This window comes from Streptomyces prunicolor NBRC 13075 (assembly GCF_000367365.1).
GTDB lineage: Bacteria > Actinomycetota > Actinomycetes > Streptomycetales > Streptomycetaceae > Streptomyces > Streptomyces prunicolor.
In genome coordinates, this window is record NZ_BARF01000084.1 from 109,653 (window position 1) to 212,300 (window position 102,648).

General features: G+C 70.3%; 117 protein-coding genes, 8 tRNA genes and 1 pseudogene (1 of these 126 cut by a window edge). 30 read left to right on the top strand and 96 right to left on the bottom strand.

Annotated features, from left to right (window positions below; translation table 11 throughout):
• The 7 genes from SPR02S_RS35270 to SPR02S_RS35300 form a co-directional block, all read right to left on the bottom strand.
• Positions 1-169, bottom strand: the 5' end (the start) of a protein-coding gene (locus SPR02S_RS35270) for a hypothetical protein (RefSeq protein ID WP_019061736.1). 359 nt of this gene lie to the left of the window's left edge; the window shows 169 of its 528 coding nt (coding positions 1-169); the start codon lies at positions 167-169; its stop codon lies beyond the left edge, outside the window.
• A 28-nt stretch (positions 170-197) separates the two neighbouring features.
• Positions 198-1,079, bottom strand: a complete 882-nt coding sequence (locus SPR02S_RS64390; RefSeq protein WP_019061737.1) for a hypothetical protein — start codon at positions 1,077-1,079, stop codon at positions 198-200.
• A 1-nt stretch (position 1,080) separates the two neighbouring features.
• Complete coding sequence (locus tag SPR02S_RS35280) at positions 1,081-1,731, bottom strand: hypothetical protein (protein WP_019061738.1); 651 nt, start codon at positions 1,729-1,731, stop codon at positions 1,081-1,083.
• A 29-nt stretch (positions 1,732-1,760) separates the two neighbouring features.
• Entirely contained in the window at positions 1,761-2,288 is a 528-nt protein-coding gene (locus SPR02S_RS35285; protein ID WP_019061739.1) for a hypothetical protein, read from the bottom strand.
• 19 nt (positions 2,289-2,307) lie between these two features.
• Entirely contained in the window at positions 2,308-2,649 is a 342-nt protein-coding gene (locus tag SPR02S_RS35290; RefSeq protein ID WP_019061740.1) for a hypothetical protein, read from the bottom strand.
• A 141-nt stretch (positions 2,650-2,790) separates the two neighbouring features.
• Entirely contained in the window at positions 2,791-3,132 is a 342-nt protein-coding gene (locus tag SPR02S_RS35295; protein ID WP_019061741.1) for a hypothetical protein, read from the bottom strand.
• Between the two features lie 33 nt (positions 3,133-3,165).
• The gene (locus SPR02S_RS35300; RefSeq protein ID WP_019061742.1) at positions 3,166-3,861 is read right to left on the bottom strand and encodes a hypothetical protein; all 696 of its coding nucleotides are present in this window, start codon (positions 3,859-3,861) and stop codon (positions 3,166-3,168) included.
• Between the two features lie 164 nt (positions 3,862-4,025).
• Here SPR02S_RS35300 and SPR02S_RS35305 point away from each other — a divergent pair, with 164 nt between their 5' ends.
• Positions 4,026-4,313, top strand: a complete 288-nt coding sequence (locus SPR02S_RS35305) for a hypothetical protein (protein WP_019061743.1) — start codon at positions 4,026-4,028, stop codon at positions 4,311-4,313.
• Between the two features lie 54 nt (positions 4,314-4,367).
• On the opposite strand, the gene SPR02S_RS35310 is transcribed toward SPR02S_RS35305, so the two are convergent.
• The 7 genes from SPR02S_RS35310 to SPR02S_RS35340 all read right to left on the bottom strand — a co-directional run bounded on the left by SPR02S_RS35310 (position 4,368) and on the right by SPR02S_RS35340 (position 7,333).
• A complete protein-coding gene (locus SPR02S_RS35310; protein ID WP_019061744.1) occupies positions 4,368-4,547 on the bottom strand; it encodes a hypothetical protein in 180 nt (59 codons plus the stop codon).
• Positions 4,548-4,551: 4 nt separating this feature from the next.
• Positions 4,552-5,328, bottom strand: coding sequence for a hypothetical protein (locus SPR02S_RS65815; RefSeq protein WP_019061745.1), 777 nt, complete (start codon positions 5,326-5,328; stop codon positions 4,552-4,554).
• A complete protein-coding gene (locus SPR02S_RS35320; protein WP_019061746.1) occupies positions 5,328-5,837 on the bottom strand; it encodes a hypothetical protein in 510 nt (169 codons plus the stop codon). Before SPR02S_RS35320 ends, SPR02S_RS65815 begins: the two co-directional genes overlap by 1 nt.
• Before the next feature lie 3 nt (positions 5,838-5,840).
• Positions 5,841-6,002 carry a hypothetical protein gene (locus SPR02S_RS63500; protein WP_019061747.1) on the bottom strand — a complete coding sequence of 54 codons (162 nt, stop codon included), beginning with the start codon at positions 6,000-6,002 and terminating at the stop codon, positions 5,841-5,843.
• Complete coding sequence (locus SPR02S_RS35330; protein WP_019061748.1) at positions 6,002-6,841, bottom strand: hypothetical protein; 840 nt, start codon at positions 6,839-6,841, stop codon at positions 6,002-6,004. The genes SPR02S_RS63500 and SPR02S_RS35330 overlap by 1 nt, the downstream gene beginning before the upstream one ends.
• A gap of 61 nt (positions 6,842-6,902) precedes the next feature.
• Positions 6,903-7,142, bottom strand: a complete 240-nt coding sequence (locus tag SPR02S_RS35335; RefSeq protein WP_019061749.1) for a hypothetical protein — start codon at positions 7,140-7,142, stop codon at positions 6,903-6,905.
• Positions 7,139-7,333: a hypothetical protein gene (locus tag SPR02S_RS35340; RefSeq protein ID WP_019061750.1), complete on the bottom strand. Its 195-nt coding sequence runs from the start codon at positions 7,331-7,333 to the stop codon at positions 7,139-7,141. Before SPR02S_RS35340 ends, SPR02S_RS35335 begins: the two co-directional genes overlap by 4 nt.
• Positions 7,334-7,637: 304 nt before the next feature.
• Here SPR02S_RS35340 and SPR02S_RS59170 point away from each other — a divergent pair, with 304 nt between their 5' ends.
• Complete coding sequence (locus SPR02S_RS59170) at positions 7,638-7,982, top strand: helix-turn-helix domain-containing protein (protein ID WP_019061751.1); 345 nt, start codon at positions 7,638-7,640, stop codon at positions 7,980-7,982.
• A gap of 51 nt (positions 7,983-8,033) precedes the next feature.
• Here the strand turns inward: SPR02S_RS59170 and SPR02S_RS35350 are convergent, their stop codons facing one another.
• On the bottom strand, positions 8,034-8,924 hold the full coding sequence (locus SPR02S_RS35350; RefSeq protein ID WP_020684241.1) for a hypothetical protein: 891 nt from the start codon (positions 8,922-8,924) through the stop codon (positions 8,034-8,036).
• Between the two features lie 618 nt (positions 8,925-9,542).
• Entirely contained in the window at positions 9,543-10,163 is a 621-nt protein-coding gene (locus SPR02S_RS35355) for a hypothetical protein (RefSeq protein WP_158697937.1), read from the bottom strand.
• Between the two features lie 131 nt (positions 10,164-10,294).
• Between SPR02S_RS35355 and SPR02S_RS35360 the strand changes: the two genes are divergently transcribed.
• Positions 10,295-10,705, top strand: a complete 411-nt coding sequence (locus SPR02S_RS35360; RefSeq protein ID WP_019061754.1) for a DUF6233 domain-containing protein — start codon at positions 10,295-10,297, stop codon at positions 10,703-10,705.
• A gap of 365 nt (positions 10,706-11,070) precedes the next feature.
• Here SPR02S_RS35360 and SPR02S_RS66555 read toward each other — a convergent pair whose 3' ends face one another.
• From SPR02S_RS66555 to SPR02S_RS35410, 11 genes are all read right to left on the bottom strand, one after another.
• A complete protein-coding gene (locus SPR02S_RS66555; RefSeq protein WP_506410164.1) occupies positions 11,071-11,415 on the bottom strand; it encodes a DUF3761 domain-containing protein in 345 nt (114 codons plus the stop codon).
• A gap of 81 nt (positions 11,416-11,496) precedes the next feature.
• Positions 11,497-11,679: a hypothetical protein gene (locus tag SPR02S_RS35365; protein ID WP_019061755.1), complete on the bottom strand. Its 183-nt coding sequence runs from the start codon at positions 11,677-11,679 to the stop codon at positions 11,497-11,499.
• Positions 11,676-12,059, bottom strand: a complete 384-nt coding sequence (locus tag SPR02S_RS35370) for a hypothetical protein (protein ID WP_019061756.1) — start codon at positions 12,057-12,059, stop codon at positions 11,676-11,678. The genes SPR02S_RS35365 and SPR02S_RS35370 overlap by 4 nt, the downstream gene beginning before the upstream one ends.
• On the bottom strand, positions 12,056-12,286 hold the full coding sequence (locus SPR02S_RS35375; protein ID WP_019061757.1) for a hypothetical protein: 231 nt from the start codon (positions 12,284-12,286) through the stop codon (positions 12,056-12,058). The genes SPR02S_RS35370 and SPR02S_RS35375 overlap by 4 nt, the downstream gene beginning before the upstream one ends.
• A gap of 52 nt (positions 12,287-12,338) precedes the next feature.
• Complete coding sequence (locus SPR02S_RS35380; RefSeq protein WP_019061758.1) at positions 12,339-12,530, bottom strand: hypothetical protein; 192 nt, start codon at positions 12,528-12,530, stop codon at positions 12,339-12,341.
• Positions 12,530-13,036 (bottom strand): hypothetical protein, encoded by a 507-nt coding sequence (locus SPR02S_RS35385; RefSeq protein ID WP_019061759.1) that lies wholly within the window; start codon positions 13,034-13,036, stop codon positions 12,530-12,532. The genes SPR02S_RS35380 and SPR02S_RS35385 overlap by 1 nt, the downstream gene beginning before the upstream one ends.
• A 1-nt stretch (position 13,037) precedes the next feature.
• The gene (locus SPR02S_RS35390; RefSeq protein ID WP_019061760.1) at positions 13,038-13,337 is read right to left on the bottom strand and encodes a hypothetical protein; all 300 of its coding nucleotides are present in this window, start codon (positions 13,335-13,337) and stop codon (positions 13,038-13,040) included.
• Positions 13,334-13,669 carry a hypothetical protein gene (locus SPR02S_RS65160; protein WP_019061761.1) on the bottom strand — a complete coding sequence of 112 codons (336 nt, stop codon included), beginning with the start codon at positions 13,667-13,669 and terminating at the stop codon, positions 13,334-13,336. Before SPR02S_RS65160 ends, SPR02S_RS35390 begins: the two co-directional genes overlap by 4 nt.
• Entirely contained in the window at positions 13,666-13,971 is a 306-nt protein-coding gene (locus tag SPR02S_RS35400) for a hypothetical protein (RefSeq protein ID WP_019061762.1), read from the bottom strand. Before SPR02S_RS35400 ends, SPR02S_RS65160 begins: the two co-directional genes overlap by 4 nt.
• A 186-nt stretch (positions 13,972-14,157) precedes the next feature.
• Entirely contained in the window at positions 14,158-15,054 is an 897-nt protein-coding gene (locus SPR02S_RS35405; RefSeq protein WP_019061763.1) for a hypothetical protein, read from the bottom strand.
• A gap of 23 nt (positions 15,055-15,077) precedes the next feature.
• The gene (locus SPR02S_RS35410) at positions 15,078-16,436 is read right to left on the bottom strand and encodes a hypothetical protein (protein ID WP_158697938.1); all 1,359 of its coding nucleotides are present in this window, start codon (positions 16,434-16,436) and stop codon (positions 15,078-15,080) included.
• Between the two features lie 157 nt (positions 16,437-16,593).
• On the opposite strand from SPR02S_RS35410, the gene SPR02S_RS35415 reads away from it, so the two are divergent.
• On the top strand, positions 16,594-16,812 hold the full coding sequence (locus SPR02S_RS35415; RefSeq protein WP_158697939.1) for a hypothetical protein: 219 nt from the start codon (positions 16,594-16,596) through the stop codon (positions 16,810-16,812).
• 8 nt (positions 16,813-16,820) lie between these two features.
• Here SPR02S_RS35415 and SPR02S_RS35420 read toward each other — a convergent pair whose 3' ends face one another.
• From SPR02S_RS35420 to SPR02S_RS35500, 17 genes are all read right to left on the bottom strand, one after another.
• On the bottom strand, positions 16,821-17,048 hold the full coding sequence (locus SPR02S_RS35420; protein WP_019061766.1) for a hypothetical protein: 228 nt from the start codon (positions 17,046-17,048) through the stop codon (positions 16,821-16,823).
• A 181-nt stretch (positions 17,049-17,229) separates the two neighbouring features.
• Positions 17,230-17,817, bottom strand: a complete 588-nt coding sequence (locus SPR02S_RS35430) for a hypothetical protein (protein ID WP_019061768.1) — start codon at positions 17,815-17,817, stop codon at positions 17,230-17,232.
• The gene (locus tag SPR02S_RS35435; RefSeq protein WP_019061769.1) at positions 17,814-18,131 is read right to left on the bottom strand and encodes a hypothetical protein; all 318 of its coding nucleotides are present in this window, start codon (positions 18,129-18,131) and stop codon (positions 17,814-17,816) included. Before SPR02S_RS35435 ends, SPR02S_RS35430 begins: the two co-directional genes overlap by 4 nt.
• Complete coding sequence (locus tag SPR02S_RS57040; protein ID WP_019061770.1) at positions 18,131-18,460, bottom strand: helix-turn-helix domain-containing protein; 330 nt, start codon at positions 18,458-18,460, stop codon at positions 18,131-18,133. The genes SPR02S_RS35435 and SPR02S_RS57040 overlap by 1 nt, the downstream gene beginning before the upstream one ends.
• Before the next feature lie 72 nt (positions 18,461-18,532).
• On the bottom strand, positions 18,533-18,661 hold the full coding sequence (locus SPR02S_RS65820) for a hypothetical protein (RefSeq protein WP_019061771.1): 129 nt from the start codon (positions 18,659-18,661) through the stop codon (positions 18,533-18,535).
• A complete protein-coding gene (locus tag SPR02S_RS35450) occupies positions 18,661-19,005 on the bottom strand; it encodes a hypothetical protein (RefSeq protein ID WP_019061772.1) in 345 nt (114 codons plus the stop codon). The genes SPR02S_RS65820 and SPR02S_RS35450 overlap by 1 nt, the downstream gene beginning before the upstream one ends.
• A gap of 249 nt (positions 19,006-19,254) precedes the next feature.
• Positions 19,255-19,605 (bottom strand): WhiB family transcriptional regulator, encoded by a 351-nt coding sequence (locus tag SPR02S_RS57050; protein ID WP_019061774.1) that lies wholly within the window; start codon positions 19,603-19,605, stop codon positions 19,255-19,257.
• The gene (locus tag SPR02S_RS35460) at positions 19,605-19,844 is read right to left on the bottom strand and encodes a hypothetical protein (protein ID WP_019061775.1); all 240 of its coding nucleotides are present in this window, start codon (positions 19,842-19,844) and stop codon (positions 19,605-19,607) included. Before SPR02S_RS35460 ends, SPR02S_RS57050 begins: the two co-directional genes overlap by 1 nt.
• Positions 19,841-20,053, bottom strand: coding sequence for a hypothetical protein (locus SPR02S_RS35465; RefSeq protein ID WP_019061776.1), 213 nt, complete (start codon positions 20,051-20,053; stop codon positions 19,841-19,843). The genes SPR02S_RS35460 and SPR02S_RS35465 overlap by 4 nt, the downstream gene beginning before the upstream one ends.
• Entirely contained in the window at positions 20,050-20,493 is a 444-nt protein-coding gene (locus tag SPR02S_RS59180; protein ID WP_019061777.1) for a hypothetical protein, read from the bottom strand. Before SPR02S_RS59180 ends, SPR02S_RS35465 begins: the two co-directional genes overlap by 4 nt.
• The gene (locus SPR02S_RS59185) at positions 20,490-21,089 is read right to left on the bottom strand and encodes a hypothetical protein (RefSeq protein ID WP_019061778.1); all 600 of its coding nucleotides are present in this window, start codon (positions 21,087-21,089) and stop codon (positions 20,490-20,492) included. Before SPR02S_RS59185 ends, SPR02S_RS59180 begins: the two co-directional genes overlap by 4 nt.
• Positions 21,086-21,430, bottom strand: coding sequence for a hypothetical protein (locus tag SPR02S_RS35480; protein ID WP_019061779.1), 345 nt, complete (start codon positions 21,428-21,430; stop codon positions 21,086-21,088). Before SPR02S_RS35480 ends, SPR02S_RS59185 begins: the two co-directional genes overlap by 4 nt.
• A complete protein-coding gene (locus SPR02S_RS35485) occupies positions 21,427-22,149 on the bottom strand; it encodes a hypothetical protein (RefSeq protein ID WP_019061780.1) in 723 nt (240 codons plus the stop codon). Before SPR02S_RS35485 ends, SPR02S_RS35480 begins: the two co-directional genes overlap by 4 nt.
• Positions 22,146-22,373 (bottom strand): hypothetical protein, encoded by a 228-nt coding sequence (locus SPR02S_RS57065; protein WP_043258690.1) that lies wholly within the window; start codon positions 22,371-22,373, stop codon positions 22,146-22,148. The genes SPR02S_RS35485 and SPR02S_RS57065 overlap by 4 nt, the downstream gene beginning before the upstream one ends.
• A 2-nt stretch (positions 22,374-22,375) precedes the next feature.
• Complete coding sequence (locus SPR02S_RS35490; RefSeq protein ID WP_019061781.1) at positions 22,376-23,323, bottom strand: recombinase RecT; 948 nt, start codon at positions 23,321-23,323, stop codon at positions 22,376-22,378.
• Complete coding sequence (locus SPR02S_RS35495) at positions 23,323-24,420, bottom strand: YqaJ viral recombinase family nuclease (protein WP_063746288.1); 1,098 nt, start codon at positions 24,418-24,420, stop codon at positions 23,323-23,325. The genes SPR02S_RS35490 and SPR02S_RS35495 overlap by 1 nt, the downstream gene beginning before the upstream one ends.
• An 86-nt stretch (positions 24,421-24,506) precedes the next feature.
• Entirely contained in the window at positions 24,507-24,800 is a 294-nt protein-coding gene (locus tag SPR02S_RS35500; protein WP_019061783.1) for a helix-turn-helix domain-containing protein, read from the bottom strand.
• A 349-nt stretch (positions 24,801-25,149) separates the two neighbouring features.
• On the opposite strand from SPR02S_RS35500, the gene SPR02S_RS35505 reads away from it, so the two are divergent.
• Positions 25,150-25,425 (top strand): hypothetical protein, encoded by a 276-nt coding sequence (locus tag SPR02S_RS35505; protein WP_158697940.1) that lies wholly within the window; start codon positions 25,150-25,152, stop codon positions 25,423-25,425.
• A 119-nt stretch (positions 25,426-25,544) separates the two neighbouring features.
• The gene (locus tag SPR02S_RS35510; RefSeq protein ID WP_158697941.1) at positions 25,545-26,429 is read left to right on the top strand and encodes a hypothetical protein; all 885 of its coding nucleotides are present in this window, start codon (positions 25,545-25,547) and stop codon (positions 26,427-26,429) included.
• Positions 26,430-26,634: 205 nt separating this feature from the next.
• Here SPR02S_RS35510 and SPR02S_RS35515 read toward each other — a convergent pair.
• The 4 genes from SPR02S_RS35515 to SPR02S_RS35530 all read right to left on the bottom strand — a co-directional run bounded on the left by SPR02S_RS35515 (position 26,635) and on the right by SPR02S_RS35530 (position 31,591).
• Positions 26,635-26,711 (bottom strand) — tRNA-Lys (locus SPR02S_RS35515).
• Between the two features lie 157 nt (positions 26,712-26,868).
• Complete coding sequence (locus tag SPR02S_RS35520; RefSeq protein ID WP_026151141.1) at positions 26,869-28,428, bottom strand: amino acid permease; 1,560 nt, start codon at positions 28,426-28,428, stop codon at positions 26,869-26,871.
• 198 nt (positions 28,429-28,626) lie between these two features.
• Positions 28,627-30,861, bottom strand: coding sequence for a DEAD/DEAH box helicase (locus SPR02S_RS35525; RefSeq protein WP_026151142.1), 2,235 nt, complete (start codon positions 30,859-30,861; stop codon positions 28,627-28,629).
• A gap of 220 nt (positions 30,862-31,081) precedes the next feature.
• On the bottom strand, positions 31,082-31,591 hold the full coding sequence (locus SPR02S_RS35530; RefSeq protein WP_019061788.1) for a hypothetical protein: 510 nt from the start codon (positions 31,589-31,591) through the stop codon (positions 31,082-31,084).
• 312 nt (positions 31,592-31,903) lie between these two features.
• Here SPR02S_RS35530 and SPR02S_RS35535 point away from each other — a divergent pair, with 312 nt between their 5' ends.
• The 3 genes from SPR02S_RS35535 to SPR02S_RS35545 all read left to right on the top strand — a co-directional run bounded on the left by SPR02S_RS35535 (position 31,904) and on the right by SPR02S_RS35545 (position 34,032).
• Positions 31,904-32,254, top strand: coding sequence for a metallopeptidase family protein (locus SPR02S_RS35535; RefSeq protein ID WP_019061789.1), 351 nt, complete (start codon positions 31,904-31,906; stop codon positions 32,252-32,254).
• Between the two features lie 76 nt (positions 32,255-32,330).
• A complete protein-coding gene (locus SPR02S_RS35540) occupies positions 32,331-33,881 on the top strand; it encodes a metallophosphoesterase family protein (protein WP_019061790.1) in 1,551 nt (516 codons plus the stop codon).
• A 78-nt stretch (positions 33,882-33,959) separates the two neighbouring features.
• Positions 33,960-34,032: transfer RNA gene (locus SPR02S_RS35545), tRNA-Glu, on the top strand.
• 2 nt (positions 34,033-34,034) lie between these two features.
• Here SPR02S_RS35545 and SPR02S_RS57070 read toward each other — a convergent pair.
• The 17 genes and pseudogenes from SPR02S_RS57070 to SPR02S_RS35630 form a co-directional block, all read right to left on the bottom strand.
• Positions 34,035-35,516 (bottom strand): peptide MFS transporter, encoded by a 1,482-nt coding sequence (locus SPR02S_RS57070; protein ID WP_052347101.1) that lies wholly within the window; start codon positions 35,514-35,516, stop codon positions 34,035-34,037.
• Between the two features lie 6 nt (positions 35,517-35,522).
• Positions 35,523-36,341 carry an SAM-dependent methyltransferase gene (locus SPR02S_RS35555; RefSeq protein WP_019061791.1) on the bottom strand — a complete coding sequence of 273 codons (819 nt, stop codon included), beginning with the start codon at positions 36,339-36,341 and terminating at the stop codon, positions 35,523-35,525.
• Positions 36,342-36,392: 51 nt separating this feature from the next.
• Positions 36,393-37,640: a cytochrome P450 family protein gene (locus SPR02S_RS35560; protein ID WP_019061792.1), complete on the bottom strand. Its 1,248-nt coding sequence runs from the start codon at positions 37,638-37,640 to the stop codon at positions 36,393-36,395.
• A 2-nt stretch (positions 37,641-37,642) separates the two neighbouring features.
• The gene (locus SPR02S_RS35565; protein WP_019061793.1) at positions 37,643-37,993 is read right to left on the bottom strand and encodes an antibiotic biosynthesis monooxygenase family protein; all 351 of its coding nucleotides are present in this window, start codon (positions 37,991-37,993) and stop codon (positions 37,643-37,645) included.
• Positions 37,990-38,316, bottom strand: coding sequence for an antibiotic biosynthesis monooxygenase family protein (locus SPR02S_RS35570; RefSeq protein WP_019061794.1), 327 nt, complete (start codon positions 38,314-38,316; stop codon positions 37,990-37,992). Before SPR02S_RS35570 ends, SPR02S_RS35565 begins: the two co-directional genes overlap by 4 nt.
• A 1-nt stretch (position 38,317) precedes the next feature.
• On the bottom strand, positions 38,318-39,067 hold the full coding sequence (locus tag SPR02S_RS35575) for an SDR family NAD(P)-dependent oxidoreductase (protein ID WP_019061795.1): 750 nt from the start codon (positions 39,065-39,067) through the stop codon (positions 38,318-38,320).
• A gap of 29 nt (positions 39,068-39,096) precedes the next feature.
• On the bottom strand, positions 39,097-39,864 hold the full coding sequence (locus SPR02S_RS60785) for an SDR family NAD(P)-dependent oxidoreductase (RefSeq protein WP_052347104.1): 768 nt from the start codon (positions 39,862-39,864) through the stop codon (positions 39,097-39,099).
• Positions 39,844-40,296 (bottom strand): annotated as a pseudogene (locus SPR02S_RS65165) (SRPBCC family protein); the annotation flags it as partial. The gene SPR02S_RS60785 and the pseudogene SPR02S_RS65165, both read right to left, overlap by 21 nt.
• Positions 40,296-40,559, bottom strand: a complete 264-nt coding sequence (locus SPR02S_RS35590) for an acyl carrier protein (protein ID WP_019061797.1) — start codon at positions 40,557-40,559, stop codon at positions 40,296-40,298. The pseudogene SPR02S_RS65165 and the gene SPR02S_RS35590, both read right to left, overlap by 1 nt.
• A 30-nt stretch (positions 40,560-40,589) precedes the next feature.
• Positions 40,590-41,858: a ketosynthase chain-length factor gene (locus SPR02S_RS35595; RefSeq protein WP_019061798.1), complete on the bottom strand. Its 1,269-nt coding sequence runs from the start codon at positions 41,856-41,858 to the stop codon at positions 40,590-40,592.
• The gene (locus tag SPR02S_RS35600) at positions 41,855-43,141 is read right to left on the bottom strand and encodes a beta-ketoacyl-[acyl-carrier-protein] synthase family protein (RefSeq protein ID WP_019061799.1); all 1,287 of its coding nucleotides are present in this window, start codon (positions 43,139-43,141) and stop codon (positions 41,855-41,857) included. The genes SPR02S_RS35595 and SPR02S_RS35600 overlap by 4 nt, the downstream gene beginning before the upstream one ends.
• Entirely contained in the window at positions 43,138-43,569 is a 432-nt protein-coding gene (locus SPR02S_RS35605) for a cupin domain-containing protein (RefSeq protein ID WP_019061800.1), read from the bottom strand. Before SPR02S_RS35605 ends, SPR02S_RS35600 begins: the two co-directional genes overlap by 4 nt.
• Positions 43,566-43,937, bottom strand: coding sequence for a TcmI family type II polyketide cyclase (locus SPR02S_RS35610; RefSeq protein WP_019061801.1), 372 nt, complete (start codon positions 43,935-43,937; stop codon positions 43,566-43,568). The genes SPR02S_RS35605 and SPR02S_RS35610 overlap by 4 nt, the downstream gene beginning before the upstream one ends.
• 302 nt (positions 43,938-44,239) lie before the next feature.
• Positions 44,240-46,144 carry an AfsR/SARP family transcriptional regulator gene (locus tag SPR02S_RS57080; protein WP_158697942.1) on the bottom strand — a complete coding sequence of 635 codons (1,905 nt, stop codon included), beginning with the start codon at positions 46,142-46,144 and terminating at the stop codon, positions 44,240-44,242.
• Positions 46,145-46,476: 332 nt separating this feature from the next.
• Entirely contained in the window at positions 46,477-48,354 is a 1,878-nt protein-coding gene (asnB, locus tag SPR02S_RS35620; RefSeq protein ID WP_019061803.1) for an asparagine synthase (glutamine-hydrolyzing), read from the bottom strand.
• Positions 48,351-48,884, bottom strand: coding sequence for a PNPOx family protein (locus SPR02S_RS35625; protein WP_019061804.1), 534 nt, complete (start codon positions 48,882-48,884; stop codon positions 48,351-48,353). Before SPR02S_RS35625 ends, asnB begins: the two co-directional genes overlap by 4 nt.
• Entirely contained in the window at positions 48,881-49,330 is a 450-nt protein-coding gene (locus SPR02S_RS35630; protein WP_019061805.1) for an anthrone oxygenase family protein, read from the bottom strand. The genes SPR02S_RS35625 and SPR02S_RS35630 overlap by 4 nt, the downstream gene beginning before the upstream one ends.
• Positions 49,331-49,542: 212 nt before the next feature.
• Between SPR02S_RS35630 and SPR02S_RS57085 the strand changes: the two genes are divergently transcribed.
• Complete coding sequence (locus tag SPR02S_RS57085) at positions 49,543-51,123, top strand: FAD-dependent monooxygenase (RefSeq protein WP_019061806.1); 1,581 nt, start codon at positions 49,543-49,545, stop codon at positions 51,121-51,123.
• A gap of 62 nt (positions 51,124-51,185) precedes the next feature.
• On the opposite strand, the gene SPR02S_RS35640 is transcribed toward SPR02S_RS57085, so the two are convergent.
• The 5 genes from SPR02S_RS35640 to SPR02S_RS35660 all read right to left on the bottom strand — a co-directional run bounded on the left by SPR02S_RS35640 (position 51,186) and on the right by SPR02S_RS35660 (position 58,505).
• Positions 51,186-52,793 (bottom strand): FAD-dependent oxidoreductase, encoded by a 1,608-nt coding sequence (locus SPR02S_RS35640; RefSeq protein WP_019061807.1) that lies wholly within the window; start codon positions 52,791-52,793, stop codon positions 51,186-51,188.
• Positions 52,790-53,836, bottom strand: a complete 1,047-nt coding sequence (locus SPR02S_RS57090; protein WP_019061808.1) for a methyltransferase — start codon at positions 53,834-53,836, stop codon at positions 52,790-52,792. Before SPR02S_RS57090 ends, SPR02S_RS35640 begins: the two co-directional genes overlap by 4 nt.
• A 196-nt stretch (positions 53,837-54,032) precedes the next feature.
• Positions 54,033-55,598: an MDR family MFS transporter gene (locus SPR02S_RS35650; protein ID WP_019061809.1), complete on the bottom strand. Its 1,566-nt coding sequence runs from the start codon at positions 55,596-55,598 to the stop codon at positions 54,033-54,035.
• Positions 55,599-55,815: 217 nt separating this feature from the next.
• Positions 55,816-56,793 carry a quinone oxidoreductase family protein gene (locus tag SPR02S_RS35655; protein WP_019061810.1) on the bottom strand — a complete coding sequence of 326 codons (978 nt, stop codon included), beginning with the start codon at positions 56,791-56,793 and terminating at the stop codon, positions 55,816-55,818.
• Between the two features lie 167 nt (positions 56,794-56,960).
• The gene (locus SPR02S_RS35660) at positions 56,961-58,505 is read right to left on the bottom strand and encodes an FAD-dependent monooxygenase (RefSeq protein ID WP_019061811.1); all 1,545 of its coding nucleotides are present in this window, start codon (positions 58,503-58,505) and stop codon (positions 56,961-56,963) included.
• A 125-nt stretch (positions 58,506-58,630) separates the two neighbouring features.
• Between SPR02S_RS35660 and SPR02S_RS35670 the strand changes: the two genes are divergently transcribed.
• On the top strand, positions 58,631-59,119 hold the full coding sequence (locus tag SPR02S_RS35670) for a MarR family winged helix-turn-helix transcriptional regulator (protein WP_026151146.1): 489 nt from the start codon (positions 58,631-58,633) through the stop codon (positions 59,117-59,119).
• Between the two features lie 62 nt (positions 59,120-59,181).
• Here SPR02S_RS35670 and SPR02S_RS35675 read toward each other — a convergent pair whose 3' ends face one another.
• The 7 genes from SPR02S_RS35675 to SPR02S_RS57105 all read right to left on the bottom strand — a co-directional run bounded on the left by SPR02S_RS35675 (position 59,182) and on the right by SPR02S_RS57105 (position 66,229).
• The gene (locus tag SPR02S_RS35675; RefSeq protein WP_026151147.1) at positions 59,182-60,813 is read right to left on the bottom strand and encodes an FAD-dependent oxidoreductase; all 1,632 of its coding nucleotides are present in this window, start codon (positions 60,811-60,813) and stop codon (positions 59,182-59,184) included.
• A 35-nt stretch (positions 60,814-60,848) separates the two neighbouring features.
• Complete coding sequence (locus SPR02S_RS59190) at positions 60,849-61,682, bottom strand: ester cyclase family protein (protein WP_019061814.1); 834 nt, start codon at positions 61,680-61,682, stop codon at positions 60,849-60,851.
• Positions 61,683-61,714: 32 nt separating this feature from the next.
• Positions 61,715-62,680, bottom strand: a complete 966-nt coding sequence (locus tag SPR02S_RS35690) for a GNAT family N-acetyltransferase (protein WP_158697943.1) — start codon at positions 62,678-62,680, stop codon at positions 61,715-61,717.
• A 150-nt stretch (positions 62,681-62,830) separates the two neighbouring features.
• On the bottom strand, positions 62,831-63,604 hold the full coding sequence (locus SPR02S_RS35695) for an SDR family NAD(P)-dependent oxidoreductase (RefSeq protein ID WP_019061816.1): 774 nt from the start codon (positions 63,602-63,604) through the stop codon (positions 62,831-62,833).
• On the bottom strand, positions 63,601-65,052 hold the full coding sequence (locus SPR02S_RS35700; protein WP_019061817.1) for an FAD-binding oxidoreductase: 1,452 nt from the start codon (positions 65,050-65,052) through the stop codon (positions 63,601-63,603). The genes SPR02S_RS35695 and SPR02S_RS35700 overlap by 4 nt, the downstream gene beginning before the upstream one ends.
• A complete protein-coding gene (locus SPR02S_RS35705; protein ID WP_019061818.1) occupies positions 65,052-65,702 on the bottom strand; it encodes a hypothetical protein in 651 nt (216 codons plus the stop codon). Before SPR02S_RS35705 ends, SPR02S_RS35700 begins: the two co-directional genes overlap by 1 nt.
• A gap of 32 nt (positions 65,703-65,734) precedes the next feature.
• A complete protein-coding gene (locus SPR02S_RS57105) occupies positions 65,735-66,229 on the bottom strand; it encodes an O-methyltransferase (RefSeq protein ID WP_019061819.1) in 495 nt (164 codons plus the stop codon).
• A 303-nt stretch (positions 66,230-66,532) separates the two neighbouring features.
• Between SPR02S_RS57105 and SPR02S_RS35715 the strand changes: the two genes are divergently transcribed.
• The 6 genes from SPR02S_RS35715 (at position 66,533) to SPR02S_RS64100 (ending at position 71,929) form a co-directional block, all read left to right on the top strand.
• Positions 66,533-66,607, top strand: a tRNA-Asp gene (locus tag SPR02S_RS35715).
• Positions 66,608-66,631: 24 nt separating this feature from the next.
• A tRNA-Phe gene (locus SPR02S_RS35720) sits at positions 66,632-66,705 on the top strand.
• A 70-nt stretch (positions 66,706-66,775) separates the two neighbouring features.
• Entirely contained in the window at positions 66,776-67,102 is a 327-nt protein-coding gene (locus SPR02S_RS57110; protein WP_019061820.1) for a hypothetical protein, read from the top strand.
• A 154-nt stretch (positions 67,103-67,256) separates the two neighbouring features.
• Complete coding sequence (hrpA, locus tag SPR02S_RS35730; protein WP_019061821.1) at positions 67,257-71,282, top strand: ATP-dependent RNA helicase HrpA; 4,026 nt, start codon at positions 67,257-67,259, stop codon at positions 71,280-71,282.
• Positions 71,283-71,377: 95 nt separating this feature from the next.
• Positions 71,378-71,452: transfer RNA gene (locus SPR02S_RS35735), tRNA-Asp, on the top strand.
• Positions 71,453-71,752: 300 nt separating this feature from the next.
• Positions 71,753-71,929, top strand: a complete 177-nt coding sequence (locus tag SPR02S_RS64100; RefSeq protein WP_019061822.1) for a DUF6274 family protein — start codon at positions 71,753-71,755, stop codon at positions 71,927-71,929.
• A gap of 412 nt (positions 71,930-72,341) precedes the next feature.
• Here SPR02S_RS64100 and bldC read toward each other — a convergent pair whose 3' ends face one another.
• Positions 72,342-72,548 (bottom strand): developmental transcriptional regulator BldC, encoded by a 207-nt coding sequence (bldC, locus tag SPR02S_RS35745; RefSeq protein ID WP_003949541.1) that lies wholly within the window; start codon positions 72,546-72,548, stop codon positions 72,342-72,344.
• 547 nt (positions 72,549-73,095) lie between these two features.
• Positions 73,096-73,941 (bottom strand): DUF8083 family protein, encoded by an 846-nt coding sequence (locus tag SPR02S_RS35750; protein WP_019061823.1) that lies wholly within the window; start codon positions 73,939-73,941, stop codon positions 73,096-73,098.
• Between the two features lie 220 nt (positions 73,942-74,161).
• Between SPR02S_RS35750 and SPR02S_RS35755 the strand changes: the two genes are divergently transcribed.
• On the top strand, positions 74,162-75,256 hold the full coding sequence (locus SPR02S_RS35755; RefSeq protein WP_019061824.1) for a Leu/Phe/Val dehydrogenase: 1,095 nt from the start codon (positions 74,162-74,164) through the stop codon (positions 75,254-75,256).
• 303 nt (positions 75,257-75,559) lie between these two features.
• Positions 75,560-75,817 carry a DUF3073 domain-containing protein gene (locus SPR02S_RS35760; protein ID WP_019061825.1) on the top strand — a complete coding sequence of 86 codons (258 nt, stop codon included), beginning with the start codon at positions 75,560-75,562 and terminating at the stop codon, positions 75,815-75,817.
• 191 nt (positions 75,818-76,008) lie between these two features.
• Here the strand turns inward: SPR02S_RS35760 and purM are convergent, their stop codons facing one another.
• The 5 genes from purM to SPR02S_RS35785 form a co-directional block, all read right to left on the bottom strand.
• Positions 76,009-77,097: a phosphoribosylformylglycinamidine cyclo-ligase gene (gene purM, locus SPR02S_RS35765; RefSeq protein ID WP_019061826.1), complete on the bottom strand. Its 1,089-nt coding sequence runs from the start codon at positions 77,095-77,097 to the stop codon at positions 76,009-76,011.
• Positions 77,098-77,130: 33 nt separating this feature from the next.
• Positions 77,131-78,657 (bottom strand): amidophosphoribosyltransferase, encoded by a 1,527-nt coding sequence (purF, locus tag SPR02S_RS35770; protein ID WP_019061827.1) that lies wholly within the window; start codon positions 78,655-78,657, stop codon positions 77,131-77,133.
• A 61-nt stretch (positions 78,658-78,718) separates the two neighbouring features.
• A complete protein-coding gene (locus tag SPR02S_RS57115) occupies positions 78,719-79,201 on the bottom strand; it encodes an META domain-containing protein (protein ID WP_019061828.1) in 483 nt (160 codons plus the stop codon).
• Positions 79,202-79,284: 83 nt separating this feature from the next.
• The gene (locus SPR02S_RS35780) at positions 79,285-80,082 is read right to left on the bottom strand and encodes a maleylpyruvate isomerase family mycothiol-dependent enzyme (protein WP_019061829.1); all 798 of its coding nucleotides are present in this window, start codon (positions 80,080-80,082) and stop codon (positions 79,285-79,287) included.
• A 274-nt stretch (positions 80,083-80,356) separates the two neighbouring features.
• Positions 80,357-80,998 (bottom strand): TetR/AcrR family transcriptional regulator, encoded by a 642-nt coding sequence (locus tag SPR02S_RS35785; protein WP_019061830.1) that lies wholly within the window; start codon positions 80,996-80,998, stop codon positions 80,357-80,359.
• A gap of 79 nt (positions 80,999-81,077) precedes the next feature.
• On the opposite strand from SPR02S_RS35785, the gene SPR02S_RS35790 reads away from it, so the two are divergent.
• Positions 81,078-82,583, top strand: a complete 1,506-nt coding sequence (locus SPR02S_RS35790) for an MFS transporter (RefSeq protein WP_052347105.1) — start codon at positions 81,078-81,080, stop codon at positions 82,581-82,583.
• Here the strand turns inward: SPR02S_RS35790 and SPR02S_RS60790 are convergent.
• Genes SPR02S_RS60790 through SPR02S_RS35800 form a run of 3 tightly spaced genes read right to left on the bottom strand, consistent with a single transcriptional unit; the run spans position 82,568 to position 83,831 of the window.
• On the bottom strand, positions 82,568-82,750 hold the full coding sequence (locus SPR02S_RS60790) for a DUF397 domain-containing protein (RefSeq protein ID WP_078623100.1): 183 nt from the start codon (positions 82,748-82,750) through the stop codon (positions 82,568-82,570). The two genes, SPR02S_RS35790 and SPR02S_RS60790, sit on opposite strands and share 16 nt — an antisense overlap.
• Positions 82,747-82,971, bottom strand: coding sequence for a DUF397 domain-containing protein (locus tag SPR02S_RS35795; RefSeq protein WP_019061832.1), 225 nt, complete (start codon positions 82,969-82,971; stop codon positions 82,747-82,749). The genes SPR02S_RS60790 and SPR02S_RS35795 overlap by 4 nt, the downstream gene beginning before the upstream one ends.
• A complete protein-coding gene (locus tag SPR02S_RS35800) occupies positions 82,968-83,831 on the bottom strand; it encodes a helix-turn-helix domain-containing protein (protein WP_245607673.1) in 864 nt (287 codons plus the stop codon). Before SPR02S_RS35800 ends, SPR02S_RS35795 begins: the two co-directional genes overlap by 4 nt.
• 245 nt (positions 83,832-84,076) lie before the next feature.
• On the opposite strand from SPR02S_RS35800, the gene SPR02S_RS35805 reads away from it, so the two are divergent.
• Complete coding sequence (locus SPR02S_RS35805; RefSeq protein ID WP_019061834.1) at positions 84,077-84,355, top strand: hypothetical protein; 279 nt, start codon at positions 84,077-84,079, stop codon at positions 84,353-84,355.
• Positions 84,356-84,572: 217 nt separating this feature from the next.
• Here the strand turns inward: SPR02S_RS35805 and SPR02S_RS35810 are convergent, their stop codons facing one another.
• Positions 84,573-85,157, bottom strand: coding sequence for an O-methyltransferase (locus tag SPR02S_RS35810; RefSeq protein ID WP_019061835.1), 585 nt, complete (start codon positions 85,155-85,157; stop codon positions 84,573-84,575).
• A gap of 210 nt (positions 85,158-85,367) precedes the next feature.
• Here SPR02S_RS35810 and SPR02S_RS57120 point away from each other — a divergent pair, with 210 nt between their 5' ends.
• On the top strand, positions 85,368-86,513 hold the full coding sequence (locus tag SPR02S_RS57120) for an FAD-dependent oxidoreductase (protein ID WP_019061836.1): 1,146 nt from the start codon (positions 85,368-85,370) through the stop codon (positions 86,511-86,513).
• Between the two features lie 7 nt (positions 86,514-86,520).
• Here the strand turns inward: SPR02S_RS57120 and SPR02S_RS60800 are convergent, their stop codons facing one another.
• The 4 genes from SPR02S_RS60800 to purS all read right to left on the bottom strand — a co-directional run bounded on the left by SPR02S_RS60800 (position 86,521) and on the right by purS (position 91,285).
• Positions 86,521-87,741: a hypothetical protein gene (locus SPR02S_RS60800; protein WP_158697944.1), complete on the bottom strand. Its 1,221-nt coding sequence runs from the start codon at positions 87,739-87,741 to the stop codon at positions 86,521-86,523.
• Positions 87,742-88,065: 324 nt separating this feature from the next.
• Positions 88,066-90,324 (bottom strand): phosphoribosylformylglycinamidine synthase subunit PurL, encoded by a 2,259-nt coding sequence (gene purL / locus SPR02S_RS57130; protein ID WP_019061838.1) that lies wholly within the window; start codon positions 90,322-90,324, stop codon positions 88,066-88,068.
• Positions 90,321-91,025, bottom strand: coding sequence for a phosphoribosylformylglycinamidine synthase subunit PurQ (purQ, locus tag SPR02S_RS35830; protein WP_019061839.1), 705 nt, complete (start codon positions 91,023-91,025; stop codon positions 90,321-90,323). The genes purL and purQ overlap by 4 nt, the downstream gene beginning before the upstream one ends.
• The gene (gene purS, locus SPR02S_RS35835; protein ID WP_015659417.1) at positions 91,022-91,285 is read right to left on the bottom strand and encodes a phosphoribosylformylglycinamidine synthase subunit PurS; all 264 of its coding nucleotides are present in this window, start codon (positions 91,283-91,285) and stop codon (positions 91,022-91,024) included. The genes purQ and purS overlap by 4 nt, the downstream gene beginning before the upstream one ends.
• Before the next feature lie 382 nt (positions 91,286-91,667).
• On the opposite strand from purS, the gene SPR02S_RS35840 reads away from it, so the two are divergent.
• The 8 genes from SPR02S_RS35840 (at position 91,668) to SPR02S_RS35875 (ending at position 96,381) form a co-directional block, all read left to right on the top strand.
• Complete coding sequence (locus SPR02S_RS35840; protein WP_019061840.1) at positions 91,668-91,985, top strand: histone-like nucleoid-structuring protein Lsr2; 318 nt, start codon at positions 91,668-91,670, stop codon at positions 91,983-91,985.
• 150 nt (positions 91,986-92,135) lie between these two features.
• A tRNA-Gly gene (locus SPR02S_RS35845) sits at positions 92,136-92,207 on the top strand.
• Positions 92,208-92,290: 83 nt separating this feature from the next.
• Positions 92,291-92,366, top strand: a tRNA-Gly gene (locus tag SPR02S_RS35850).
• A 140-nt stretch (positions 92,367-92,506) separates the two neighbouring features.
• Positions 92,507-93,448, top strand: coding sequence for an ABC transporter ATP-binding protein (locus SPR02S_RS35855; protein ID WP_019061841.1), 942 nt, complete (start codon positions 92,507-92,509; stop codon positions 93,446-93,448).
• Positions 93,445-94,221, top strand: coding sequence for an ABC transporter permease (locus SPR02S_RS35860; protein ID WP_026151151.1), 777 nt, complete (start codon positions 93,445-93,447; stop codon positions 94,219-94,221). The genes SPR02S_RS35855 and SPR02S_RS35860 overlap by 4 nt, the downstream gene beginning before the upstream one ends.
• Before the next feature lie 20 nt (positions 94,222-94,241).
• Positions 94,242-95,498 (top strand): sensor histidine kinase, encoded by a 1,257-nt coding sequence (locus tag SPR02S_RS35865; protein WP_078623101.1) that lies wholly within the window; start codon positions 94,242-94,244, stop codon positions 95,496-95,498.
• Between the two features lie 166 nt (positions 95,499-95,664).
• Complete coding sequence (locus SPR02S_RS35870; RefSeq protein ID WP_019061844.1) at positions 95,665-96,282, top strand: response regulator transcription factor; 618 nt, start codon at positions 95,665-95,667, stop codon at positions 96,280-96,282.
• Between the two features lie 23 nt (positions 96,283-96,305).
• Positions 96,306-96,381 (top strand) — tRNA-Gly (locus tag SPR02S_RS35875).
• Between the two features lie 42 nt (positions 96,382-96,423).
• Here the strand turns inward: SPR02S_RS35875 and SPR02S_RS35880 are convergent.
• The 4 genes from SPR02S_RS35880 to purD form a co-directional block, all read right to left on the bottom strand.
• Positions 96,424-97,323, bottom strand: coding sequence for a phosphoribosylaminoimidazolesuccinocarboxamide synthase (locus SPR02S_RS35880; protein ID WP_019061845.1), 900 nt, complete (start codon positions 97,321-97,323; stop codon positions 96,424-96,426).
• A 70-nt stretch (positions 97,324-97,393) separates the two neighbouring features.
• Positions 97,394-98,899, bottom strand: a complete 1,506-nt coding sequence (locus tag SPR02S_RS35885) for a N,N-dimethylformamidase beta subunit family domain-containing protein (RefSeq protein ID WP_019061846.1) — start codon at positions 98,897-98,899, stop codon at positions 97,394-97,396.
• Positions 98,900-99,087: 188 nt separating this feature from the next.
• Positions 99,088-101,019, bottom strand: coding sequence for a M48 family metalloprotease (locus tag SPR02S_RS35890; RefSeq protein WP_019061847.1), 1,932 nt, complete (start codon positions 101,017-101,019; stop codon positions 99,088-99,090).
• Between the two features lie 301 nt (positions 101,020-101,320).
• Positions 101,321-102,574, bottom strand: a complete 1,254-nt coding sequence (gene purD, locus SPR02S_RS35895; protein ID WP_019061848.1) for a phosphoribosylamine--glycine ligase — start codon at positions 102,572-102,574, stop codon at positions 101,321-101,323.
• Positions 102,575-102,648: the final 74 nt, after the last annotated feature.

A 102,648-nucleotide genomic window follows, 5' to 3' on the forward strand; every position in this document is an offset into this window, starting at 1 on the left:
TGGAGCACTCGTCGACCACGTACGTGGTGGGCCGCGTGCCGTCGTAGCGCTCGGGTCCGGCGACGGTGACGGTGAACGGCCGAACGGTCTGCCGGTAGTCGAGGGGCAGGTTGCCGTACACGGGCTCGCCGCCGAAGCGCTCGGGGGTCTGGATGTCGTGCTGGCTCATGCTCGTCGTCCTGTTCTGTGCGAGGTGGTCAGTCTGCGAGGTGCGCGCGGAGTGCTTCGCCGGCGGCCCTCACGCGCTCGGCGGTCCAGCCGGACCCGGACAGGGTCAGCCGGGCCCGCTCGTTCCTCGGACCGTCGACGGCGACGATCTTCACGCTCATCGTCGCCACGTCGACGCCGAACCAGAGGTCGCCGACGGCCGGAGGCGTCATCTCCCGCGCCTGCCGCCAGTGGACCGGCACCCGTTCCTCGTCGGCGCCGTCCGGGCCGGGACATGCTTGGGAGATCGCGTTCAGCAGCTCGTCGCCGTGCGCGCAGTCGCCGTGGTGGTGGAGGAGGGCGACCCCGGTCCTGGCCACTCGGAAGGCGTGCCGGGTGAACGACGGCCAGGTCTTCGTGACGATGGAGCAGCCCCAGGCGGGGACGCGGGCTGTGCGTTCCAGCCAGAAGCCCTCACCGTGCTCGTCGATGTACGGGCGGCCGAGGTCCCAGCCGCGCACGCGGGCCATGGCGTCCCAGCCCAGTGGCGGCCGGTTGCGGTAGTCGCGGTCGTCGGGGCCGGTCGTCAGCCACAGGCGCCAGCCGTCCGGGCCGGTGAACATCGTGTCGGCCGCGAAGACCGGCTCGATGCGGACCAGGACCCGGGGGACGTTCACCGGAATGACGGTCCACTGCTCGTCGACGGCCTGTCGCACCGGGCAGTCGTTGCAGTCACCGCGGTTGACGCAGGGCCCGAACCCTCCCCAGCGGGCCCGCCGGGTGTCGTGGGACTCCAGCAGCGACCCCCAGCGTCGGGGCCGCAGGGCGCACTGATTCGGCAGGCCGAAGTGAGCGTTGAGGCTCAGCCTGTTCCACCCCTTCCCGTCCGGTCCGCCGGCCGGGGCCTCGGGTGCACGCAGGAAGATCGGCATCTCAGCTCTCTCCCTCTTCCCGGCTGAAGCGGCTGGCGTTCGCGACGAGCCAGCAGGCGAGGGACAGAGCGGTGGTCGCGCACTCCTCGGTGAGCGGCAGGCCCGGCCGCGCGACGAACAGCTCGTTGACGTACTCGCCGTCGGCCGCGTACAGGGACGCCGCCCACGGCTCGTCGTGCTGCTCGGCGGGCCGACCCGCGTCCTCGCCGGAGTGCAGGAACACTCTGGGCCCGGTGTGGGCGGCGCCCTCGTCGGCTGTGCGGTTGGCGGCGACCAGGACGTAGGAGACCCCCCTGTCCTCGACGTAGAACGAGGGGATCCCGAACGTGGACAGGGCGGCGCGCAGCATCCCGCCCTCGGTGGGGCCGCCGGTGACTGCGGCGTCGATCGCCGCCTGGAACATGGCATCCAGCCCGGTGGTGAGACCGGCCGAGAAGAACACGGCCCGCAGCCCGTCCTCGTCATAGCCGGTGAGCGTGCGCATCACCCGCTCTGTGGTCTCCAGGTGGGCGGGGCACGTGGCGAGGCCCAGTCCGCTCGTGGCTTCGACAGAGATGACGGCCTTGCCGTTGCTGCCGAGGATCTCGCAGGCGACGCACGGCATCTGCCACCAGCTCGGGAAGCTGTGCACGCGGGTATCGAACGTGATCATGCGGGGTCTCCTGTGTGGGTGCGGGCCGGTCAGAGCGTGGCGAGGTCGGCGGGCGCCTTGCCGCGGTTGCAGGGCCGGTTGTTGTCGACGGCGACGGCAGCGGCCAGGCGCTCGTGCTTGCGGTGCAGGGCGATCAGCCCGGTGAGGGCCGCGTTCAGGACCTCGTCGTCGCGGGAGTTGAGGTGCCCGTGCTCGATCAGGGCGATCCGGCGGGCGCGCAGGTCAGCGTCCTCGCGGGCGAGCTGCATGCTGACCGCGTTGAGCGGCTGCATCGTCGGCGTCTCGCCGGTGACCGGCGCGGTGGCGTAGCCGACGATCACCGCCGGGGTCATGAAGTCGTTCTGCGTGAGCAGCTCGGCCGCCTCGCGCAGGGCGTCCACGGCGGGCTGAGGGAGCTGGCCGGGCTCGTCGACCGGGTACGACTGGATGGCGATCGCGGCGTCCTCGATGGCCCCGGCGAGCGTCTCGATCATGTAGCGCTGCGGGTGGTGGGCCCTGCCGCGTACGACGGCGGCGAGGTGGTTGAGGCGGCGGGCGGTGGCGAGGTAGGCGGACATCGGTGTGTCTCCTTCGTGATCAGGCGGCGGCCACGTACTGCGCGGCCACGGCGTGGTAGCAGCGGACGGAGCGCAGGCCGGCCGGGCAGTTGCACTGGCCGGTGGCGGCGGTCCGGTAGACCTCCGTGCCGTCGTCGGCGACGACGAGGAAGATCCGGTTCTGGCGGAGCGGGATGACGGCGCCGAGCTCCAGGAGTTCGAGGGCCTTGGCGACCTGCCATTTCGGGCTGGCCGTGTCGGTCCGCGCGTTGCGGCGGACCTTCAGGCGGCACTTCGGGCCGTAGCCGTCGGGCGACGGCTTGCGGAGCGGGCGGCGGCACTTCAGGCACCTGCCGTGCTCGGTGGCCTTCTTTGCGCGCATGTCCCGCTCCCGTCTCGGTTGGTGGTGGTTTGAACTACTTTCATTCTTTCCAAATCGACTTGCCCTATCCAGTTTTAACAAGTCAATTCATTAAAGGTGGCGCAAAGAAAACCGCAGGTCACAGGCCTGCGGCTCCCTCGGCTACTGGTCGGCGGGCCGGGTGCACTCGTCATGTCGGTCGCAGTTGCAGCGCCCGCATGCGGCGCACATCTGGTCGGCTTCCAGCCCGCAGGCACCGCACCCTCCCGTCAGCTCCAGTTCGAGGTCGTCGAGGAAGATCTGCCGGTCGATCGCGGCTTGCTGGTGCGTCGTGCGGCGAAAGCGGCGGACAACGGTCCAGAACTCGTCCGGCGCGTTCGTGTGCTGGTCCTCGGCGAGGTAGGAGGCGGCAGCGCTCACGTCGCACCACTCGTGCGGGTCCACGCCGCACGCGGACAACGCCCGCTCGATCTCGCCTTTGAAGGTCTCGAAGCTCTGCGTCACGTTCGCTCGGCCCTTTCGCGTCGTCTGTTCTGGTCAGGCGCCCGGGGTGGGAAGGACCCGCTCGACGGTCACGACGTCCCAGGCCGCGTTCGCGACGGGCACGGCGAACGCCCACTGGCCGCGGTAGGTGCGCCGCTGGTCGTCCTCGGTGGCTCCCTCGACGAGCGCCCACCATTCGCCCTGGCTGGTGGCCGGGTTGATCCGCACGCCGGTGTCGAGGACGGTCAGGCGGGTGCCGAAGGCGTGCAGGACGTCGGCGGACTCGACGAGCATGCGCGGGGTCTCGAAGGCGACGGGCAGGCCGGCCGTGATCCGGGCCGTCTGTGCGGCGGACGGGTCGGCGAGTTTGTAGCCCAGCTCGATCGCCACCTGCTCGGCCCGGTCGACGCTGGGGATGTAGTCGCCCTTGCAGTATTCGCGGGCCGGCTTGCCGAGCTTGCTGTACGCGTGGAAGGCGCCGAACTGCTCGGTGATCGCGACGGGCCATGCGACGACAACGAAGCCGACGATGCGCTCGGACTCGACGACCACCACGTTCCCGTCGGCCACGTGCTCCCGGTCGACGGCCGCGCAGACGTCGGCGCTGCTCGCGAAGTGCCAGACCTTCGGCTTGGCCTCCTTGGCGGCGGCGCGCGCCGTGTCGACGGCTTCGATGAGCTGGCCGAGCTGGAAGGCAGCGGCGGCCTGCGGGTTTCCCTGGGCCAGGCGCTCCGCGTAGGTCTCACTCATGATCAGGCCCTCTCCTTCTGTCTGGGGCGGTTTGTGGTGCTGCTTCCATTCTTTCCAAATCAACTTGCCCTAGCCAGTTTTCACAACTGTATTCGGTAAAGTGATCGCAAAGGTTGACCCGCTTCAACCGGTTTGCCCAAACCCTCTCGTGAAAGACTGGTGCCATGCCCGAGCTCTTCAACCGGGGCGGCAAGCCGCTGCCCGAGTACAAGCCCAGCGACGCCGTCCTCGACGCCCTCGCCGCATGGAAGAAAGCCCTCGAAGAAGAGGAGAGGACGCGCCATGCGGCGCGCAAGGCGCTGGCCGATGAGCTGAAGGCTGACACCGATCTGCCGTACGCGTCCGTCGCCGCGCACCCGCTCGTGCCGTGGACCGAGGCGACCCTGCGCATCATCGGCACCGAGTACGGCGTCCCGCCCCGGCAGCCCAACAAGGCCAAGAAGCAGGACTAGCCCCGACAGCACGACGAGGGCCCCGCACCGGATCCGGTGCGGGGCCCTTGCGCGTCAGCTCCGGTCGGCCTTCAACGCCACCGCCACTTCCTTGATCTTCTGGCTTGTCGACAACTCGGCGCGCACCGGGTTGTCACCCGGGACGCCGGCCTGGCGCGCGTCCTCTACGAACTGCGCCAGCTCGTCGAGGGTCATGTCCTTGTCGTCACCGTGGAACGTCAGGGAGGCGGGCATGAGCTCAGGATGCCTGATCCCCGAGGATGTTGAGGGCGTCTTCGGTGTGCTCCTCGAACGCCTCTTGCCTGGATCGTTCGACGCGGTTCACGAGGTCCTGGAGCCTCTGCCGCTCGGCCTCCTCGTCGGCTGACCGATGCTGTGCCGCGGTTGCCTGAACGCGCCCCTGAACTCGCCACCGCACGTGCGTACGCGCCGGGTTCTGTTCGTCCGGCACCGTCTCGAAGCCGTTGTTGCTGTTGTTGTTGCTGGTCAACGCCCCTGCAACAGGGGCGCCCTGGGCGGAAGGGGGGAGGGGCGGGAAGTCGCTTTTCTTGACGCCCGGGGATACGGCCACCTTCCGCCCCTTCATGCGCACTCCACCCGAGCGGGGGATGCCGGCGGCGTCGAGGGCCTGGCGTACGTGGTCGGCGGTGGTGTTGAGGTGCTCGGCGAGCGCGCTGGTGTGGGCGTGCGGGGCGCCGACGGCGTGCAGGGCGCGGGTGAGGCGGGCGCGGGTCAGCTCGTGTGCGGCAGCCTCGTCGTCGGGCTGTTCTTCGTCGTCCTCGTTGTCCTTGCGCCGCTTCTCAAGCCAGCTGCGCGCTTTCTGCCAGCCGAGGGTGCAGAGGATCCCGGCCACGAAGTACGCCACGTACGGGTACGCGGTGACAACTACCTTCAAGACCAGGAAAGCCACGCCGGTCAGGATCAGCACGACGACCCCGCCCGCGATCAGGTTTGACTCCCCTGTCTCCTCCCCCGCCTCTTTGCTGGTCTCTGGCTCCGTGGTCTCTTCGGCCATCAGATCGCCCCGTAGACCTTGTCGCCGAGCCAGTTCGCGGCCTGCGCGATCGGCGCCGCCGCGAACCCCGCCACGCCCGCGCTAGTGCCCAGGGTGATACCGCACCATGTGCCCCACTTCAGGTCGCGGCCGTACTTGGTGGACTTCTTTACCGCGGTGATCATCCCGGCGCTCAGGATCAGCACCACTCCCCCGCCGGTCTGCGACAGGGGCACGTAGGCGGCTCCGGAGCCATGCTGGCCGGACTGCCCGCCTACACCCCACACCAGGGCGACGTCGCCGAGCCAGTTCGTGATCCACAGGGTCGTGTCGGCGATCCAGCCGATGAGGCCGCCGACGCCAAGGGTGACCAGGCATCCGTACGTCCAGGCGGCGAGGAATGGCAGCAGGCGTCCGGCCTGTCGTAGCGGGTCGGAGCGGAGGGTTTTGAGGCCGGGCCACCACTGGACGAGGGTGGCGACGAGGATGCAGACGCCGACGGTGACGCCTCCGATGGTCACGTAGGTCATGGCTTAGCGGCTCCAGATGGCCGTCACGTACAGGACGGCGATGGTGATGAGGGCGGCAGTGCAGGCGGCCGGGCCGAGGTACAGGCCGGGCGCGCGGCGCGGCGCGATGACGCAGAGGCCTGCCGCGCTGAGGAGCACAGCCAGGGGCCAGACGACGGCAGACATCACGCGCCCCGGAGGTAGCGCTCGACGGTGGCGAGCTTGGCGTTAGCGTCGGCGACCTGGTGGACGTAGCGCAGGACCGCATCCGGATCCCGGATCCCGGAATCCAACGCAGTCCGGACCGCGTCCTTCACGGTCATCGGCCCAGTGCGGGCAGGCGGCGGACTGGCGGATCCGGACTGCGGATCCGGTCCGGATTGGTCCGGATCCGCGGATCCGGACGCTGCTTCCAGCGCAATCCGCTCGGCGGTCACCTGGCCACGGGCCCGGGTCAGCTCGCGGTTGATCGCCACCATGGCCAGCTCCCCGCCGGCCTCAGCGCGCTGCTTGTCCACCCACTGCTGGGTCTTCTCATCGAGCGGCTTGGCATAGTGGCGCAGCACGACGGTCCACAGCGCCTTGACGATGCCGGAGACGACGGCGCCGATCACGCCGATCGCCTGCTGCCCGGCGAGCCAGCCGTGCGCGCCGACCGCGAGCATGGCGATGACGAGCGCGCCGTGCCCCATGTTCCGTGGGAGGGCGGCGCGGGCGGGGTCGTAGCGGGAGAGCCACTCGACCGCCATGCACAGGATCCACGCCAGGTCGAAGGCGATCGCTGCGGCGTAGGCGGCGGGGGAGATCGTGACGCGGGCAAGGAGGTCGCCGATGGACGCGGTGGACCATACGACGGCGACGGCAACGAGGACGCCAGCGGCGATGGTGACGGCAGTGAGTACCGTGCGGTCCCAGTCGCGGGGCGGGACGGGCACATCGACGTTGTAACGCTCCAGGACCAACTCGGTCTTGCCGTTGATGGTGTGCGGGACGAGGCGGGTGCGCTCGATCTGGCGGGTCTTCACGGTGCTCTCCTGGGAGCAGATGAGGCCGCCCCCTCATCGGGGGCGGCCGGTCTGGGGCAGGTCAGGAGCGGCGGCGCCAGCCGCGCTTCTGCTCGAACGCGAACTTCGTGCCGTCTCCGGCGTCGCCGTTCTTCAGGACGGAGGCGCGGTGTCGGGCACGGCGGCCCTCCGCCTGGTCCAGCTCACGGCCGCGTTTACGTCCGTTCTTCTCCTGGTCGCGGGTCGAGGCGTGCGGGCCGACGGCGGGCGTGTAGCGCGGCCCGCCGGTCAGCGCCTCGCGGAGACGGCCGAGGGCGCTCATGCGGTCCGCCTCCCGCCGCAGGACTCCGCGCTGGCCTTCGCGTGGAATTTCGCCGACTCCAGCTGCCCGAGAGCTTCCTCCGCGCGGGCGGCCTGGTCCTGGACGTTGCCCCGGTCCTTGCTACACGCCCGCACGGTGGCGGGCTGGGCGACGGTCTCGTTCGGCGTCCTCGTGCTGATCCGGCGCGTCATCGGCGTCCCCCCGTGGTGTTCCGGGCAGGGATGCCGCGGGTCTGCTCCGAGGCCGGCTCCTTCTCGCCGCGAAGGATCACGGACTGGTAGGTCGATCCGGCGTTGCTCGTCTGCCCGCCAGGGGGATTACCCGGGCGCGCGTTAGTACCCTTTGGCATGCGTCAGCTCCATCTGACGTGGCCCCCGGTCGGCGTTTCCTAGGCCCCGACCGGGGGCCGACTTATAGGCGCAACATCGCGTTGCTTGCCCGACTGTATGGGACTCCCATACAGTCGGGCAAGCGGCCATGGCAGATAGGAACCGGATGGCCGAGGAACAGGCAGGCGGCGGAGGGGAGGCTCAGCGCGTGTTCGACGCCCTGCAAGCCCTCAAGGCAATCGAGGACGAGCTAGCCAGAGCCCGGGAGATCAGCGTGTTCCTCCGGGCGTACGGCCCGGCAATCAAGGAACTCAGTGATCTACGCCGGGACTACGTCCTCGACCAGCGGCAACAGCAGGGGGTTTCCGTCAGGAAGCTCGCAGCGAAGCTCAACGTCTCCCCGTCGACCATTCAGGACATCGAGCGCGGATACTCCGGGTCTGGCAAGACCCGGCCGCGAAAGGCGAACGATGACGAGGGAGGCAAGCGCGACGACCACACCGGCGCCTGAGACGAGCAGGGCGCGATCACCCGCCCTGCACTCGATCATGACCCAAGGTCGCTACCCACGCGGCGGGTACTGCGCCTGCGCGATCGGGCTGACCAACAACATCGCGATGGCGTTCACCATGTCGGTGCCGATGTTGTTGAAGTGATCGTCAAGGTTCTGCTCGCGGAACAAGCCCGCGAAGGGGCCGACTGCTTGCGCGGCTAGACCTGGGCGCAGATCCTCATACCAGTGCTTGGTCTGTAGGTAGAGGGCCCGAGCGCGGATCAGCAGTTCTTCGTCCACCTTGTTGTCGCGGACGGCCTGCATGGCGGTGGTGATGGAGTCGATCCGGTAGAGCAGCATCTCCAGGGTCCATGGCGCGCTCGCGGGGCCCACGGCACGAGCCAGGCCGCTGGTCGCGAAGATGCTCGGCGGCTCGAACACCGCGCGCGCCGCGTCCTCAAGCTCATTCCGGAGCTCAGGGGTGGTGCCACCCTGGTAGCTCACTTCCGTGAAGAAACGGACGAACCGGTTGCGGGCGGTGTCGGTGGCGGCGGGGTGGTCGATCTGCTCCAGCGTGGCCCGCGCCGCCTCCAAGCACACCTGTTTGCGGCGCAGCCCATCGCCGAACCAGGTTCGGAAAGCCTTGACCGCCTGCCGGGTCGGCACCCACTCCTCGCCCCACCACAACCAGATCCCGAACGGCACCAGTGCCAGCGACGGGATCTTCGGCATCTCCACGCGCTTGCTCAGCAGGAGGAGGAACAACTTGCGTTGGTTCGCCGAGTGCAGCCCCGGCCGGGATCCGCGGCCGGCCCCGCACCGCTGGGGATTGTTGAGCAGCCCAAGCGAGATCCAGTCGTGGATCGTCCGCCTGCTGATCTCATAGCCGGCCTTGGACGCATCTTCCAGCAGGTCATCCAAGGTGCCCGGTTCGTGCACCTGCTCCCAAGGGCGTTCCACGCTCAGAAATTACACCAACTCCGCAGCAGCGTGGGGCCGTTGGCGGCGGACACAAGAAGCGTTCGCGGTCTAGCGTCGAAGACGGGATAACCCCGCAGGCCAGATGCTTGGCGGCCCGGCTCTGCGGAGTGCTCCCGCACGTCCTGACCCGTCTCAGCAACGGAGCCTTCCATGCACATCGACTCTAAGCCGTCTGTTCCTGATCAGTACCGTTCCCGGGCCCGCCGGTATCGGCGGGTCCTCACCATGAAGGTGATCGGAGGGGCGTGCACGGCACTCGGCGGCGTCGCGGTGCAACTCCTGCTTCACTCCGTCATCGGTCGCCGCTGAGCCGCGCCGCCGGCCTGGGGAGACGTCCGACCGTCTCCTGATCTCGGCGGTTCCGAGGGGCAGGGGCACTGTGCCCCTGCACTCCCAGCTCGGACAGCGGGTTGGTACCGCGTCGACTGTGACTTCCACCGATGTCTGGCCGGCTCACTCGACGACAAGGCAGGTCACAGCTTCACACTCAACGCCAGTTGGCCAGCTTGCTCAGCAATAGTTGGCCAGCGGCAATCAGGTCGATCCAGAATCTGCCGCAGGACGCTCACAGCAGAGTGCTTGGAGTCGGCGGTGTCGTCAGCGTTCGGGAGGAAAGTCAAGGTCCGGGCCCCCAGCCTCGAAGCGCATGAAGAGGTCTCGCCTTGCCCAGGCGTCCGGGTTGGCGTACTCGACGAGAGGCGCCTGCTCGGGCCCCCACACCTGAGAGCCGTCGGGATTGTCCCTTCGACACTGGAGCACACCGCTCCCCAGGCGGCGCCATCGAAGACCTGCGGCATCGGTGAATTCGACGATCGTGGCCTCATGCAGTGGCCGCGGTTCCGCAAGCCTTGACGGGATCCGGGCCTCGCGCATAACGCCAGGGCTCAGGTGGCCGGTCGGCGAATCAAACTCCAGGCGCTCTCCGCCATAGAACGAGACCAGATCCCTCATCGGCTGGCTGCTGTAGTTGATGACCCTCAGCACCCAGGTATCAAGGTTGGTCAGCGGCGACTGAGTAGCCATGAACCCGACGTGCAGCCGAGATGCGTGCACCAGAGTGTTGCGCTCGTCGGCCGCACGCTCCCGCTCTGCGACAAGCTGCTCCCTCTCGGCCAGACGTTCGGCCTGGCCTACTTGGTGACGGTGCGCTGCATAGCTGATTGCAAGCCCACCGAGCCCAACGAGGCATCCAACGGCGGCAATTACAAGCTCGACCACGCTGCCAGTGTGATCGCAGCCTGTGAAGGTGTCGAGTGCCAATGCGGAACTGGCCAGGTACCGCTGCGAGTGGCCACCAACCATTGCACGTCACATCGACGTGTCGCGGACGGGATGCTTGAATCGAACACATGAACGAGCTGCCGCCGGACCCTCCTCGCCTTCGGGCGATCCTCGGGTACCTCGAAAAGCAGCTCGCCGAGGAAGAGACCGTGATGACGTACCTGCGGCTCCAGCGTGATGCCGTACGAGACGCCCTCACCCGCGCCGAGGCCCCACCCCCGCGGCGGTCGCGGATCCCCAAGGGCGGCTCCGGCCTCGGCCCGATGGCGCAGGCCTCGCCTCGGCCGCAGTTCGTTGTTCAGCAGAAGCGCACGCCCCGCGGGCCCGAGCCCGCGATCATTCACCTTGGCGACTGCACGATGATCGAGGGCACACCCCATCGGATCACCGAGCATGACGCGCGTGTCTCCCTCTCGGACCCGAACATCGAGGCGTGCGCGTTCTGTCGGCCGGACACCGAGCTGGGGATCCTGGACTGACCCAGACACAACGAAACCCCCGCACGATCGTGTGCGGGGGTTCATCGTTCATGCGGACGCCGACTGCTGGGGATGGCGTCCTCTGGCGGAGGCGGGCTCGGCGGCGGAAACACGAGGTCCTCGAACGCTTCCATCGCGAGGAGGAGCAGTAGCAACAGGGCCGGTAGAAACAGCGCGATCAAGACCACGGCACCTCCCAGGGGGAGAGTGGGCGGGCTTTCTCAGATCGGTTCGTCTGACTCTGTGGGATGGCTACGTCGCATTCAGTGTGCGTCCGAATGGAGTAGCACGCATGTCGATCACAGGACCGAGCGCGGGCTAAGCCCTCCATTAACCCCTGCCCCGAAGGCCTTGGCCGAGCTGAGCTAGCAGAGAATCCGGCCGAGCCGCTGAAGCTCGGCGTCTCGCTGTTCGGCAGTCACCATCGGGTAACCGCGACACGAGGCTTCGTGCCCCTCACCGTCATCCCATATCGAGACAACCCCACCGTGATGGCTACAGGCGCCCCGGTGGCCGATCGAGGTCGAGGGCCAACCATCCGCGCAGCTACTGCCCTGGTACGTCCAGTGCAGTAGGGGCGCAGTCGGCGCGGGCTTCTCTGGCGGCGCCTCTTCGGGGTCCGACGAACTACAGCTACTCACCCCCGTGTAGAGCCATACCGCCACCACGAACGCCACGATGCACCCGCAGCCCCCATCGTTCCTCGCCACGAAACCCCCTCTAGCCCCTCCCGTGAGGGCGCATCCTACGGCCAACGAAGAAGGCCCCCGCCGGCCGAGGGTTTCGCGTTGTCAGTCGCAGGTCGGCCGCTCGGCCGGTGGCTGTGTCTCTTGGTGGATGATGTCGAAGGCCTCGGCAATGGCGGCGCCGAGAAGGTGTCGGGGCACGGTGGCCCGGTACTCGATGCGGACGCCATCGCGGGGTGGGTCGTCGTCGGCTCGCGGCCGGGCGGGCGGGTTGGGGCTGTCGTTCATGCGGCGGCTTCTGTCCCTGCGTTGGCGGCGGCGCACCACAGGCACCGGTCGGTCGCTTCGGTCGCTTCTGCGGGCGCGGCGTCGGGGTCGTCGATGGTGCTCGTCGTGACCCGCTGGACGAGACGGAACTCGCTGTTGGGGTGCTCCCTGCGGCGCCGGCGGTAGGAGTCGACGGCGCGGTCCCGCTCGGCGACGTCCCGGAGGAGGGTGCCCCAGCGGCCGTTCACCCGGCCTTCCACCTGCCACCGTCGGGCCGGTGGCGCTGCCTCCGGGCCGGTGATGCCGAGGCGTTCGACGAGGGCGCGGAGCCGGTCCAGCTCGTCGTACAGGTTGTCGAGGTCGGCGCTGTTCAGGTCGTCGAGGCGGATGCGCGCGGTCATCGGTGTCCCTTCAGGGCAGGGCCGTATGGGCTGGCCCAGGCCGGCCGGTCGGTGCGGACCCGGGCGCGCGTCCTGGCCGCGAATCGTACGAGGTGCCGGGTGGTCTCGGCGACTCGCTTTGCGAGGGCGGCGAGTTGCTCGCGCAGTTGCCGCCACCAGATGGCGATGCGCTGGAGGGCGGCGCCGACGGCGCGCGCCAGCTCGGGGGTCAGGAGGGTGTTACGCATGGGCTACTCCGATGGGTCAGGCCCGGCCGCCTGGTGGCGGCCGGGCCGGTGGCTATTCGGCGTCGAGGGCGTACCGCCCGGTCTTGGGCACGTACGTGAGGCCGAAGCGGATGGGCAGGTTCTTGTGGTCGGCGCCGGTGCGCTCCAGGTACGGCGAGCAGCAGCAGCCGCAGCCCTCGATCAAGATGCCGTGCTTCGCGGTGAGGGCGGCCAGCTCCTCGAGGAACTCTTCAATCCCGGACATCACAGCTCCCCGTACGAGACGAGGAACCAGCGGGGGCGCTCCTGGATCGGTGTGAGGCCGAGCGCTTCGAGGGCACGCGCGAGCCGCGCGTCCCACTTCTCCGTGGGCGGCTTCCACAGCAGGTCTTGCGGGTCGATGTACTCGACGTGCCCGCGGTGCACTGTCGTTGAGTGCGCGGCCAGGGCGTAGGCGGGCACGGAGTGCGAGCAGTACGTCTCCAGCTTCACGCCGATCTGCTTCTCGGCTTCGCGGCGCCGATCCCAGTAGCCGGTCTCGCGGGCGTCGCGCGTCCACGTCTCGGTGAACCCGGCGACCTCGGTCAGGAGCCGGTTCTCGACGGCCGTACCGATGTCGTCCCCGTCCTCGTCCTCGTCGTCGCCGGTGGGCTCGTACCAGGGCGTCGGCAGCAGGTAGCCGTACTCGTCGACCTCCTGCACCTTCCAGCCGTCGTCGGCGCCGCCCAGGTCGTAGCCGTAGACGAGGATCGCGTCCGAAGCCTGTCCCATGTCAGCTGTCTCCGTTCGTGTCGGTGCGGCGGGCCTGCGCCGAGGTGAGGCCCCGCCGGAAGCCCTCGACGGCATCCCGGCCGAACTGTTCGAGGGCGGCGCGGCGTCCGGCGGCACGCTCCCGCTTCGACGCCGAGGAGAGGACGACGCTGCCGAAGACGAAGCAGACGACGGGCACGATGTAGCCGCCGTCGTCGACGCCGAACGTCACGGCGGACCAGACGGCGACAGCGACGGCGGCGAAGGCGAGGCAGAACGCGCCCGTGGCGAGGGCACGGGCGTAGCGGCGGTGCGTGTTCACAGGTCGATCTCGATCTCATGCGGCGGGACACCGGCAGCAAGCTCCCGGTGAAGGATCTGCAGGCGGGCTATCGCGATGTCGTCGCGGCTGCCGAGGGCTAGGCGGGTCGGCCTGGGCAGGGTGTCCCAGCAGTCCCAGCACAGGTACTGGCCCGTCCTGCGCTTGGCCTCACAGACGGGGTTGGGGCAGTTCAGTGCGGTCATGTGCTTGTTATCCCTGTGCGTGCGGAGCCGCCGGACGAGGGCCCCGCCCGCAGCGGCGCCCGCGAGGGGCACCGCTGCGGCAAGGGCGGTGAGCGGCGCCAGGACGCCGAGGAGCCGTCCGCCAGTCACGTCCTCACCAAGCCGCGGAAGGCGCTGTTGACCATGCTGATGAGCCACATCAAGGCGACCTGTTCGGCTGCCTCCGGGGACCAGCCGCGCCGGGTGAGGTCGGTACGGATGCCGTCGGCGTGGTCGAAGATCGGCGACATCAGCTCGGTGAACGCCAGCAGGCTGTTGCTGAGTTCGTTCCGGGTGTCGTCGATCTCTTCGCGGCTGGGCATCTTCGGCTTGTCCTCGGTGCTGTCCTCGTCGGGGATGCGGCCGGCCACGTAGCCGAGGAGGCGGTCGAGTCCGGTGGGGCGCTGGGTCATTGGGGCTTCCTTCGGGGTCGTTCGGGGTGGCGGTCCCAGATGTGGGCGGCGTCGTTCCAGGCGCGGACGCGGCACCAGGTGGGGACGGGGGCGCAGTTGAAGGCAAAGACTTCGATCTTTCGCCATACGCGGGCGTGCCTCCGCCGCTTCCAGTGGCGGCGGACACGCATCGGGATCAGGCGCATGTCACTGGCCTGCCTGGGGCAGGTCGGCCTTGTCCGGCCAGTGCGGTTCGGGCTCCACGGCCGGGTCCAGAGGGGCGCCGCAGTCGGCGCACTTCCGGGACTTCACCCACATGCGCCGAACGTTGCGGTACTCGCTGGTGACCTCCCAGGCGATGTGCGCGCACTCGGTGTCGTCGTCGACCTGGTCGAGGACGGCGAGCGCCTCACGCCGGCCGTCGCCGCACATCTCCGCGAACCTCATGCCGGGCCAGCAGATGCCGCACTTCGCGGCGTGTGCCACCGCGGCGTCGTGCGCGACCTTGACCGCCTCCATCAGCGGTATCGACCGGCGCTGGGTGGGCGTGGGCTTCGGCTCGTCGGGGGCGACGCATGGTCCGCCGTCGGCGGCGAGCAGCTCGTCCCGCACCTTGCGGCAGTGCTCTTCGGTCGCGTTCTCCACGACCAGGCGGTGCTCCTGCCAGTCGTACAGGGTCGCGAACACGCCGCTCCGGCCGATGACGTACCGCTCGCCTTGGAATTGGTCACAGGTGCACTCGCCGAGCCCGCACCTGCCCCCCTTGATATGCCAGTTCACGTTGTGGTGGCAGTCGTAGCAACTGGCGAGCGACAAGGGCGCCCGCTTCGGCTCCTCGTCGTGGATCCACGCGGCGAGCGCGTCGGCGTACGCGCCGTGCGCGTCCTTGGCGCGGTTCTGCGCTGCCTTGGCCTGCTCGTCGACGGCCTGCGCGACATGCCGGAGCCCGCCGACGTGCGGGGAGAACTCGGCGACCTTCCGGGCGAGCGGCTCGGGCAGCACCTCAGCCAACCGGACCGGGGTCCGCTTGATGCCGTGGCCCGGGTCGAGGCACAGCTTCAGGAAGCTGCGCAGCGCCTCGGGGTTGGCGTAGTCCTGGTGCACTGGGGTTTCTCCTTCGTGGTGGATCAGAACGGCGCGGGGCCGCGCTGGTGGGTGGTCTGGGAGACGGCGGCGCGCTGCGCGCGACGGCGGGCAGCCTCGACCTCGAGTTCGTCCGCCTCCGCGCGGGCGGCGTCCTCGGCGGCCCAGCGCGCCATGAGCACGGCCACGGCCTCGGCGGGGGTCTGGCAGCACCGACGGCACATCCCGTCGTCGGGGACGTCGCCGACGAGCGGGCGCCCGCAGTCGACGCACTCGGGCCGCGGGGCGGAGGCGCCGCCGGTCCGGCGCGGGTCCTCGCCGCGGCTGAAGGCGGCCCGCCGGTACGCCCGGCGCTCCACGCAAGCCCGGCACTCGTCGCCCGTGTCGACCATGACGCCGTCCTCGCACGACGGGTCAGGGCAGTACGGCGTCGGCCCGATCAGGGCCATGGCCGCGCCGATCGGGTTGCGGATCTGGCCGTCGTGGAAGGCGGGCTCGAAGCCCCAGCCGACCCAGCGGCGGCCGATGCGTCCGGCGATCTGCTCGGGCGTCCGGGCATCCAGGGCAGCGAGCGCCGCACGGTGGTTGTTGCCCGGGATCCGCTGGCCGGGCAGCTGGGCGAGCAGCGGGCGGGGAAGCGCCCCCTCGACGACCCGCAGGGCCGCCCTCTGCTCACTGGTCAGGCTCAGCGTCTTGCTCGCGGCGGAGCCGCCGCCTGCTCGCGCGCTACTACCTGCACCAGTCCTACGGACGTCAGCGGCGCTACGCGCCGAAGGCGCCAGCTCGGAAGGTATCTCGGAAGGTGTCTTAGAAGGTTGGGGGACTGTCAGTCCCTGGGCCAGGGACTCAGAGTCCGGGGGGTGGGGACTCTCAGTCCCTGGGTTACCTCCGGTAGGCCAGGGACTCTCAGTCCCTGACCCCCAGGGACTCTCAGTCCCTGGGTCGGCGCCCTGGTCGTCCTGCTTCGGGCGCTTCCTTCCCTTGTCGGACCGGGCGGTCTTGGGCGGCGCCTCAGCAAGATCGGGGCGCGTCTGCCGGGTGATGGGCGGGCGGCCGAGCGACTCCCGCTGGTGATTGATCTCGGCGAGCTGAGCACGGCTGTACCAGGACGCCGGGATCATGACCTCCCACGGCACCGGCCGCTGCGCCTCCGGGATCCGCAGCCAGACCTCCGACAGGTGCTCTGTCTGGCGCCGCAGGATGCCCCGCTGCTCCATCTCCCGGCACTTCCGACCTGCGGTCTTCGGGTCCACGCGCGCGACCTTCGCGAGGGTCGGGTACGAGCGGAAGCAGTTCATCCCGTCGAAGTCACCCTTGACGACCAGGGCCATGAGGATGGCGCGCTCCTCGGCGTCGCGCACTGGTGCGTGCTCGACGGCCCACAAGATCGGATACAGGCTCACGGGGTGGGGCTCACTCTCGGATTCATGCTGGTCAGGGCGGGTGTGCGGCACCGGGATGGGGGCCAGCACCTTGGGGCGATCATCCCGCTTTCTTTAAAGAACTGCAAGTTCTTGACACAATTCGAAAGAAGGCAGAGGGAGCGGCTATCCTTCGAACATGGCTAAGGAACCGACCAAACTTGAAGTGGCCGAGGACGGCGTCCAGGAGGCGCCCATGGCCGACGCGCGGGCACTGCTGACGCAGCTCGTCGACGACGCCTCGATCGACGGCAAGGTCTCCGCCTTCACCACCCGAGGCCGACGCCGCGCCTACGTGATCCCGCCCGCCGTCTACGACGAGCTGCTGAGGCTGCGCGCCGAAGTGGCAGCTAAGTGACCGCGCGCTCACAGGTCACCCCGCAGCCAGGTCAGCAGGTCCTCGTCCGACCCGTGCGTGTGCGCCTGGTCGAAGTTGATGAACCCGCCCCGCTCTTCGGCGGTCGTCGCTGACTCGTGGCAGCTGCCGCACAGGTTCCGCACCAGTCCGTCCCGCTTCGACTTGTGCGGCCACAGGTGCTTGTTGTGGCGGCACAGCTGGCAGTCGCCGAGGGGTGGAGGCGTCGCCGGCGTCATCGCCTGCCCCCTTTCCGGGCCCACGACGGCACGGGCCGCACGGGCGCCCTGTGTCGGCCGCGGGCAGCCCACTGGAGGGCCCAGACGACCGCCCGGTGGGTCATGGGGGCCACGACCGGCGGATGCCCGAGGAACCCCGCAGAGCCGGTCAGGACGACGAACAGGTACAGGCCGACGAGGATCATGCGGCGGCTCCCGGGAACGGCGGGAAGCCGGGCGCGGGAGGCACGACGTTGGTGACTCCCATGACCAGCTGCGTGCCGGGGCTCGGGTTGTGCGGGCTGGGGAACGGGCCCGGCTCGGGCCAGGCGTAGCCGTCGACCGTGAGGCACTCACCGAGCGCGTAAGCGCGGTGCTCGGGCAACTCCTTCAGCGGCCACTGCTCCGGGTCCGCCATGTAGCGCCACCAGGGGACGATGGCGTACCACCACGTCCCCGGCTCGTACTCGGCCCACCCTTCGACCGCGACGCCGGTCCGGCGGCGCTGCCAGATGCCCTGCGCGATCGCGCCGATGTCGCGGTACTGCGGGTGCTCGAACTCGGCGACGAGGGCGCCCACGATGCTGCGCCGGATGCTGATGGTGATGTGCGTGTACTCGCGCGTGAACGTCGGCAGAGGCTCCACGGTGCCGATGCCGAACATGACCGGCTCGTCCAGGTGATAGGTCATGGCCCACTGGTGGTCCGGGCTGCCGTCCTCGTCCAGCGGGGTGACCCGCAGGACCGTGACGCCCATGTAGCGGGGGGCGGTGATCTCCTCGTCCTTCACCGGTCACCCCCGGCGCGCTCATCTCGGTTGCGTCGGTGCTCGTCGAGGCGGATGACGCCGAGGCAGCGGGTCAACGGCTCGTCGTCCTGCCGCCCCTTGCATGTGGCCACGTGCGGCTTGTGGAGCTTCTCCCAGGGATCGGCGGGCAGTTCCTCGGTCGGTCGCCGCGAGAGCCATGTGCCGCGCCCGTCCCGGGACACGGCCGTGTTGCCCTCCGGGTGCGGCTCGTAGTCGACGGCGAGCCGCTTCCTGCCCTCGGTGACGGTCCACCGGATGGGGGCGCCGCAGGCCCCGCAGTACGAGGGGCGGGGCATCACGCCACAGCCTTCCGGGGCCGGCCGTGCCGGTCGCGAAGCTCGACACCGGCCGCGAGGAGACGCGTCCGTACGAAGTCGTTCGTGTAGCCCGTTCGCTCCGCGATGGCGCGGATACTCAGGCCGCGCCCGAACTGCCCGGCCCGGTACAGGGTGGCAAGGTACTCGGCGACCTGATCGGCCTCCATAGGGCGGCCGCCACTGGGGCGGAGCTCCACGCCGGCGGCTATCAGTCGCCGTCGAGCGGTCGAGTAACTACGGCCGATCTCCTCGGCCACGCTGCGGATACCCAGGCCCTCGTCATAGAGGGCCGCGACGTCCACGGACACGGACGAACCTTTCTGCACTGGTGGATCCGGGGCCGGAGCCGCACAGGTGCGGCCCCGGCCAGGGGGAAGGGGTCAGGCCCAGAGGACGAGGGCGACGGCCAGCCCGAGCACGGGCGACCACGGGGCGACGACCGGTATGAACGCGGTCCCGGCCCAGGTCACGGCGCCGAACGACAGGCCGACCATGAACTTGCGGGCCATCAGTCGTCGCACTCCAGCCAGTCGTCGTCGTGGCCGTGGTGCCCGCGCGAGCCGTGGACCTTGCCGGTCGGCTTCGGCGCGGCCTTCCGGTCGGGCTTCTTCAGGTCGGCGCGCGGATTCTTCTTCGCCTTGCTGCCGCTCGACTTGCTGCCGCCCGACTTGCTGCCGCCGCGACCGCTGCCCGCGGGGGCGGCCACCAGCTCGACGGCGAGCGCGCCGCCCTGGTCCTGCTGCACGACGCCGATCGCGTCATCGCAGTCGTCGTCCGCTGGCCGGTCACAGCCGACCGCTACCAGCGAGCCGACGAGCACCAGGACGGCCGCCACTCCGATCAACTTGTTCATCAATCCGCTCCGCTTGTGTCGTGCGCGTCTAGTTCGCGCTGGTCTCCGAGTTGGGCCCGCTGCGCGTACACCTGCACGGCGTGCGCCTGCTTCCGGGCCCGGTGCGTCTCAGCACAGGTCTTGTGGGAGGGGCGCCCTCCCTCGTCGCGGAGGCTTGTCGGCCCCTTGCAGAACCGGCACGGCCGAAGCCACTGAGACCAGTGCCGACTCGCGTTGGACCAGTCCAGGACCCCGCTCGCGGGGAGGTACTCATCCGGTCCCGGCCGCCGCTTCCGCGCCATCGCCACCCCCCGATCTCCGGGAGGTCCGGCGGCGTCGCCTCTGCTGCCGCCGCCGGAACGCCTTCCGCTCGTCCTTGTCCAAGCCGCCCCACACCCCGTTCGGCTCCGGGCGCTCGAGTGCGGCCTCAAGGCACGCCGCGATCACCGGGCACAGGGCGCACACCGCTTTCGCTTCCTTGCTGACGAGCAGCACCAGCCCCTTGGGGAAGTCCTCGGGGAAGAAGATCGAGCGGTCCTCCAACTCGCGGCAGGCGCCCTGGTCGGACCAGTGCGCGGCACGCGAGAGGGTGTCGGGCGCGTGGCGGCTTGGACGAGGCATCAGCCGTCTGCCTCCACGCCCGGGTACGCCACCCGCTGAAAGGTGATCGTGTCCTCGTCGACGGCGGGCGCCGCCACCATTACCGGCTGCTCGGCCGCGTCGGTGCGCGGCCGACGGTGCTTGCCCGTCGGCCGCAGCCCCAGCCACGCCCACACGGCCGCGCCCGGGACGAGGAGCAGCAGCCACCACCAGCTGACGTTCTCGGCGATCCAGATCAGGACGTCCAGGGCCGTCTTCATCCCGCAGCCTCCCGCCAGTTCATGACGGTCTTCTCCGTGACGCCGAGGAGCTTCGCGACGCTGCGCGCCGACTCCTTCGAGCGCTTCGCCGCGTACCGGAGCTCTTCCGGCTCCAGCACCGTGTGCGGCAACGACCCCTTCAGGACCCGCTCAACGGCCACCACGTCGACGCCCCGGTCCCAGGTGGCGAACTCCTTCAGGGTGTTCACGCCGCCTCACCGGCCTTCGCCGCCTCGCGCATCACCCGGTCCCGCTGGTGCTCGCCAGCGACGCAGCCCGGGATCTCACACGACTGCGACACCTTCCCCTCGGGCTCACGCCCGTTGTGCAGCCGGAACGCCACCCGGTACGCGGTCTGGATGCTCGTGCGGTGCCGGACCACGGGCGTCCCGCACCTCTCCCGCGTGCCGGTCCACCGGCGGTGACCGCCCTCGACGGGCTCCGACTGCTCGGTGAACGCCTCCAGCCACGAGCCGTACGCCGGACGACGTCCACGCACGTACGAGGGCAACCCGACCCGCTTACGCACCTCGTCGACCCTCCGGTCACCGATACCGAGCTTCAGGGCGACGGCCCGGTTCGAAACGTCCTCCTCAGCGAGCAGGGCACGCAGTATCTGCTCGTCGCTGACCTCGACGACCGTGGTCATTGCTTCACCTCCGGCCATGTGGCTTTCTCGACGGCGGCACGGTGCGCCTTGGGCATGCCAGCGATGGGGGCGAGCAGCCAGTCCCGGCCAGCTGCCATGAGCGTCACGGCGTCGGCGGCGTTGTCGTTGCCGCCGGTCAGCCACTGCGGCCACCGGCGGGCGACGGCGTCCACCACGGCCGTCTTCGGACCCGACCCCTTGCCGGTCGCGTACAAGATCCGCTGGTTCGGGGACATGAGACCGACGGGGATCTCGGCGTCCGTCAGCCGCTCGAAGATCCGCCACCACAGCCAGCCCCGCTCGTGCGCGCCGCCGCCGGACCTGGACAGGGCAGCGGCCTCAATGACGGCAAGGTCGGGGCGGCCGATCGCCTCCGTCACCGCGTCCAGGACGCGCCGCATGTGGACGAGCCGCTCACCGTGCGGGAGCTTGGTGATCGGGTTCTTCTTGTCCTCGTAGCCGATCACCCGGCACCACCCCATCGAGGAGGCGAGACCGGTAGCCGACAGTGAGAGGTCGATCCCGACAACGCTTGGGCCAGGAGGGATCTCGGCCTCTGGCGCCGGATCCGACGCGAACAGCTGGATGCTCTTCATCCTTCGCCGCCCTCCTCGCCCTGGCCGCCGCTGAGCCACTCGGCGGGTATGGGCGGGGCAAGCTGGAGTTCGGGCCACTCCAGCCGCTCGCCGTTCGTGTCTTCGTTGTCGGGCGGGTTGTCGAGGTCGAGCCGCGCGGTGAAGTGCTCGCCGGCGAGGGCAGCGGCCTCCTTGCCTGACGCGGCGATGAACGGGGCCGCGCCGGTCAGGAATGCCCGCCGCGGTGACCAGCCGAGGACCGTCACCCACACGTGCGCGGTGTCCTCGTCGCAGCAGTCGAGGCGACCGCCTTCCTCAACGGCGATGACCGACACGACTGTTGGAAACCACTTCTTCGTCACCGGGCACCGCCATCCGCGAGCCACAGCGGGCGCACCGCGACGTAGTCCTCGGTGATCTGCTCGGGCATCTGGATCCGGGTGAGCACCAGGTCGTCGGGATCGGCCGCGACGAGGTTCACCTTCACGTCCAGATAGCGGCCGGGCAGCTCGGTGAGCGGCAGGTCCACTGCGTTGCCGAGCTGGTCGGCAAGGACGGTGACCTCCTTCTCCATGTGCCAGCCGAGGACGACGACCTTCGCTGTCCGCGTCTTCACGTCGACCGAGTTCACATGGACCGCGCTGGTGTAGCGGGGCTCGTCGAGTGCGGCCAGGTACCGGCGGCCCAGCAGCGTGATCCGCCACGCCTCGTCGTTGCCGTCCGCGTACCGGCGGGCGCGCAGTCCGCGCAGCTCTTCGGTGGGGTCCTGGAACGACTCGCCGCCGGCCAGGGCCCGCAGCACGACCTCGGCCGCCTTCGGCAGCGGCTGCTCGGTCGCGTGCTTCACCACGCGGATCTGCGCGAGCCGCCAGGCGTGCGTGCCGCGCGTCGTCTCCGCCGAGCAGGGGCACGCCGACACGGTGGGTATCGACTCGGGGTCAGACACGTGGCCGTGGCACTGCATCGCGCTGGCCGCGCCCCTCTCGCACAAGCTGGCTGAGCAGCACGGGCAGTTGGGGCAGGGAGCCTGGGCCGGGCGCAGATACTCGGGCCCGAACGGCTCGTCGTATGTGATCGTCATGAGTCCTGTCCTGGGGTCTCGTGTCCGCAGCGGAAGCACTTCCGGGAGCCGTCCGCGCGCATCGCGTGCGGGGTCCGGCGCTGCTCGCGCGGGCAGTCAGCGAAGTCGGCTATGTCGGCGTGGCCTTCCGCCCACAGGGCGGGTAGCGCCAGTACGGAGGGGGCCGGGGCGGGGGCCGGGCCCGCGAGCAGTGCGCGGGCCCGGCTCAACCAGGCGGCGGGCACGCCTACCGCCTCTTGTTCCTGTCGCGGTTGCGGCGCCTCGGCTTCGCCCGGCCCCGCGTCTTAACCGCGAGACGGGCCACCGGCCGGTCCTGCGACGCTTCGGCCGCCCGCGCTGCCTGCCGCGCTTCCGCCTCCAGCGCGGCCGTCTCCGGGTCGACGGCCGCGAGGATCTGCGGCTTGCCGTCCTCAGCGGACTGCTCCACCTCGACCAGGGCCCGCAGCTCAGCCGACTTCGGCACGAGCTTCGCCATGCGCCGGATCGCCGTCTTCAGGTGCATGTCGTCGAAGCGGGTGTGCCACAGCGAGTCTTTGCTGCCGCTCGACTCCGCCCGCTGGTAGGCGCGGCTGAACTCGTCGCGGATGTCCTCCGCTTCCTCGACGGTGACGGTCGCGACCGCCGACCGGGCGCCGCCCTCCAGCCACGCGAACGCGTACGCGAACAGCACCTGCCGGTCCTTCTTCGGCGCCAGCAGGTTCGGCTTGTGCACGAAGTCCTCGCCGACCCGGGCCGTCGGCACGTAGTCCCACTCGTCGCCGTCGTAGACCAGGCCGGTCACCACCGACTTCACCAGGCCCGACCGGTACATCAGCTCGATGTAGCCGTGGTACGTGGCGAGGAAGGTCGCGATCCTGTCGTCGGCGGTGATGACCGCCTGCTGGCCGTCCGGGATCAGTCCGAACCGGGCGCAGGTGATGACGCTCTGCAGAACGCTCGCCGGGGTGCAGTTCCGCAGCTTCGGCAGGACCGGGCGGAGCGCCGTGAGGAACAGGTCCACGCTGACGTGCTTCGGCAACGCGGCCTCGATGTCGGCCCGGTACTGCTCGATGTCGTGGCCGTGCCCGGCGGGCGTCACTTCGACGTCCTCGCCTCGGTCGTGACGGACGGTCTCAGTGCTGGCGACTGCTGCCGCTCGCTGCTGGACGCGTTCCTTCAGGGTGGTCAGGGCCATCACAGCTCCTTCGCGGGCACGCGCAGCACCCGGGCGAGGCACGCCTCGTACTCGGCGGGGTACTTCTCCTTGATCAGGTCCATGTCGAGGACCTCGACCGTCTTCCGGCACTCGGCCGCGATGGCCGGGTAGTCCTTCTCGAACCGCTTCGGCGAGAACGTGCCGTTCCGGATGTACGACCAGGCCTTCTTGCCCTCGACCTCCGCGACACCGGCCGCGCCGCACGCGAGGCGCATCTCGTTCTCGACCGTGGTCTTCTGCTCGTCCAGTTCCTTGATCTGGGCGGTCAGCGCCGCGCGCCGCTTCCGCAGCTTCTCCGCCTTCAGGCGGGGCACCTCGATGACGTCCTTCGGCTGGACCTTCCACAGCCGGCCGAGGAGTTCCTTCGTGGCTTCCAGCCCGTCAGCGGGCGGCGGGTAGCCCTCGACGACGTGCCGCTGGAACCACTTCCCGCAGACGTCGATCAGGGTTCCGATCAGCTCCTCGTCCCGCTCGATGCGGTGGTAGCGGAGCGTGTTCCCGCCGACGAGGGCGACGGCCCAGCCGTACGGCCAGCCGCCAACCGCCATGTTCCAGTGGACCTGGAGCGCGGGCGCGTCGGGCACCCCGTCTTCCCAGTCGTCCAGTTGGTACGCGCTGCGGTTCTTCAACTCGACCGGGGCAACGACCGCGCCCGTCTCCGGGTCGAGCGCGTACCGGTCGACGTTCGAGCGCATCCACGGCCGGTCGATGTTCGCGAGCGTTCCCGGCGTCGGCACGGCCGGGATACCGGTCCGCTTCGTGAACATGTACGCAATGAAGTCCTCGATCTCCTGACCGACTTCGGCGTACTCGCTCAGCTGGTCGTCCATCGGTACGGGACGGCCGTGCTTCTCCTCGTACACGTGGCGAGGGCCCGCGTACTTGTTGAGGCCGAGGATCTTCGCGACCTCGGACCCGCCGATGCCACCGCGCCGGACCTCTTCCCACTGGCGGCGGTACACGCGGTCGTTCAGGTCACCGCCGAGCAGCAGCAAGCGCGCGGTCGGCGCCCCGTACGCGAGGTCATCCGAAGCGTCCTCTGGCGGAGTCCACGGTTGGGTAGCCTGTTGGGGCAACGTTCCTTCTCCTTCGTTGGATCGTGCGGAAGATCGAGGCCGTCGAGCTGTGCTGAGCTCGGCGGCCTCGCTGTGCGTGGGCGTCGTCACGACGCCTGTCGCTCCGTGGCCATGGGCGGCTCGTCGTCGAGCGGGGTCACGCCGGAGCTGGGTTGCAGGTCTGCGACCGGGCAGCCGATGACGCGCGCCATTGCGCGCAGCCGCTCGGGGGTCGCGTTGCGTCGGCCGGCCTCGATGTCACAGAGCAGTTGGAAGCTGAATCCGCACTGCTCAGCCAGGGCCTTCTGTGTCAGTCCGGCGTTCTCGCGCGCTCGTGTCACCGCCTCGGGCGAGTGGTGAAAGGGCGAGCCATTGCGGCGTCGCATCCGGGTGTTGTTCATACGCACAGCCTATGCGTAGTGACGCGTAGTTTGAACATTTCGCGCGTAGTTTGCAGCAGTTGTGACGTCAGTCACACAACTGCGCGCCGGAATTCGCCAGATCCTGCCGTCGCGTAGCGCACTACTGCGTAGTTATGCGAACCTTCGCTGTATGGACGCGCAGACACCACAGCCCCCCGCGGAGGCTGTACTCATCAAGGAGGCTCTCCGCCGAGCCCGCCTATCAGGGCGCGAAGCGGCACGGAGAGCCGGACTAAGCGAGACCCGATGGCGACAGATCGTCAACGGCTATCAGGACGTCAGTGGCGTACGGATCCCCGTGATCGCACCCGACGAGACACTCGTCCGCATGGCGCAAGTCGTCAGCCTCACGTCAGACCAGCTCCGCCAGGCCGGCCGCAGCCCCGCCGCCGAACTCTTCGACGAACTCGCCGCACCGCCGACGGCTGCGAGCCCGCCGGAAACATTTGCGAGCAATGCCCAGGTCGAGGCGATCAGCGCACTCCTGGCCACCCTCACCCCCGAGGCGCGAGACCAGGTACTCAGCCGGTTCGCACAGCAGGCAGCCAACGGGGCCGCCCCGGCGGACACCCCGGAGGAGACCCGGCGCCGCCGAGCTGGGTAACTGTCAGTAGCCATACATCACGTTAAGGTTACGAACCTGCCATGCGCGTAGAAACCGGTTACGCACACGAATGATCATTACCCCTCACGGCAACACAAACGTTACGTAAGGGGGCGCACGTGGCTGAAGTGGTATTGGCAGGCGTGCTCGGCGCAGCAGTCCTGGCGATCGTCCTGCTCTACCAGAACGGCCAGAGACAGGCGACTCGTCTGACCAAGCTCGAAGCCGAGCTCGCCGCCGAGAAGATCGCCCGCATCACACAGCAAGCGGTTCCCCTCGCCCCGCTGGTAGAGGACGAGGAGCCCGCGCGCCGGAAGCGGCACCTGGCGCTCTACATAGGCGGCGGCGTGGCCGCCTTCCTCACTTCCCTCGGCCCACGCCTCCGTAATCTCGTGCGCAGACGCCGAACAGCGGTAGTCACCGCAGCCGCGAGCACCGTCCTCGTCGCCACCAGCGCTGTCGCCTACTACGCGAACGCAGGCAGTAACGCGACACCGGACTCCACCGGGCACACCCCGGCGGCGACCGTCCCCGACCTCAGCGACAGCGACGACCAGGTCCCGGAGCGGGGCGCACACGACAAGGACGGCACGGGCGACGCGAGCGGCACGACACAGGGGGGCAGCTACACCGGATCCGGCGCAGAGCTCGCGCTCGTCGGTCAGAACGGCATCACCGACGACGAGCACTCAGGAGCAGGCCAGCCGGACGACGGCGGCCAGGGAGCCCACAGCGCCCAGGAGGACCCCGGCAACGACACTGCGGGCTCGGCAACACCCACCGCTCCGGCCGAGCAGCCCCCCGCTCAGAGCCCGGCTCCGGCGCCACCGTCTACGACCGAGCCGGAGCCCAGCCAGCCGTCTACGACCGAGCCAGAGCCCAGCCAGCCGCCGGCCACGGAGCCGCCCGGCGACGACAAGCCCGGCGACGACGACGGAGACGACGGCCTGTGTATCGGCCTCCCGCCGATCCTCGAACTCTGCCTTCCCGGCAACTCGAAGTAGCAGCAGGAGCGTTCACGCCGATGAGGCGCACGAGGGGGGCCGGCTGCTCAGCCTCGCGTCAACGCGGACGGCTGCAAGAGCGAGCCGACGTCACTTCGAGCGAGCCACGAGCGAGCCAATGATCTTGATGGGCATGAGAAAGCCCCCGAGTGATCGGGGGCTCCTCTGTTTGTGCAGGTCAGGCAACTTCCGTTCCCGCCTGCCGTGGTAGGCCCTGTGGGACTCGAACCCACAACCAATGGATTAAAAGTCCACTGCTCTGCCAATTGAGCTAAGGGTCCCCGCGATGTTGCCTCCCCGAGCATAGCGGGAGGTGGCCGTGTCTCCGATCGGGTATCGGGGACACGGCCGCGCCGGACGGTGGAACAGGCGACCGACTGGTCCGGAGTGATCCGGAATGCTGTGAAGTGATCCGGTATATGCGGTGTGATCCGGAGTATTACGGATCAACCGGTTCAGGCGCCCCCGCCCGCGCAGCCTCCCGTGCCTTCGTGCGGGCGTGTTCCGGGTTCAGGAACCACTCCCGGGCCGAGGCGAACCACCAGGTCGCCGCGAAGCCCAGGACGACCAGTACCGCGATCGGCGCGTAGTTGAAGGTCTCCCAGGTGACCGGCGAGACCTGCGGCAGCATGAACAGCACCGTGATCACGATCACCCACACCACCGACACCATCCCGATCGGCCGCGACCACCGGCCCAGATGCCACGGCCCGCGCTGGAAGTCGTCCCCCTTGCCCAGCCGTAGGAGGGTCGGAATGACGTAGGCGATGTACAGGCCGATCACGGCCACCGACGTCACCGCCGCGTACGCCGTGTAATTGATCAGGTAGGGGAGACCGAGCACCAACGCGCCCCCCGCCGCCAACCACACCGCCGCCACCGGCGTCCGCGTGCGCGGGCTCACCGTGTGCCACACGCTCGAGAACGGGAGCGCGCCGTCGCGTGAAAAGGCGTAGATCATGCGGCTGTTGGCCGTCACCGACGCCATTCCGCAGAAGAGCTGCGCGCCGATCACCACCAGTAGTAGGAGCTTGCCCGCCGTCGCGCCGAGTGCGTCCAGCAAGATCTGGGCCGGGGGTGCGCCCGTCGATGAATTCAGCTCCCCGTTGTACGACTGGATCGCGTACGTGAAGCCCAGGAGGAGGACGAAGCCGGCTATCCAGGACGTCCAGATCGAGCGGACGATGCCCTTCGGGCCCGCCGTCGACGCGTCGTGGGTCTCCTCCGTCATGTGGGCCGAGGCGTCGTAGCCGGTGAAGGTGTACTGCGCCATCAGGAGGCCCAGCAGGACCACGTACACCCCGCTGCCCCAGCCCGTGTTGTTCACGAACTTCGTGAAGACGAAGGTCGTCGACTGGTGGTGGTCGGGGACGAAGGCCAGGGCGCCGACGATCACGCCGACGCCGAGCACGTGCCACCACACGCTGACGTTGTTGAGGAGGGCGACGATCTTCACGCCGAAGGTGTTCAGCAGGCCGTGCAGGATCAGGATCCCGGCGAAGAGGAGGACCGTGCGGCCCGGCGTCACCTCGAAGTCGAACTGGAGGTTCAGGTACGCGCCCAGGAACGACGCCGCGCCGAAGTCGATGCCCGCGGTCACCGCGACCTGGCCGAGGACGTTGAACCAGCCCGTGAACCAGGCCCAGGCCGCCGCCGTGCGCGGGGGCGCCAGGCGGTGGGCCCAGAAGTACAGGCCCGCCGAGGTCGGGTAGGCCGAACAGATCTCGGCCATCGACAGGCCGACGAACAGTGTCATCAGGCCTACGGCCACCCAGCCCCAGGTGATCACGGCCGGGCCGCCCGTGTTCATGCCGAACAGGTAGAGGGTCAGGCAGCCGGACAGGACCGAGATGATCGTGAAGGAGACCGCGTAGTTGGAGAACGCCGACATGCGGCGGGCGAGAACCTGCGTGTAGCCGAGTTGGGCAAGCCGTTCTTCGTCGGAGAGACCGGGGGGATCTCCCTTTGACAGCCCACTCGCTATGGCGTCATCTGTCATGCCCCCAGCGATTCCCTCGCCGGGCACGTGACATGCGCCACTTAAGGAATCGATAAGGACTCGATGTGGCCAAAAAGCGTCCCCGCGTACGACAACTCCCGCACCCCAACTCCCGCACCCCGCACAGGAAAGTGGCCCCCACCCGAACCCGGGCAGGGGCCACTTCACTACTTCAGGGCTACGTCAGGTCAGCTGACCTCAGCCGTTGCGCTTCCAACGCGGCTTGTCGTCGCGGCGGCCGAAGGTGCCGGTGCCGGTGCCCGTGCCGGTCGTGCCGCGGTGGCCCGGACGGTCGTGGCCGCCGGCGCGGAAGCCGGGGCGGTCGCCCTGGCGGTCACGGTTGAACGGGCGGTCGCTGCCCCGGTGACCGGTGGTCGAGGGACGGTCGTCGCGGCGGAAGCCACCCGACGCGGGACGGTCGTTGCCGGTGCCACGGTCGTCGCGGCGGAAGCCACCGGACGGACGGTCGTCACGACGCTCGAAAGAACGGCCGCCACGGTCGCCGCCGCGGTCGTTGCCGGTGCCACGGTCGTCCCGGCGGAAGCCACCCGAGGGGCGCTCGTCACGCCGGTCGAAAGAACGGCCACCGCGGTCGCCGCCACGGTCGTCACGACGGTCGTTGTTGAAGCCGCCCGAGGGACGGTCGTCGCGACGGAAGCCACCCGAGGACGGACGGTCGTTGCCACCGCGGTCGTCGCGGCGGAAGCCACCGGAGGGGCGGTCGTCACGACGGTCGCGGTCGAAAGAACGGCCACCACGGTCGTTGCCACCACGGAAGCCACCGGACGGACGGTCATCGCGACGCTCGAAGGAACGGCCGCCACGGTCACCGCCGCGGTCGTTGCCACCGCGGTCGTCACGACGGTCACGGCGCTCGTAGTTGCCGCGGTCGTCACGCTGCTGACGCGGACGGTCGTAGGAGGACTCCTCGCGCACCGGCGCCTCGGCGGCGGCCGACTGCTCGGCGGCCGCGGCCTCGACGACAGCGGCGGCCTCGGCCACCGCGGTCTCCGGGTCGTCGCCCCGCTCGCGCGCGGCACGGGCGATCAGGCGGTCGGACTCCTCTCGGAGCTCGGCGGCACGGCGCGTGGCGCGCTCCAGCTCCTTGGTGAGCTGGGTCACCTCGCGCTCGGCCTGCTGCGCGGCGTCGCCCGCCGACTGGGCCTGGACCTCGGTCATCGAACGGGCGCCGGTGATCTCGGCGACCTCGGGCTCGAAGGCCGTACCGGTGTTGATGATGTGACGCCCGGCGTCGACGCCCGCGTCCTCCATCAGCCGGAAGATCTGCCGGCGCTGGTGCGGGAGGGACAGGGATACGACGGTGCCGGTGCGGCCCGCGCGAGCGGTGCGGCCGGCGCGGTGCAGGTAGTCCTTGTGGTCGCCGGCCGGGTCCACGTTCAGGACCAGGTCGATGCCGTCGACGTGGATACCGCGGGCGGCGACGTCGGTCGCGACGAGCGCGTTGACGTAGCCCTCCTTGAAGTCCGCCAGCGTCCGCGTACGGGCGCCCTGCGTCATGCCGCCGTGCAGCGCGTCGGCCTTCACGCCGGACTCGCGCAGCTGCTCGGCGATGCGGTCGGCGCCCAGCTGGGTGCGGACGAAGATGATCGTGCGGCCCTTGCGGGAGGCGATCGCGGCGGTGACCGGCGCCTTGTCCTTGGGCTTCACGATGAGGATGTGGTGGGACATCGTCGTGACGTTGCCCTGCGCACTGTCGACCTCGTGCGTGACCTGGTCCTTGAGGTAGCGCTTGACCAGCGTGGAGATCTCGTTCTCCATGGTCGCGGAGAACAGCATGCGCTGGCCGCCGGCCGGGATCTGGTCGAGCAGCTCGGTGACCTCGGGCAGGAAGCCCAGGTCGGACATTTGGTCGGCCTCGTCGAGGACGGCGATGCGCACGTCCTCGAGGGAGCAGGCGCCGCGGTTGATGATGTCGCGGAGGCGGCCCGGGGTGGCGACGAGGACGTCGACGCCGCGCTCCAGGGCGTAGATCTGGTTGCCCATCGATGTACCGCCGCAGACGACCTTCATCTTCAGGCCGAGGACGTCGCCGTAGGGCTGCAGGGCGTCCGCCACCTGCATCGCGAGCTCGCGGGTCGGGGTGAGGATGATGCCGCGCGGGCGCTTCTTCTCGGTGCGGCCGCCGGACAGCGTCGCGAGCAGCGGCAGACCGAACGAGAGGGTCTTGCCGGAGCCGGTGCGGCCACGGCCGAGGATGTCCTTGCCGGCCAGGGCGTCCGGGATGGTCGCCGCCTGGATCGGGAAGGGGGCTGTCACACCGTTCTGCGCGAGCTTGCGCACGATGCCCTCGGGGAGACCGAGGGACGCGAAGGTGACCTCGGGGGCCGCTTCGGTGGTGGCCTCTACGGCCGTCTCGTCGCCCTCGTTCTCGTTCTCGGGCATGACGATGTGATCAGTACTGGAAATGGACATGCGAATGCGAAACCTTCCGGAGTATCCGTCGGCACGCGCCCGTCAACTCCGTGATTCGCTATCGACCGCCTCAATGCGGTCCGCCACGGCAAGGGAGAGTACGCGCCACACGGCGCGCTCTACAGTGGCGCCGGGCAATGGGATCAAACGATCTACCACCTTACGCACCTACCACCCCCCAACGCAAACCGCCCTCGATTGACGTGCGTCACAACCGCCCCTACGCCGGTGACCCGGCCGCCGGCGCCGGTTCACGGTTCACCAGCTGCGGTACGGGGTCCTCGTGGGCCGACGAGGAGGGTTCGGCGGGGGGCGGGCTGGAGGACGGCGGCGGGGGCGGCGGCGTCGGGTCGGGGGACGGGGTGGCCCGCGTCGGGGTCGGCTGCGGCGCGGCCGTGGTCGGCCCGCCGGGATTCGGGCTCGTGCCGGGTCTGGGCGCCTTGGTGGCCGTAGGACTCGCCGCACCGCCGGGCGCGCTCGGCGAGGCCGAACCCGAGGCGGACTCCCCCGGCTTCGGCTTCCCGTGCCCGTGCTTCCCGTCCCCCGCCGAACCGCCGAACCCGATCCCGCCCCCCGGCACCCCCGAACCACCGTCCGGTGCCTCACCGGCGGGCCGCCCGGCGGAGTGCGAGGGCTTGGCACCGCCGCCCGCGTCGTCGCCCACGCTCATACAGCCGGCGGCAGCGGCGACGACGGCGACCGCGGCGGCCAGACGGACGGGTACGTACATGGGGCGCACGGGGCCACCTCCGAGGGCGGAAAAAGGGAGTCCCCCTCTCAACTCCCGCCGCCCACCGGAAGACACGCGCCGCACCGCCCGACCCCCACTTCCTGGCCGGAGTAGACCCGTTCCCGACCCGTCACCGGCCGGGAATCGCCGCTACGACATCCACCGCGCTCCCCAACTACCCCTCCCCGAAACCGACTTCGGACGCATACCGGACAAGCCGCAGCCCGCCGCACCGCCGCCTCCGAGCACGGCCTTCACGACCCACATGCGCTACGGCCGCCCGAACCGGCGTTCGTCCCGGACAATGGACCTGTGCTGGAGATGACACGCGAGGCATTCGAAGAGCTGGTGAGCGAGGCCCTGGACCGGATCCCGCCGGAGCTGACGCGGGTCATGGACAACGTGGCCGTGTTCGTCGAGGACGAACCCGACCCCGCCGACCCCGAGCTGCTCGGCCTCTACGAGGGCACCCCGCTCACGGAGCGCGGCGAGTGGTACGCCGGCGTCCTGCCCGACCGGATCTCGATCTACATGGGCCCGACCCTGCGCTACTGCGCGACCACGGAGGACGTCGTCCACGAGGTCGCCGTCACCGTCGTCCACGAAGTCGCCCACCACTTCGGCATCGAGGACGAGCGCCTGCACGAACTGGGCTGGGGCTGAACCCACGCCCGTACCCCTGCCCCACTCCCGCGGACGGTCCCGCATACCTGCCCCCACCCCTGGGCATACGGGACCAATGGCCCGCGTCCCCGTCGCAGCCCTGAACCGCCTCCGCCGAACCCAGCACGCCCTGCTCCGCCAGTACCGCGCCCGCCGCCCCCGCCCCACCGTCGAACTCGTCCCCCAGCCCCACCCCTGGCCCCGCGCCCTCGGCCTCGTCATGGTCGTCATCGTCGGGGCCTGGCTCGGCCTGCTGATCGTGGGCAACGTACGGACCCAGGTCGGCCCCATGGACACGACCATGACCCTGCGCCCGTCCCTCACCGGCGGCACGAAGATCAACGTGTCCCCGCTCGGCGCCCTGTCCCTCGACAGCCACCACGCCCCGGTCCGCCTGGACGTCAACGTCGACCAACTCGACCCGGAACGCTCCCAGGCCCTCGTCGACCACCCCGAGCGCATCGCCGGCCTCCAGGACGAGGTCGCCCGGGACGTCGAACACGGCACCCTCGACCTGGCCGTACGCTCCTGCACGGCCGTGGTCCTGGGCGCCACGACCCTCGGCCTGGCGGTCTACCGCCGCCCCCGCCGAGCCCTCGCGGCCGGCGGCCTGGCCCTCACGCTCCTCGCCGCGTCCGGAGCGACGGCGTACGCGACCTGGAACCCGAAGTCGATCCTCGAACCGAAGTTCTCCGGCCTGCTCTCCTCGGCCCCGTCCCTGGTCGGCAACGCGCGCAACATCGTGACCGAATTCGACGTCTACCAGCAGGAGTTGGCCCGCCTGGTGACGAACGTGACCAAGCTCTACGACGTCACGTCGACGCTCCCCGCCTACCAGCCGGACCCGGCCACGATCCGCGTCCTGCACGTCTCGGACATCCATCTGAACCCCGCGAGCTGGAAGATCATCGCCTCGCTGGTGGAGCAGTACAAGGTGAACGTGATCGTCGACACCGGCGACACCATGGACCACGGCACGACGGCCGAGAACGGCTTCCTCGACCCGATCGCCGACCTGGGCGTCCCCTACGTCTGGGTCAGGGGCAACCACGACTCCCTCGCCACCCAGCGCTATCTGGAGCGGATGAAGAACGTGCACGTCCTGGACGAGGGCCGGGCGGAGACGGTCGCGGGCGTGCGCTTCGCGGGCATCGGCGACCCCCAGTTCACCCCGGACCGCTCGACCGCCCCCGGCGCCGACAACGCGGAGGAACTCGCCGGCGACCAACTCGCCTCCGCCCTCCGCGACCAGCAGGCCGCCGGCACCCCGGTCGACATCGCCCTGGTCCACGAACCGTCGGCGGCCCGCCAGACCGACGGCGAGGTCCCGCTCGTCCTGGCCGGCCACCTCCACCACGAGGGCACCGAGGTCATGAAGCACGGCACCCGCCTCCGTATCGAGGGCTCGACGGGCGGCAGCGGCCTGCGCGCGGTGGAGGGCAAGTACCCCGACCCGATCGAGGCGTCGATCCTCTACGTCGACCGCGACACCCGCCGCCTCCAGGCCTGGGACGAGATCAAACTGGGCGGTCTGGGCCTGACGACGGCGGAGGTGAGCCGCCATCTACCGAAGGAGAACCTGCCCGGAGCCACCCGGACCCCGAGCCCGAGCGGGTCCGCCCCCTAGGCACCCCCTGGGCAGCGTGGACTGCGTCTATTCGGTTTGGTCCCGGCCCGAACGCCGTAGTACAGTCGCGCCGTGTCGGCCCTCATCGTCTAGTGGCCTAGGACGCCGCCCTTTCAAGGCGGTAGCACGGGTTCGAATCCCGTTGGGGGCACCTCACCGCATTGCGCCGAGCATTCGGCGCAGCCGCGGAGTACCGAGCGCGAGCGCCGTGCCGACGGCGAGGACGAAAACCCCCAGCAGCAGGAAGTACCAGGCCAGGGGCATGACCGCGGTCAGCCGGAACAGCTGGCCTCCCACCACCACACCCACCGCGCCGAACAGGCCGTTCACGGCGAGCAGTCGGCTGGTGCTGCCGGGCGGTGCGACCGCGGCGGCCAGCGCCAGGCCGGCCGGGGCGAGCGCGATCTCGCCGCAGGAGTAGAGCAGGTAGACCAGCAGCAGCCAGTACGGGCCGACCGGGCCGTGCTCGGCGAGCCGGGTCGCGACCGCCATCAGTACGAAGCTCAGCCCGGCCGCGATCAGCGCCCCCGCGAACTTGACGGGCACGTCGGCACCCGGCCCCGCACGCCGCCAGAGGCGAGCGACGAACGGGGCGGCCAGCAGGACGAAGAGCGGGTGCACGGACTGGAACCAGCTGGCGGGGACCTCGAAGCCGAGCACGTCCCTGTCGGTGTGGCGCTCCGCGAACAGGCTGAGCACCGAGCCGCTCTGCGCGAAGATCATCCAGAAGGCGGCCGAGGCCGCCATCAGCGCGGTGAACCCGGCCAGTCGGCGCCGGTTCCCCTCCCCGGGCGGGGCCGCGCGGCGCAGTGCGCGCAGGTACCGGAACGGGAGGGTGACCGTGGTCAGGCCGAGGACGGCGAGCACCGCGGGCAGCGGCAGCAGTCCGAGGGACGCCGGTACGACCAGCAGCGCGGCCACCGCCGCCACGGCGCCCGTGGCACGCCTGAGCATCGCCGCGGCCTCGGTACGCGGCACCGGACGGGAGGGCCGAGCACCCACGTCCCCGTACCGGCGTCGACCGAGGGCGAACTGGAACAGGCCCGCCGTCATGCCGAACGCGGCCGCGGCGAAGCCCAGGTGCCAGGCGACGCGCTCCGCCAGCAGGCCGGTGACGACGGGGGCGACGAGCGCGCTGACCTGGATGCACAGATAGAAGAGCGAGAAGGCGGCCTCACGGCGGCCCTCCCCGTCCCCGCTGACCCCCGCGACCATCGCCGCCATGGCCGGCTTGAGCAGGCCGGTGCCCGCGACGACCAGCAGCAGCCCCGCACAGAGTGTGCCGGTCACCGGGACCGCGAGGACCGCGTGGCCGCAGGTGATGAGGACCCCGCCGAACAGGACCGCCCGGCGGGCGCCCAGCACCCGGTCGGCGAGCCAGCCGCCGGGGAGCCCCGCCATGAAGCTCAGCGACATGTACGCCGCGAAGACCGCGGTGGCCGTCTGCGGGGCCATCCCCATGCCCCCACGGGCCTCGGAGGCGGTCAGGTACAGCACCAGGATCGCCGCCATACCGAAGAAGCTGAACCGCTCCCAGAGGTCGACGGCGAGCAGGGTGCCGAAGCCGGGTCTGCGACCGCCCGCCGCCCCTGCCGCCGAGGCGGGGGCGGCCGGCGTGGTGAGGGAGGTGTCCACCGGACGTCACCGGGCCGGTTTGAGGGCCGCTCCGGCCAGCATCGGGAGGCTCGGGTCGGGGGTGTCCGTCGGGTCGGGGTGCCACAGCGGGGCCCGGACCACGCCGGGCTGCAGGAGCTCGAAGTCCCCGAAGAGGGCGGCGAGTTCACGGTTGTCGCGCCAGATGACCCGGCTTACCGCGCCCCGGTACTGCTCGGCGGCCTCCGGTGCGGCCCGCGGCACCTCCTCCGCGCCGGCGTGCGAGATCACCAGGGCGCTGCCGGGCGCGAGCCCCTCGGTGTACTGGCCGACCAGAGCGAGCGGGTCGTCCGAGTCCGGGACGAAGTGCAGTACGGCGGCGAGGATCAGCGCGACCGGCTGTCCGAAGTCGAGCAGCCGGCGGGTTTCGGGCGCGTCCAGGATCTCCCGGGACTTGTACAGGTCGCCCTGGAAGACGGCTGCCCGGGGCTCGTCGGCCAGCAGGGCCCGGCCGTGCGCGACGGCCACCGGGTCGATGTCGACGTAGACGACCTTGCAGTCCGGGTGGGCGGCGAGGGCCACGTCGTGCACGTTGCCCTCGGCCGGGATGCCGGAGCCGATGTCCAGGAACTGCCGGATGCCGAGCGCCGACAGCTCCCGCACGGCGCGGCGCAGGAAGGCGCGGTTGGCGCGGAGCGTGGCGGGGAGGTCCGGGTTGCCGGCGGCGACCTTGCGGGCGAGTTCCCGGTCCGCCGGGAAGTTGTGGGCGCCGCCGATCCAGAAGTCGTAGACCCGGGCGATGCTCGGGGTGTCGATGTCGACCTCCGGGGGCGCCCAGGCGGGGCGCTCGGTGTCCTGCTGTTCCACGGGTGTCTCCTCCAGGAGCAAGTAGCCGGTAGGTGGGGGGCGGGTGGGCTGTTACGCCGTGAACACCGGGAGTTCCTCCAGGCCGCGCATCATCAGGCTGCTGCGCCAGCGCAGTTCGGCCACGTCCACGGCCGGCCGCAGGGCGGGGAAGCGCGCGAAGAGGCGGCTGATGACGATCTGCCCTTCGAGCCGGGCCAGCGGAGCGCCCAGGCAGTGGTGGATGCCGTGGCCGAAGGCGACCGAGGCGCTGTGGGACCGGGTGACGTCCAGGCGGTCCGGGTCGGGGTAGCGGGCCGGGTCCCGGCCCGCGGCGCCGAGCGAGATGGTCACGAACTCGCCCTCGGGGATGACCACGTCACCGACCTCGACGGGTTCGGTGGTGAACCGCCAGGTGGCATTGGTGACCGGGCCGTCGTGGCGGAGGAACTCCTCCACGGCCGCGGGCCACAGGGAGGCGTCCGCGGCGAGCTGCTCGCGCACCCCGGGATGGGTGAGCAGGGCGAGGGTGCCGTTGCCGATCAGGTTGACCGTGGTCTCGTGGCCGGCCACCAGTAGCAGGAACGCCATGGAGATCAGCTCGTCGGACGACAGCTGGTCGTCGGCGTCCCGGGCGTGCACGAGGTCGGTGAGCATGTCGTCGGCCGGTGCGGCCCGCTTGGTCTCGATCAGCGCCTTCAGGTAGGCGATCATCGACGCGCTGGCCTCGCGCACCTCCTCGGTGCCCGCGCCGGAGACCAGCAGGTTGGACCAGCGGCGGAAGGCTGCCCGGTCGTCCGGGGGCACCCCGAGCAGCCAGCAGATGACCGTGAACGGCACCGGGAAGGCCAGTGCCTCCATCAGGTCCACCTCGGCGTGCCGGGCCATGGCCTCCAGCAGTTCGTCGGTGAGTTCGGTGATGCGGGGCCGCAGGGACTCGACCCGGCGTGCGGTGAAGGCCCGGCCGACGAGCCGGCGCAGCCTGGTGTGGTCCGGCGGGTCACTGTCGAGCATGTGCACGCTGAGGACGTGCGGGAACTGACTGCGCTCCCCCGACTCCGCGAGGAACTCCCGCTGTTTGTCGGGGTCGGCGAAGTTGTGCGGGATGAGGTCCTTGCCGACCCGCATGTCCTTGCTCAGCCGGGGGTCGGCGAGCAGCTCCCGGGCGTGCTCGTACCCGGTGACCAGCCAGGTGCGCAGGCCGTTGGGTGTCATCACGGGGACGGCGGGGGCGGTCCGGCGCAGTTCGGCCAGTGCCTGGTGCGGGTCCTGGTGGAAGGCGGGGGTGAACAAGTCGGCCGGCGGGGTGTCCGTGCGGGCCATGGTCAGGCTCCTTCCGTGACGTGGGCCGGCTCGGCCGGGTAGTGGGCGAGCTCCCGGTAGATCTCGAAGGGCCGGTCCCGGCCGGTGTCGCGGAACTGCCGTAGCGGGGCGGTCTGTTCCTTGTGGGCGGCGCCCTTCTCCCAGGCGGTGAACGCCTCCCAGCCGGACCATCGGCTGACCACGACGTAGCCGCTCGGCTCGCCGAGGGTGTGCAGCAGCTTGTTGCCGAGCAGCCCGACGGTGCCCGCCATCCGGCGGCTGGCCTCGTGGTACGCGTCCAGCACCGGGTCCGGTTCGTCGCTCAGGTGGTAGAGCACCACCTCCACGGCACCGGAGGCCGCTTCCGACGTCACGAGGCGGCGCCGGGGAGGGCGGCGACGACGTGCATCGTCGTCATGGAGCCGCCGCTGCGGTACGGGTGCAGCCTCTGGCGGTGTTCCAGATGCCGGTCGCTCGTCTCGAATTCGCGGAAGCGCGGCTCGTCCACCCAGTCGCTGACGATGTAGTAGACGCCGTTCTCGTCGGCGCTGCGGGACAGCCACTGGCCGAGGTTGGCGGGGTGCGCGGTGACCGAGTCGCCGACCTCCAGCCATACCTTCTCGAACTCGTGTCCCATCTCCGGCTTGATCTGCATCCGCAGCATGACCCGGAACACCTGCTCGGAGGGCCCGGGCATGTCAGATCCCCCCGTCGACGTTCAGGGTCTCACCGGTGATGTACGCGGCGGCGTCGCTCAGCAGGAACAGCACCGGGCCGGCCAGCTCCTCGACGGTGCCGAGGCGGGCGAGCGCGGTCTTGCGGGAGTAGGTGGCCCGCATTCCGTCGGCCCGGTCGGCGGGCATGGTGGCGAAGGCCTCGGTCTCGATGACGCCGGGGGCGACCACGTTGACGCGGATGCCCTGCGGGCCGAGTTCCTTCGCGAGCGAGCGGGTCAGCCCGATCATGGCGGCCTTGGCGGCGGTGTAGTGGGCGCGCAGCGGGATGCCCGCCGCGGCGCCGCGCGAGCCGATGTTGACGACCGAGGAGCCGGCGCCGAGCAGCGGAAGCGCCTGCTGGATGATCCGGTAGGCGGCCGTGAGGTTGGTGTCGAGGATCCGCGACCACTCCTCGGCGGGCAGCTCCGCGAACGGGATGTGACTGATCACGCCCGCGTTGTTGACGATGCCGTCGAGCCGCCCGAAGCGGTCCTTGGCCTCGCCGACAAGCCGGTCGACCTCGGCGGTGTCGCCGACGTCCGCGCGCAGTACGTGGTGGTCGCCCGCGGTCTCCTTGAGGGCGGCGGTCAGGCTGTCGACGGCCTCGCTCTCCTGCCGGTGGCAGGTGAGGACGTCGGCGCCGGCGCGGGCCGCGGCGAGGACGATGCCCCGCCCGATGCCCCGGGTGCCGCCGGTGACGATCAGTTTCTTGCCGTGCAGTGCGAGTTCCACTGGGGGTACCTCCAGGGCTGGGCCGCGGCTCACACGCAGCCGTCGACGTGGATGTTCTGACCGGTGACGTACGTGGCGTGGTCGCTGACGAGGAAGAGCACGGCCCGGGCGACGTCGTCGACGGTCCCGAGCCGGCCGAGCGCGCTGAACGAGGCGAAGGCGGCGCGCTGCCGTTCGGCTTCCTCGACGGGCAGTTCGTCGAGCGCCTCGGTGTCGATCCGGCCGGGAGAGACCGTGTTGACGCGGATCCCGCGCGGCCCGAGTTCCCGGGCCAGCGAGCGGGTCATGCCGACGAGCGCGGACTTCACGGCGGTGTAGTGGACGCCGCCGGCCATGCCGATGAAGGCGACCGTGGAACCGATGTTGACGACCGAGGAGCCGGCGCCGAGCAGCGGCAGGGTGCGCCGGGTGACCAGGTGGGTGGCGGTGAGGTTGCCCTGCAGGGTGGCGGCCCACTCGGCGGGGCCGAGTTCGTCGTACGGCTGCGGGCGGAAGGTTCCCGCGTTGTTCACCACGGCGTCCAGCCCGCCGAGGCTCGCCTCGCACGCGGCGGCCAGCCGGTCCACGTCGGCCTCGTCCGCGACGTCGGCGCGCAGCACCTGGTGCTTGCCCGGGGTGCCGGCGAGTTCCTCCTCCAGGGTGGCGACGGCCTCGCCGGGGGTGCGATAGCAGGTGACGACGTCCGCGCCGGCGCGGGCCGCGGCAAGCACGATGCCCCGGCCGATGCCGCGGCTGCCGCCCGTCACCAGGAGCCGCTTGCCCTCCAGTTGGCGGCCGGCCCGGGCCGCGGTCTCCACCTTGGCCTTGATCAGCCGCAGCTGGACGGCGGTGTTGCGGTTGAGGCGGGCGGTCATCCCGGCGTCGTCGAGGGGGGCGCCGGGCTTCATCGCGAAGTCCTGGAGCCAGCGCATCCGTACGCCGCCGCCGGGTGCCTCCTCGTACTCCCAGCGGATGTTCATGTACGCGAAGGGGCCGGTCTCGACCCGGCGGGCGGTCACCGTGCGGGTGACCGGGTCGGGGGTGCGTTCGGAGACCCAGCTCCAGACCGTGCCGGTCTCGTCGGGGTGCAGGGCGAGGCGGAAGGTGACGGTGTCGCCGTCCCGGCCGAGGATCTCGGCGGAGGCGTACTCGCTGAACAGGCGCGGCCAGGAAGCCACGTCGTTGGTCATCGTCCACACCAGGTCCATCGGTGCCTCGACGACGATCGCGTTGTCGGTGTGTCCGGCCATCAGACGCGGGCCTCCCTGAGCTTGGCGTGGACGTAGGCGAGGACCTCGCGCGGGCTCTGGGTGTGCGCGAGGTCGCCGTCGGGGATCCCGATGCCGTACTCGCGCTCGACGCGGTTGACGAGTTCCAGCAGAGCGAGGGAGTCGTAGCCGAGGTCGGCGAACGCGGTGTCGGCGAAATGTTCGCCGTCGAGGTCGGTCTGCTCGTCGACGCCGGCGCCGGCGCGGAGGATGCGCCGCAGGTCGTCGAGGGTGAACTCCGCCATGGGGAGCCGCCTTTCGTGGGTTGGGGGTCGCTACCTCTTGAGGGCGTCGCGGTCGCCCGCGCCGACCAGCAACGCGGAGGTGAAGCCGCCGTGGCCGCGGGCCAGTACCAGGGCCGTCCGCGGGTCCGTCTGGCGGGGGCGGTCCAGGACCAGGTCGATCTCGCAGCCGGGGGCCGGGCGGCCCAGGCCTGCGGTGTGGGGGATCACGCCTGCGCTCAGGGCCAGCAGTGCGGTGGCCACGTCCAGGGCCGCGCCGCCTGCGTAGAGGCGGCCGGTGAGGGTTTTCGGGGCCGTCACCGGTACTCCGCCGGGGCCGAAGACCTCGGCGATCGCGCGGGCCTCGGCGAGGTCTTCGGCGGGTACTCCGGAGGCGTCGGCGAAGACCATGTCGACGGCGTCGGGGGTGAGCCCGGCGTCGGCGAGCGTGCGGCGGATCACGGACACCAGCACCGTGTGGCGTGCGGCCGTACCGTCCGTCGTGGGGTCGAAGCCGGCCGCGTAGCCGAGGAGTTCGCCGTACGACGGGACTCCTCGGGCCCGTGCGGACTCCGCGTTCTCGACAACGAGGATGGCGCCGCCCTCGCCCGGGACGAAGCCGGAGGCGGCCGCGTCGAAGGGCAGGTAGGCGCGGGCGGGATCGTCCTCGGCGGACAGGTGGCCGGTGGACAGCTGGGCCACCACGCCGTACGGGCACAGCGAGGCGTCGGTGCCGCCGCTGAGGACGAGGCGGGAGCCGGTGTCCAGCAGCCGGCGGGACTGGCCGAGGGCGTCCAGGCCGCCGGCCTGCTCTCCGCAGATGACCCCGCACGGGCCCCGCATGCCGTGCCGGATGGAGACCTGGCCGGTGGTGGCCGCGTAGAACCAGGCGATGGACTGATAGGCACCGACCCAGGAGGAGCCCTGCTGGTAGAGGTTCTCCATCTCGTGCTGACCGAACTCGGTGCCGCCCGAGGAACTGGCCGTCACCACCGCCATCTCGTACTCCGGCAGGGTCGCCGGATCGGCGGCGGCATCCGTGAGGGCATCCTCGGCGGCGGCCAGCGCGAAGTGCGTGAACCGGTCGGTCTGCGGCACGAGCCGTCCGGGGACCTGCTCACCGGCCCGGAAGCCGGGCACCTCTCCGGCGACCCGGACGGGGTAGCCGGTCGGGTCGAACCGGGTGATCCGGCCGATGCCGCTCTTGCCCGCGAGCACCGACTCCCAGTGCCGGGCGGCGCCGATCCCGGTCGGCGCGACCACGCCGATCCCGGTGACCACGGACCGGCCGCGGCGGCCGGGGCGTATGCCGGAGGCGCTCATGCCGCCTCCCCGCGCCGCTCCGAGGGCCGGCCGAGGACCATCGCCGTCTGGAAGCCACCGAAGCCGCTGCCCACGCTGAGTACCCGGTCCATACGGTGCTCGCGTGCCGTCACCGGTACGTAGTCGAGGTCGCACTCGGGGTCGGGGGTGGAGAGGTTGGCGGTCGGTGGGACGACCTGGTGGCGCAGGGCGAGGGCGCAGGCGGCGATCTCCAGGGAGCCGATGGCGCCCAGCGAGTGCCCGATCATCGACTTGATGGAGCTGACCGGCACCTCGTGGGCGCGCTGCCCGAGGCTGCGTTTGAACGCGGCGGTCTCGTGCCGGTCGTTCTGCTTGGTGCCCGAGCCGTGCGCGTTGATGTAGTCGATGTCGCCGGGGTCGAGCCGGGCCCGGTCCAGGGCGACCCGGATGGCCTCGGCCATCTCCCGGCCGTCGGGCCTGAGTCCGGTCATGTGGAAGGCGTTGCTGCGGCCCGCGAAGCCGAGGATCTCGGCGTACACGGTGGCGCCGCGGCGCCTGGCGGACTCCAGCTCCTCGATCACCATGACGGCGGAACCCTCGCCGAGGACGAAGCCGTCGCGCCGTCCGTCGAAGGGCCGGGAGGCGTGTTCGGGGTCGTCGTTGTTGGCGGTGGTGGCCTTGATGGCGTCGAAGCAGGCGGCGGTGATCGGCGACAGCGGGGCGTCGGTGGCGCCGGCGAGTACGACGTCGGCGGTGCCCTCCTCGATGAGCTGGACGGCGTGCCCGATGGCGTCCAGGCCCGAGGTGCAGCCGGTGGAGATCAGCGCCACCGGCCCCTCGGCCCCGGCCTGCCGGGCCACCTCGACGGCGAGGGTGCTGGGCACCATGTAGCCGTACAGGTGCGGGACGCCGTAGCTGTGGTCGACCAGCCAGTCGCGTCCGCCGTCGGAGAGGACCGCGTACTCCTCCTCCAGGCCCGTGGTGCAGCCGACGGCGCTGCCGATGCTCACCGCGACCCGTTCCGGGTCGGCGCCCGGCAGTTCGATGCCGCTGTCCGCGACGGCCTCGCGGGCGGCGACGACCGCGAACTGGCCGGCCCGGTCCATCCGTCGGACCTCCTGCGGGGTGAGCCCGGAGGCGAGCGGATCGAAGTCGCACTCGGCGGCGACCCGGGAGCGGAACCCGGCCGGGTCGAACAGGCTGATGCGGCGGGTGGCGGTGCGGCCGGCGGTGAGCAGGTCCCAGTAGGCCTCCCGGCCGTGCCCGCCGGGAGCGACGGCCCCCACTCCGGTGATCACCGCGCGCCGGTCGGCCGGCGTCATCGGGCCGCTCCGACATCGGGGTTGCCCGCGCTCGCGTCGAGCGGCTGCTCGGTGTCGACGTGGCCGAGCTCGGGGCGCGGCGCGAGCGGGGAGAGGTGGAAGACCGCCTCGGCCGGCACGGAACCGGTGTTCACCAGGCGGTGGCGCACCCCGATGGGCACCAACAGCGAGTCGCCGGGGCCCAGTTCGACCGGGGCGCCGCCGTCAAGCGTCATCTCCAGGCGGCCCCGGACGATGTGCAGGAACTCCTCGGAGTACGGGTGGTAGTGCTCGGTGACGTGGTGGCCGGGGGCCAGCCGCAGCACCCCGCCGAAGCCCGAGGTGCAGCCCACGGTCTTCGGGCTGAGGGTGACGCGGATGTCGCCGCCGCGCTTGGTGTTGGCGGCGACCTCGTTCGCACGGACCCTGGTGGTGGCGGGGGCGCTCATCGGGCACCGCCGAGGTTCGCGGACCGCGGGGTGGAGATCTGCGGGCCCTGCTCGGACGTCCAGGAGTAGAACGGGACGGCCATCGCGTCCTTGGGCTCGCGCCAGTCGGGGTCGTAGGGCGAGATGAACTCGCCGAGCCGGGTGTTGATCTCCCCGTAGAGCGGGTGGCTGCGCGCCTTGTACAGGTTCGGCGCGATGTCCTGGTCGGCCTCCACCAGGTGGAAGTACAGGTTGTGGAACGCGAAGAGCGTCCGCCTCGACACCCCCACCAGCTGCGGCAGTTCGGTGCTGTCCGAATCGGCGAAGACCTGCGCGACGCCCTCGGCGTCGGCGAGGTTCATCCTCGCCACGATCAGCGTGCGGTGCACGATGCCCTCCCGGCTTGTCGGTCCTGGCCTCACCCTGGTCGCCGGGGATCGAGGCACTCTCGAAGCGGCCTGGAAATCCACTGACGGCGGCCGCGGGTGGGGGGCGACTGCGGATGTCGGCCGGCTGCGGGCCGGTGGGAGCGACCGGCCCCTGCGGGCGCAGCCCGCACCAGGGGCGCGGGGAACTGCGCGACCAGCCCCCACGCACCCGCAGCCGCCCGACCGCCCCCAGGCACCCCCTCCCCCGGCGCACAACAACGGCCCGCCGCGCAGAACGCGCAGCGGGCCGTCGGAGAGGGCCTCTACCGGTGGCCCCCGGCCTTCATCAGGGTGACGCGGGCACCGCCGCGCCCGACCGCGGCCGTCCGGCCGTTCGGTACGTCGGAAGCCGGTGCGCCCCGCAGCAGAAGGATCAGGGCCTGCCGGGTGAGCCCGGGCACGGAGTACAGGGGCTGGGCGCCCGGCGCCAGGTGTTCCCGTACGAGATGGACGTCGACGAGGTACTCGAGCAGTGTCTCCGCGTCACCGGCACCCGGGCACAGCCGTGCCTTCACCTCGTCGAGGCTCCAGCGGGGGCGCTCGCGCTGCAGCAGCAGATGCAGCAGCTCCCGGGAGGGGCCGGGAAGATGCCGATGGCTGGCACCCACCGTGGTCATCAACGACTGGGTCCCGACGGGGAGTTCGAGCAGCGTCCGGTGGTTGCCGCGCAGCCGCACCGCCAGCCTCCCCGCCGACCAGCCCGGCCGGGCGGTGAGCCGGCCGGACACCGCCCGGATCGCCAGGGGCAGCCCCTCGCACAGGCCCATCAGCTCGCGCACGGCGGCGGGGTCCTCCTGCCGGGACCGCTCTCCGGCGACCCGGTCGTACAGCTGGAGGGACTCCTCCCCCGACAGGGCGTTGAGCACGATCTTGCGTCCGATGGAGAGGCTGTGCGCCCGGTAGCGGTTGGTGGCGATCACCGCGCAGCCGGATCCGCCCGGCAGCACGGCACGGATCTGGGAGGCGGTGAGCACGTCGTCGACCACGACCAGCACCCTGCGGTCGGCGGTCCAGGTGCGGAAGAGCCGGCTGAGCTCGTCGAGTCCGGTGGGCTGCTTCTCGCGCTGGACGCCACACGCACCGAGACAGGCGGACAGCACATCGGCGAGTTGCTGGGAGCCCTCGCCCACGGCGGACAGGTCGATGAAGAGCTGTCCGTCGGGGAAGCGCGGGCGCAGCCGGTGCGCGGCACGCACGGCGAACGCGCTCTTGCCGACGCCGGGCGGGCCGTGCACCTCCACCACCCGCATGCCGGTGCTGGCCCGGTCCGAGCCGAGGAAGGTCTCCAGTTGGTCCAGTTCCCGGTCCCGGCCGACGAAGTCACCTATGTCGGCGGGAAGTTGGGCCGGTCCGGGCACGGGCCTGCGGGTGGCGGGGGCGGCCTCGGTCTTGGCCGGCCCCCTGAGTTGACCGCGGTCCACGAGTACCTCCTGGTGGAGGCGCTGGAGGTGGGCCGAGGGCTCCAGGCCCAGTTCCTCCACGAGATGGCTGCGCAGGGTGCGGAAGGTGTTGAGGGCGTCCGGCCGGCGGCCGCAGCGGTGCATGGCCCGCATGAGCTGGCCGGCGAACGCCTCGTGGGTGGGATGGGTGCGGAAGGCCTCGGCCAGCTCATCCAGCACGGCGTGGTGACGGCCGAGGTCCAGCTCCAAGGAGAAACGTTGCTCCTGGACGCTCTTGCGGCGCTCCTCCAACTGGGTCGACCAGGCCGACAACCGCCGTCCGGCGCTGATATCGACCAGGGCTTTGCCCTGCCACAGAGAAAGGGCTTCCTTCAGTATGCGAGCGGCCTCGTCCCCGGCACCCGCCCGGTGCTGGGCCATGCCCTTCTCGGTGAGCTGCTCGAAACGGTAGGCGTCCACCGACTGCTTGTCGTCCAGGCGCAGTTCGTACCCACCCACCCTGGTCAGGAGTGCGGGGCAACCGTGCGGCGGACGGGTTCCGAAAGGCGCGCCCTGCTGTCCGGTGGCCAGCAGCAGTCTGCGGCGCAGTTGATAAATGTAGGTTTGCAAGGTGGTCAGCGCGCTGAGCGGCGGGTAGTCCTCCCACAGCTCCTCGCACAGCTGGTCCACGCTGACCAGCGAGTTCGCATTGAGCACCAGCAGGGCCAGTACCTGTCGCAGTTTTGGGGCCGACGGTGTGACGTCCTCCCCGTTCCTGCGTACTCGCATGGAGCCCAGCAGACCGATCTCTATCACTGCGTTCCCCCTAATTACGCCGCCTTTGTGGGGTGGCGGGCATCGATGGGCCCGACGTTCGGCAAGCCTGTCGGTATTCACCTTCCTGCGTCAGTAATTTTTTCGCGAAACATCCACAGCACCTTCGAGCAGGATATATTACCTTTCCTTTACCGTGGATGCTTTCGCCGAAAATTAGGACTGGATTCAACGAAAATCGCGCACTGTATTCACGGAATAAAGACTTCCGTTCCGAATACCGCACCCTCCTTGCGCACCTCGAGGTCATCATATTACTTCACGCACAAGGATGACAAGGTGCACATTTATTGCAGCCGGAGGTCAACCCGGTATTCCGCCAGCCAGGTGTTCAGCTGGAGCACCATCTCCATGCTGGCCCGCTCCACCCACGCGAAGGCGCCGCTGGGTGCCGCCGCAGCGCCCAGCGCCGCACGGGTCGCCTCGGCGTCGAGCAGCGGGGCGACCGGGGCCGACCGGTCCTCGGCCACGTCACCGAAGCGGTAGCGCACGAACTCCCCGTACGCGGCCTCCTGGACAGTCGGATAGGCGCTTTTGGGCCGGTTGAGCACCCGCTCCGGCAGCAGATCGGCGACGGCGGCGCGCAGCAGGCTCTTCTCCTGGCCGTTCACCCGCTTCAGCTCGGCCGGCACGTTGTAGACGTACTCGACCAGCGCCCGGTCGCAGAACGGCGGCCTCAGCTGCACCCCGTGCGCCATGCTCATCCGGTCGGCCCGGTCCAGATGGGTCGGGGCCCAGCGGGTCAGCGCCAGATACGTGACCTCGCGCGCCCGACGCTCGGCGGGTCCCTCCCCCGCGAGCCGCGGCACCTCGGTGAGGGCGTCCCGGTAGTGCTGGTCGGCGTACTCCATGAAGTCCAGCTCCTTGCGGAGCGTACGGTCCACCAGTGAGCAGCCGAGACCGCCCGCGGCGGCGTCGTGCCCGCGCTCGAAGGAGACCCACGGGAAGGTCGTGGAGTTGCTGTGGCCCGCGTCGTACGCCCAGAAGTAGCCGTTGAACACCTCGTCGGCGGTCTCCCCGGAGAGCACGGCCGGGATGCCGGCGCTGCGCAATGCCTCGAAGAAGAGCAGCAGCGAGACGTCCATGTCGCCGAGCGGGGAGGGCAGGTCCTGGCTGCGCAGCGCGGCGACGTGGGTCTGTGGGTCGGCGAGCGCCGCGGAGTCGAGCAGGATCTCGGTGTGCTCGGTGCCGATGTGCTCGGCCGCGAGGGCCGCGTAGGGGGCGTCCGGGGTGGCACGCATGGTCGGATGCGGCTCGAAGTTCTCCGCGTAGCCGGCGAAGTTGACCGAGAACGACCGGAGTGCGCCGCCTCCCGCCGACCGCCGCTGACGGGCCGCGAGCGCGGTCAGCGCGCTGGAGTCGATTCCTCCGGAGAGCATCGCGCCGACCGTGACGTCCGCGCGCAGATGCGCGGCCACCGCCTCCGACAGCAGCCGGCGCACGGTGGTGACGGTGGTCTCCAGGCTGTCGGTGTGCGGCCGGGCGGGCAGCGACCAGTAGCGCCGGTGACCGGTGCCCGGCGCGCGCACGGTCATCGTGTGGCCGGGCAGTACCTCGCGCGTCCCCCGGAAGACCCCGGTGCCCGGCTTGCGGCTGTGCGCGAACAGCTCCCGCAGCCCGTCGGCGTCGACCACCGGCCGCACCGCCGGATGAGCCAGCAGCGCCTTGGGCTCGGAGCCGAAGATCACCCCGGCCGGGGTCAGGAAGTAGCACAGCGGCTTCACCCCCAACCGGTCGCGGACGAGCAGCAGTTCCTGCCGTCGTACGTCCCACACGGCCAGGGCGAACAGCCCCTCCAGCCGCTCCGGGAACCCGGCGCCCCACTCCAGATAGGCGTGCAGCGCCACCTCCGCGTCGCCGTGCCCGGTGAACCGGTGCCCCTTGGCGGCCAGTTCGCGGCGCAGCTCGGTGTGGTTGGTGATCGCCCCGTCCAGGGTCAGCACGGCCACCGGGTGCCCGGCCTCGGACTCCATGACGGCCGGCTGTGCACCGTGCTCCGGGTCGAGCAGCGCGAGCCGCCGGTGGGCCAGTGCGGCATGCCCCTCGATCCACTCGCCAGAACCGTCGGGGCCGCGGTGCGCCAGCGCCGCCGCCATCTCCCGTACGGTGGGCGCCTCGGGCGTCAGGTCCCGCTCGAAGTCCACCCAGCCGGCGATTCCGCTCATCGTGGTGTCCTCTCGTTCGCTGCGTGTGAAGTGCCTGAGGTGGAGGCGCTGTCGGAGGCCGGAAGGTGGACGACCTCCACCAGACAGAGCCCGTGGCGGACGACGGCCTCCCGGAACTCGTCGAGCCCCGGCGCCCCTTCGCCGCGCACCGCGATGCCCAGCCGGCGCGGGGCCGCTTCCCCGTACCCGCGGTACAGCTCCAGATAGCCGCGCGCGGTGCGCTCCACGTCGTCGACCAGCGCGAACCGCACCGGCCGCCGCTGCCCGCGCCAGGTCAGCCAACCCGCCACGCCGTTCGCGAAGTTGTGCCGCCAGCCGCTGCCGGTCGCGACCACCAGCGCGCCGCCGAGGGGGTGCACCCCGGCGGGCACGGTGTACGGCCGCCCACTGCGCCGTCCCGTGAAGTGCAGCAGCGCGAGCCGCTCGGCCACCGGACCGGGCTCGGGACCGGCCAGCAGTTCCCGCATCCGGGCGTCGGCCGCCGCGCGCTCCGCCCCCTCCGGAAGATCGCGTACGACGACGGGGCTCACGTCAGCACCACCGCGGCGGCCGTCAGCGCACAGCCCGCGACCGCGAGGCAGGTGCGCACCAGATGCCAGTCGCGCCAGGCCGGGCGGGGATCCCGCCAGCCGGGGCCGAGATCCTCGGGCCGGGTCCGCTTGACCGTCCGGTTGATCGGCACGTTCCTGGTCTGCGAGACCACGGCCACCCCGGCCATGCAGAGGGCGGCGGCCGCGAACAGCGCCCGGGGGCCGCCCGAGGCCCGGATCGCGAGCCCCACGTCGACGGCCGTGGAGCCGGTGACGATGAACGGCATGATCCGGTCGTAGCGTTTGCCGAGCAGGATGTGCGTGGACACGTACCGCTCCGGCGTCATCGCGATCAGCGCGGGCATCACGCTCACCGCCACCGCGAAGAGCACCCCCGCCACCAGGCCGGTGCCCGTCAGCACCAGCACACTCAAAGCCTCCACCACCGCTTTCGCCCTCCTTCGAGCCTCGCGCCGCACTTCGGGCCGGGAACAGCTCGAACCTGTCAGCCGCCCCTCGGACGACACTCGAATCCCCCTGGGAGAGCACCGCTTCCCACGGGCCCCGTTCGCCCGCGCCGCGAGCCCGGTTCGAGGGGGCCGGTGTTGCATCGGCCGCCGGACCGAGCGCGTTCCCACTCCCACACTCAGGAGCCGGTATGGCAGACGAGACGACCGAAGTACTCATCGTGGGCGGCAGCATGGTGGGCCTCGCCCAGGCCCTGTTCCTCGCCCGGCAGGGCATCCGGCCGCTGCTGGTGGAACGGCACGCGGAGATCTCGGCGCACCCCCGGGCACAGGCCGCGAGCCCGCGCACCATGGAGCTGCTGCGCGCGCTCGGTCTCGAGGACGCGGTACGGGCACGGGAGAACCCGCACGCCCAGTACGGCGACATCCTCCAGGCCCAGTCCCTCACCGGGCCCGAACTCGGGCGCTTCGACGGCCCGTTCCGCCACGACCCGAACGACGTGGGCACCACCGGCTGGACGCTGATCGGGCAGGACCGGCTCGAACCGGTACTGCGGGAAGGAGCCGAGGAGCTCGGCGCCGACATCCGGTTCGCCACCGAGATGACCGGGTTCACCCAGGACGCGGACGGGGTCACGGCCGTACTGCGCGACCTGGCCGACGGCTCGGAACGGACCGTACGAGCCCGGTACCTGGTGGCCGCCGACGGCTCACGGGCACCCGTCCGCGAGTCGCTCGGCATCGGCCGACACGGGCCCGGAGTGTTCGGCCGGCAGATGAACATCGTCTTCCACGCCGACCTCGACCCGTACGTGGCGGGCCGTACCTTCTTCCTCTGCTTCGTCAGCAACCCGGAGGTCAAGGGCGTACTCGGCAAGCTCGGCGGCGCGGACTCCGACCGCTGGGTCCTCGCGCCGAGCCTGCCGCCCGGGTCCGACCACCGGGCGTACGACACCGAGGACTGCGTGGAGCTGGTACGGGCCGCCGTAGGGGTCCCCGGCCTGCCGGTCGAGGTGGAGTCCGCGACGAGCTGGGAGATCGCCGCGTGGGTGGCGGACCGGTTCCGCTCCGGGCGGGTGCTGCTGGCCGGCGACTGCGCGCATGTCATGCCGCCCACCGGGGGGTTCGGCGGCAACACGGGCATCCAGGACGCGCACAACCTGGCGTGGAAGCTCGCGCTGGTACTGCGCGGGGCGGCGGGTCCCGAGCTGCTGGACACGTACGAACAGGAACGGGCCCCGGTGGCCGAGTTCACCGTCGACCAGGGCGTCATCCGCTACCTCCAGCGCAGCGGCCTCGACGAGGCAGCCGCGGCCCGCCACCGCCCCGAGACCACGGTGTTGTTCGGTCACGTGTACCGCTCGGACGCGGTCCTGCGGGAACCCGGCCAGGACGACGGTTCCGTGGTGGAGGACCCGAAGGCCCCCGCGGGACGCCCGGGCACCCGCGCCCCGCACCTCCCCCTGATCCGCCAGGGCAAGGAAGTCCCCCTGCACGACCTCCTGGACGGCGACTTCTGGCTCCTGACCGGCCCCGAAGGCACCCCGTGGCAGCCCGCCGCCGAGTTGTCGCAGGGCGTCTCCTTCCACCGGGTCGGCGAGGAGGAAGCCCCGGAGACCGTCGAACGCTTCCTGACCCGCTACGGCGTCACAGCGGCCGGCGCGGTACTGCTCCGCCCGGACGGCTTCATCGCGTGGCGCAGCCCGGGCCCGGCGCCCGACCCCGCGGAGACACTGACAGGGGTGTTCGACACGGTCCTGCGACGCCCGTAACCCCGCACGCACCAGGGCCGCGGTGCTCCTCTCCGGAGCACCGCGGCCCTGCGCCGGTGGAGCTACCCGCGATCGAGAATCGTCCGCAGGGCGTCGACCGCCGCGAGGTCCCCCGCCCCGGTGCGGCCCCCGGTGGTGCGCCAGGCCACGAACCCGTCGGGCCGCACCAGAACCGCCCCACCCGCGAGGAGCCCGTACCGGCGCCGGAAGGACCCGTCCTGATCCCACAGCCGCGTGCCGCGCCCGATACGGACCACCTTCAGGGCGACGCCCAGCCGCTCGGCCTCCCGTTCCACCGCCACCGGCCAGCGGCCCGCCACCTCGTCTACGAGCAGAGTGAACCCGTCGCCGTACAGGTCGATGACGGACACGGGGCCCTCGGGACCGGAGAGTTCGAGGTGCGGAGCCCGCGCCCCGGGCCGGGCACCGGGGTGTTCGGGATCCTCGACGATCGCGTCGGGGGCACCCGGCTCCGCGGCGAACGCACCGGCCCGGTAGCAGTACCCGAACGTCATGGTCGTCTCGTCCAGCAACTCCGCGGCGATCTCATGGTACTGCTTGCCCTCCCGCACCGCGAACCGCAGCAGCGCCTGCCGGACGGTCTCCTCGGCCACCGGGCGCCGCTCGGCGTCATAGCTCTCCAGCAGCCCGGGACCGGCCGTACCGGACAGCACCAGGGCCAGCTTCCAGGCCAGGTTGTACGCATCCTGGATCCCGGTGCTGGCACCGAACGCCCCGGTGGGCGGCATGACATGGGCGGCGTCCCCGGCGACGAACACCCGCCGGGTCGCGAACGCGTCCGCCACCCGCGCGGAGATGTCCCACGCGGGCATGTCCACCGACTCGATCTTCAACGGCAGGTCGGGCACCCCGACCGCGGCCCGCACCAGCGCGGTGCAGCGCTCCTCGGTGAAGTCCTCGGCGCGCTGGCCCTGTTCGGGGAAGAAGGAGACGTTGATGACCCAGCGACGGTCGTTGTCGATGGGGATGATCGTGCCGCGCACCTCGGGGTTGTTGACGTACACCGCGATGATCCGGCGGCCGCGCAGCACCTCGGTCAGGTCCGCCTCGAAGAAGAAGCTGACGAGGTTGGTGATGGTGCCCCGCCCGTGCGCCCCGATGCCCAGCATCTCGCGCAGCGGACTGCGGCTGCCGTCCGCCGCGATCACGTACTGGGCGCGGATCTCCGAACTCACGCCGGTGGAAAGGTCGGTGACGCGGACCGACACTCCTTCCGCGTCCTCCTCCACACCGTCGACGCGAGTGGAGAAGCGGACGTCCGCCCCCGCCTCCACCGCCCGCTCCCGCAGGATCGGCTCCAACTGGTTCTGGTCGATCAGCGTCCACTGGGTGGGGCTGATCCGGCCGATGTCCTCGGGAGAGGCGTTCGGCATCCGCATGCGTTCCTTGCCCGCGAGGCTCTCCACGTGCACGAGATCGGTGTTCCCGGAGATGGGGGAACGCCCGGCCCGTACCCGCTCCTCCATGCCGACCGCGCGGTACAGCTCCATCGTCCGCGGGTTGATGGCCCGGGCCTTGGGATGCGTGGACGTGTCCGGGTGGCGCTCCACCACCGTGGCGCGGACGCCGTGATGGGCGAGGAAGACGGCCGCGGACAGTCCGGTCAGCCCGCCGCCGACGATGAGCACGGGTGTCCGGTCCTGCTTCATGCTGCCTCCTTGTGCGCGCTGACCAGGGTGTGTGTACCGAGCAGCGGCTCGGCGGTCCCGTCCGTGAACCCCGCCTCACGCAGCCAGGACCGGCAGTCCGCCACCCGGTACTCGGAGCCGTCGGGGCTGACCAGACGCATGTGCAGGCTGCTGAGAAGCCGCTCCGGGTCGCTGCGGTCGTCGTCGACCATCCGGTCGTAGACGAGGACCGTGCCGCCGGGCCGTACCGCCTCGAAGACCCGGCCCAGCAGCTCGCGCCGCCGCCCGGTGTCGAAGCCGTGCAGGATGTGGCCGAGGACGACGACGTCGGCCGGCGGGAGGGGGTCGGCGAAGAAGTCGCCGCCGGCGAAGGCGATCCGGTCGGCCAGGCCCAGGCCGCCGATGTGCTCGGTGAACAGCGGCCGGGTCCGCTCCAGGTCGAAGCAGGTGGCCTTGAGATGGGGGTGTGCCCGCACCAGCACGGCCGCGAGGTTGCCGCGCGCCCCGCCGAGGTCGACGAACGAGGAGTGGCGGCCCCAGTCGAGACGCCTGGCGAGCTCCGCGCCCATGCGGTCGCTGTAGGCGTCCAGTCCGGCGAGGAACCGCTTCATCTTGGCGGGGTCCTTGTGCCGGTCCCCGACGAAGCCGCCCTTGTCCGGGTCGAGGTGCTGGGGCTCGCCGGAGCGCAGCGCCTCGGTGAGCCGGCCCCAGGTCCCGTACAGCGTCTCGTTGGTGAGCTCGACGAAACCGCCGAGGTAGGAGGAGGAGTCCGGCACCAGATAGGTCTGCGCCAGCGGGGAGTTGCGGTAGCGGCCGCCCTCCGTGCGCTCCAGCAGCCCGAGTCCGGCCAGCGCGTCCAGGAAGTCCGGGACCATCCGGTGGTGCAGCCCGGTACGCCGGGCCAGTTCGGCCGAGTCCGCGGGGCGGCCCTCGGCGAGCGCGCCGAACACACCGAGGGACACGGCGCTGTGCAGCACTTTGGCGGCGCAGTCGGCGATGGTCAGCCGGATCAGTGGTCCGGGATCGACCGCCGGTGCCGTCTGCGGGTCTTCGGTCGTTGTCACACGAGCCTCCTGGTCTGCCTCTGCCTCTTCTTCGGCCTGCGTCCTGCGTCGTACGGCTGTGCAGTGCCGACGATGTCCGCGAACCGTCGATTCGGGCTCGAAGGGCGCTGAAGGGGACGGGGTGCGGAACGCGGACGTACGAAAGAGCCGCCCTCCCCGTGCGGGAAGGGCGGCTCTTTGCGGATGAGGAGTGTGGTCAGTTCTCCTCGGCCGCTGCTTCCTGCCCCTGGTGGTCCCCGCCGCGCAGCGGGAGGTTCTTCATCGCCAGGGCGGCCAGCAGCCCCAGGACGAGGACCGGTACGGCGGTGAGGAACACGGGGGTGAGGGCGGCGGCGTAGGACTGCTCCACGGCGTGCCGCACGGGCTCGGTGAGTCTGTCGAGCGTCTCGGTCGAGGACAGCGCGTCGTGGTCGATGCCGCGCAGCGCGTCCGCGGGCGTCCGGTCGGCGATCTCCTCGGTGAGCCGGTTGTAGAAGATCGAGGCGAAGAGGGAGATGCCGATGGTGGTGCCGAGTTGCCGGGCGAAGGCCACGGTGGCGTGGACGGCACCGATGTCGTCGCGGGGTGCGGTGTTCTGCGCCGCCATCGTGAGGACCTGCATGTTCAGGCCCGCCGCGATGCCGAAGACCAGCATGTAGGCGATGACCACGGCCCGGGACGTCCCGGTGTCCATGGTGGCCAGCAGCAGCGCCCCGACGATGCCGACGGCCATGCTGAGCACGGGATACCACTTGTAGCGCCCGGTCCTGGTGATCGCCGCTCCACTGACCACGGAGGAGGCGACCAGGCCGAACATCATGGGCAGCAGCACCACACCGGACATGGTCGGGCTGGCTCCGGTCACCACCTGGATGTAGATCGCCAGGAAGTTGACCGAGCCGAGGAAGACGATGCCCGCCGCGACGCTCACCAGCACGCTGACGCTGAAGGTGGAGTCGCGGAAGAGGTGCAGCGGGATGACGGGTTCGGTGGTCCGGCGCTCGGCGCCGACGAACAGCACGGCGAGCAGCACCGCGGCCGCGCCGAGCGCGAGGATCCGCCAGTCGAGCCAGTCGTACTTCACCCCGCCCCAGCTGGCAGCCAGGGTGAGCGTGACGATCGAGGCGCTGAGCAGGACGAAGCCGGTGTAGTCGATGTGCGCGGGCCGGTCGGCCCGGGGCAGGTGCAGACAGGTGGCGACCAGCGCCAGGATCACGATGCCCACGGGCAGGTTGACCAGGAAGACCCAGTGCCAGCTGAGCAGGTCGGTGAGCGCACCGCCGACGGCGGGACCGGAGAGCGCGGCGAGGGCGAAGACGATGCCGAAGAGGTTGAAGTACTTGGCGGCTTCGCGCGGGTTGAACAGCTCCCCGATGATCGCGAGCACGGAGACGAACAGGCCGCCGGCCCCGATGCCCTGCACGGTGCGGAACAGGATGAGCTGATCCATCGACTGGGCCGCGCCGCTCAGCGCGGAGCCGACGAGGAACACCGTCACGGCGATCAGGAAGATCTTCTTCCGGCCGAAGAGGTCGCCGAGCTTGCCGTAGACGGGCGTGGTGACACTGGCGGCGATGATGTACGCGGTCGTCACCCAGGCGAACACGTCGAGACCTCCGAGGTCCCCGACGATGCGGGGCAGCGCGGTGGCCACGACCTGCGAGTCCAGCATGGCCAGGAAGACGGCCAGCAGACAGGCGGCGATGACGGGTTTGACGCGGGTCTGGGGTGCGGGGCCGGCGGCGGTGAGCGGGCCGCCTGTCCCTGTGGTCCGGGAGGGCACGGTGATTCGCCTTTCGGGCTGGAGCGGGTGCCATCCCCGTCCCACCGGCCACGGTGGCCGGCGTCGTCTGCGGACCGGGGTCCGTCAGGGGATTGCCGTGGAGTGTCGCCGTACGGCACGAGTGCCTCTCGTGCCGTACGGCGGGTGACCGGTCACGTACGGGGGACGACCGTGACCGGCCACGTCGGTCGGGAGGCGGCGGGTTGCCGATCCCGGGTCAGGGGACGAGCACGACCTTGCCCAGCTGGGCGCGCGCCTCCATCAGTTCGTGCGCCTTGACCGCGTCCTCCAGCCCGAGCCGCTCGTGCACGACCGGGCGCACCTTGCCGGTGGCGATCATGTCGAGCAGGTCGCGCTGACCGGCCGCGATGGCCTCGGGCTTGTTGTAGAGCATCGCGTACAGGGCGAATCCGGCCACGGTCTTCATGCGGCTGAGCATCAGCGGGTGGATCGGCTGGATGTCGCCGCTGGCCGAGCCGTAGAAGACCAGCCGGCCGAACTGGGCGGTGAGGGCGACGCTCTTGGTGAGGATGTCCCCGCCTACGGTCTCCAGGACCACGTCCACGCCCCGGCCGCCGGTCGCTTCCTTGACCTGCTCGTCCCAGTCCTCGTCGGTGTAGTTGACGGTGACATCGGCACCGAGCTCGCGGACGAAGTCCAGCTTGGCCTGCGTGCTCGCGGTGGCGATCACCTTGCCGGCGCCCATCGCCTTGGCGATCTGCACGGCGAGGTGGCCGACTCCCCCGGAGGCGGCGTCGATCAGGATCGACTCGCCCGGCTGGAGCTGGCCGGCTTCCTTGATGGCGTGGTACGCGGTCTGGGCCGGGCTGGGCAGCAGGGTCGCCTCGGCGGCGTCCATGGTGTCCGGGATGGCGATGGCCCAGGCCGCTTCGGCGGTGACGTAGTCGGCGTAGGCGCTGTGGTCGACGTCGACGACGATGCGGTCCCCGACGCGGAGGGTGGTGACGCCCTCGCCGAGGGCCTCGACCACGCCGGCGACATCGCCGCCGGGGGCGCCGGGCAGGGTGGCGTGGCCGCCGATCGGGATGCCCTGGCGGCGCTGGACCTCGGCGAACGTGACGCCGACGGCTTCGGAGCGGATCAGCACTTCGCCCGGTCCGGGCTGCGGCTTCTCCGCCTCTTCGACACGCAGCACCGAGGGGGCCCCGTGCTCGTAGTGACGGACGATGCGCATGGTGTTCTCCCAACTAGGAGGTGTTTTCGAGCCGCGGATGGTCGTCGCGGCTCCGCCCAGGGATCCGGGTTACGGGGTTACTGAAGACAATTACATGCTAAAAAGCATGTGCTTGTCAATGTGCATATCCATGGTGACACTCAGGGAACGAGTGTCACGCGCCCGCGTCAGACCGTGCCGAACCAGGTGGTGAGGGCGGTGGCCAGCGACTCCCGCCGCTCCGCCTCCGGCATGTCCCGGTCCGCGGCCCAGGCGACGTAGCCGTCGGGGCGGACCAGCAGACCGGCCAGCTCCGGCTCCTGGGCGCACTGCGCCCGAACGTGCTGGAGCCGTCCGGCCCAGCCGACGCCCGCGGCCCACTTCTCGTACACCTGGCCGATCTGCGAGCCGTCGGTCAGGTCGAGCAGCAGACCGGTGCCGCGCTTCAGATACTTGGGGAGGGGCCTGGCGCCCTCCTCGGTGGTCAGTTCCAGGTCGCGGGCGAAGTCGCCGAGCAGCCGGTGCTCGGGACCGTCGATCGCGTAGCGCACGGTGACGCCGCTGAGCATCTCGGCGAGGTGTCGGTTCACCTGCTCCTTGCGCATGAGGTCGGTGAAGAGCTCGCGCAGCGGGGTGACGTACGGGTCGGGGTTCATCAGCGCGATCTGCGCACGGGTGTTGGCCAGCACCTTGCGGGCCGGGGCCTGGCGCTCACGGTCGTAGCTGTCGAGCAGGTCCTCGGGAGCCCAGCCGTGGACGCTCGCGGCGAGCTTCCAGCCGAGATTGAAGACGTCCTGGAGGCCGAGGTTGACGCCCTGGCCGCCCACCGGGAAGTGGGTGTGGGCGGCGTCGCCCGCGATCAGCAGCCGGCCCTCGCGGTAACGGTCGGCCTGGCAGGCGGAGTCGGTGAAGACGGAGAGCCAGCGCGGCGAGTGCGCCCCGAGGTCGCTGCCCCAGACCTCGCGCAGGCTCGCGGTCAGCTCGTCCAGGGTGAGTTCCGCGCCCGGCTCCCGGTCGGCCTGGAAGTCGAACGTGGACACCCGGTGGTAGGTGTCGTCCAGCGGCACGCAGAACAGCAGGCCGCGTTCGGTGCGCTCCATGCCCATGGGGGCGTTCTCGCGGTCGTCGAGGATGACGTCGCCGAGACGGGCGGTGACCCGGCCGCCGGTGCCGGGGAAGTCGATGCCGGCCGCCCGGCGGACCAGGCTGCGGCCGCCGTCGCAGCCCACGGCGTACCGGGCGCGCAGGGTGTAGACGCCGTCGGGGCCGGTCACCTCGGCCTCGACGCCATCGGCGTCCTGGCGTACGGCGGTGACCTCGTGGCCGCGACGGATGTCGGCGCCGAACTCGGCGGCGCGCTCCTCCAGCAGCCGCTCGGTCCTGGTCTGCTCGGAGAGCAGGGCGTAGCCGTGGGCGCTGTCGAGGGTGGAGAAGTCGACCCACTCGTCGAGCCCGGCGAAGTGGCCGTTGTTCCAGGAGCGGGCGCCCTCGCGGAACCGTTTGAGCAGGCCGCGCCGGTCGAGCGACTCCAGGGAGCGGGCGTGCAGGCCGAAGGCCTTGGAGTGCGGGGTGCGTTCGGGCAGCCGCTCCAGCACCACGGCCCGGACCCGGGAGATGCGGAGCTCGGCGGCGAGCAGCATGCCGACGGGGCCGCCGCCGACGACGAGCACGTCGAAGTCGTAGGCGGGGTCGTAGTCGATCCGGAAGTCGCGGTCGGTCGTCTCGGTGGCCATGTGGGGCCCCTTCCTGAAGGAGGTCGAGGTATATGTGGGTCAACAGGTACATGCTTTACGTCATGCATTGGATTGAGAGCATACAGATGCTCGTCTGTCGCAATCAACTCGCTTAGAATGCGGACATGGAGACTTCGACTCAGCCCTCACCGCAGGCAGTGGATCTGCTCGACGCGGTCGGCCCCGCCTTCTCCCGACTGCGGCGCGCCCAGGCGCTGAACGTCGAGAAGCAGGTGTCCCGCAAGGACATCACCAGGACCCTGGTGCTCAACATCGTCCAGGACGGGCCGGAGGCGGAAGGCCAGGAGATCACCGTCGGAGTGGTGGGCGAGCGGCTGGCCGTCGACCCCTCCGTGGCGAGCCGGATGGTCTCCGACTGCATCACCGCCGGCTATCTGATCCGCGCGGCCTCCCAGCGAGACGGCCGCCGCACGATCCTCCAGCTCACCCCGGAGGGCCACCGGACGCTCGCCCGCTTCCGCCGCCACCAGCGCGCCGCCTTCGAGCGCATCACCCAGGACTGGCCGGAGCAGGAGCGGCTCGATTTCGCCCGACTGCTCATCAAGTACGTCGACTCCGTGGGCGAGTTGCAGCAGGAACCGGACTCCGCCTGACTCCTGACCGGACACCCGCGGACACGGGCGCCGGCAGACAGCCGGGGCCCGTTTCCGCGTCCTCACCCCCGGGCGAGAACCCTCCGCAGAACCGCCGTCAGCACCGCGGTCTCCGCACCCCCGGGATCCGCACCCGCCGACCGCCAGGCGACGACACCGTCCGGCCGTACCAGCACGGCGCCTTCGGGGAGCAGGCCGCCGTAGCGCTCGGACCAGCGGCCGTCCGGGTCGGCCAGTGAACCGGCGGCACCACCCGCGCCCGACACCACCCGGCGCGCGGTGATCCTCAGCCCCAGCTCGGCGGAGGCCGCGACCGCGGCGGACAGCCACTCCCCGCCGAGCGCCCCGGTCAGCAGCACGAAGTCGCGCCCGAACAGGTCGAGCGTGGAGACGGGTCGACCGCCGCGCGACAGCATCACGTACGGCGCCCGAGTCCCCGGCGCGCCGCGCAGCGCCCGCGGATCGGAGGCGACCGGCAGGGCAGCGCTCCCCGCCTCCTCGACGACCGCGGCGGAACGGTAGGCCTGCCCCGACGTCACCGTCACCGCGTCCGCCGCGTCCGCCGTCTGTTCCGGGGTGGCCGTGCCGGACCGCACCGCGAGCTGCAGCGACCCCTGCCCGGCCGTGTAGACCGCCACCGGCCGCCGCTCGGCGTCGTACGTCTCCACCAGGCCGGCCCCCGCGACCCCGTCGACGACCAGCGCGAGCTTCCAGGCGAGGTTGTGGGCGTCGGCGATCCCGGTGTTGGCGCCGTAGCCCCCGGTCGGCGGCACCACATGGGCCGCGTCCCCGGCGAGCAGCACCCGCCCGTGCACGAAGCCCTCGGCGACCTGCTCCGCCATGTCCCAGGGGAAGCGGGACCGGATCGTCACCTCGACCCCCGGCGCCCCGATCGCGGCACCCACCAGCTCGGCACAGCGGGCGTCGGTGAAGTCCTCCAGGCTCTCGCCGTCCTCGGGCCGGTACCCGACGATCAGCGTGCCCCCGGTCAGCCGGTCGTCATGCACGAGGATCCCCGTGACCTGGGGATTCTTCACATGGACCACGCTGTAGCGGCGCTCCCCCAGCACGGGCCGCAGATCCGCGCCGAACGCGATGCTCACATGCCGGGACAGCACCCCGCGCCCCTGCCGGGGAACCTTCAGCGCCTCCCGCACGATGCTGCGCGGCCCGTCGCAGGCGACCAGGTAGGAGCTGCGGAAGGTGCTGGTCCCGCCGGCCCCGTCACCGAGGACGGCCGTGACACCGTCCGGGTCCTCCGCGAAGGACAGCAGCTCGGTACCGAACCTGAGATCGGCGCCGAGCTCCACCGCACGGTCCCGCAGCAGCGGCTCCAGCCGGTCCTGGGGAAGCAGGAGCAGCCGGGACGGGGTGAGGTCGCCCAGCTCGTCGTCGCCCTCCAACTCCTCCTTGCTGAACAGCACTTCACCCGCCAGGGAGGTCACCCCGGCCCGGGTGCGGTGCGTCGCGAACCCCGAGGCGTCCTGTACGGCGGCGTCCTCGACCCCCGCCTGACGCAGCAGCTCCCCGGTCCGGGGGTAGTAACCGACGGCCCGCGGATGGACGGAGGTGCCCGGATGCCGCTCCACCAGGGCGCAGCGGACGCCGTGACGGGCGAGAAACAGAGCGGTTGACAGCCCTACGAGGCTGCCGCCCACCACCAGTACGGGTGCGCTGTCGGAATGGGAAGTCATCGCCAAGCCCCTCTCGGAACGGTTGTGGATGCTGCTCACGGCGTCGGCAGCCCCGCCTTGCCCAGCGCCAGGTAGTCGACGACCTCCCAGTGCTCGGCGACCTTCCCCCGCTCGATCCGGAACTGGTCGCAGGTACGCATCTCCAGCGGCAGCCCGGACGGACCGCCCCCGCTCCAGGCCCCGGTGAGCGTGCCGGTCCAGGTCACGAAGACCATCACCCGGTCGTCGGCGGCGACGATGTGGTCCACGGTGGTGACCAGGTCGGGGAAGGCGGCGATGTTGTCCGCGAAGAACGCCTTGAAGGCGTCGAGCCCGTTCGGCACCGCGTCCGTACGCATGTTGTGGTGCCGGTAGTCCTGGTGGTAGTAGCGCTCGGCGAGCTCCAGCCGGTGCTCGCTGAAGACGTCCCGGTACGCGCCGAGCACCAGCTCCGCGTTGGCGCGCTCGGTGTCGCTGTGCGGACCGTGCAGCCCGGGAGCGGACGGCTGACCACTCCGCTCCGGCCCGCCGTCCACACCGTGCGCGACGAGCAGGTCCCGGTCCACCACGTTCCAGTGCTCGGTGACCCTGCCGTCCCACAGCCGGTACAACTCGGCGGTGTGCAGCCGGAGTTCGGCCCCGGCAGGGGTGCGCCCGGTCCAGGTCGCGAAGAGCATCACCCGGTCGTTGTCGGCCACCAGATGGTCGATGTCCGCCGACAGCCCACGCCGGTCCGGCATCATCCACTCGATCGGGGCGTGCTCGACGTGGTAGGCGTGGAAGAAGCGACCGGCCTCTTCGAAGCGGTGCTCGCGGTACAACGTCCCGTACAGATCGCGGACCAGCTCGGCGTTGCGCGTGCGCTGCCCGATGGGCATCACAGTGGTCATGGGTTCCTCTCTGATCAGTGGGGTACGTCCGCTCAGGCGGCCTTGAGCGCGTACGTCGACCAGTGGGAGTCGGCCTCGAAGCCGAGCCGCTCGTCGAGCGCGAGCACAGCGGTGTTGGCGGAGTCGTCGAAGACCTGGACCAGTTGAAGCCGCCCGTTCTCCCGGGCCGCCCCGAGCAGCAGTGCGGCCTTGAGCCAGGTGGCGAGTCCGCGCCGCCGGTGCCGCGGCAGCACCAGCGTCTCGCCGGCGTCCGCCATCGGGCTGTCCCGCACGAACAAGGTGCTGTACGCGACGATTTCGGCGCCCTGCCCGGGCATCGCGGCCACCACGTGGGGCAGATGCCCGGCCCGCTCCGCCTCGGCCTCCCGCGCCCGTACGTCGTCGGCACTCGGACGCCGTACCCGGGCCTGGCCGTTGACGCGCTCCTCCAGAGCGCTCCAGGCCCGCGCGTAGGACTCCACCAGATCATCGGGGCAGGGCCCGTGCCACGACACCAGCCGGTAGCCGGGCACCGGCCGGGCCACCGCGGACTCCAGCACCGCACGGGCGGGTCCGGCGAGCCGCAGCCGGTTGCGCACGGTCTCGCCGACGAGCTCCGCGCCGAGCTCCGCCGCGAAGCGCTCACCGGCCATCGCCCTGGGAGCGTCGGCCAGCAGCAGCTCCCGTCCCCGCTCCCGCAGGGCCGCCAGCCCCGCCGCCGCCAGGGCCCGTCCGGCACCGCGCCGCCGGAAGCCGGGGAACACCCACAGCGAACCGTGCCCCGGCCCGGCCGGATCCCCCAGGTCGAGCCCGAGCTTCAGCACACCGGCCGGGGTGTCGTCGTCGTACACGACGAGCACGATCCGCTCCGTCCCGTGCCGCCGCTGGAAGAGCCGCGCGAGGAGCGCCTCCGTCACCGGCGGATCACCGGGCAGCTCCAGCGTCATGGTCTCCCGGAACCCGGGAAGCAGAGCGGCGATGGTCGCCGGCTCATCACCGTCGAGGCTACGAATCTCCATGCCCCACACGGTGTCGGGCACCCCTCGAAACACCGTCGAGGACAACTCGACACCAGGAACACGGGCACACCTGGGCCCCGTGCCCCTCCAGGACGTCGAAGTCCCGGAAGGCCACGGGGCCCGGTACGGCGGCGTGCGCGGGCGGACCCGTCAGGCCCCGCCCGTCACCCGGAGGGTCTCGCCGTTGGTGTTGCCGTTGGCGGCGGAGCCGAGGAAGACGACGGCGTTCGCCACGTCCTGAGGCGCGGACATCCGCCCCGACGGCAGGCTCCTGCCCTTCTCCTCCAGGAACCCGGGCGGGACATGGGCCCGCACGGTCTCGGTGCTGGTCTGCCCCGGCACCACCATGTTGACCAGGATCCCGTCGGGCCCCAGCTCCCAGGCCAGGCTCCGCATCAGCCCGAACAGCCCGGACTTGCCCGCGCCGTACGCTCCCGCGCCCGCCTTGCCCGTGTCCGCGAGGCCCGCGCCGAGCAGCACCACCCGGCCCCACGGACGCCCGCGCATCCACGGCAGCGCCGCCTGCAGGGTGTGGAACACCGCCTCGACGGAGTTGCGCAGCACCTCCTGCCACTGCTTCGCCGGCACGTCCTCGAAGCGCGGCACGGGCTGCCCCGGACGCGGTATCGCCTCGCTCCAGACCACCGCGTTGGCCACCAGCACGTCGATGCCGCCCCACTCCTCGGCGACCCTCCCCACCGCGTCCCGTACGCAGCTCTCGTCCGCGAGGTCGTACCGCACCACCAGAGGCGTGCCACCGGCCTCGGTCACCAGCCGGGCCGTCTCCCGGGCGCCGGCCTCGTTCGTGTGGAAGGTGATCGCGACCCTGGCCCCCTCCTCCGCGTACGCCACGGCCGTCGCCCGGCCGATGCCGGAGGAGGCGCCGGTGACCAGCACCACCTTGTCCCGCAGATCCGTCTTCATGACTCCACCTCGGTGGTCGGGGCACTGTGGCCGATGCTCTGCGCGTGCCGGAAGAAGTCCTCCGGGTCGTAGGCCCGCTTCACCGCACGCAGCCGGCTCCGGTTCTCGCCGAAGTACTCCGTCTCCCAGTCCCCGCCCACCCGGGAACTGGGGAAGTTGATGTACGAGCCGCAGGCGAGCGGCGCGAGTGCCGTCGCCGCGCGGTCGGCCAGGGCGGTCAGCCGCGCCGGGGCCGCCGCGTCTCCCGCCACGTCACGGCAGGCGAACTGATAGCCGATCAGGAACCGCGCGTCGCGGTGGGCGTAGGCCGTCGCGGTCCTCGGCACCCGGTTCGCCGCGCCGCCCAGCGCGATGCACAGCAGATAGCGTTCCTGGCCCACCGCGTCCAGCGCGGGATCCCAGGCGTCGAGCAGCGCCGCCGACTCCGCACGGGTCGCGGCCCGGCCGGTCAGCCGGTAACTCTGCCGGGTGTACGGATGCCGGTGGCCCTCGGCCTCGGGGCCGGTCCCGGTGCGATGGCACTGAGCCACCGTCTTCGAGCCGCACAGCGCCTCGTGCATCACCTCGGCATATCCGCCCGGCGGGCCGACGGTCCTGCTCAGCGGCTTGCTCCCGGCCCGCTCCGCCAGTTCGTCCAGGCCGGCCCGCACCTCTTCGGCCGTGCCCAGGTGCACACCCCAGACCCGGACCACCGGACGCCCGCCGGGCCCGAACATACCCGGCAGCACCACCAGCGAGGTGCCGAGCTCGTCCGGCCCCTCGACGGCCCACTCCTGCCAGGCCGTCAGCACCTCCACGGCGTCGTCGTACGCCCAGAGCGTCTCGAACGCGACCAACGTGGGCGCCTCGACCGGCCGCACCTCGAACTCCGTGACGACCCCGAAGGTGCCGCCGCCACCGCCGCGCAGCGCCCAGTACAGATCGGGCTCCTCGGCGGCCGAGCAGCGGACGGTCCTGCCGTCCGCGAGCACCACGCGCGCGGCGGTGACCAGGTCGCTGCCCAGCCCGAACCGCCTGGTCTGCCAGCCGATCCCGCCGCCGGTCAGAAACCCGCCCGCACCGACCGTGGGAAAGGTGCCGGTGACGATCTGGCGGCCCCGGGTCCGCAGGACGTCCAGCGCGTCCAGCGACCGGACACCCGCCCCGAGACGCACCACGGCCTCCTCGGCCACCGTATGGCTCATCCGGGACAGGTCGACGACCAGCCCCTCACCGGTCGACCAGCCGTTGAAGCTGTGTCCACCGCCACGGACGTGCAGCCGCAGCCCCCGGTCCCGGGCATGGCGCACGCAGCGGGCGACGTCCTCCTCGGAGGCGCAGTACGCGACGGCGTACGGCTCGACGGTGTCGTACTCGGTGTTCTGCAGCTGTATGGCCAGGGCGTAGCCCGCATCGTCCGGCAGGACCAGCTCCCCACCGATCCGGTCCCGCAGCGCTGCCGCCCGCATCAGTCGTCGATGCCGAACTTGCCGGCGGTCACCTTGGAGCCCGCATGCCCGCGCAACTTGGTGCCCTGCGGGTCGAAGAACTCGGCGCCGCCGGTGCCCTGCCACTCGGTGTCCGAGACGAACTCGCCCGACACCCGGACATGCGCCTCACCGACATGCTTTCCCTCGGGGTCGGCGGCCAGGATGTGGAAGCCGTACTCGAAGGTGCCGGAGCCCGTGACCCGCCAGGTACCGAGGCCGATGTTCTTCGTATTGAGCTGGGTGGAGACGACCGAGCCGTCCGCGGAGAAGGAGACCAGTCCGGGTACGGCCTTTCCGTCGTCGTCCAGGTGCGTGGTCCAGGTGCCGACCAGACGTGCGTCGCTCATCACGGTTCTCCTCGGGATCGGGAAGTGGGACGGTGCGGTCAGCCTTCCGGCCCGCTCTGGAGACGCGCTCGAGACGTCCTGTAGGTGGGCGCCGAACTCCGGGTGCCAGAGCGCGGCCACGTGCGTGGACCCGAGCGCCACCAAGCCCCGGTAGGACGGCCACAGGCAGTACCGCACCAACCCCCGCCACAGACCGTCCAGGACGGTGCCGCGCGCCGGGACGGCGATCTTGTCGGGATGCCCCTCCGGCAGTAGCCGGGGGTCGAACGGACGAACAGCCACAGCGCGCTCCTCGGCATGAGTCCTCGGCACGGTCAGGCGGCGCAGACCGCCATCTCCACGCCACCGTCGAAGGGAAGGGGCAGCGAGACGTAACCGCTGCCCGGAACCCGGATGTGGGCCAGGAACTCCGCACACCCTCCCGGCACGTCCCGGACGCCGTACGCCACGATCACCGCACCCGGCAGCATCCTGGGCTCCATCAGCTTCAGCAGGGTCAGGAAGGACTCCGGCGGCCCCCCGAGCAGCAGCAGATCGACCGGTCCGGGCACGGCCGGCAGCAGCCGCTCCGGACTGCCCACCCGCACCTGTGCGTGCCGCCCGAGCCCGGCCTTCTCCACCGCCGCCGCGGCCAGATCAGCGCGTACGGTGTCCGGCTCGCAGCACAGGACCCGGCCCCGCCCGTTCTCCCGCAGCGCCGCCGCGATCCACGCGGTGGACGACTCGTCCGGGCAGCCGGCCTGGAGCACATTGAGCGGTCCGGCCGCCAGCACCAGTTGCCGCAGCAGGGTCGAGGTGGAATCAGGCATGCGGAACTCCCCGTCACGAGTGTCGAGACATTCGAGATCTCCCGGCCGAGCGTTGCAGACCCCGCAGTCGGCGGGCGACGCCCCTGGACCGCTCCCCGAGCAAGCCTCCAGCCGCCCTCAAGTCCGCGGCCGAGCCCGGACGCTGCTCGTTTTCAGGGCACCGCTCATCCTCTGATACGCTTCCGCAGCGACGTCACCCCAGCTGACAAGCCCCTCCGTACTCACCGGTACGAGCGGTGGAAACCCGGTGGGGACACGCAAAACGGTGTGCGACACTGAGGTCACTGGTTCGCACAACAACAAGGTCCTGTGGAGCAGCTTGGAGTGCTCGCCACCCTGTCAAGGTGGAGGCCGCGGGTTCAAATCCCGTCAGGACCGCTGAGGTTCCGCAAGGAATCTCGTGGCTGGGTAGCTCAGTTGGTACGAGCGATCGCCTGAAAAGCGATAGGTCGCCGGTTCGACCCCGGCCCCAGCCACCGGATCGAAAGCCCTGTCCCACCCGGGACGGGGCTTTCGTCGTGACCGGACGACACAAGGCGGGGCGCGATGGGTCAGGACGAGGCCAGAGGCATCCGGGACACGGACCTGGAGAAGATACGGGCGCGGTACGGACTGCTCGCGGTGGTCGGCAGCAACATCGCGATCACAGCGGTGGCGATCTTCGGCGTGTGGCAGCTGAACGGCGACCGCGCGGTGATCGTGGGCGTCCTGACCTCGGCGTTCACCGCGATGGCGGGGCTGACGACGGCGTACCTCGGCATCAAGGCGGTGTCCAACACGGCTCAGTCGATGTCCAAGGAGGCGGGCAGGCAGCAGGACGCCGACCGCCAGCAGCAAGACGCCGGCACCAAATCAGGTACAGGCCAGCAATAACCAGCCCGTCCGGCGTTTGAGGACGAGGCCCCTTCAGGGCCGATCGGGGGTCTGGGGGCGGAGCCCCCAGGAACGGCACCCTGACCCACCCGCACAACCCCCGCCGGCAAACCATTCGCCAGGAATTTCGCCGAGGTGAGATCCTGGACGGCGTATGTCTACGCACCCCGCCTCCGCGCCCGGCACTTCCGCCCCCGCCCTCGGCGACCTCGCCCCCCGCCTGACCGAGCTGACCCTGCGCGACGCGCACCGGCTCGGGCGCAGGCTCGAAGGCGCGCGCAAGATCCGCAAGCCGGAGGCCCGCGCCGCCGCACTCGCCGAGATCGAGACCGAGGTCGCCCGCGGCGAGGAGCGGATGGCCGCGCGGCGCACCCGCATCCCGGCGATCTCGTATCCGGAACAGCTGCCGGTCAGCCAGAAGAAGGCCGACATCGCGGCCGCGATCCGCGATCACCAGGTCGTGATCGTCGCCGGTGAGACCGGCTCCGGCAAGACGACCCAGATCCCCAAGATCTGTCTCGAACTCGGCCGCGGCGTCCGCGGGATGATCGGGCACACCCAGCCCCGCCGTATCGCCGCGCGCACCGTCGCGGAGCGCATCGCGGAGGAGATGGACACCCCGCTCGGCGAGGCCGTCGGCTGGAAGGTCCGTTTCACGGACCAGGTGAACCAGGAGTCGACGTTCATCAAGCTGATGACGGACGGCATCCTGCTCGCCGAGATCCAGACCGACCGCGAACTGCGCGCCTACGACACGATCATCATCGACGAGGCCCACGAGCGGTCCCTCAACATCGACTTCCTGCTCGGCTATCTCGCCCAACTGCTGCCCAAGCGACCGGACTTGAAGGTCGTCATCACCTCGGCGACCATCGACCCGGAGCGTTTCTCCCGGCACTTCGGCGACGCCCCGGTCATCGAGGTCAGCGGCCGGACGTATCCGGTGGAGGTGCGCTACCGCCCGCTCCTGGAGGACGAGTCCGAGGACTCCGACCGCGATCAGATCACCGCGATCTGCGACGCCGTGGAGGAGCTTCAGGGCGAGGGCAAGGGCGACATCCTCGTCTTCCTCTCCGGCGAGCGGGAGATCCGCGACACCGCCGACGCCCTGACGAAGAAGAACTACCGCTTCACCGAGGTCCTCCCCCTCTACGCCCGCCTCTCGCACGCCGAGCAGCACCGCGTGTTCCAGCAGCACACCGGCCGCAGGATCGTTCTGGCCACGAACGTCGCCGAGACCTCCCTCACCGTCCCGGGCATCAAGTACGTCATCGACCCCGGCTTCGCCCGGATCAGCCGCTACAGCCACCGTACGAAGGTGCAGCGGCTGCCCATCGAGGCGGTCAGCCAGGCAAGTGCCAATCAGCGCAAGGGGCGTTGTGGCCGTACGTCGGACGGCATCTGCATCCGCCTGTACTCCGAGGACGACTTCCTCGCCCGTCCGGAGTTCACGGACGCGGAGATCCTGCGGACGAACCTCGCCTCCGTGATCCTGCAGATGACCGCGGCCGGTCTCGGTGAGATCGAGAAGTTCCCGTTCATCGACCCGCCGGACCACCGCAACATCCGCGACGGCGTCCAACTTCTCCAGGAACTGGGCGCGTTGGACCCGGACGAGAAGGACCCGCGCAAGCGCCTCACGCAGACCGGCCGCAAGCTCGCCCAGCTCCCCGTGGACCCACGCCTGGCCCGCATGGTCCTGGAGGCCGACAAGAACGGCTGCGTGCGCGAGGTCATGGTGATCGCCGCCGCGCTCTCCATCCAGGACCCGCGCGAACGCCCGGTGGACAAGCAGACGCAGGCGGACCAGCAACACGCCCGTTTCCGCGACGAGTCGAGCGACTTCCTAGCGTTCCTGAACATGTGGCGGTACATCCGCGAGCAGCAGAAGGAGCGCGGCTCGTCCGCGTTCCGTCGCATGTGCAAGCAGGAGTACCTGAACTTCCTCCGGATCCGTGAGTGGCAGGACATCTACAGCCAACTCCGCACGGTGGCAAAGCAGATGGGCATCCAGTTCAACGAGGAGGATGCCGCCGAGCACAGCGTCCACGTCTCCCTCCTCGCGGGCCTGCTGTCCCACATCGGCATGAAGGACGTGAAGAACGCCGGGGGGGAGGGTGGGAAAAACACAGCGAAGAACGAGTATCTCGGCGCCCGCAGCGCCAAGTTCGCGATCTTCCCCGGCTCGGCCCTCTTCAAGAAGACCCCGCGCTTCGTCATGTCGGCGGAACTGGTGGAGACTTCACGCCTCTGGGCCCGCGTCAACGCCAAGATCGAGCCAGAGTGGGTCGAGCCCCTCGCCGGCCACCTCCTCAAGCGGACGTACAGCGAACCGCACTGGGAGAAGGACCAGGCGGCCGTGATGGCCTTCGAGAAGGTCACGCTCTACGGCGTCCCGATCATCGCCCAGCGCAAGGTGAACTACGGCCGGATCGACCCGGAGGCGTCCCGCGAGCTGTTCATCCGCAACGCGCTGGTCGAGGGCGACTGGCGCACGCACCACAAGTTCTTCGCCGACAACCGCAGACTCCTCACCGAGGTCGAGGAGTTGGAGCATCGCGCGCGGCGCCGGGACATTCTGGTCGACGACGAGACGCTCTACGACTTCTACGATCAGCGAGTGCCCGAACACGTCGTCTCCGGCGCCCACTTCGACTCCTGGTGGAAGCACAAGCGGACCGAAGAAGGCAGAGAGCCCGAACTCCTGGACTTCGAGCGCTCGATGCTCATCAACGAGCGCGCGGGAGACATCAGCAAGGCCGACTATCCGGACTCCTGGCAGCAGGGGCAGCTCAAGTTCCGGGTGACGTACCAGTTCGAGCCGGGCGCGGACGCGGACGGTGTCACGATCCACATCCCGCTCCAGGTCCTGAACCAGGTCACGGACGAGGGCTTCGACTGGCAGATCCCCGGATTGCGGGAAGAGGTGGTGACGGAGCTGATCCGCTCCCTCCCGAAGCCGATCCGCCGCAACTACGTCCCGGCCCCGAACTTCGCGCAGCGCTTCCTGGCGACGGCGTCGTCCCCGGAGGGGCGCAATCAAACACAGTCCCTCCAAGAACCCCTCCCCACCACCATGGCCCGCGAGTTGAAGCGCATGGTCGGAGTCCCCTTCACCGCCGACGACTTCGACTGGTCGAAGGTCCCGGACCACCTGCTCATCACCTTCCGGATCGTGGACGAACGGCGCCGCAAGATCGCCGAGGACAAGGACCTGGAGGCGCTGAAGGTTCGGCTGAAGCCGAAGGCGCGCCAGGCCATCTCACAGGCGGCCGCGGCGACCGCCGAGCGCGAGGGCGGGGAGTCCCTGGAACGCAAGGGCCTCACCGACTGGACGATCGGCTCCCTGACCCGCGTCTTCGAGACCCGCAGGGCCGGCCAGCCGGTGAAGGCGTACCCGGCGCTGGTCGACGACGGCGACACCGTCTCCGTACGGCTCTTCGACACGGAGGAGGAACAGGCGGAGGCGATGTGGAAGGGCACGCGCCGGCTCATCGTGCGCAACATCCCGGTCAATCCGGCGAAGTTCGCGTCCGAAAAGCTCACGAACGCGCAGAAGTTGGCCCTGTCCGCGAATCCGCACGGCTCGATCCAGGCGCTGTTCGACGACTGCGCGCTGGCGGCGGCGGACAAACTGATCGGCGACTTCGGCGGCCCGGCGTGGGACGAGGAGTCGTACCGGAAGCTCTACGAGAAGGTGCGCGCCGAGATCGTCGACACGACGGTCCGGGCGGTGAGCCAGGTCCAGCAGGTGCTGGCCGCCTGGCAGGCCTGTGAGCGCCGCCTGAAGGGCGCGCACAGCCCCGCGCTGCTCCCGAACCTCGCGGACGTACGCGCCCAGTTGGACGCCCTCGTGAAGCCGGGCTTCGTCACGGCGGCGGGGATACGTCGCCTGCCCGACCTGATGCGCTACCTGGTGGCCGCCGACCGCCGCCTCCAGCAGATGCCGACGGGGGTCCAGCGGGACACGACCCGCATGGAGAAGGTCCACGAGATGCAGGACGAGTACGCGTGGCTCCTGGAGCAACTCCCGCAGGGCCGCCCGATTCCCTCGTCCGTCCTGGACATCCGCTGGATGATCGAGGAGCTCCGGGTCAGCTATTTCGCCCACGCGCTCGGCACGGCGTACCCCGTCTCCGACAAGCGGATCGTGAAGGCGATCGACGCCGCCGCACCGTAACAACGCCTGCACACCGAGTGAGTTCGACCAGGCGGGCCCGCCTCCTGTACAGTCTCATCTCGCGGCACAACGCACCATCAAATGCCGCGAGTCAAGGTCCTGTGGAGCAGCTTGGAGTGCTCGCCACCCTGTCAAGGTGGAGGCCGCGGGTTCAAATCCCGTCAGGACCGCATGTGATCGACAGAGGCCCGCATCTCTTCGGAGACGCGGGCCTTACTCGTGCCGCTGCCGCCCACGACAACCGCGCTCGCCACCCTGTCAAGGTGGAGGCCGCGCCCGCGGCGCAGCCGCAATCGGATACAGCAAATCCCGTCAGGACCGCAGTAGATCAAACAAGAGCCCGGGTCTTCGGACCCGGGCTTTCGTGCGCGCCGTTGCCCTCATGGCCGCTACGGCTCCCTTGACGCCCGCCCAACCACCCGGTACCCAGAAACCAGGCCCCGTTCCACGCAGGGCCACGGAGGTGGCACATGGCGGCTTCGGTCAGGCATGAGACGCGGGCCCTGCTCCGTGCGCACCTGTCGGCCGCCAGCTCCTACCACCACGTGACCCGGCACTGCTCGATCTGCCACCGCCTGCTGCGGCTGGCCATGGACGCGCCCGCGGCACCGGAACCGGGCGACGAACCCGAGGGCCAACCCTCCTAGCGCAGATAGACCAGAGGCAACAAGCCATCCGGCATGTGACGGGTGTCACCGCATAAGTTTTTGAAACGGCGGAACTTACGACTCGCCTACAACTGGTCAATTTAATATGTGCAATTGCACCCCTACGAGGGATGGTCCACAGGAGATCCGACAGCCCTCCCCAGACTCCGACAAGGTCCCTCACAGGACCTTGCGCTCAGGGCCTGTCGGCCGCGCACGGACCCACGACCAGGCACAAAAAAGATCGCGCTGGACCCGGCGGAGTCCAGCGCGATCTACGACGCACCCTGTTCAGTTACTTCAAAAGCGTTGGGCGTGGGCCCTGTTGGGGCAGAACCCGCGTCGCTTGGAGCTGTGCTGTCGGGCACCTTGGCCGGTTGGGGGACTAGCCGTCGTGCCCTTATTCAGTTGGTCAGGCTTCGCTGCGCTGCTGCGGAATGCCCGCGAGCAGGGCACGGACCTCCGCCTCGCGGTAACGGCGGTGTCCGCCGAGCGTGCGAATCGAAGTGAGCTTGCCGGCCTTCGCCCACCGCGTGACCGTCTTGGGGTCAACACGGAACATCGTGGCGACCTCAGCCGGGGTCAGCAGCGGCTCGGCATCAGGGGTGCGAGCGGTCATGAGCGGCCTCCTCGGGAGAACCGAACCTTCTCGGTTCTTTCCTCTAAATTCTGCACCTTGACCCGCGTTGCCCGAAATGGCGTGTGCGGGTCGAGTCGGTTATAGGACGAACGGCTTGTCCTCGGCACTACAACTACACCATCTGTCCAACCGCGTAGGCCAAACCGATGGAATTGCCCTCCCAGGTGTCCATCAGCGACGGAAGCCGATGGACCATGCCATAGCGGACAGTCACACCACTGTGACGATCAGTCACAGGGGCGATCAGGAGTCATCCAGACCCCCCAAAGCGCGCAATGCCGAGATTCCGCCCAAAGCATGACGGATGGAGTCCTCCCCGGACTCCTTGTCCTATTTTGGCATGAGGAGGGGCAAGCGGCGCAAGGCATCTGCACGTGCGGTCCGTCACGCTTGGCATCAAACGTCCGGATCGGGACCTACGTCCCGTGTTGACGAACCGTAAGAATCCTATGCGCATCTGTTCGAACCTGTCAGCCACGTTCGAAGGTGCGCACATGGAAGGTACGCACAAGGACGGCCGTCGTGCTCAGTTCGCCGAGCGCCGGTCCCTGACCGACCGCCAGCGCTCCACGAGCCGCCCGTACGCCTCGCCCGCCGCCGCCCCGTCCCCGGTCCGCAGCGCCTCGATGCCGGCGGCCACGTCCGCCGCCGAGTGGTCGTCCTCCAGTTCGCCGGCCGGGACGACGTGCACGAGCCCGCCGTAGTCCAACTCCACCAGGGACCGCGGATGGAACTCCTCCAGCCAGCGCCCCACGTCCACCAGACCCTCGATCAGCGGCCCGTCGTCCATCGCGTCCTTCAGGGCCCGCAGCGCCCGCGCCACCCGCCGCCGCGCCTGCACCATCGGCGTCCGGTACCGCAGCATCGGCGGATCGTCCCCGGAGGCCTTGTCGTAGCGCCGCTCCTCGTCACCGACGAGCACGAACCAGTTCAGCGGCACCTGCCAGGTCGCCGTCCGGATCCACGGCCGGGCATCCGGATTCCGGGCCAGCCAGCGCTCGTAGTCCTGGGTGGCCTGGTGCCGTACGAGCGGCGGGAGTACGGCGTCCAGGACCGGCGGCGGAAGCTCCTCCGCGAGGTCACCCAGGGCCTGCCAGCCGCGCAGCCGGGTGCGCCAGGGGCAGACGCAGACCACGCCGTCGACCTCCACCACGAAGGCGTCGGCGCTCTCGTGCACCGGCACCGGGACCGGCGGGGTGGGCAGCAGGTCGGCCAGCGCCCGGCGCAGTTCGTCCTGGTACGACGGCCGGTCCGGGCGGCGGGCGTAGCGCGTCCAGTGGCCGCGCTCCGGCTCGGGGAAAGCGGCCAGCGGCTCGTAGACCCGTAGATAGGTCGCGTACGGGACGATCACCGAGGACACCTTCTTGGGCACGCCTGCTCCCTCCCCCGCCGGCCGTCGGGAAAACCTTCGGACCCGCTCACAAACGGGCGGGAAAACTATGCAAATCGTCGCACGGACCCCCCCTTCGGTAGGTGATCCTGAACACTGCACCGATGGCGGTCGGACACAAGCTCTACGCTCGTGCCACGGCACCCGCCACCCCTACGGGAGCCTGTCTCCAACCGCCGCCACTCACCCAGGAGTCACCACCGTGACCGACGTAGACAACGGCGTCCTGCACACCCTGTTCCACTCGGACCAGGGCGGTCATGAGCAAGTCGTGCTCTGTCAGGACCGGGCCAGCGGCCTCAAGGCCGTCATCGCCATCCACAACACCGCGCTGGGCCCCGCTCTGGGCGGCACGCGCTTCTACCCGTACGCCAGCGAGGAAGAGGCCGTCGCCGACGCGCTCAACCTCGCGCGCGGGATGTCGTACAAGAACGCCATGGCCGGACTTGACCACGGCGGCGGCAAGGCCGTGATCATCGGTGACCCGGAGCGCGACAAGACCGAGGAACTGCTGCTCGCCTACGGCCGGTTCGTGGCCTCGCTAGGCGGGCGGTACGTCACCGCGTGCGACGTCGGTACGTATGTCGCCGACATGGACGTCGTGGCGCGCGAGTGCCGCTGGACGACCGGGCGTTCCCCCGAGAACGGCGGCGCGGGCGACTCCTCCGTACTGACCGCCTTCGGCGTCTTCCAGGGTATGCGGGCCAGCGCCCAGCACCTGTGGGGCGACCCGTCGCTGCGCGGCCGTACGGTCGGCATCGCGGGCGTCGGCAAGGTCGGGCACCACCTGGTGGAGCACCTGCGGGACGAGGGCGCCGAGGTCGTGATCACGGACGTGCGCGAGGAGTCCGTACGGCGGATTCTGGCCAAGCATTCGGCAGGCGTTACGGCCGTTGCCGACACGGAGGCGTTGATCCGGGTCGAGGGGCTCGACATCTACGCCCCCTGCGCGCTGGGCGGTGCCCTGAACGACGCGACCGTGCCGGTGCTGACCGCCAAGGTGGTGTGCGGCGCGGCCAACAACCAGCTGGAGCACCCGGGCGTCGAGAAGGACCTCGCCGACCGCGGGATCCTCTACGCGCCGGACTACGTGGTGAACGCCGGTGGCGTGATCCAGGTCGCCGACGAGCTGCACGGGTTCGACTTCGAGCGGTGCAAGGCGAAGGCCGCGAAGATCTTCGACACCACGCTGGCAATATTCGCACGTGCGAAGGAAGACGGTATTCCGCCGGCCGCCGCGGCCGACCGGATCGCCGAGCAGCGGATGCACGAGGCCGCCGGAGCGCGCGGACGCTGAGGTTCCGCTTGGCTCCTCGGCACGCGTCTCCGGTACCCGCCGACGAAGACTTAGAGAGAACTCTCACGTTCGTCGGCGGGTCGCCCGCCAAGAAGTGGTTAAAATCGCGGTTGACCAGCGAGTACAGGGCACCTCGCCGGTCCTGGAGCCCGGCACGTGCTGCGGGCGACGTACCGTATGGGCGCGGGCTCAGGTACCGTGGAAGCCCTACGGACCGGTCTCTCCACGGAGAGTCCGTTCCAGAACATGAACGCGTGTCAAGACTCTGAGGCCACCGAGCCTCGTATCCGAGGGGGTCGAGCCATGGGGCGCGGCCGGGCAAAGGCCAAGCAGACGAAGGTCGCCCGCCAGCTGAAGTACAGCAGCGGCGGGACTGACCTCTCGCGTCTGGCCAATGAGCTGGGCGCTTCGACTTCGAGCCAGCCGCCGAATGGCGAGCCGTTCGAGGACGACGACGAGGAAGAAGACGACCCGTACGCTCAGTACGCGGATCTCTATAACGACGATGACGAGGACGAGGACGACGAGTCCGGTCCCCAGTCTCAACGTCGCGGCGCGTAACGCTTGCAGCGCGCTGAGCGGTAAAAACTTCCCGTTAGCTGACTGCACCTCGCCCGGTCCGGGGCACTAAGCACCGGACCGGGTTTTGTGCTGCCGTCACGGGGCTCCGCCCCGGACCCCGCTCCTCAAACGCCGGAGAGGCTGATTTTGCGTCCGGAAGCCGCTGCCTCGCGCGTCCCGTAGCGGTTGATTTACGCGTAGTCGCCGACCATCTCCGCGCCCGTCGCGTGATCTCCCCGCTCGGTGATCTCGCCCGCGACCCACGCCTCGACCCCGCGGTCGGCCAGGGTTTCCAGGGCCACGTCCGCGGACTCCTCCGGGACGATCGCGATCATGCCGACGCCCATGTTCAGGGTCTTCTCCAGCTCCAGGCGTTCGACCTGGCCCGTCCTGCCGACGAGGTCGAAGATCGGGGCCGGGGTCCAGGTGGAACGGTCCACGATCGCGTGCAGGCCGTCCGGGATGACCCGGGCGAGGTTCGCCGCGAGTCCGCCGCCGGTGACGTGCGAGTAGGCGTGCACGTCGGTCGTACGGGTCAGCGCCAGGCAGTCCAGCGAGTAGATCTTCGTGGGCACGAGAAGTTCCTCGCCGAGGGTGCGGCCCAGCTCGTCGATCCGTGCGTCCAGGTCGAGACCGGCCTGGTTCAGGAGCACATGCCGGACGAGCGAGTACCCGTTCGAGTGAAGTCCCGAGGACGCCATCGCGATGACCGCGTCACCCGTCCGGATGCGATCGGCGCCGAGCAGCCGGTCGGCCTCCACGACGCCCGTACCGGCGCCCGCGACGTCGAAGTCGTCCGGGCCCAGCAGACCGGGGTGTTCGGCGGTCTCGCCGCCGACCAGGGCGCAGCCGGCCAGCACACAGCCTTCGGCAATGCCCTTGACGATGGCCGCGACACGCTCGGGATGCACCTTGCCGACGCAGATGTAGTCGGTCATGAAGAGCGGCTCGGCGCCGCACACCACGATGTCGTCCATGACCATCGCGACCAGGTCGTGGCCGATCGTGTCGTAGACGCCGAGTTGCCGCGCGATGTCGACCTTCGTGCCGACGCCGTCCGTGGCGGAGGCGAGCAGGGGGCGCTCGAACCGCTTCAGGGCGGAGGCGTCGAAGAGCCCGGCGAAGCCGCCGAGGCCGCCGAGGACCTCGGGGCGCTGGGTCTTCTTCACCCACTCCTTCATGAGTTCTACGGCGCGGTCGCCCGCGTCGATGTCGACGCCGGCAGCGGCGTAGGAAGCACCGGATGCACCGGATGCACCGGAAGCGGGGGTCTCAGACATTGCCTGGGATCTTTCGCGTTGAGAGATATGCGGTTACGGGCGACGGATCGCGTCGGCCGCTGCCGTGGCTGCGGGACCCGCGGCCAGCTCGGTCTCCAGGAGCTGCTTGCCGAGCAGTTCGGGGTCCGGGAGGTCCATCGGGTACTCGCCGTCGAAGCAGGCGCGGCAGAGGTTCGGCTTGGCGATGGTGGTCGCCTCGATCATGCCGTCGAGGGAGATGTACGACAGGGAGTCGGCGCCCAGCGAGGTGCCGATCTCGTCGATGGTCATCCCGTTGGCGATGAGTTCCGCGCGGGTGGCGAAGTCGATGCCGAAGAAGCAGGGCCACTTCACGGGCGGCGAGGAGATCCGGATGTGGACCTCGGCGGCGCCGGCCTCGCGGAGCATGCGCACCAGCGCGCGCTGGGTGTTGCCGCGCACGATCGAGTCGTCGACGACGACCAGGCGCTTGCCCTTGATGACTTCCTTCAGCGGATTCAGCTTCAGGCGGATGCCGAGCTGCCGGATGGTCTGCGAAGGCTGGATGAACGTACGGCCGACATAGGCGTTCTTCACCAGACCCGCACCGAACGGGATGCCCGAGGCCTCCGCGTAGCCGATCGCGGCCGGGGTGCCGGACTCCGGAGTCGCTATGACCAGATCGGCGTCGACCGGAGCTTCTTTGGCGAGTTTCCGACCCATCTCGACCCGGGAGAGGTACACGTTCCGACCGGCGATGTCGGTGTCCGGGCGGGCCAGATAGACGTACTCGAAGACGCAGCCCTTGGGCTTCGCTTCCGCGAATCGGGAGGTGCGCAGGCCGTTCTCGTCGATGGCGACGAACTCGCCCGGCTCGATCTCGCGGACGTACGCAGCACCGCAGATGTCGAGGGCGGCGGACTCCGAGGCGACGACCCAGCCGCGCTCCAGGCGGCCGAGGACCAGCGGGCGGATGCCCTGGGGGTCGCGGGCCGCGTAGAGGGTGTGCTCGTTCATGAAGACGAGCGAGAAGGCGCCCTTGACCTGCGGAAGCACCGCGTGGGCGGCTTCCTCGATGGTCAGCGGCTTGCCGTCGGAGTCGACCTGGGCCGCGAGCAGCGCGGTCAGGAGGTCGGTGTCGTTGGTGGCCGCCACGCGGGGCGTACGGCCTTCCTGCTTGGGGAGGTCGGCGACCATCTCCGCGAGCTGCGCGGTGTTGACCAGGTTGCCGTTGTGGCCGAGCGCGATGGATCCGTGCGCGGTGGCGCGGAACGTCGGCTGGGCGTTCTCCCACACGGAGGCGCCGGTGGTCGAGTAGCGGGCGTGACCGACCGCGATATGACCCAGGAGCGAACCGAGCGAGGTCTCGTCGAACACCTGGGAGACCAGTCCCATGTCCTTGAAGACGAGGATCTGTGAGCCGTTGCTGACCGCGATTCCCGCGGATTCCTGGCCTCGATGCTGGAGGGCGTAGAGCCCGAAGTAAGTGAGCTTGGCGACCTCTTCACCGGGAGCCCAGACTCCGAAGACGCCACAAGCGTCCTGGGGTCCTTTCTCGCCGGGGAGCAGATCATGACTGAGTCGACCGTCACCACGTGGCACGGCACCGAGTGTAGGCGAGATCGACCACTGGTCCGAATTCGGGTTACTCGTCGGTAGTGGATCACTTGTCGGCTCGTGCGTGGACGATCGTGCCGTTTGCGCTGGTCAGCGTGGCGGTGTCTTGATCGACTCGGTAGTCGACCTGGCCGTTGAAGAGGCCGAGCAGGGCTCGTTCGGTGCCCATGAGTGAGGCGTCGCACATCATTCGGGTGGTGGACGGGCGGCCCAGCGTGATGTGTCCGGCGCGTACGGTGGCCGTCGCGTTGACGGCGTTGCAGCCGAGGTGGCCGCCGACCTTGCCGGTCTTGGCGTCGAAGGCGAGGTATGGCTTGCCGTGCACGTTCTTGGTGGCGCCGTTCACGGTGATGCTCTGGACCTGCCAGTCGACGCCGGTGACGGGGCGCTGCGCTGCTACCGAGCTTGCGCCGGAGCCGGAGCCGGAGCCGGAGCCGGAGCCGCTGCCGCTGGTCGCCTTTTCGCTGCCGCACGCCACGACGAGCGGGACGATGGTCAGGACGGCGAGGGTGAATCGCTGTTTGTCCATGGGGGTGGGACGGGAGGGGCGGAGGAGCGGTTCCCTGGCGGGTTGCCTTGCGGGTTCCCTGGCGGCCTTTGAGGTTGCGCGGGTCACCCCATGATCGGCAGCAGTCCGCTCAGATCCGCTCGCTCGCCGCTCGCGCTGACCTTCGCCTCTTCTACGGCGTCCTTCCAGCGCGTCCTCCCGGTCGCGAGGCGGAGCCAGGTCAGGGGGTCGGTCTCCACGACGTTGGGTGGGGTGCCGCGGGTGTGGCGGGGGCCTTCGACGCACTGGACCACGGCGTACGGCGGGATGCGGACCTCGGTCGAGCCGCCGGGGACCTTCGTGGCGAGGGCGTCGGCGAGGAGGCGGGTGCAGGCGGCGAGGGCCTGGCGGTCGTACGGGATGTCGAGGCCGGGGACGGCGGCGTTCAAGTCGTCGGTGTGGACGACCAGTTCGACGGTACGGGTGACCAGGTAGTCGGCGAGGGGCATGGCGCCGGCGTTGGTTTCGAGGAGGCGGGTGCCGGGGTTGGTGTCGAGGTGTTCGGTGAGGGTCTGCTCGATTTCGCCGAGGTAGGTGTCGAGGTCGGGGTGTTGGGTGGCGAGGGTGTGGGTGAAGTCGGCGATGGCGGAGGCGTTGGCCGCGGTGGCGAAGGGCCAGTCGAGAATCACGGCGTTCTGGGCGGGCGGGGCCGGGTGAGCCAGGGCGCGGTGGACCGCGGTGATCGCCATGCCGATGTGGGCGACGAGTTCGCGTACGGTCCAGTCGTCCAGGCGGGTGGGGAGGGCGAGTTGGTCGGGGGTGAGGGTCCCTACGGCTTTTCGTACGTTCCCGAACTGGGCCAGGACCGCGGTGCGGGTCTTGACGGGGTCGTACGTACGGGCGCGCTTCTTGGCCGGGGGCATGGCGGGGAGCCTAATCCTCGGGCGTGGGAGGCACATGGTGTTTTTGCCCGTGCGGGGGTGGTGGGTGGGCGCCTGCGGTGGGTGGGCGCCCGCGGTTGGTGGGTGGGGTCGGGGTCGTGGCGGTACGGCGAGCCCGCCGCACTCGGGCCCCACTGTTTGTCACCACGGTTGAACGGGTTGGTGCCGGGTACGCGGCGGGCTGCGCCGTACCGCCACGACCCGCTCCCGTTGTTCGGCGGCTGCGGGCCTGTGGGGAGTGCGGGGCTCTGGCTGGTCACTGGGCTTTGCGGGCGTAGTCCCCTAGGCCTTGTTCGACCAGGGCGAAGGCGCACGCCGTGCGTTCGGAGGCGTCGGCGACGATCGTGTCGACCTGGTCGCCCGCGTCGGCACGGCGCCAGTGCTCCTCGATGAGGGCGTTGCGGGCGGCGCTGATCATGGCTGCGGCGATCGTGGCGAGCATCAGGTCGCCGGTCTCCTCGGCGAGGTGGGCGGCCAGGTCCCGGGTGCCCTTCTGGGCGGCCAGGAAGACACGGTCCCGTAGGGCCGGGGTCCCCAGGACGAGTTCGCGCAGTTGGCGGACGAACACCTCGTTGGCCAGGCCGACCGATGGGTCGCGCGTCTCGACCAACTCCAGGAACTGCCGTCGTACGGCGTCCACCGGGGACTCGTCGGGCCTGCGCTCGCGCACCGCGCGGGCCGCGTCGCCGAAGTGGTCCTCCATCGGCCGGAAGACCAAGTCCTCTTTGGTACCGAAGTAGTTGAAGACGGTCATCTTGGAGACGTCGGCCGCGTCGGCGATCTCCTGCACGGACACGTTGTCGAAGCCGCGCTCGACGAAAAGGGCGATGGCGGTCCGGACGATCCGCCGAGCCGTCTCCAGTTTCTTGCGCTCGCGGAGTCCCATCACTTCGGTCACGCGTTCACTGTACCAAGGCGAAATTTGATCCTGGATGAAACATTGACTCGGTATATGAAGTTCCTTCATGGTGGGTGCCATGACCGAGACCCAGCGAAAAATCGGCTTCGTCGTCTGCCTCGTCACGATCGTGTTGGCGCTGCTCGACATGCAGATCGTGTCCGCGGCCACCGTCCCGATCGTCCGGGATCTGGACCCCGCCCACGGCATCGACAAGATTCCGTGGCTGGTCAGTGCGTATGCGCTCGCGTCGGCGGCGATGTTGCCGCTGTACGGGAAGCTGTGTGACGTCCACGGTCCCAAGCGGGTCTTCGCCGCGGCGATCGGTACGTTCCTGCTGGGTTCGGCGTTGTGCGGTGCCGCGCGGTCGATGGACCAGCTCATCGCGGCGCGGGCGTTACAGGGGCTGGGCGGGGGCGGCCTGATGAGCATCACGATGGTGGTGATCGCGCACCTGCAGGGACCGGGCGAGAAGGACTCCGGCAGGGGCGCGAATGCCGGTGGGCTGGTGGCCGGTGGCGCGATGGCGATCGGGCCGTGGATCGGGGGTCTGCTCGCCGACCATGCGAGTTGGCGGTGGATCTTCTACGTCAACCTGCCGGTGGGGGTTGTTGTGTTGGTGACCGTCGCCTTCGTCTTGAAGCTGCCCGAGCAGCATGTCCGGCGCCCGTTGGACTACTTGGGGGCGGGGTTGGCGGCCGGGTTCTCCAGCGCGCTGCTGCTCATGACGGACTGGGGCGGTAAGCGGTACGGGTGGGCTTCGCCGGAGATCGTGGGTTTGGGGTTCGCTACGGCGGCGACGCTCGGCCTGTTCCTGTGGCGCCAACTCCGGGCGCCCGAGCCGGTGTTGCCGCTGTCGTTGTTCAAGGTGCGCGAACTGCGGCTGGGCTTCGCGGTGCAGGCGATTCTCGGTGGCGCGATGATGTGCGCGATCTACTACGTCCTGATCTATCTGCAGGTCGCGCGTGGCATCGCCAGTTCGTCGGCGGGGTTGTTCCTGGTGCCGTTGGCGGTGGGGTTGGGGGTGGCTGGTCTGCTCACCGGGCCGCTGGGGGCACGGGGTTGGTCGGCACGGACGTTCACGCTCAGCGGTACGGCGACGACGGCCCTCGCGTTCGCGCTGCTGGCCACGACGATCGGACCGGACACGTCCCTGTGGCTGATTCGAGGGGAACTGTTCCTGGCGGGGGCGGGGTTCGGGCAGCTCGTCGGCCAACTGATCCTGTTGGTCCAGGACTCCGCGCCGCGCCACCAGTTGGGGGTGGCCACGACGTCGATCCGCTTCTTCCAGACCCTGGGCAACGCGCTGGGGACGGCGGTGTTCGGCACGGTGCTGGCCCGTTTCTACGCCGGGCACGGGCCCGGTGGGGACATCACGGGGCTGGCTCGTCTGACGGGTTCGGCGCGCGTGGCCGGCGTACAGGCCTTTGTGGATGCGACGCAGGTGGTGTTCTGGGGTGGGGCCGGGTTGATGGGGGTGGCCGCGGTGTTGGCCTGGCGGTTGCCCAAGTCCGGGGAGGCGGAGGGGGAGGGGGAGGGTCGTTCGGTTGTCGGTGGCGATCGCGCCGCCTATGTACGCACGTGAGTCACGAACGCGGCGAAGGCTTCTGGGGGGAGTGTGAGGGCGGGGCCATGGGGGAGCTTTGAGTCTCGGACGGCGACCAGGGCTTGGGTGGGGATGAGGTTGGCTACCTCGACGCAACTTCCGCCAGTCTGGTCGCTGTACGAGGACTTGAACCAGGTCGGGTTCACGGCCGACCCTCCTTCACATCGTCAATGAGCGCGGCGAACGCCTGCGGCGGGAGGACGAGGGTGGGGCCATGGGGGAACTTCGAGTCGCGGACAGCTACCCGGACGTGGGTAGGGATGAGGTCGGCGACCTCGACGCAACTGCCGCCCGCATCGCTGCTGTACGAAGACTTGAACCAAGCGGATTCGGAAACCGACTCACGGACGTCTCGACGGGTGCTCATCTCTGTTCCATCTCTCGCGATAGTCGTTCCAGGAACCCGGGGGTCTCCCGAGGCCCGGGAGCGCCGGCCCGCATGGCATCGAACCTGCGGGCATACCTCCAGATGTCCGTGTCCTTGTCCGTCAGGCTCACCGTGTCTTGGACGTCCACGCTGACCACCTGCGGCAGCGGCGGTTCGAACTCCATGAGGATGAAGTTGTCGGAGGCGCGATAGACCGGCTCGGACATCGGGAGGATCTGCACGGTCACATGATCCAGCGCGGCGAACTCAGCAAGGCGCTCGTACTGCTCCTGCATCACTTGCGGACCGCCGAACACTCGTCGCACGGCGGCCTCTTCGAGGATCGCATGCACCTCGACCGGGCGTTCGCTGCGGGTGATCGCATCCTGCCGTCGCATCCGGATCTCGATGCTCCGCTCGACGAACTCGGTAGTGCGCTCGTCAACGGCCTTGGCGATCTCGAACTGGGCTCGTGTGTACGCCTCAGTCTGGAACAGCCCGAACATCACGTGCGGTTGGTAGACGCGCAAGATCTTGGCGTCTCCCTCCAGCCCCACGCTCATCCCGAACCCGGACGGCATGAGACTCCGGTACGGGGACCACCACCCCCGCTGCAACGAGTTCTTGTGGACCTCCAGCAGAAAATCCACATCCTCGCGGTCGGTCACCCCGTACCGGTCGAGCAACACCTTGAGGTCCTGGACCTTGGGCAGGCCCGTCAGCCCGTTCTCCACCCGGTACAACTTCGACTCCGTGAACGCCAGGCCCTTCACCGCCTGCGCCAGCGTCAGACCCCGGCCCTCGCCGTCCTCGCTCGTCGCATTCTGGCGAAGCCTCCGCAGCTCCTGCCCCAGTTGCATACGCCGGATCGTCGGCCCCGTCTTCGTTGCCACCCTGCCCGCCCCTCCTGCGGTCATGCCCGCCAACAGTATGCCGATGCCCGGCACTTGACGCCCCGTGCCCGGCTCCTCACTGCACGTGCCCCGAGTCTGACAGCTCCTGCCCACCTCGCGCGGGCACATGCCAACCTTCTGGCATTTGCCAGTTCTCGTGGAATTTCTACGTTCGATTGCCTCGCGCATGGCACCTGCGTGACCGTGATCCCATGACCACTCCACGCAACAACCCCACCCCCACCCCAACCCCCAACCCCCGTCCCCGCACCGACGCCCCCTTCCTCGTCGGCGACCGAGTCAAAGGCACCAGCTACGTGCCACCGGGACCCCACCGGCGGGAGGCACCGGAAAACTTCGAGGGTGTCGTCGTACAGGTCGGTTCCGGGTATGCCGGTGTTGACGCCGAGCAGGCGTTTCTCTGGGTGAAGTTGAAGGATCACACCGAGCGGCAGGCGCTGGTCGCCGACACCGAGTTGGTCGAGGAGTGAACCTCGTCCTCAGTACCCTCGCCGGTCTGCTCGCCCTGCTCGCCCTCTGCTTACTGGTCAAGCCGGACAACGCGCCGCCACCGCAGCCCCCGACCGAAGCCGAACAACCCCACGCCCCCGAACTCCCCACCCCTACAGTCCCGTTCATCACCACGGGCCTCGGCGGCCCCTGGCCCCCCGTCACCTACTGCGGCGGACGTTGCCACCCCGCCGCCCCTCAACCGGCGGCCCGTACCGCCATGACCAGCCCGCTCGACCACGCCAGCCGCACGGAGCGGAAATCCGAGCGCCCCTCCAGTTCGGTCAACAGGTGTTTCACGGCGGACTTGTGGGACGCCGGCCAGTCCGGCTGTGGGAGCAGGTCGTCGATCATGTAGGTACCGCCCGGAGCCACGAGGTCCAAGGCCCGTTCGAGGTGGGTGAATTTGCCGGGCCAGGTGTCCGCGAAGACCAGGTCGAAGGGCGGCCCGGCGTACTCCTCCAGCCATGGCCCGGCATCGGCCGCCACGAAAGTCACCCGCGCATCCGACCCCGACTCCTCGCGGGCGATCGCCTGGACCGTGGCGTCACGTTCGACGGTGATCAGGCGGGAGGTTTCGTCCATCCCGCTCAGGAGCCAGGCCGTGCCCTCGCCCACGCCGGTGCCGAGTTCGAGGACGCGGCCACCTGGACGGGTTGCCGCGAGCACGGACAACAGGCTGCCGGTCCGCTCCTCGCACGACCTGGTGAAGCCTGCCTCCTGGGCCGCAACGCGCAGGGAGGGGAGGGTAGTTGGGGTGGTGATCGGGGTGTCGTCATCCATCCACGGATGATGCAAGCGCCGCCCCTCCCGCGCAACAACGCCGATGACGCCCCGCCCCACCTCACCATGTCGGTCCGCTGTCGGCCGTGTCGGTCTCGCGTCGGCGACTTGTCGGTGCGCGCTGGAACCGTTCCGTTCCGGAGTACCCGCCGGGCGACCGTCCGGCGGGCCCGCGCCGCGCAAGGCACACAAGACACGCAAGGAGTCGTCATGACCACACACGTCACGATCATCGGCGCCGGACTCGGCGGACTGACCCTCGCCCGCGTCCTGCATGTGAACGGCATCCCGTCCACGGTCTACGAAGCGGAGGCCTCGCCGATGGCCCGGCTCCAGGGCGGGATGCTCGACATCCACGACTACAACGGCCAACTCGCCCTGAAAGCAGCCGACTTGATGGACGAGTTCCGCTCCATCATCCTGGAGGGCCGCCAGGCGACCCGCGTCATCAACTGGGACGGAACCGTCCTGATGGAGGAGCCCGACGACGGTACCGGGGGCCGACCCGAGGTGCAGCGCGGGGAGTTGCGGCAGATTCTGCTCGACTCGCTCCCGGACGGGACCGTGCGGTGGGGGCACAAGGTCAGCGGCACCCGCACCCTCGACGACGGCCGGCACGAAGTCACCTTCGGCGACGAGAGCATCGTCGTCACGGACCTCCTCGTCGGCGCCGACGGTGCCTGGTCGCGCGTACGGCCGTTGTTGTCCGATGCCACTCCCGAGTACTTCGGGCGGTCGTTCGTCGAGACCTATCTGTACGAGAGTGAGAGCCGGCATCCGGTCGCCGCCAGGACGGTCGGTGGGGGTTCGCTGTTCGTGCTCGCCCCTGGCGAGGAAGCGAACGGGAAGTGGATAGGAGCGCACCGGGAGCGCGGCGAGACGCTGCACGCCTACGTGATCCTCGCCAAGCCGGAGGAGTGGTTCGCGTCCATCGACTTCACCGACTCCGCCGCCGCCGCCACCGCACGCATCGCCGCCGAGTTCGACGGCTGGGCCCCGGAGATCACCGCCCTGATCACCGACACCGACACCACTCCCGTCCTACGGCCCCTCAACTGGCTCCCGATCGGCCACCGTTGGGACCGGGTGCCGGGAGTGACTCTCCTGGGCGACGCCGCCCATCTCTCACCGCCGGACGGCGAAGGCGCCAACCTGGCCATGCAGGACGGTGCCGAACTCGCCCTGGCCATCGCGGCGCACCCCGACGACATCGAGGGCGCGCTCACCTCGTACGAGGAAGTGCTGTTCCCCCGTAGCGCCGACGCGGCCACCGCGGCCGTGGCCGTCAACGAAGCCATGGGGCAGATGCTGATCGACGGCCTCGACCACGGCGAGCGGGGCGAGCGGAGCGCATGACGGACGGCTAGGCCTTGGACAGCCGGAACGTCGCCGCCGCCGGGAACTTCAGGTCGGTGCAGCCTCGGCGGGCGGCGACATCCGTGACGTACGCCTTGAAGAGGGCCTGGAGCCTCGTCTCGACGATCTTGTCGTACGGATAGTCGCTGCTCAGCGTGTGGACGGCCGGCTGTCCGGCGCAGGTGGAGGAGGCCCACCAGACGTTTTCCTCGTCGTCGTAGCCCGCGGTGCCGGGGTCCAACGACCTGTGTTCCCTGCCGAAGTGGTCCGTCGCGACCTCGCGTGCCTCGTCGCCGAAGTAGGACTCGGTCCGCAGCCAGAAGGGGGCGAGCCGGATCACGTCGTCGAGGCTGTTGCCGCTGTGTTCGTCCTTGGTGAGGTCGGGCCACATCCTGCGCACCTCCTTGCTGCTCACGCCGAGCAGGCAGCTCTCCTCCTGCGCGTGGGCGGCAACGGGGGTGCCCAGGGCGCGGTCGGGGAGCCGCCAGCGGCCCTTCGCCGCAATGTGTCCGGCGTACCAGCCGCACGTCCCGCCGGCCGACTTCGCGTTCACCAACTTCGTGCTGGGCGTGGGCAGTTCGGCCGGAAGCGCGGGCAGCGTGGCCTTGCAGCCCAGCTTCTTCGCCGCCCGTACGGCCGCGGTGCGGGCCAGCCCGGCGAGCGTTCTGCGGTCGGCGTCCGTGACGGGGTCGCGCTCGAAGTACTTGGCCACGGTCATGGCGTTGACGGAGGTCGTCCCGCCGGACTTGTCGGCGCACTCGGCCTTCACGACGGCGGCGTTGCCGTAGTACACACCGAGCCGCCCGTCACCGATCGGGTACGCGCCCGTCTGCCTGGTCTCCCGCGTGACGTCGGCGTTCGACTTCCTGCCCATTGTCGGGAACGGGTCGTCCCACCCGCTCACCAACTGCGCGAAGTCGTCGCTCGGGTTCGACCACACCGAGAGCAGGAAGTGGCCGTACGTGGTGCCCGGCTTCCCGACCCGGTAGATCTCACACCGCGCGGGCATGAAGCCCGGACCGAGCTCGTCGATCGAGTCGTTCGCTTCGCTGCCCGCCTTCGCCCTCGTCGTACCGCCGTCGAGGTCCAGCACCTGGTCGGGGTCGACGAGCCCGGCGCAGGCCTTCGCGATCCGGTCCCGGCTGGCGGACCGGTCGAAGTAGTCCTTCGTCTCCAGCCACAGCCCCCAGCCCCCAGCACCGACCCCGAACACCGCTGCCACAGCCACGAGTTGGTTGAAGGCGTTACGCCGACGGTTCCCTCGGTCGGGAGTCAGCCAGCGCGAGCGCGGAAAGGGCACCCGGGCACGCTCGGAGGATGAGGAGGATGAGGAGGATTCAGGCGTGTGTTCACTGTCGAAACTCACGGGCACCTCCGGCCGCCGCCGCCGAACTCGCCTATACCCACCGGTATTTCCACGTTCCCGCTCCCCCGTTCCACACCCACGAACCGTCGAAGTTAGCACGAGCGAAGGCCCTGCCCGGATCCCGGACAGGGCCTTCACATGCATGCATGCGTTTCTACGACGGACTACGGCACCCTACGACTCGGCCTACGCCAGCAGCGCCGGGATCGTGCCCTCGTGCGCCTCACGCAGTTCCTCCAGGGAGAGCGCGAACTCGCCCTGGATCTCGACGGATTCGCCGTCTACAACGCCGATGCGCGTGACCGGGAGGCCCCTTGCTCCGCACATGTCGTTGAAGCGGAGTTCCTCCGAGCGCGGGATCGCCACGACCGCGCGGCCCGCCGACTCCGAGAACAGGAACGTGAACGCGTCCAGACCGTCGGGCACGATCAGGCGCGCGCCCTTCTCCCCCAACAGGGCCGATTCCACTACCGCTTGGATCAGACCGCCGTCGGACAGGTCGTGCGCCGAGTCGATCATTCCGTCGCGGGACGCGGAGATCAGGATCTCGGCCAGCAGCCGTTCCCGCTCCAGGTCGACCTTCGGGGGCAGGCCACCGAGGTGGTCGTGGACGACCTGCGACCAGGCCGAGCCCCCGAACTCCTCACGCGTTTCGCCAAGGAGGTAGAGGAGCTGGCCCTCTTCCTGGAAGGCGACCGGCGTGCGGCGCGCCACGTCGTCGATGACGCCCAACACCGCGACGACCGGGGTCGGGTGGATCGCGACGTCGCCCGTCTGGTTGTAGAGGGAGACGTTGCCGCCCGTCACCGGCGTGCCCAACTGCTGGCAGGCGTCCGCCAGTCCACGGATCGCCTCCGCGAACTGCCACATCACCGCCGGGTCCTCGGGCGAACCGAAGTTCAGGCAGTCCGACACCGCGAGGGGCTTCGCGCCCGTCGTCGCCACGTTGCGGTAGGCCTCCGAGAGCGCCAACTGCGCGCCCGCGTACGGGTCCAGCTTCGCGTAACGGCCGTTGCCGTCCGTCGCGATGGCGACCCCGAGGCCGGTCTCCTCGTCGATGCGGATCATGCCCGAGTCCTCGGGCTGCGCCAGCACCGTGTTGCCCTGTACGAAGTGGTCGTACTGAGACGTGATCCACTTCTTGGACGCCTGGTTCGGGGACGACACCAGCGCCAGGACCTGGGACTTGAGTTCCTCCGAAGTCCCGGGGCGGGCAAGCTTGTTGGCGTCGTCCGCCTGGAGCGCGTCCTGCCAGGACGGGCGCGCGTACGGGCGCTCGTAGACCGGGCCGTCGTGCGCGACCGTGCGCGGGTCGACGTCCACGATCTTGCCGCCGTGCCAGAAGATTTCGAGGCGGTCGCCGTCGGTCACCTCACCGATGACCGTGGCGATGACGTCCCACTTGTCGCAGATCTCCAGGAAGCGGTCGACCTTCGACGGCTCCACGACCGCGCACATCCGCTCCTGCGACTCGCTCATGAGGATTTCCTCGGGCGAGAGCGTGGAGTCGCGGAGGGGGACGTCGTCGAGCGTCACCGTCATGCCGCCGGAGCCGTTGGACGCCAACTCGCTTGTGGCGCAGGAGAGTCCGGCCGCGCCCAGGTCCTGGATGCCGACGACCAGCTTCTCCTTGAAGGCCTCCAGGGTGCACTCGATGAGGAGCTTCTCCTGGAAGGGGTCGCCGACCTGGACCGCGGGGCGCTTGCTCGGCTTGGCGTCGTCGAAGGTCTCGCTCGCCAGGATCGACGCGCCGCCGATGCCGTCGCCGCCCGTCCGGGCGCCGTAGAGGATGACCTTGTTGCCCGTGCCGGAGGCCTTCGCGAGGTGGATGTCCTCGTGCCGCATGACGCCGATGGCGCCCGCGTTGACCAGCGGGTTGCCCTGGTAGCAGGCGTCGAAGACGACCTCGCCGCCGATGTTCGGGAGGCCCAGGCAGTTGCCGTAGCCGCCAATGCCCGCGACGACGCCCGGGAGGACGCGCTTGGTGTCCGGGTGGTCCGCCGCGCCGAAGCGCAGGGGGTCTACGACCGCTACTGGGCGGGCGCCCATCGCGATGATGTCGCGGACGATGCCGCCGACGCCCGTGGCCGCGCCCTGGTAGGGCTCGACGTAGGACGGGTGGTTGTGCGACTCGACCTTGAAGGTGACCGCGTAGCCCTGGCCGACGTCGACGACGCCCGCGTTCTCGCCAATACCGACGAGGAGGGCGTCGGACTGGGGGGCCTTCTCGCCGAACTGGCGGAGGTGGACCTTGGAGGACTTGTAGCTGCAGTGCTCGGACCACATGACCGAGTACATGGCGAGCTCGGCGCCGGTCGGGCGGCGGCCGAGGATCTCCACGACCTTCTCGTACTCGTCCTTCTTCAGGCCCAGTTCGGCCCAGGGCAGCTCGACGTCGGGGGTCTCGGCCGCGTGCTCGACCGTGTCCAGAGGCGTCCGGCTCATGCGTTGACCAGCTTCTTGAGGATCGAGGTGAAGAAGGGGAGGCCATCGGTGCGACCGGACCCGACGAGCGCCTCGACGGCGTGCTCCGGGTGCGGCATGAGGCCTACGACGTTTCCGGCGGCGTTCGTGATGCCCGCGATGTCGCGCAGGGAACCGTTCGGGTTACCGGGCTCATTAGTGGCTCCGCCACGGGCCAGGTACCTGAAGACCACGCGGCCCTCCGCCTCCAGCTCGTCGAGCGTGTGCTCGTCGGCGACGTAGCGGCCGTCCATGTTCTTCAGCGGGATGTGGATCTCCTGGCCGGACACGTAGTCGCTGGTCCAGGCGGTGTCCGCGTTCTCCACCCGCAGTTTCTGGTCACGGCAGATGAAGTGCAGGTGGTTGTTGCCGAGCATCGCGCCGGGGAGGAGGTGCGCCTCGGTGAGGATCTGGAAGCCGTTGCAGATACCGAGGACGGGGAGTCCCGACTTCGCCTGCTCGATGACCGTCTCCATCACCGGCGAGAAACGGGAGATGGCGCCCGCGCGCAGATAGTCGCCGTAGGAAAAACCGCCCGGGAGGACGACCGCGTCGACCTGGTGGAGGTTCTTGTCCTTGTGCCAGAGGGCTACCGGTTCGGCGCCGGCGAGGCGGATCGCGCGCTGGGTGTCGCGGTCGTCGAGGCTGCCGGGGAAAGTGACGACGCCAATACGAGCGGTCACTTGGCGGCCTCCGCCACTTCTTCCACCTTGACGGTGAAGTCCTCGATCACCGTGTTGGCGAGGAAGGATTCCGCAAGATCGTGGATGCGGGCGAGCGCGGCCTCGTCGACCGGGCCGTCAACTTCCAGTTCGAATCGCTTTCCCTGACGTACGTCGGAGATGCCTTCGAAACCCAGGCGTGGCAGCGCACGCTGGACCGCCTGGCCCTGGGGGTCGAGGATCTCCGGCTTGAGCATGACGTCGACTACGACGCGTGCCACTGGCACTCCCGGTGTTGTGGTGCTGAGCGTGTTCCTGCGGGTCTTCGACAGGTGACTTCAGACTACCTGCACAAAATTTCTACGCGAGTAGAGTTGTAGGAATCTACGTGAGGACCATCACGATCCGGTGTCGAGCGGGGGTCTTCACGAAAAGTTCAGGGAAAGATCCCGGATCGATCCCGGTTCCCTATTGCGCGGAGACACGCGGGAAGATTTAGTCGGGCTTCACATTGCATTGCCGGGCACTGTACAAATGAATTGGTAATAGCCGATACTTTGCCCAATAACAGGCGGACAGTCGACATCTCCGCACCTCCGTGACGTCTCCGTGCGTCCCCGCGGATAGTGCGGTTTCAGGTGTCGCACGAAGGGACCGATATTCGTGGCGCAGAAGGTCGTGGTCACTCTCTTTGACGACATCGACGGCTCGGAAGCGGCGGAAACGATCGCCTTCGGGCTCGACGGCAAGTCGTACGAGATCGACCTGAATCAAGCCAATGCCAAGAAACTGCGTAAGGCGCTCGAGCCCTACGTGGACGCAGGTCGCAAGCGGTCGAGGTCGGGCAAGGCCTACCGCCAGACCGAGGTCGCCCCCGACCCGGCGGCCGTCCGGGCCTGGGCCCAGGCGAACAAGATGGACGTGCCGGCGCGCGGACGCATCCCCAAGAAGATCTACGAGGCGTTCACCGCCGCGCAGTGAGCAGTCCCGTGTGAGTCGGGCCGATGAGTCGGGCCGACGGCCGGTCATCGGCCCCTCGGGGCAACCGACTTGCGCTGCACCCCTCCTGGTCAGCTAGAGTTCGGAGCACGCCGAGGGGCGAGGCCGAAAGGCCCAGCTCACGGAGTACATGCGGGTGTAGTTCAGTAGCAGAACATCCCCCTTCCAGGGGGAAGGCGCAGTGTGCAATTCCTGTCACCCGCTCTGCAGCATCACCGTTCGGACCACTCTTGTGGATCGGGTAGGCTGGTGCTCGCGCCGATCAGTGAGAGCTGGTCGGAGGCAATGCGGACGTAGCTCAGTTGGTAGAGCGCAACCTTGCCAAGGTTGAGGTCGCCAGTTCGAACCTGGTCGTCCGCTCCAGCAAAAACCCCGGTCCGGGTGGACCGGGGTTTTTTGTGTGCCCGATCCGCATCAACAGATCGTCCCCGTCTGACATTTGTCATGCCGAGTGATGACAGCGCGCACTGCTGCCGGCCGCCGATCGCCGGGACGCTGAAGTCATGGACACCAACGAACACGAACACGTGATTGAGGTCACTGACCTACGCCGTGTGTACGGGGGCGGGTTCGAGGCTGTGCGGGGGATCACGTTCTCCGTGCGGCGCGGGGAGGTCTTCGCGCTCCTGGGCACCAATGGGGCGGGCAAGACGTCCACGGTCGAACTTCTGGAGGGCCTCGCGCCGGCGTCCGGCGGGCGGGTGCGCGTCCTCGGGCACGATCCCTACAGCGAGCGGGCCGCCGTACGGCCGCGGACCGGGGTGATGTTGCAGGAGGGCGGGTTTCCGTCCGAGCTGACCGTCGCCGAGACCGCGCGGATGTGGGCGGGCTGTACGAGCGGGGCGCGGCCCGAGGCGGAGGCGCTCGCGCTGGTCGGGCTCGCGCGGCGGGCGGACGTACGGGTGAAGCAGTTGTCCGGGGGTGAACGGCGGCGGCTCGATCTCGCGCTCGCGCTGCTCGGGTCGCCGGAGGTGCTGTTCCTCGATGAGCCGACCACTGGGCTGGATGCCGAAGGGCGGCGGGACACCTGGGAGTTGGTGCGGGCGCTGCGCGACGGGGGGACGACCGTGCTGCTCACCACGCACTACCTGGAGGAGGCGGAGGGGCTCGCCGACCGGCTCGCGATCCTCAGCGAGGGGCGGATCGCGGTCACCGGGACACCGGCCGAGGTGACGGCGGGACGGCCGTCGCGGATCTCGTTCGAACTGCCCTCGGGTTACTTCGTGGGGGACCTGCCGCCGCTCGGCCCGCTGGGGGTTGTCGGGCATGAGGTGGCGGGGAGGGTCGTACGGCTGGAGACGCGGGAGTTGCAGCGGGCGGCCACCGGGTTGTTGGTGTGGGCGGAAGGGGCGGGGATCGAATTGCGGCGGCTTGAGGTGCGGTCGGCCTCGTTGGAAGAGGCGTTCTTGGGGATCGCTCGGGAGCAGCAGGGGGTGACCGTATGAGTGCCGTGATGACTACGCCGGTCGGGCGGCTACGGGCGCTCGGGCGGGCCGAGTTGGCGTTGCTGGGGCGGAATCGGAGTGCGGTCGTCACGGCGCTGCTGGTGCCGTTGGCGTTGCCGTTCAGTGTGCGGCCGGCCGTTGATCAGATGGACCTCAAGGGGGAGGGGTTGTCGGTCGGTTCGGTGATGCTCACCGCCGCGATCGGGTTCTCGTTGCTCTTCGCCGTGTACTCGTCGCTGGTGAGTGCGTTCGTCGCGCGGCGGGAGGAACTGGTCCTCAAGCGGTTGCGCACCGGGGAGCTGGGTGACGCCGAGATCCTCGCGGGGACGGGGCTGCCGGCGGTGTGTGTCGGGTTCGTGCAGTCCGTGCTGCTGGCGGTGGCGTGTGTGCTGCTGCTGGACGCGGGGGCGCCTGCGATGCCCCAACTCGTCGTCCTGGGGCTGCTGTTCGGCCTCTTCCTGAGCGCCGCGCTGGCAGCCCTCACGGCGAGTGTGACCAAGACCGCGGAGAGCGCGCAGGTGACCGCGCTGCCGGTGCTGTTCGCGTCCATGCTCGGCTCCGGGATCATCATCCCGCTGCAGCTCCTGCCCGATCGTGTCGCCGCCGTCTGTGAATTCCTCCCGCTCTCCCCCGCGATCCGGCTGATCAGCGGCGGCTGGAACGGCGACCTGTCCGGCTACGACGCGCTGGGCGCCGTCCTGACCGCGCTGGCCTGGACCGTCCTCGGGGTGTTTGCTGTACGGCGGTGGTTCCGGTGGGAACCGCGGCGTTGAGGTACGGGGAGCACCTGGACATGCGGACACCTGGAGGTTCGGGCGGCTGGTGGGGGCGGAAGAGCACACCCGGAAAGGTCGAGACGTACACCCGGTGGTCCTTCCACTTCTTCGCGGTCTTCGAGGTCGCGGCGGTCGGGCTGCCGCTGTTCGCCCAGGTCCGGGCGGGTCTCGCGGGCTGGATGACGGCGGTGGTCGTCGTGCACGCCCTGCTCTGCTCCGCCACCGCCTCCCGGGCACTCGACTGGACGCGCGACCGGCGGGCGCAGCCCGTACGGCTCCTGTGGGCCCTCGGTACGGTCACCGTGCTGATCTCCGTCGTCGCGCTCGTCCTGCGGGAACGGGGTCCCGGCGGCGACGACCTGCGGGCCGCCACGAACACGGTCTTCGTGTGCGTGCTGGGCTTCGGCACCGGCACGCTCACGCTCGGGGTCCGCGGCCGGCGGCCCCTCCTCGCCGTGGTGGCGAGTGCCGTGGGCGGGGCGCTGGTCGTACAGCTCCCGCTGGGCGTGGCCGCGCCCGCCGCGCTCGGCACCGCGGTCGCCGTCCTCTTCACCGCCGGCTGTCTCGCCTTCACCGCCGCCTTCTCCGTCTGGCTCCTCGACGCCGTGTACGAACTCGACGAGGCCCGCGAGACCCGGGCCCGCCTCGCCGTCGCCGAGGAACGGCTGCGGTTCGGGCGCGACCTGCACGACGTGATGGGCCGCAACCTGTCGGTGATCGCGCTGAAGAGCGAACTCGCTGTGCAGCTCGCCCGGCGGGGGCGGGCCGAGGCCGTGGAGCAGATGATCGAGGTTCAGCGGATCGCGCGGGAGTCACAGCGGGAGGTGCGGGATGTCGTACGGGGTTATCGCGAGGCGGACCTCCGGCTCGAACTGGCCGGTGCGCAGGGCGTGTTGGCGGCTGCGGGCATCGACTGCGAGGTGACCGGCGACGCGGCCGGGCTGCCGGTCGAGGTGCAGTCGGCGCTCGGGTGGGTGGTGCGCGAGGCGACCACCAATGTGCTGCGGCATGGGGATGCGGGGCGGTGTGTGGTGGGGGTGCGGGTGGCTGAGGGGCGGGTTGTGCTGACCGTTGAGAACGATGGGGCGAAGGTGGGAGAGGGAGACGGGGGCGACGGTACGGGCGGGGCGGGGCTCGTGGGGTTGCGGGAGCGGCTGACCGCCGTCGGCGGGAAGCTGGAGGCGGGGGCTGTGGACGGTGACCGGTTCCGGGTGGTGGCCACGGTGCCATTGCCTTCGGCGACGGGGACGGGGATGGGAGGCGGGGCCTCATGATCGCGCTGTGCGCCGTACGTCCGCTGGTTGCCGGGCGCTGCGAGCGGGGCGAGGTGCCTGGTGACCGGGCACGTCGGACAGCCTCTGCCGACCGCGAGCGAGATCGCCTCACCATTCGGCCACTCCGCCACCCTCACCACCTCCCCGCCTCGACCAGGAGCACCCCATGACCGCCCCCGTCGTAAGACTCCTGCTCGCCGATGACGAGCACCTCATCCGGGGTGCGCTCGCCGCCTTGCTCGGGCTGGAGGATGACCTCGTCGTCGTGGCCGAGGCGGCTACCGGGCACGAGGCGTTGGCTATGGCTCGGGCTCATGAGCCTGATGTGGCTGTGCTGGATCTTCAGATGCCGGGGGCCGACGGTGTGAAGGTGGCCACATCGTTGCGGGCCGAGTTGCCGGGGTGCCGGGTGTTGATCGTGACCGGGCACGGTCGGCCCGGGCATCTGAAGCGGGCGCTTGCGGCTGGGGTGCGGGGGTTCGTGCCCAAGACCGTCAGTGCGCAGCGGCTTGCCGAGATCATTCGTACCGTGCATGCCGGAAACCGTTATGTCGACCCCGAGTTGGCCGCCGACGCGATCTCCGCCGGGGACTCGCCGCTGACCGCCCGTGAGGCCGAGGTGCTGGAGTTGGCCGCTGATGGGGCGCCGGTCGCGGAGATCGCCGAACGTGCCGCGCTCTCGCAGGGGACCGTACGGAACTATCTCTCCTCCGCCGTCTCGAAACTCGGGGCCGAGAACCGGCATGCGGCAGTGCGTCTCGCACGCGAGCGAGGTTGGGTATAGTTGCTCTCGCGCCACGGCGCAACGCGGACGTAGCTCAGTTGGTAGAGCGCAACCTTGCCAAGGTTGAGGTCGCCAGTTCGAACCTGGTCGTCCGCTCCAGCAAAAACCCCGGTCCGGGTGGACCGGGGTTTTTCGTGCCCTCTAGCCCCAGTTCAGGCCCGTCAGGCGCTCGTACGCCTCGATGTACTTCGCGCGCGTCGCGTCCACCACCTGCTGCGGAAGCGCCGGCGGCGGCTGCTCGCTCTTGCGGTCCCAGCCGGACTCCGGGCCGGTCAGCCAGTCGCGCACGAACTGCTTGTCGTACGACGGCTGCGCGCGGCCCGGCTGCCAGGTCTCGGCCGGCCAGAAGCGGGACGAGTCCGGGGTCAGGACCTCGTCGGCGGCGATCAGCGTCTCGCCGTCGAAGCCGAACTCGAACTTGGTGTCCGCGAGGATGATGCCCCGGTCACGGGCGATGTCCCGGGCACGGCCGTAGACGGCGAGGGTCGCCTGGCGCAGCTGCGCGGCGGTGTCGGCTCCGACCTGCCGGGCGACCTCCTCGTACGACACGTTCTCGTCGTGCTCCCCTACGGCGGCCTTCGTGGCCGGGGTGAAGATCGGGGCGGGGAGTTCACTGCCGTCGACCAGGCCCTCGGGGAGGGCGAGGCCGCAGACCGTGCGGGAGGCGTTGTACTCGACCAGGCCGGAGCCGGTGAGGTAGCCGCGGGCCACGCACTCCACCGGGACCATCTGGAGGGACTTGCAGATGAGGGTGCGGCCCGCCCAGTCTGCGGGGGCGCCGGGCGGGAGGTCGGTGCCGAGGACGTGGTTGGGGATCAGGTCGGCGAGCTGGTCGAACCACCAGAGGGAGAGCTGGGTGAGGACCCGTCCCTTGTCGGGGATCTCGGTCGGCAGTACCCAGTCGTAGGCGGAGATGCGGTCGCTGGCGACCATCACGAGATCGCCCGCCTCGTTCTGGTACAGCTCGCGCACCTTGCCGGTGTGGAGGTGCGTCAGGCCCGGAACCTGGAGCGGCTCGGGCTTTTCTACGAATCCGGACACGGGTTCCTCCAGTAAGTCTCTCCAACTGGCTCGATTGTCCCGTATGCGCGGCTGCCCTCCGGTCGCGGGGTCAGTCGTGCTTGCAGATGCGGTCCAGGAGGTTGGCCGTGGCGCGCTGGACGCGGGCGTCCACGTGGCCGGGGCGGTCCAGGGCCGGTGACCAGGCGAAGGTGCCGGAGGCGAAGACAAGAGAGCCGGAGGGGGCGCGGTAGAGGGAGGTCTCCTGGTGGCGGAGGGCGCCCTCGCTGTCCGCGTACGGGGAGTGGGCGAGCAGGATGCGCTCCTCGTGCCGGGGGAGCTGGGTGCGCGGGAAGTACCGGTCGGCCTCGCCCGCGACCAGGCCCTCGATCGGGTCGCCGTCACCGGCGCCGGTCGCCTCCCACAGCCAGTGGTCGGCGTTGCGGACGATCAGGGGGTACGGCTCGGGCACCCGGCCCGCGTACTGGATGCCGACCAACTGCTGCTCGGGGCGGTCGACTTCGCGCCACAGCACCGGCTTGCCCGGGCCCCGGCGCTTGCGGCAGGTGAGCAGGCGGTCGGGGACGCCGGACGGGGAGGGCCCCAACTCCACTTGCCAGTACATGGTGTTGGCGGAGAGGAAGACGAGGGACGTGCCGTGGTCGCGGGCACGTTCGACGGTACGGCGCATCTGTGTCGACCAGTACTCGTCGTGGCCGGGGAACACCAACCCCCGGTAACGGGTGGGGTCCACGCGGCCGGAGTGCAGGTCGCGGGCGTCGGCGTAGGCGAGGTCGTAGCCGTAGCGCTCGGCCCAGCGGATGAAGTCGTAGGCGTGGCCCACGTGGAGGGGCAGGCCCGCGCCCGCGTACGGGCGGTCGAAGGAGACCGTCGTCGCGGCCTCGGACTCGCCGAGGAGGCGGCCGTCGCCGTCCCAGGCGTGGTAGAGGCTCGCGCCGGTGTGGCCGTCCTCCGGGTAGAGGTTGTAGGCCTGCCAGGTGATGTCGGGCAGGAGGAGGAGCAGGTCGGCGGGGTGGTTGTCGCGGACCGTGAACGGGATGTGCGAGCGGTAGCCGTCGGCGGTGGTGAGGACGGCGACGTACGCGCCGATGCTCCAGTAACTCGGGATCTGCAGGCGCCAGGACAGCCACCAGTGGTGGCAGGAGACCGTGCGGTCGGCGGTGAGCGGCGGGGGCTGCACGATGCCCGAGAGGCGGGGGCTGGTGGTGATCTTGGCGGCGCCGTCACCGCCGTAGTGGCCGATGCGGTAGATGTCGACGGCGAACTCCTGGGGCGGGTCGACCGTGACGTGGAAGTCGAGTGCCTCGCCGGGGGCGACCGCGCTCGCCGAGGTGAAGCCCTTGATCTGGCGGCGGACGTCGTCGGCGGAGCGCGGGCCGCCGCCGTCCGACGCGCGCGGGGCGGGGACGTGAGGGGTGTGCCGGTCGGTGGTCGCGCGGGGCGGTGTGGGGTCCACGTACCAGGGGACGACGTGGCCGGTGTCGTCGAAGTAGGTCTCGCTGCCCCGGAGCCAGGGGACGGGGCCCTGTCCGAAGGGGTCCGTGACGGCGTGCGCCAGCGCTCCGGACTCCCAGCGGCGGATCTGCTCCGACCCCATGGTCGCTCCCCTCCCTCGTGCCCCCGTGGTGTTCCTTCGTCCAACTGTCGTATGCCGTAAGCCTTTGCCAGATACGGGACGGCGTACGGGATCGGCCTCAGCACATCACATTAAGCACTCACTCTGTCACTGGTCGTTGCTAATTGACCAAAAGTGGAAGTGCGGATTCCGCCAGGGTCTTGCGGGATTCAGACGAGCCGTACCGGCTTCTCCGGGCGTATGCCCAGGTCCATCAGCCACGCGCGCAGGGGTGCCGGGTCGCCGTCCTCCACCAGGCTGAGCACCCTCGGGGCGAGGTCGGCCGCCCTTTCGCCGTTGACGAGCAGGGTCGGGCCGTCGAGCCAGTCCAGGCCGGGCAGCGCTCCGGCCGTGTCCATCGCGGCGCAGCACACCATCGCCGTGACGTGATCGGCGAGCAACTCCCGGCCGGTGCGCGGTGGTTGGAGCGGGAAGAGGGGGAGCCCGGTGTCGTCCCAGAGTCCGGTGTCGGGGCCTTGCCCGGGCGGGGCCGCGCTGATCGGCGGGGTGGCCGCCTCCTCGCGCGCCAACTCCGCGGTCAGCCCTGCGGCGAGGGCCGCGCTGTGCGGGGAGCCGCTTTCGCCGAGCTCTTCGTCGTCATCGTCGGCGGCCATCGCCTTGTAGGGCTCGGGCTCCGGGGGTGCCTCTGGGTGGGGGGCTGCCTCTGGGTGGGGGGCTGGGGCTTCCGGTTGTGCGGGGGTGGACGGGTCGGTGAGGGTGGCGTCCGGCGCGTACGGATCTACGGCGTCGGCCTCCCCGTACCGGTCGTCCGCACGGCCGTCCGTACGGTCATCCGCACGGCCGTCCGTCGTCGTCGGGTCCGTCAGGTGGTCCACCACTCGGGCCAGGGTCGGGGGGTCGTGGTGGGGCGGGGTCGGGTCGGGGGCACGGCGGACGCCAAGGGTGTCCAGGACGCGGTGGAGGCGGGCCGCGTCCGTGCGCCATTTGCGGTCGACGACCTCCTCCGGGTACTCCTGCCAGGCCACCGGTGCCCAGTCGGGACCGGTCTCGGCGGGGCCGCCGTGGAAGAGGCGGGCGGCGAGGAGTGAGGTCGCCTCGTCGATCGTGCCGGGCTCTTCGAGCAGGTCGCAGGCGGGGCGCTCGCCCAGGCGGGAGGCGAAACCCTCGGCCAGGCGGTCGCGGCGGGACAGCTCCGTGAGCGCCGCGACGACGCCCGCGTCCAGTCGGGACGGCCAGCGGCCCATCCGCCACGCGGGCAGCGCGACCCTGGTCAGCAGCCGGTCCCAGCCCGCGTACGCCAGGCCCACCTGTTCCTGCGCGACGATCCGCAGGCCGTAGTCCACAGCCTGTGCACGCTCGGCGGCAGCGGCGGCCACGCCCCGCTCCATCTCGGCCGCGTGACCCCGGCAACTGCGCAGCAGCAGCCGGGCGACCCAGCCGACACCGGCGAGCACCGAACGGAACACCGGACCGCGCGGTGCCGAGGTCACGGCCACCGCCGCGTCCAGGCCCCGTACGAAACGGCGGGCCGCGGCTATGTCCGGGTGCGCCGAGGGTCCCGTACCGGCGACGACCGGGGCGAGCACCGCGCGCAGCTCGCCAACCCGCATCCACCACAGGAACGGCGAGCCGATGACGAGGACGGGCGCGGCGGCCGTACGCCGGGAACGCCCCGGGGTGAGGCTGCGGACGCCGGTGATCTCGTCGCCGCTCTCCTGCGGGGGCGGGCCGTGGGACGGGTGGGTGCGGTCCTCCAGCCAGCTGTCGCAGTCCGGGGTGAGCGCTATCGCGGACGGTGCGGGGACGTCGAGGCGGTCGGCGAGGTCGCGCACCATGCGGTACAGGTCCGGGGCCGATTCCTCGGCGATCGCGACCGTAGGACTCACGGCCGGGCGGGCCCGCGCGACGACCAGCGCGATGGCGCCGGCGGCGAGCAGCACGACGATCGCGGCCACGCCCATGATCCAGCGGGCGAGATCCCAGCTCCGGCCCATGAGATGGCCGGAGGAACCCCCGGCGAGCAGGATCACCGCGACGGCGGCGGGCAGCAGGGCGACGGCCAGCGCCCGGCTGCGGATCCGCAGCACGGCCAAGGCCCGGGAACGCGCCGCCTGCGCGCCCGCCTCCACACCCACACCCATACCGGTCACGACCGGACCTCGCCCCCTCCGTGCTGTCCCACTCCGCTGGTGTTGCTCACTCCCCCACTGTGGCACCCACCACTGACATCGCAATGCCGGTGGGCCAAGTGCCGGAACGCTTGCGCCGCACCATAGTTGGGGCCCCGGTCCCCGTCAGCCGGTTGGGGCATCGGTCACTCGATGGAATGGCTCAGGGGAAAGGTGGATGACAGAGGGCGAGGGTGAGGGCAAGGTTCAGGCCCCGAATCCTGAGACGGAATCGGGGCCTGTCGGGTTTATCGGTGCGCGGAAGCGCTTGGGGTCACTCGCCCGACGCCGCCTTCGCCGCGATGTCCGTGCGGTGCTCGGAGCCGTCGAGACGGACCCGGGCCACGGCCGCGTACGCGCGCTCGCGGGCCTGGGTGAGATCCGCGCCGATCGCCGTGACGGAGAGGACGCGGCCACCCGCGCTGACGACCGTGTCGCCGTCGTACTTGGTACCGGCGTGCAGCACGTACGCGTGCGGGGCGTCCTGCGCGGCCACCTCGTCGAGGCCGGTGATCGGGTCGCCGGTGCGGGGGGTGCCGGGGTAGTTGTGCGAGGCGATGACCACGGTGACCGCCGCGTCCTCGCTCCAGCGCAGGGGGGCCAGGTCGTCGAGGGTGCCGTCGGCGGCGGCGAGCAGGACGCCGGCCAGCGGGGTCTTCAGGCGGGCCAGGACCACCTGGGTCTCCGGGTCGCCGAAACGGGCGTTGAACTCGATGACCCGCACACCGCGACTCGTGATCGCGAGACCGGCGTAGAGGAGGCCGGAGAAGGGGGTGCCGCGGCGGCGCATCTCGTCGACGGTGGGCTGGAGGACGGTCTGCATGACCTCCTCCACCAGCTTCGGGTCGGCCCACGGCAGCGGAGAGTACGCGCCCATGCCGCCGGTGTTCGGGCCCTCGTCGCCGTCCAGCGCGCGCTTGAAGTCCTGGGCGGGCTGGAGGGGGACGACGGTGACGCCGTCGGTGATCGCGAAGAGCGAGACCTCGGGGCCGTCGAGGAACTCCTCGATGACGACCCGCTCGCAGGCGCCTGCGTGCGCCTTCGCCGCATCGAGGTCGTCGGTGACGACGACGCCCTTGCCGGCGGCGAGTCCGTCGTCCTTCACGACGTACGGCGCACCGAAGGCGTCGAGAGCCTCCGCGACCTCTTCCGGGTTCGTGCAGACGTAGGAGCGGGCGGTCGGCACACCGGCCGCCGCCATCACTTCCTTGGCGAAGGCCTTGGAGCCCTCCAGCTGCGCGGCCTCCCCGGAGGGGCCGAAGACCGGGATGCCCGCCTCGCGCACGGCGTCGGCGACCCCGGCGACGAGGGGTGCCTCCGGGCCGACCACGACCAGCTCGGCACCGAGTTCGGTGGCCAGCGCTGCTACGGCTGCGCCGTCGAGGGGGTCGACCTGGTGCAGCTCGGCGACCTCGGCGATGCCTGCGTTGCCGGGGGCGCAGTGCAGCGCGGTGACGTCGGGGTCGTTGGACAGGGAATGGCAGAGGGCGTGTTCGCGGGCGCCGGTACCGATGACGAGGACCTTCACGGGGTCAGCCTAGGTCACGGTGAGGGTGGGGGTGGTCGGGGTGGGGGTTGGGAGCGGGGTTGGTTGGTGGTGCG

Excerpts from the sequence above, each read along its gene's own strand:
- SPR02S_RS64390 (WP_019061737.1), bottom strand. The coding sequence starts at position 1,079 with ATGCCGATCTTCCTGCGTGCACCCGAGGCCCCGGCCGGCGGACCGGAC.
- SPR02S_RS35280 (WP_019061738.1), bottom strand. The coding sequence starts at position 1,731 with ATGATCACGTTCGATACCCGCGTGCACAGCTTCCCGAGCTGGTGGCAG.
- SPR02S_RS35285 (WP_019061739.1), bottom strand. The coding sequence starts at position 2,288 with ATGTCCGCCTACCTCGCCACCGCCCGCCGCCTCAACCACCTCGCCGCC.
- SPR02S_RS35290 (WP_019061740.1), bottom strand. The coding sequence starts at position 2,649 with ATGCGCGCAAAGAAGGCCACCGAGCACGGCAGGTGCCTGAAGTGCCGC.
- SPR02S_RS35300 (WP_019061742.1), bottom strand. The coding sequence starts at position 3,861 with ATGAGTGAGACCTACGCGGAGCGCCTGGCCCAGGGAAACCCGCAGGCC.
- SPR02S_RS35305 (WP_019061743.1), top strand. The coding sequence starts at position 4,026 with ATGCCCGAGCTCTTCAACCGGGGCGGCAAGCCGCTGCCCGAGTACAAG.
- SPR02S_RS35310 (WP_019061744.1), bottom strand. The coding sequence starts at position 4,547 with ATGCCCGCCTCCCTGACGTTCCACGGTGACGACAAGGACATGACCCTC.
- SPR02S_RS65815 (WP_019061745.1), bottom strand. The coding sequence starts at position 5,328 with ATGGCCGAAGAGACCACGGAGCCAGAGACCAGCAAAGAGGCGGGGGAG.
- SPR02S_RS35320 (WP_019061746.1), bottom strand. The coding sequence starts at position 5,837 with ATGACCTACGTGACCATCGGAGGCGTCACCGTCGGCGTCTGCATCCTC.
- SPR02S_RS63500 (WP_019061747.1), bottom strand. The coding sequence starts at position 6,002 with ATGTCTGCCGTCGTCTGGCCCCTGGCTGTGCTCCTCAGCGCGGCAGGC.
- SPR02S_RS35335 (WP_019061749.1), bottom strand. The coding sequence starts at position 7,142 with ATGAGCGCCCTCGGCCGTCTCCGCGAGGCGCTGACCGGCGGGCCGCGC.
- SPR02S_RS35340 (WP_019061750.1), bottom strand. The coding sequence starts at position 7,333 with ATGACGCGCCGGATCAGCACGAGGACGCCGAACGAGACCGTCGCCCAG.
- SPR02S_RS59170 (WP_019061751.1), top strand. The coding sequence starts at position 7,638 with ATGGCCGAGGAACAGGCAGGCGGCGGAGGGGAGGCTCAGCGCGTGTTC.
- SPR02S_RS35360 (WP_019061754.1), top strand. The coding sequence starts at position 10,295 with ATGAACGAGCTGCCGCCGGACCCTCCTCGCCTTCGGGCGATCCTCGGG.
- SPR02S_RS35365 (WP_019061755.1), bottom strand. The coding sequence starts at position 11,679 with ATGAACGACAGCCCCAACCCGCCCGCCCGGCCGCGAGCCGACGACGAC.
- SPR02S_RS35370 (WP_019061756.1), bottom strand. The coding sequence starts at position 12,059 with ATGACCGCGCGCATCCGCCTCGACGACCTGAACAGCGCCGACCTCGAC.
- SPR02S_RS35375 (WP_019061757.1), bottom strand. The coding sequence starts at position 12,286 with ATGCGTAACACCCTCCTGACCCCCGAGCTGGCGCGCGCCGTCGGCGCC.
- SPR02S_RS35380 (WP_019061758.1), bottom strand. The coding sequence starts at position 12,530 with ATGTCCGGGATTGAAGAGTTCCTCGAGGAGCTGGCCGCCCTCACCGCG.
- SPR02S_RS35385 (WP_019061759.1), bottom strand. The coding sequence starts at position 13,036 with ATGGGACAGGCTTCGGACGCGATCCTCGTCTACGGCTACGACCTGGGC.
- SPR02S_RS35400 (WP_019061762.1), bottom strand. The coding sequence starts at position 13,971 with ATGACCCAGCGCCCCACCGGACTCGACCGCCTCCTCGGCTACGTGGCC.
- SPR02S_RS35415 (WP_158697939.1), top strand. The coding sequence starts at position 16,594 with ATGGCTAAGGAACCGACCAAACTTGAAGTGGCCGAGGACGGCGTCCAG.
- SPR02S_RS35420 (WP_019061766.1), bottom strand. The coding sequence starts at position 17,048 with ATGACGCCGGCGACGCCTCCACCCCTCGGCGACTGCCAGCTGTGCCGC.
- SPR02S_RS35435 (WP_019061769.1), bottom strand. The coding sequence starts at position 18,131 with ATGCCCCGCCCCTCGTACTGCGGGGCCTGCGGCGCCCCCATCCGGTGG.
- SPR02S_RS65820 (WP_019061771.1), bottom strand. The coding sequence starts at position 18,661 with ATGGCCCGCAAGTTCATGGTCGGCCTGTCGTTCGGCGCCGTGACCTGG.
- SPR02S_RS35450 (WP_019061772.1), bottom strand. The coding sequence starts at position 19,005 with ATGAACAAGTTGATCGGAGTGGCGGCCGTCCTGGTGCTCGTCGGCTCG.
- SPR02S_RS57050 (WP_019061774.1), bottom strand. The coding sequence starts at position 19,605 with ATGCCTCGTCCAAGCCGCCACGCGCCCGACACCCTCTCGCGTGCCGCG.
- SPR02S_RS35460 (WP_019061775.1), bottom strand. The coding sequence starts at position 19,844 with ATGAAGACGGCCCTGGACGTCCTGATCTGGATCGCCGAGAACGTCAGC.
- SPR02S_RS59180 (WP_019061777.1), bottom strand. The coding sequence starts at position 20,493 with ATGACCACGGTCGTCGAGGTCAGCGACGAGCAGATACTGCGTGCCCTG.
- SPR02S_RS59185 (WP_019061778.1), bottom strand. The coding sequence starts at position 21,089 with ATGAAGAGCATCCAGCTGTTCGCGTCGGATCCGGCGCCAGAGGCCGAG.
- SPR02S_RS35485 (WP_019061780.1), bottom strand. The coding sequence starts at position 22,149 with ATGACGATCACATACGACGAGCCGTTCGGGCCCGAGTATCTGCGCCCG.
- SPR02S_RS35490 (WP_019061781.1), bottom strand. The coding sequence starts at position 23,323 with ATGGCCCTGACCACCCTGAAGGAACGCGTCCAGCAGCGAGCGGCAGCA.
- SPR02S_RS35500 (WP_019061783.1), bottom strand. The coding sequence starts at position 24,800 with ATGAACAACACCCGGATGCGACGCCGCAATGGCTCGCCCTTTCACCAC.
- SPR02S_RS35505 (WP_158697940.1), top strand. The coding sequence starts at position 25,150 with ATGGCGCAAGTCGTCAGCCTCACGTCAGACCAGCTCCGCCAGGCCGGC.
- SPR02S_RS35520 (WP_026151141.1), bottom strand. The coding sequence starts at position 28,428 with ATGACAGATGACGCCATAGCGAGTGGGCTGTCAAAGGGAGATCCCCCC.
- SPR02S_RS35525 (WP_026151142.1), bottom strand. The coding sequence starts at position 30,861 with ATGTCCATTTCCAGTACTGATCACATCGTCATGCCCGAGAACGAGAAC.
- SPR02S_RS35530 (WP_019061788.1), bottom strand. The coding sequence starts at position 31,591 with ATGTACGTACCCGTCCGTCTGGCCGCCGCGGTCGCCGTCGTCGCCGCT.
- SPR02S_RS35540 (WP_019061790.1), top strand. The coding sequence starts at position 32,331 with ATGGCCCGCGTCCCCGTCGCAGCCCTGAACCGCCTCCGCCGAACCCAG.
- SPR02S_RS35560 (WP_019061792.1), bottom strand. The coding sequence starts at position 37,640 with ATGGCCCGCACGGACACCCCGCCGGCCGACTTGTTCACCCCCGCCTTC.
- SPR02S_RS35570 (WP_019061794.1), bottom strand. The coding sequence starts at position 38,316 with ATGCCCGGGCCCTCCGAGCAGGTGTTCCGGGTCATGCTGCGGATGCAG.
- SPR02S_RS35590 (WP_019061797.1), bottom strand. The coding sequence starts at position 40,559 with ATGGCGGAGTTCACCCTCGACGACCTGCGGCGCATCCTCCGCGCCGGC.
- SPR02S_RS35595 (WP_019061798.1), bottom strand. The coding sequence starts at position 41,858 with ATGAGCGCCTCCGGCATACGCCCCGGCCGCCGCGGCCGGTCCGTGGTC.
- SPR02S_RS35600 (WP_019061799.1), bottom strand. The coding sequence starts at position 43,141 with ATGACGCCGGCCGACCGGCGCGCGGTGATCACCGGAGTGGGGGCCGTC.
- SPR02S_RS35605 (WP_019061800.1), bottom strand. The coding sequence starts at position 43,569 with ATGAGCGCCCCCGCCACCACCAGGGTCCGTGCGAACGAGGTCGCCGCC.
- SPR02S_RS57080 (WP_158697942.1), bottom strand. The coding sequence starts at position 46,144 with ATGCGAGTACGCAGGAACGGGGAGGACGTCACACCGTCGGCCCCAAAA.
- asnB (WP_019061803.1), bottom strand. The coding sequence starts at position 48,354 with ATGAGCGGAATCGCCGGCTGGGTGGACTTCGAGCGGGACCTGACGCCC.
- SPR02S_RS57085 (WP_019061806.1), top strand. The coding sequence starts at position 49,543 with ATGGCAGACGAGACGACCGAAGTACTCATCGTGGGCGGCAGCATGGTG.
- SPR02S_RS35640 (WP_019061807.1), bottom strand. The coding sequence starts at position 52,793 with ATGAAGCAGGACCGGACACCCGTGCTCATCGTCGGCGGCGGGCTGACC.
- SPR02S_RS35655 (WP_019061810.1), bottom strand. The coding sequence starts at position 56,793 with ATGCGCATCGTCCGTCACTACGAGCACGGGGCCCCCTCGGTGCTGCGT.
- SPR02S_RS35660 (WP_019061811.1), bottom strand. The coding sequence starts at position 58,505 with ATGGCCACCGAGACGACCGACCGCGACTTCCGGATCGACTACGACCCC.
- SPR02S_RS35670 (WP_026151146.1), top strand. The coding sequence starts at position 58,631 with ATGGAGACTTCGACTCAGCCCTCACCGCAGGCAGTGGATCTGCTCGAC.
- SPR02S_RS35675 (WP_026151147.1), bottom strand. The coding sequence starts at position 60,813 with ATGACTTCCCATTCCGACAGCGCACCCGTACTGGTGGTGGGCGGCAGC.
- SPR02S_RS59190 (WP_019061814.1), bottom strand. The coding sequence starts at position 61,682 with ATGACCACTGTGATGCCCATCGGGCAGCGCACGCGCAACGCCGAGCTG.
- SPR02S_RS35690 (WP_158697943.1), bottom strand. The coding sequence starts at position 62,680 with ATGGAGATTCGTAGCCTCGACGGTGATGAGCCGGCGACCATCGCCGCT.
- SPR02S_RS35695 (WP_019061816.1), bottom strand. The coding sequence starts at position 63,604 with ATGAAGACGGATCTGCGGGACAAGGTGGTGCTGGTCACCGGCGCCTCC.
- SPR02S_RS35700 (WP_019061817.1), bottom strand. The coding sequence starts at position 65,052 with ATGCGGGCGGCAGCGCTGCGGGACCGGATCGGTGGGGAGCTGGTCCTG.
- SPR02S_RS57105 (WP_019061819.1), bottom strand. The coding sequence starts at position 66,229 with ATGCCTGATTCCACCTCGACCCTGCTGCGGCAACTGGTGCTGGCGGCC.
- SPR02S_RS57110 (WP_019061820.1), top strand. The coding sequence starts at position 66,776 with ATGGGTCAGGACGAGGCCAGAGGCATCCGGGACACGGACCTGGAGAAG.
- hrpA (WP_019061821.1), top strand. The coding sequence starts at position 67,257 with ATGTCTACGCACCCCGCCTCCGCGCCCGGCACTTCCGCCCCCGCCCTC.
- SPR02S_RS64100 (WP_019061822.1), top strand. The coding sequence starts at position 71,753 with ATGGCGGCTTCGGTCAGGCATGAGACGCGGGCCCTGCTCCGTGCGCAC.
- bldC (WP_003949541.1), bottom strand. The coding sequence starts at position 72,548 with ATGACCGCTCGCACCCCTGATGCCGAGCCGCTGCTGACCCCGGCTGAG.
- SPR02S_RS35760 (WP_019061825.1), top strand. The coding sequence starts at position 75,560 with ATGGGGCGCGGCCGGGCAAAGGCCAAGCAGACGAAGGTCGCCCGCCAG.
- purM (WP_019061826.1), bottom strand. The coding sequence starts at position 77,097 with ATGTCTGAGACCCCCGCTTCCGGTGCATCCGGTGCATCCGGTGCTTCC.
- SPR02S_RS57115 (WP_019061828.1), bottom strand. The coding sequence starts at position 79,201 with ATGGACAAACAGCGATTCACCCTCGCCGTCCTGACCATCGTCCCGCTC.
- SPR02S_RS35780 (WP_019061829.1), bottom strand. The coding sequence starts at position 80,082 with ATGCCCCCGGCCAAGAAGCGCGCCCGTACGTACGACCCCGTCAAGACC.
- SPR02S_RS35790 (WP_052347105.1), top strand. The coding sequence starts at position 81,078 with ATGACCGAGACCCAGCGAAAAATCGGCTTCGTCGTCTGCCTCGTCACG.
- SPR02S_RS35795 (WP_019061832.1), bottom strand. The coding sequence starts at position 82,971 with ATGAGCACCCGTCGAGACGTCCGTGAGTCGGTTTCCGAATCCGCTTGG.
- SPR02S_RS35800 (WP_245607673.1), bottom strand. The coding sequence starts at position 83,831 with ATGCAACTGGGGCAGGAGCTGCGGAGGCTTCGCCAGAATGCGACGAGC.
- SPR02S_RS35805 (WP_019061834.1), top strand. The coding sequence starts at position 84,077 with ATGACCACTCCACGCAACAACCCCACCCCCACCCCAACCCCCAACCCC.
- SPR02S_RS35810 (WP_019061835.1), bottom strand. The coding sequence starts at position 85,157 with ATGGATGACGACACCCCGATCACCACCCCAACTACCCTCCCCTCCCTG.
- SPR02S_RS57120 (WP_019061836.1), top strand. The coding sequence starts at position 85,368 with ATGACCACACACGTCACGATCATCGGCGCCGGACTCGGCGGACTGACC.
- purL (WP_019061838.1), bottom strand. The coding sequence starts at position 90,324 with ATGAGCCGGACGCCTCTGGACACGGTCGAGCACGCGGCCGAGACCCCC.
- SPR02S_RS35855 (WP_019061841.1), top strand. The coding sequence starts at position 92,507 with ATGGACACCAACGAACACGAACACGTGATTGAGGTCACTGACCTACGC.
- SPR02S_RS35860 (WP_026151151.1), top strand. The coding sequence starts at position 93,445 with ATGAGTGCCGTGATGACTACGCCGGTCGGGCGGCTACGGGCGCTCGGG.
- SPR02S_RS35865 (WP_078623101.1), top strand. The coding sequence starts at position 94,242 with ATGCGGACACCTGGAGGTTCGGGCGGCTGGTGGGGGCGGAAGAGCACA.
- SPR02S_RS35870 (WP_019061844.1), top strand. The coding sequence starts at position 95,665 with ATGACCGCCCCCGTCGTAAGACTCCTGCTCGCCGATGACGAGCACCTC.
- SPR02S_RS35885 (WP_019061846.1), bottom strand. The coding sequence starts at position 98,899 with ATGGGGTCGGAGCAGATCCGCCGCTGGGAGTCCGGAGCGCTGGCGCAC.
- SPR02S_RS35890 (WP_019061847.1), bottom strand. The coding sequence starts at position 101,019 with ATGGGTGTGGGTGTGGAGGCGGGCGCGCAGGCGGCGCGTTCCCGGGCC.